The organism is Pseudomonas sichuanensis, from assembly GCF_003231305.1.
Lineage (GTDB): Bacteria > Pseudomonadota > Gammaproteobacteria > Pseudomonadales > Pseudomonadaceae > Aquipseudomonas > Aquipseudomonas sichuanensis.
The window spans coordinates 112,195-203,238 of record NZ_QKVM01000004.1 but is presented as its reverse complement, the minus strand read 5'-3'; the positions used below and the strand labels follow the sequence as shown (position 1 = coordinate 203,238).

Genomic DNA, 91,044 nt, shown 5'->3' with positions numbered 1-91,044 from the left:
TGCCAAGCAGCCCCGACGATTTCAAATCACTCCTCCGGCCGCAGCTTCAACTCCACCATCAGGTCATCCGCCAGGCTCTCCAGCTTCGCCTGCAAATCGTCCAGGGCCAAGGTCAACGGCAGCGCCAGCAGGGCGTCGGCATGGAACAGCGGTTCGCTGCTCATCGGCGCCGGCCGCACCTCGGTGCTCAAACGCTCGACGTTGACCCCTTGCTCCGCCAACAAACGGGTGATATCACGGACAATGCCCGGCCGGTCGTTGCCCACCAGCTCCATGGCAATCGGCTTCCAGGTGCAGGACGGCTCGATGCCACTTTCGGCGATCAGCACGCGAATATCGTATTTCGACAGTTTATTGAGCGACTCGACCAGTTCGTCGTAGTTCTCTGCAGGCACCGCCACCCGCAGGATCCCGGCGAACTGCCCGGCCATGCGCGACATGCGGCTTTCCAGCCAATTGCCGCTGTGATCGGCGATGCACTGGGCAATACGTTCGACCTGCCCGGCCTTGTCGGGGGCGATCACGGTGAGTACGAGATGGTCCACAGGCCACTCCTTCAGGTTCGGTCAGGGCCGTGTCAAACGGCCGAACAACAGGGACCGAATCAGTATAGGCAAGGCGCGGCAACCTGCCGCAGGACAGTCCCGTCGACCAATCGTGTACTGTTTCAAGATTTATCTGGAACAATCCACCTGTTTTTTGCGAACATACCCTCTCCCGGCGTGACCCTACGCGACTTATCGGTCACGCAGCGACGCTTTTAGTCTGATGTTTACCTGCCTGCTGCTTCATGTAGTATGCGTCGACGCGGACTACAAAGCGTCGTTTGGATGTCTGCCAAGGCGCCTGTGAAAATACGCGAGCCGCCCGCCAGCCAGTCTGGCGAGCCGCACCCAGCCGCGCTCGCCTAACGAGCGCAAGCACTGGTGCCGTGTTTAGAGAAGCGCTACAGGCTTAATACAGAAGAGCGAAAGCGAAATAGCTGAGCAGAGGTGAGGCAAGCAATGACTGGATACGTTCAAGTCGGTGGCCTTCAGGTCGCCAAGGCCCTGTACGACTTCGTCAATAACGAAGCGATCCCTGGAACCGGCATCGAAGCCGACAAGTTCTGGGCCGGGGCGGCAGAGATCATCAAAGACCTCGCTCCCAAGAACAAAGCCCTGCTCGCCAAGCGCGACGAGCTGCAAGCCAAGATCGATGCCTGGCACCAGGCGCGCAAAGGCCAGGCCCACGACGCCGTAGCCTACAAAGCATTCCTCCAGGAAATCGGCTACCTGCTGCCACAAGCAGACGATTTCCAGGCCACCACGCAAAACGTCGACGAAGAAATCGCCCACATGGCCGGCCCGCAGCTGGTGGTGCCGGTGATGAACGCCCGCTTCGCCCTGAACGCCGCCAACGCCCGCTGGGGCTCGCTGTATGACGCGCTGTACGGCACCGACGCGATCAGCGATGAGGGCGGCGCCGAAAAGGGTCAGGGCTACAACAAGCTGCGTGGCAACAAAGTGATCGCCTTCGCCCGCGCCTTCCTCGACGAAGCCGCGCCACTGGCGGCCGGCTCCCACGTCGACTCCACCGCCTACCGCATCGAAGGCGGCAAGCTGGTCGTGGCCCTCAAGGGCGGCAGCAACAGCGGCCTGCGTGACGACGCCCAACTGATCGGTTTCCACGGCGACGCCGCCGCACCGACCGCCGTGCTGCTCAAGCACAACGGCCTGCACTTCGAGATCCAGGTCGACGCCAGCACCCCGGTCGGCAGCACCGACGCCGCTGGCGTGAAAGACATCCTGATGGAATCGGCGCTGACCACCATCATGGACTGCGAAGACTCGGTCGCCGCCGTCGACGCCGCCGACAAGGTGATCGTCTACCGCAACTGGCTGGGCCTGATGAAAGGCGACCTGGCCGAGAACGTGAGCAAAGGCGGCAAGACCTTCACCCGCACCATGAACCCGGACCGCGAATACGCAGCCCCCAACGGCGGCAGCGTCACCCTGCACGGCCGTTCGCTGCTGTTCGTGCGCAACGTTGGTCACCTGATGACCAACCCAGCGATCCTCGACGCCCAGGGCAACGAAATCCCCGAAGGCATCCAGGACGGCCTGTTCACCAACCTGATCGCCCTGCACAACCTCAACGGCAACACCAGCCGCAAGAACACCCGCAGCGGCAGCGTGTACATCGTCAAGCCGAAGATGCACGGCCCGGAAGAAGTGGCCTTCGCCGCTGAAATCTTCAGCCGCGTCGAAGACCTGCTGGGCATGAAGCGCAACACCGTCAAGGTCGGCATCATGGACGAGGAGCGCCGCACCACGGTCAACCTCAAGTCCTGCATCAAGGCCGCCGCCGAGCGCGTGGTGTTCATCAACACCGGCTTCCTCGACCGCACCGGTGACGAAATCCACACCTCCATGGAAGCCGGCGCCGTGGTGCGCAAGGGCGCCATGAAGAACGAGAAGTGGATCGGCGCCTACGAGAACAACAACGTCGACGTCGGCCTGGCCACCGGCCTGCAAGGCCGTGCGCAGATCGGCAAAGGCATGTGGGCCATGCCCGACCTGATGGCCGCGATGCTCGAGCAGAAGATCGCCCACCCGCTGGCCGGCGCCAACACCGCCTGGGTACCATCGCCGACCGCCGCCACCCTGCACGCCCTGCACTACCACAAGGTCGACGTGCAGGCCCGTCAGCGCGAGCTGGCCCAGCGTACCCCGGCCTCGGTGGACGACATCCTGACCATCCCGCTGGCCGCCGACACCAACTGGTCGGCCGACGAGATCCGCAACGAGCTGGACAACAACGCCCAGGGCATCCTCGGCTACGTGGTGCGCTGGATCGACCACGGTGTAGGTTGCTCGAAAGTGCCGGACATCAACGACGTCGGCCTGATGGAAGACCGCGCCACCCTGCGCATCTCGGCCCAGCTGCTGGCCAACTGGCTGCGCCATGGCGTGGTCACCCAGGAGCAGGTGCTGGAAAGCCTCAAGCGCATGGCCGCGGTGGTGGACAAGCAGAACGCCGGCGATGCCCAGTACCGCCCGATGGCGCCGAACTTCGATGACAACATCGCGTTCCAGGCGGCGATCGAGCTAGTGGTTGAAGGTGCCAAGCAGCCAAACGGCTACACCGAGCCAGTGCTGCACCGTCGTCGCCGCGAGTTCAAGGCGCGTAACGGGCTGTAATCAGCCAGCAACGCATCGCGGGGCAAGCCCGCTCCCACGCCGTTGTATTCCGGCGTGGGAGCGGGCTTGCCCCGCGATCGTTTTCAGCCCTGCCCTATTCGCAATTCCTTCCTCACCAGCTCCAGCAACTTGCCCAGGTCCACCGGCTTGAGCAGGAAATCCACCACCCCCAGGTGCATCACGTCCACCGCCTCCTTCACATCGGTGTCGCCCGACACCACGATGATCGACAGCGCCGCCCGCTCCGACTCGCGAACCTGGCGGATAAGCTCCATGCCATCCTTCGGTTCCATGCGCAAATCAGTGATCATCAGGGCAATCCGACGCTCGTAATGCAGCTTCAACATTGCCTCCTGCGCGCCGTCGGCGGTCATGCAGTCGATGCCCCGGCTTTTCAGGTACAAGCTCAGCGCCTGGCTGTTCACCGGGTTGTCATCCACCACCAGTACCACCGGTTTGGGCGCCACCGGCGCGCTCACCACGGCCAACGCCTCACGTTCGGCGTCACTCAATATGTCGTCATGCTCAGCCATGGTCGTCTCGTCGAAAAATCTTGCTCAAGCCTTAAGACCCTAAACCCACACCGCCCTGTTCGCCTTTCGTCGGGGCCTTGCCAGCGGTGCCTCTAGACTTACGTCCAATGGGCACCACAAGGCGGCCAGCCGACCATGGAGGCCGAGAACAACAAAGCCGAGCCCTATAGATAGATATATATAGTTCGGCGTAGCGAAACGGTCAGCTTCATGAGCAAAAAGGACGCCTACCGCCAGGCGGGCAAAACCGCAGTGCAGCAGAACATTCAGGGCACCCTGCAGTTGCTGCAGCGCTTTGCGCCGTTCAACCAGATGGAACATAGCCACCTGGCCTACCTGGTGGAGCAGTGCCAGCTGCGCTTCTACGCGGCTGGCGAAAGCATCATCAAGCCCAGCGACGGCCCGGTCGAGCACTTCTACATCGTCAAGCAGGGCCGTGTGGTCGGCGAGCGCCAGCACGTGACACGGCCGGGCACCGAGACCACCTTCGAGATCACCGGCGGCGAGTGCTTCCCGCTGGCCGCGTTGCTGGGCGAACGCGCCACCCGCACCGAGCACCTGGCAAGCGAAGACACCTTTTGCCTGCAATTGAACAAAGCCGCGTTCATCCGCGTGTTCTCACTGTCCGACGTGTTCCGCGACTTCGCCCTGCGCGGGGTCAGCAGCCTGCTCGACCAGGTCAACCAGCAGGTGCGCCAGAAAGCGGTCGAGACCTTGGGCACCCAGTATTCGCTCAATACCCCACTGGGCGAACTGGCCATGCGCCACCCCGTGGTGTGCAGCCCCGACACGCCCCTGCGCGAAGCGGTGCGGCTGATGCACGAACAACAGGTCGGGAGCATCGTCATCGTCGACCCGCAACGCTATCCCATCGGCATCTTCACCCTGCGCGACCTGCGCCAGGTGGTGGCCGATGCCAGCGCCGAGCTGACCGCGCCGATCGAACGCTACATGACCGCCAAGCCGTTCTACCTGAGCCCCCAGGCCAGCGCCTTCGATGCCGCCATGGCCATGACCGAACGGCATATCGCCCACGTCTGCCTGGTGGACAACCAGCGCCTGTGCGGAGTGATTTCCGAGCGCGACCTGTTCTCCCTGCAACGGGTCGACCTGGTGCACCTGGCCCGCACCATCCGCCACGCCCCGCGGCTGGACAGCCTGGTGTCGTTGCGTGGCGAGATCGGCCAACTGGTCGAACGCATGCTCGCCCACGGCGCCTCCTCGACCCAGATCACCCAGATCATCACCCTGCTCAACGACCACACCGTGTGCCGGGTGATCGAACTGGCCATCGCCGAACGCGGCGACCCGGGCGTGCCGTTCAGCTGGCTGTGCTTCGGCAGCGAAGGCCGCCGCGAACAGACCCTGCACACCGACCAGGACAATGGCATCCTCTTCGAAGCCCGCGACCGCGCCGAAGCCGACGCCATCCGCGCCAGGCTGTTGCCGCTGGCCCAGCACATCAACCACAACCTCGCCCAGTGCGGCTTCACCCTGTGCACCGGCAATGTGATGGCCGGCAACCCCGAGCTGTGCCTGTCGCGCAGCGAGTGGGCGCGGCGCTTCGCCGGCTTCGTGCGCGAGGCCAGCCCGGAAAACCTGCTGGGCTCGAGCATCTACTTCGACCTGCGCGTGGTGTGGGGCGATGAACAGGGCTGTGAACAGTTGCGCCAGGGCCTGCTCGAGCAGGTGGCCGACAACCGCATCTTCCAGCGCATGATGGCCGACAACGCCCTGCGCCAGCGCCCGCCGGTGGGGCGTCTGCGCGAGTTCGTACTGACCCGCCAGGGCGACGACAAGGCCGCCACCCTCGACCTCAAGGTGCAGGGCCTGACGCCCTTCGTCGACGGGGCGCGGCTGCTGGCCCTGGCCCACGGCATCAAGGCCTGCAACACCCTCGAGCGCCTGCGCCAACTGGTCGCCAAGGGCGTCATCGACGCGCTCGACGGCGCTGCCTTCGAGGAGGCCTACCACTTCATCCAGCAGACCCGCATGCAGCAGCACCAGCGCCAGACCCGTGCCAACCTGGGGTATTCCAACCGGCTCGACCCGGACAGCCTCAACCACCTGGACCGGCGCATCCTGCGCGAATCCCTGCGCCAGGCCCAGCGCCTGCAAAGCAGCCTGGCCTTGCGGTACCAGCTGTGAACCTGTTCGCCTGGCTGCGCCCACCGGCGCCCACGCTGGACGAGCACCAGCACCAGCGCCTGGCCACCCTGCCTGGGCCTGCGCCACTGGCCGTGTGCTCCCTGCGTGAGCAGCGCTGGGTAGTGCTCGACCTGGAGACCAGCGGCCTGAACCTCAACCGCGACCAAGTGCTGTCGATCGGCGCGGTGGCCATTGAGGATGGTGCCATCGACCTCGGCCAGCAATTCGAGCGCACCCTGCACCGCCCCGAGCAGAAGACCAACGCCAGCGTGCTGATCCACGGCCTCGGCCCCAGCGCCCTGGCCGCCGGCTGCAACCCGGCCGAAGCCTTGCTCGACCTCATGGCGTTCATTGGCGACAGCCCGGTGCTGGCGTTCCATGCCTCGTTCGACCAGCACATGCTGGCGCGGGCGCTGCAGGACAGCCTTGGCCTGCGCTTGCGGCACCCGTTTTTCGATGTGGCGGAGCTGGCACCCATGCTCAACCCCGACACGGTGCTGCGCGAAGCCGGGCTGGATGACTGGATCGCCCGTTTCGGCCTCGAAGTACAAGCCCGCCACCATGCCAGCGCCGACGCCCAGGTCACCGCCGAGTTGGCCCTGATCCTGTTCAGCCAGGCCCGCCGTCAGCAGTTGGACAGCCCGTTGCAGCTGGATCAGCGCCTTAAACAGTGGCGGCGGCGCCAGGTGCAGAGCCACGGACTGTAGGAGCGGCCTTGTGCCGCGAAAGGGCCGCAGCGCGGCCCCAGGATTTCAGCGTGAATGCGAAAACGCTGGGGCCGCTTTGCGGCCCTTTCGCGGCACAAGGCCGCTCCTACACAGATCATTGGCAACCCGCCAACCGTAATGGCAATCCGATAAGCGTCAATTGCGCCCCCACCCCCGCCTCTGCGACAATCGCGAATAATTATCGTTAGTTAACGCATTCTTTATCGGGGGACGTTCCTTGACGTCTGCGCAGAGCCCACACGCCGAACTGGTCAGCGCGCTGTACCGCGACCATCGCGGCTGGCTGCTGGCCTGGCTGCAACGCAGCACGGCCTGCCGCCAGCGCGCCGAAGACCTGAGCCAGGACACCTTCGTGCGCCTGCTCGGCCGCGAACGGCTGGACGCCCCCCGCGAACCCCGCGCATTCCTGGTCGCCGTGGCCAAGGGCCTGCTGTTCGACCACTTCCGCCGCGCCGCGCTGGAACAGGCCTACCTCGCGGAACTTGCGCTGTTGCCCGAAGCCGAACAGCCCTCGCCAGAGCTGCAATACCTGATCCTTGAAGACCTCAAGGCCATCGACCGCCTGCTCGGCAAGCTGTCGAGCAAGGCGCGCGCCGCGTTCCTGCACAACCGCCTGGACGGCCTCGGCCATGCCGAAATCGCCCAGCGCCTGGGGGTTTCGGTTTCCCGGGTACGCCAGTACATCGCCCAAGGCATGCGCCAGTGCTACATCGCCCTGTACGGGCAGCCGACATGAACAACACCCCCGTCTCCAGCACCGTGCTGGACGCCGCCATCGCCTGGAAGCTGTGCCTGGACGAAGGCAGTGGCAGCCCCGACGAACGCAACGAATTCATGCGCTGGCATGCCGCCCACGAAGAGCATGCCCGCGCCTGGCTGCAACTGGGCCTGCTCGACCAGCGCTTCAACACCGCCGCCGGCCCCGCGCGCCACGCCCTGTTGCAGTCGCGCAGCGGCATGCGCCGACGCCTCGGCGGCCTGGCCGGCATGTTGCTGCTCGGCGGCATGCTGGCCTGGGCCGGCATGCCCTCGCTGTCGCCGGACTACTGGCTGGCCGACCAACGTACCGCCACCGGTGAACTGCGCACCCTGCGCCTGGAAGACGGCACGCTGCTGAGCCTGAACAGCCACACCGCAGTGGATATCGACTTCCAGGGCGAACAACGGCTGATCGTGCTGCACCAGGGCGAGATATCCGTGGAAACCGGGCATGAGGACAGCCGCCCGCTGCATGTGCGCACCGCCGATGGCCGCCTGCGCCCGCTGGGCACACGTTTCCTGGTGAAGCGCGAAGCCGATGGCACTCGCCTGGAAGTCCTGCAGTCGTCGGTGGCCGCCAAACCCCGCGACAGCGGCGACGAACAGGTACTGCGCGAAGGCCAGCAAGTGCTGATGAGCAGCGAGGGCCTGGGCGCGGTCAGTCCGGTAGCGGTCGGCGCCGATGCCTGGACCCGCGGCATGCTGGTGGTCGACAACGTGCGCCTGGCCGACCTGGTGGCCGCCCTCGGCCAGTACCGCAGCGGCCACCTGGGCGTGGCCGACGAGGTAGCCGACCTGCGCGTGAGCGGCAGCTTCCCGCTGACCAACACCGACCTGGCGCTGGCCTCGCTGCAACCGGTACTGCCGGTGAAGATCGAGCGGCATACGCCGTGGTGGGTCACCGTCAGCCCACGCTAAAAGCAGACCTTGTAGGAGCGGCTTTGAGGTTCATCACGTGGGAGCGGGCTTGCCCCGCGATGGCCCGTTAAGTTTTTTTTCAAAGCCCCCTGTCACTTTTCAAAACTCACTCGGCAAGGAAGCAGATAGCACTTATCCGTCGAGGAGCCGCCGCATGTCCCGCGCTGTTGATGCCTTGCTTCGCCCCAGCCTGATGGCCCTGGCCATCGGCCTGGCCGCCCCGTTGACCAGCCCCGCCCTGTTCGCTGCCGAACAGTCGGCGCTGCGCACCTATGCGCTGCCCGGCGCACCGCTGGCCAGCACCCTGAACCAGATCGCCAGCCAGGCCGGTATTACCCTGGCCCTGGACCCGGCCCTGGTCAGCGGCCGCACTTCGGCCCCGGTCAGCGGCCAGTACGACGCCCTCGGCGCCCTGCAGGCCGCCCTGCGCGGCACCGGCCTGCAACTGCAGCAAAGCAGCGCCGGCAGCTACAGCCTGGTGGCCGCCCCCGAAACGGCCCTGGCCTTGCCGGAAACCACCGTGAACGCCGCCAGCGACAGCGAAAGCGCCTGGGGGCCGGTAGACGGCTACCTGGCCAAGCGCACCGCCGCCGGTACCAAGACCGACACCGCCCTGGTGGAAGCACCGCGTTCGATCTCCGTAGCCACCCGTGAGCAGATGAACGACCGCGGCGTGCACAGCCTCGATGACGCGGTGAAATACATGCCGGGCATCGTCTCTGCCAGCTACGGCAGCGACACCCGTTATGACTGGATGCTGGTGCGCGGCTTCGAGCCGACCCAGTTCCTCGATGGCCTGCCGCTGCCCCGCGGCGTGTACGCCAACCCCAAAGCCGAAACCTGGAACCTCGACCGCCTGGCCCTGCTGCGCGGCCCGGCTTCGTCGGTCTATGGCCAGACCCCGCCCGGCGGCCTGCTGGACATGGTCAGCCGCCGCCCGCAAGCCGAAAGCGCCCACGAGATCCAGGTGCAGTACGGCAGCGACAACCATCGCCAGATCAACTTCGCCAGCACCGGCAAGATCGACGACCAGGGCCAGTTCCTCTATGGCGTCAGCGGTGTGGTGCGCGACAGCGACACGCAGATCGACCACATCGAGAACAAGCGCTACAACATCGCGCCGAGCCTGACCTGGAACATCGACGACGACACCAAGCTGACCTTCCTCAGCCAGTTCACCCGTGACGACACCGGCGTCACCAGCCAGTTCTACCCGATCCAGGGCACCAAGATCTCGATGCCGTTCGGTGATATCTCCCACCACAAGAACCTCGGCGATCCGGACTACGACTTCTACGACCGCACCTACTACGCGCTGGGTTATGCGTTCGAACACCGCATCAACGATGTCTGGCAGTTCCGTCAGAACCTGCGTTACACCAAGTCGGATCTGTCGTTCCAGACCGTCACCGTGCGCAGCTACAACCCGGCGTTCGCCGCCTTTGGCTTTGTCGTGGACGACCAGGGCAACACCGGCCGCGGCACCACCAACGTCGACGAGGACATCAGCCAGTTCGCCGTCGACAACAACCTGCAGGGCGACTTCGACACCGGTGCCGTCAGCCATACCCTGTTGCTCGGCCTGGACCACCAGCGCATGAACAACAACTACACGGCGATCTTTGGCAGCGCCACCAACATCAACGTGAACAACCCAGTGACCGGCGCGCCCATCACCCGCCCGCCACGTTCCGACGCGTTCTACGACTACGACCAGAAAACCCGCCAGACCGGCCTGTACATCCAGGACCAGATGGCCCTCGACAACTGGCGCCTGACCCTGGGTGGCCGCCAGGATTGGGTGAAGACCGATACCCACTTCATCAAGGACGACACCGACAACAGCCAGCTCAACCGCAAGTTCAGCGGCAACGCGGCGATCAGTTACGTGTTCGACTCGGGCTTCGTGCCCTACCTGTCGTACGCCGAGTCGTTCCAGCCCACCAGCAAGGCCGACGTCACCTCGACCAGCTCGCTCAAGCCAACCGAAGGCCAGCAGTGGGAGCTGGGCATCAAGTACCAGCCACCCGGCTCCAACACCCTGCTCAGCGCAGCGGTGTATGACCTGACCCAGAAGAACGTCTCGGTCACCAGCTTCGTCGGCGCGGTGCCGGTCACCAGCCAGACCGGCGAAGTGAAGGTGCGCGGCCTTGAGCTGGAAGCCACCTCCGACGTCACCGAAAACCTCAAGGTGATCGCCGCCTACACCCTGGCCAAGTCCGAAGTGCAGGATGGCCAGTACAAAGGCAACCGCCTGCAGCTGATGCCCAACCAGCAAGCTTCGCTGTGGGCCGACTACACCTGGCACAGCGGCGTGCTCGATGGCTTCGGCATCGGTGCCGGCGCGCGCTACACCGGCAATACCTATGGCGACCAGGGCAACACCTGGCTGGGCAAGGCCGACGCCTACACGGTGTTCGACGCCTCGGTGCACTACGACCTCGGCCGCCTGGACAACAGCCTCAAGGGCGCGTCGGTGGCGCTCAACGCCAGCAACCTGTTCAACAAGGACTACATCTCCACCTGCGACAGCTTCTACTGCTACTACGGCGACCAGCGCAGCGTCGTCGCCAGCGCCACCTACAAGTGGTAATGACATCGCGGGGCAAGCCCGCTCCCACGCAGCTGTTCTCATGCGTGGGAGCGGCGGTGCGCCGATGCGACTTGCCCCGCGATGGCGTTCTGCAGAAAAAAGGCTGAACCCTGATGAAAAGCCAAACCATCCGCCGCTGGTCAACGATCCACACCTGGACCAGCCTCATCTGCACCCTCTTCCTGCTGCTGCTCGCCCTCACCGGCCTGCCCCTGATCTTCCACCACGAGATCGAGCACCTGCTGGGCGAAGCCCCCGAATTGCGCGAGATGCCCGCAGGCACCCCGCACCTGGACCTGCAGCAGCTGGTGCTCAAGGCCGAGCAGCACCGCCCCGGCGAGGTGATGCAGTACTTCGGTTACGAGAAGGACGAACCCAACGGCGTGGTGGCGATCACCGCCGCCACCGCCGGCACCGACCCGAACGACTCGCACACCTTCATGCTCGACGCCCGCACCGGCGAGGCGGTGGCCATGCCGGCTGCCAACGGCGGCTTCATGATGCTCATGCTGCGCCTGCACGTGGACATGCTCGCCGGGCTGCCGGGCAAGCTGCTGCTGGCCTTCATGGGCGTCTTGTTCGTGCTGGCGATCATCTCCGGCACCGTGCTCTACGCGCCGTTCATGCGCCGCCTGAAGTTCGCCACCGTGCGCCACGAAAAGTCATCGCGGCTGCGCTGGCTCGACCTGCACAACCTGATCGGCGTGGTCACCCTCAGCTGGGCGCTGGTGGTGGGTGTCACCGGGGTGATCAGCGCACTGTCCGACCTGGTCATCGCCGCCTGGCGCAACGACAGCCTGGCGGCCATGGTCGCGCCCTACCGCGATGCGCCGCCGCTCACCGAGCGCGCACCGGCCACCCAGTTGCTGCACATCGCCGAACAGGCCGCCCCAGGCATGCGGCCGGACTTCATCGCCTTCCCCGGCACACGCTTTTCCAGCGAGCACCACTACGCGGTGTTCATGAATGGCGCCACGCCACTGACCTCGCACCTGTTCACCCCGGTGCTGATCGACGCCCGCACGCTCCAGGTGACCGCCGTCGGCGAGCGCCCGTGGTACATGGATGCCATGGGCCTGTCGCAGCCGCTGCATTTCGGTGACTACGGCGGGCGGCCGATGCAGATCCTCTGGGCCGTGCTCGACGTGCTGACCATCATCGTGCTCGGCAGCGGCCTGTACCTGTGGTGGAGCAAACAGCGCAAACCGAAGGAGGCGCGGGCATGAGCCACAACTCGCAAAGCACCGGGCGGATCTTCGCCTGGCCGGCGCTGGTGGCGCTGCTGAGCTTCGTCGGGCTGTTCGCCGCGCTGCTCGGGGATGGGGGCTGGGACAGCTTGGCCTGGATCGGCCTGGGGACTTCGGCCGTGCTGGGCCTGAGCGGGTTCTGGCGACGCTAGACAGACCCTGGCCTCAGCGGTCTTGATCGTGGGAGCGGGCTTGCCCCGCGAACACCGGCGTAGCCGGTGCCATCCAATGTGCTGGCTGCATCGCGGGTCAAGCCCGCTCCCACGCTAGATCTTCGATCAGTGTTCAGCCAGCCGCGGCAGCACCTTATCCAACCGCTGATACAACGCACTGCTGCGCGGCCAGTTGCGCAGCAGCCGCGCGCGGTCACGGCCAAATGCCGGGGCGAAGCTGAGCTGGGTGGCATGCTGGCACATGGCATCGAGGTCGATCAGCGACCAGCGGCCGTTGTCCCAGAACAGGTTATGGCCCTTGAAGTCACCGTGGCTGATGCGTTCGCGGATCAGCTGCTGCATCAAGTGCACCAGCGCCTCGACCTGCTCATCCGGCGCGTCGCCGCTGTCCACGAACGGTGCGAAGCAGGCGGTCAGGTCCGGCCCATCGACATACTCGGTCAGCAGGTAGGCGCGATTGCGCAGGCCCAGGGTGCGGGTTTCCAGCACTGCCAGCGGGCGTGGCGTGGCAATTTCGAGGAATTCCAGGCGGTGGCCCTCGATCCACGAATGCCAGGCCCGGCTCGGGCGCCAGAAACGCTTGAACCAGTGCGCGGTGTTCTTGATGTTGTAGCGCTTGAGCACCAGCGTGCGCCCGCCCACCTCGACCCGCGCGACGCTCGCCGCACCGCCGGTCTTGTACAGGTGGCCCTGGTCGATCAGCGCATCGGCCTGCTCCAGCACCGGCAGCAGCGCCTCGGCTTGCGGGCGCCGCACCGCGCGCAAGCCCGACAGGGTGCGCTCGACGCTGAACAGCGTGCATTCGCGCCCGGCCTTCTCCAGGTAATCCTTCAGGCGCCAGTTGCGCACCTTGTCCACCTGCTTTTGCAGGGCTTCGAGGGGCAGCGCGTGCTCGCCGTTGGCCAACAGGTAATGCACCAGTGCCTCTTCGATGAACGGCTCCAGGCGCTTGGGCAACTGGGCGAACAGCACCCCGAGGTTTTCCAGCACACGCTGACGCGACAGTTGCTGGCCAGGCGTTTCGGCCTTGATGCCAGCACCATCGATCAGGTACACCCGGCCCTCCTGGCGCAGCAGGTTGTCCAGGTGCAGGTCTTCCTGCCACAGGCCCTTGGCGTGCATCTGCGCCACTGCCGTCAGCGCCTCGCCCAGCACCGCATGCTGCTCGTCGGCGAGCATCGGCAGGTGCTCCACGGCGGCCCAGGCATCGGCCAGGCTTTCGGCGTGATTGAGGTACTCGAACAGCAGCCAGCCGCCCTCGCCTTCCTTCAGGCCATCGGCCAGCAACTGCGGCGTGCTCAGGCCTTGTTCGGCCAGCAGGCGCACACCATCAAGCTCACGCTGGAAATGGCGGGCGGCGTTAGCGCCCACCAGCAACTTGGCCAGCACCGGGGTGCCGCGCCAGATACCGGCGCCGACATAGCGCTGGCCGGGCAGCACCCGCAGCAGGCTGAGCAGTTGCAGGTCGGCCGTGCCCGCAGCATCGGCGAGGGTGACGGTCAGCGGCAACGACGGGCTGCGCCCGAGGCCCTTGAGTTCGGACAGGTGCATCAGCGGGCCTCTTTATGGCGACGGCGTTGCGTCAGGCGTTGCAGCCAGGCATTCACCGGCGCGCTGTCCACCGGCTGTTGCAGGTAGGCGCCGAGCAGTTCGCGCACATCCGCCTCGTTCCAGGCACGGGCGCGACGCAACAGCGGCTCCAGGTCCTTGACCCGGTCGCGCTGGCCGAACAGCAGCGGGCGGGTCTTCTCCAGGTCGATCAGCTGCGCCTGCCAGCCTTCGCGGCGCTCGCGCAGGAAGATGTGCTTGGGATAGAAACAGCCATGCATCTGCCCGGCGCCGTGCAGGGTGCGGGCCAACTGGCCGCACGCCTGCAGGATGCCCCGGCGCTGCCCCTCGGGCAGCTGCGGCCATTGCTCCAGCAAACGCTCAAGATCGCTCCAGTCGTCCAACGCGCGGGTCATCAGGATCGCGCGGTGCTGGCCGGCCTGTTTGCGCTCGCCGAAGAACACCGCCTGCAACGCCGGGATATCCAGCTTCTGGTAGCGGCTGATGTTGCGAAATTCGCGGGCGAACGTCGGTTCGCCAAACGGCCGTTGCAGGCTGCGGGTCAAGTAGTCGCACTGGCGCTTGAGGTAGTAGCCCTTGCCCTCCAGCTCCAGGCGGAACACGCTGCTCCAGCCGCCACGGCCGGTGTTGGGCTCATCCACGGCGTCCAGCTGCAGTGCCCACAGCGCTTCGAAATCGCTCAGGCCATGGCGCTTGAGCAGCGCCTGGTCGGCGCTGGCCAGGTAATCGGTCATTCCCTTCCCTCGAAAAAGCTCAGCACCTGGCGAATGCGCCGCTTGTCGCGGGCAGTCAGGCGCGCGTGACGGCGGTATTGCAGGTAGAAGCGCAGGCGCTGGGTCGCCGACAGGTGGTATTTGGCGACCTTGTCCAGGCACGCCAGGTCCTTGATCAGCCGGTGGCGGAGCATGAAGCCGCGCCAGAAATCGCCGGTCGGGCAGTCGATGAAGAACAGCGTGCCCTGATCGTCCACCAGCAGGTTGCGCCACTTCAGGTCGTTGTGGGCGAAGTGATGGTCGTGCATCTCGCGGGTATGCCGGGCCAGCTGGCGGCTGACATGCTCGACCCAGACGCGATCTTTCAAGCGTGGGTCGTTGCGCTCGGCCAACGCCGACAGGTCCTCGGTGTTCGGCAACTCGCGGGTGATCATCGCCCCGCGGCCAAAGGCCAGGCCGTTGCGTTCCAGGCCCCAGGCGACCACCTCGGCGGTGGGGATGCCCCACTTGGCGAACTGCTTGAGGTTCTGCCATTCGGCCTTGATCCGCGGGCGCCCCAGGTAGCGGCGCATGTGCTTGCCGGCACCGGTGTAGCGCTTGACGTAATACCAGACGCCGTCGCGCTGCACACGAATGACCTCGCTGAGCGGGTCGCGGGTCAGGTGTTCGCCCTGCAGGGCGAATACCGTGTTCAGGCTACCGAAGTCCGCCGCCAGCCATTCGTAGCCCGGCGCCAGTGTCCAACCCGCCATCAGAGCGCATCCCCATAGCGTTGCTTGCGTTCGTAGAGTTTCTGCGCCTTGCTTTGCAGCCAGGCCAGCAGTGCGGCTTCCTCCTTGAGCACTTCGCGCAATGGGCGCTGGAAGTAGCCGCGCAGGAAGCGCAGCTTGTCACGGCGGGTCAGGCCGATGTCCAGTGCCGAGAAGTACAGCGCGGCCAGGTCCTTGTTGCGCCAGCGCCGGGTGATTGTCGCCCGGGTCTGGGCCCGGTGCAGGTCGATCACCGACAACTTGAAGTCATCCGCCGTCACCGGGCGGTCGGTGTGCAGCAGGAAATGGCAGATGTAGCAGTCGCGGTGGTTGACGCCGGCGCGGTGCATGCCGCCGGTCATCTTCGCCACCTCGGCAATCAGCGCACGCTTGAGCCGTGGCTCGGGCGGCTGGCGAACCCAGTCGAGGCTGAAGTCTTCCAGGCTGACGGTCGGCGCCAGCTCTTCGGTGACGATGAACGAATGCTGGGTGGCCGGGTTGCTGCCGCGCTCGCCGTAGGCTACCGCGGTCATGGTCGGCACACCGACCTCGTGCAGGCGCTGGATGGCCCGCCATTCCTGACCGGCGCCGAGCACCGGCAGCTTGGCGCTGAACAGGTTCTTGAAGATCTCGCCCCAGCCGATGCCACGGTGGATCTTGACGAAAAAGCCCTCGCCATCGACCTCGGTGCGCAGCGTGCGGCGGCCCTCCAGCTCGCGGTACACCTCGCCCTGCAGTTGCTCGACGGCCTCGAATGGGTCGCGCCCGGCCCACAGGCGCTTGAACGGTTCGGCCAGTATCAGCTTCATGCGGTCTCCTGACCGAGGATCACGTCGGCGGCATGCTGCGGCATGCTGTACAGGTCGGCGCTGTCGGCAAAGGCCACGCCATTGCGCGACCAGGCCGCGCGTGCTTCGGCGTCTTCGAGCATGCGTTGCAGGTAGCTATTGAGCTGCTCCTGCTCGAAGGGGTCGTCCAGCACCAGGCCGCTGTCGGCCTCGGCGATGTAGTGGGCGTAGCCGCAGACTTTCGAGACCAGCACCGGCAGGCCGGCGACCAGCGCCTCGAGCAGCACGGTGCCGGTGTTTTCGTTGTACGCCGGGTGGATCAGCAGGTCGGCCCCCAGCAGGAAGCGCGGGATATCGCTGCGGCCCTTGAGGAACTGCACCTGCTCGCCCAGGCCCAGGGTGGCGCTCTGCAGCTGGAACACCTTGGGGTCGTCCTGGCCGATGACCATCAGCCGGGTACGCTTGCGCAGGGCCGAAGGCAGCGCGGCCAGGGCCTTGAGGCTGCGGTCCACACCCTTGGTCTTGAAGCCCGAACCGATCTGTACCAGCAGCAGCTCGTCGTCGGCCAGGCCGAACTCTTTGCGGAAGTCGGCGCGGATGGCGTCGGCATCGGCCGGGCGGCGGCGGTCCTGGGAGATCCCCGGCGGCAGCAGGTGAAAGCGTGCCTCGGGGGTGTCGTAATGCTTGATGAACAGTGGCTGCTGCACTTCGGAGATCATCAGGATCTCGGTGTGGGCATCCTTGGCGAACACCGCCCGCTCGTACTCGGCGAAATGGCGGTAGCGGCCCCAGCGGCGGTACAGGCCGCCGCGCAGGGTCTGGGCCTTGTCCTCGAAGCAGCCGTCGGCGGCGTAGTACACGTCCAGCCCAGGCATCTTGTTGAAGCCGATCAGGCGGTCGACCGGGCGCTTGGCCAGGTCCGCCGCCATCCAGGCGCTGAGCTTCTCGTTACGCCGGTGATTGAACAGCGCCTTGACCGGCGCCACCAGCACCTCGAAGCCCGGCGGAATATCACCTTCCCAGATCAGCGTGTACACGCGGATCTGGTGACCACGCTTCTGGCACTCCAGGGCGATGCGCATGAAATCGCGCTGCAGCCCGCCAAAAGGGAAATATTTGTAGAGCACGAAAGCCAGTTGCATCAACGAACATCCTCAGCCAGCAGCAGCGCGCTCAAGCGGCCCGCTACATGCTCGGGATTCAGGCGAGTGAAGCACAGCGGCCACTCGCGTTTGAGATCGAACCGGCGCAGGTCCTCGGCGCTCGGTTTGTAGGTGCACTTCTTCTGCAGGCACGGGGCGCAGGGGAAGTTGCTCGCCTGGTGGATCTGGGCGCGTCCGTAGGCACCGGTCAAACCAGGGTTGGTGGGGCCGAACAGCGAAATGGTCGGCACATCCAGCGCAGCGGCCAGGTGGCCCAGGCCGGTATCGACCGCCACGCAGGCCTTGGCGGCCGCCAGCACGCGGGCGACGCCGACCAGGTTCAACTTGGGCAGTACCTGGCAGTTGTTCAAGCCCTGGGCGATGCGCTCGGCGCGGGCCTTCTCCGCCGGGTTGCCCCACGGCAGCATCACCTGCAGCTTGCGCCGGCCCATGCGTTCGGCCAGCTCGCGCCAGTAGGCTTCCGGCCAGTGCTTGGTGGCCCAGGTGGTGCCATGCAGGAACACCACGTAGGGCGCCGCTGGCGGCAGTTGCAGGCGGTTGAGGTCCAGGCCGTAGTTGCCCAGGCCCTCGGGCAGGTCGTAGGCCAGGGCCAGGGCGAACAGCTGGCGCACGCGCTCGACGGCGTGCTGGCCGACGGCGACCGACAGGCGCCGGTCATAGAAACGACTGGCCAGGCCTTCACGGGCCGAATAGCGGTCGAGCCCGGCCACCGGTGCCTTCACGTAGCGGGTCAGCCAGGCCGACTTGACCAGGCCCTGGGCGTCGATCACCAGGTCGTACTTGCGCGCCCGCAGGCGTTGCTTGAAGGCCTTGAACTCGCCGCTCTTGATGGTCTGCCAGAGGTTCTTGCGCCAGCGGCGGATAGCCACCGGGATTACCTGGTCGACCGCCGGGTGCCAGCTGGGGATCTCGGCAAAGCCCTCTTCCACCACCCAGTCGAAACGGATGCCGGGGATGGCGTGGGCGGCGTCGGTGAGCGCCGGGAGGGTATGGATGACGTCGCCCAGGGACGACGTCTTGATGATCAGGACCCGCACTCAGTCGACCTCTGCCACGCTATCGATCAGGTTCGGCCCGCCCAGGCTATGCAGGGCGGCGATCACCTTGGCCGGCTCGAGCAGACGCAGGCAATTGTAGTGGCCGAAGCGGCAGGTGCGGTCGAAGCAGGGGCTGCATTCGATGCCGGTGCGCACCACCTCGACCTGCTCGGCCAGCGGCGGGGTGAAGCCCGGCGAAGTCGAGCCGTACACCGCCACCAGCGGGCGGTTCAACGCGGCGGCCACGTGCATCAGGCCGGAGTCGTTGGAAACCACGGCGTTGGCGCAGGACATCAGGTCGATGGCCTCGGCCAGCGAGGTTTCGCCGGCCAGGTTGTACGATTCTTCACGCAAGCCCGGGATCAGCCGGTCGCGGATCTGCTCGCCCACCGGGTGGTCGTTCTTCGAACCGAACAGCCACACCTGCCAGCCCTGGCGGATCATGGCATCGGCGACTTGCGCGTAATGCTCGGCCGGCCAGCGCTTGGCCTCGCCGAACTCGGCGCCGGGGCACAGGGCCAGTACCGGGCGGTCCAGCTGCAGGTTGAACTTGGCCACGGCCGCGTCGCGGCTCTGGGCCTCGATCTGCAGGCTGGGGCGTGGATACGGTTGCGGCAGTTCGGTGCCCGGTGCGTAGGCCAGGGCCATGAAGCGCTCGATCATCAGCGGGTAGCGCGCCTTGTCCAGCTTGCGCACGTCGTTGAGCAGCAGGTAGCGCATTTCGCCGCGCCAGCCGGTGCGCTTGGGGATGCCGGCGAAGTACGGCACCAGCGCCGACTTGAGCGAGTTGGGCAGCAGGATCGCCTGGTCGTACTGGCCGGCCAGCGACTTGCCGATGCGCCGACGGGTAGCCAGTTCCAGCGCGCCGTGGCCGAGCAGGAAGCTCAAGGCCTGGCGCACCTCGGGCATGCGCTCGAGGATCGGCCGGCTCCACTCGGGGGCCAGCACATCGATCACGCAGTCGGGGTGCTGCTGTTTCAGGCACTGGAACAGGGTCTGCGCCATCACCATGTCGCCGACCCAGCTGGGGCCAATGATCAGTATTTTCATGCTTTATCCAGAAACATTCGGGGAGGCTGCAGGCTGCGTTACAGCCTGGCCTCCCCTCTTTATATTCAGGCTATGTGGCGTGCAGTGTACCACTGGGGTCCGAATCGCGGGGCAAGCCCGCTCCCACGGTGCGTGGGAGCGGCGGTGCGCCGAAGCGACTTGCCCCGCGATGCTTCAACTCAACCCCAGTTGCTCCCAGATCCGCCGCACCTCGCGGCGCTCATCGACGAACTGCGCCGCATCGATCACCCCGGCCTGCTTCTGCAAGGCCTGGCGGTGCGAGGCCGCGCGGAACGCCTTGTACACCTCGCGCAGCAGCACGGCGTCGGCGGCGGGCATCAGCCCGGCCTGCTCCAGCTCTTCGAGGATGCGGATATTGTCGGTCCAGCGCAGTATGGCCGCGTGGTCGTGGGACCAGGCCAAAGCGGCGTATTGCACCATAAATTCGATATCGACGATACCGCCGGCATCCTGCTTGATATCGAAGGGTTGCCCGGCATCGAAGGCGTTGCCCGCGGTACCTGCAGCGGTGCCTTTGGTGCCGAGGTTGTCGCGCATCTTGGCGCGCATCTCGCTTACTTCGGCGCGCAGTTTGTCCAGGTCACGGGCCTTGCCCAGCACCCCCGCGCGCACCGTCTCGAACGCCGCCGCCACCTGCTTGCAACCCACCAGCACGCGGGCGCGTACCAGCGCCTGGTGTTCCCAGGTCCAGGCTTCGTTCTGCTGGTAACGCTCGAAGGCGCCAAGCGAGCTGACCAAGAGGCCCGAAGCGCCGGACGGGCGCAGGCGCATATCCACGTCGTAAAGCTGCCCGGAGTTGGTCTGGGTGGTCAGCAGGTGGATGATGCGCTGGCCCAACCGGGTGAAGAACTGCGCGCTGTCGATGGGCTTGGCGCCATCGGTCTCGGCCTGCGGGTCGCCATCGTGGATGAACACCAGGTCCAGGTCCGAACCATGGCCCAGCTCGATGCCACCAACCTTGCCGTAGCCGACAATGATGAAGCCCGGATCACACAGGCTGCCATCACTGCGCTTGGGCTGGCCATGGCGGCTGACGGTCTGGCGCCAGGCCAGGGCCAGCACCTGGTCGAGGATGGCTTCAGCCAGCCAGGTCAGGTAGTCGCTGACCTTCATCAACGGCAGGTTGCCGGTGATCTCGGACGCCGCCACGCGCAGGCTGTGGGCCAGCTTGAAGTGGCGCAGCGCTTCCATCTGCTGTTCGAGGTCATCTTCGGGGATGCGGGTCAGGCGCTCGCGCAGCTCGGCGGCCAGTTCCGGCGCCAGGGGCGGGCTGAACAGGCGGCCTTCGTTGAGCAGTTCGTCGAGAAGCAACGGATACCGGGCGATCTGCTCGGCGATCCACGGGCTGGCCGCGCACAGGGTCAGCAGGCGGCGCAGGGCGCCGGGGTTTTCGGTGAGCAGCACCAGGTAGGCCGAACGACGGGCCACGGCCTCGACCAGCGGCAGCACCCGTTCCAGCACCAGGTCTGGGTTGGCATGCTCCACGGCCTGGGCCAGCAGGCGCGGAATGAAGGCATCCAGGCGTTCGCGGCCGATACGCTGCATCGAGCGCAGCGACGGGCTGACGCGCAGGGCGGTCAGGCGGCGCAAGGCATCAGCGGGCTGTTTGAAGCCAGCTTCCTCGAGCTGGCGACAGGCCGCCTCTTCATCCTGGGCCTGCTCCCACAGCGGTGACCATTCGCCGCCCACCACCAACTCGCCTTCGGCCTCGTCTTCATCGGGGTCGGCGATCACCTGGCGGAAGTGCCAGTCGATGCGCCCGCGCCACTCCATCAGCTGCGCGTGGAAGCTGGCCCAGTCGGCAAAGCCGAGCATGTAGGCAATGCGCTCACGGTCGGTGTCGTCATCCGGCAGCATCTGGGTCTGGCGGTCGGCGATGGCCTGGATCGCATGTTCGGTGTAGCGCAGGAACTCATACCCCTCGCGCAGCTCGGCGACCACCGCTGGCGGCAGGTAACCCTGCCCCTCCAGGGTCGCCAGCACTTTCAGCAAGGGCCGTTGCTGCAAGCTCAGGTCGCGCCCGCCGTGGATCAGCTGGAAGGCCTGGGCGATGAACTCCACCTCGCGGATGCCACCGGCGCCGAGCTTGATGTTGTCGGCCATGCCTTTGCGCCGCACTTCCTGCTGGATCAGCTGCTTCATGGTGCGCAGCGCTTCGATGGCGGAGAAATCCAGGTAACGGCGGTACACGAACGGGCGCAGCATTTCCTGCAACTGCGCGCCGGCCGCCTGGTCGCCGGCCACCACCCGCGCTTTGATCATCGCGTAGCGCTCCCAGTCGCGGCCCTGGTCCTGGTAGTACTGCTCCAGCGCATTGAAGCTCAGCACCAGCGAACCGGCCGAGCCATAAGGGCGCAGGCGCATGTCGACGCGGAACACGAAACCATCGACGGTGACCGGGTCGAGCGCCTTGATCAGGCGCTGGCCCAGCCGGGTGAAGAACTCCTGGTTGTCCAGCGAGCGCTTGACCCCGGTGGTTTCGCCGCCTTCGGGGAAAGCGAAGATCAGGTCGATGTCGGAAGACAGGTTGAGCTCCACCGCGCCCAGCTTGCCCATGCCCAGCACCACCATGTGCTGCACTTCCCCGCTGCGGTTGCCGATGGGCGTGCCGAACTGCTGGCAGTGGCGCGGGTAAAGCCAGGCATAGGCTTCATCTATACAGGCATCGGCAAGGTCGGACAGGTCGCGGCAGGTTTCGCCCAGGGCCGCACTGCGGGTGATGTCGCGCCAGATGATGCGCAACTGCTGGCGGTTACGCTCGCGGCGCAGGTTGCGCGCCAGTTCGTCCTCGCTCTGGGCGGCCTGGGCCACGGCGTTGATCTGCCCGCGCAGTTCGCCCGGGGCATAGGGCCGATCGAGCTCGCCACCTTGCAGCAGGCCGAACAGCATGGTCGGGTCGCGCTGCGCCTGGGCCAGCACGAAGTCGCTAGCAGCGCACACCTGGTCGAACTGCCGTCGCTGCTCAACGCTCCAGCTGTCCGGGTTCAGCTCGGGGTGCCCGGCCAGCGCATCGCGCAGGAACTGTTGATTGCGGGCAACCAGCGGTTGCAGGGCGGCAGGCAGATCGAGCGGCAAAGGCAGGCGCATGGTCTATCCTTGATCGGCGTGAAAGAGAGGGGTTGGAGCGGTCGAACGGGGGCCGGACCACGGTTGGACTGTCATACAAAAGTTAGAAATAGCTGAAAATCTTGATTTTCTAGTAAGAAACATCAACAAACACCTAACTCGAACACAGATTCAACCGACGGGAACGTTTTTCCCCACAACCCGGGATGCGACAAACCGTCGCATTTGTGTAGTTTTACTACTACCCATGCCGTGCAAAAGCATGAAATCCGAAAGCATTTGTAGTAAAACTACACCGCGCCGGATGACTGTCCGGTAATCCAAGAATTCACGACGTCTGCCCATAAGGCCAGTCGCAAACTCAGGCCCCCGATTCTGGTGGCCTTTCCGCCCTGGAGCAAGCCATGCAAGACCTCGATCCAATCGAAACCCAGGAATGGCTGGATGCCCTGGAGTCGGTCCTCGACAAAGAAGGCGAAGACCGCGCTCATTACCTGATGACCCGTATGGGCGAGCTGGCCACCCGCAGTGGCTCGCAGCTGCCGTATGCCATCACCACGCCGTACCGCAACACCATCCCTGTCACCCACGAAGCACGCATGCCTGGCGACCTGTTCATGGAACGCCGCATTCGCTCGATGGTGCGTTGGAACGCCCTGGCCATGGTCATGCGCACCAACCTGAAAGACTCGGACCTGGGTGGCCACATCTCGAGCTTCGCCTCCAGCGCCACGCTGTACGACATCGGCTTCAACTACTTCTTCCAGGCCCCGACCGAAGAACACGGCGGCGACCTGATCTTCTTCCAGGGCCACGCTTCGCCAGGCGTCTACGCCCGCGCCTTCATGGAAGGCCGCATCAACGAAGACCAGATGAACAACTTCCGTCAGGAAGTGGACGGCAACGGCCTGTCTTCGTACCCGCACCCTTGGCTGATGCCTGACTTCTGGCAGTTCCCGACCGTTTCGATGGGCCTGGGCCCGATCCAGGCGATCTACCAGGCACGCTTCATGAAGTACCTGGAAGCCCGTGGCTTCATCCCGGCCGGCAAGCAGAAGGTCTGGTGCTTCATGGGCGACGGCGAGTGCGACGAGCCGGAATCCCTGGGCGCGATCGCCCTGGCCGGCCGCGAGAAGCTGGACAACCTGATCTTCGTCATCAACTGCAACCTGCAGCGCCTCGACGGCCCGGTTCGCGGCAACGGCAAGATCATCCAGGAACTCGAAGGCGTGTTCCGCGGCGGTGGCTGGAACGTCAACAAAGTGGTCTGGGGCCGTTTCTGGGACCCACTGCTGGCCAAGGACACCAACGGTGCCCTGCAGCGCCGCATGGACGAAGTCATCGACGGCGAGTACCAGAACTACAAAGCCAAAGACGGCGCGTACGTTCGTGAGAACTTCTTCAACACCCCAGAGCTCAAGGCCATGGTCGAAGACCTGTCCGACGAGGAGATCTGGAAGCTCAACCGTGGCGGCCACGACCCGTACAAGGTCTACGCGGCCTACCACCAGGCTGTGAACCACAAAGAGCAGCCGACCGTCATCCTGGCCAAGACCATCAAGGGTTATGGCACCGGTGCCGGCGAAGCCAAGAACACCGCGCACAACACCAAGAAGGTCGACGTCGACAGCCTGCGTCACTTCCGTGACCGCTTCGACATCCCGGTCAAGGATGCCGACCTTGAGAATCTGCCGTTCTTCAAGCCGGAAGAAGGTTCCGCCGAAGCCAAGTACCTGGCCGAGCGCCGCGCCGCCCTGGGTGGCTTCGTGCCGCAGCGCCGCGCCAAGAGCTTCAGCGTACCGACCCCATCCCTGGAAACGCTGAAAGCGATCCTGGACGGCTCGGGCGACCGCGAAATCTCCACCACCATGGCCTTCGTGCGTATCCTCGCGCAGCTGGTCAAGGACAAGGAAATCGGCCAGCGCATCGTGCCGATCATCCCGGACGAAGCCCGTACCTTCGGTATGGAAGGCATGTTCCGCCAGCTGGGCATCTACTCGTCGGTCGGCCAGCTCTACGAGCCAGTCGATAAAGACCAGGTGATGTTCTACCGCGAGGACAAGAAGGGCCAGATCCTCGAAGAAGGCATCAACGAAGCCGGCGCCATGTCGTCGTTCATCGCTGCCGGTACTTCGTACAGCTGCCACAACCAGCCGATGCTGCCGTTCTACATCTTCTACTCGATGTTCGGCTTCCAGCGTATCGGCGACCTGGCCTGGGCCGCTGGCGACAGCCGCACCCGTGGCTTCCTGATCGGCGGTACCGCCGGCCGTACCACCCTCAACGGTGAAGGCCTGCAGCACGAAGACGGTCACAGCCACATGATGGCGGGCACCATCCCGAACTGCCGCACCTACGATCCGACCTACGGCTACGAGCTGGCGGTGATCATCCAGGACGGCATGAAGAAGATGACCGAAGAGCAACAGGACATCTTCTACTACATCACCGTGATGAACGAATCCTACCAGCAGCCAGCCATGCCGGCCGGTGTCGAGGAAGGCATCATCAAGGGCATGTACCTGCTCGAGGAAGACACCCGCGAAGCCGCGCACCACGTACAGCTGATGGGCTCCGGCACCATCCTGCGCGAAGTCCGCGAAGCGGCGAAGATCCTGCGTGAAGAGTTCAACGTCGGTGCCGACGTGTGGAGCGTCACCAGCTTCAACGAACTGCGTCGCGACGGCCTGGCCGTGGAACGCGCCAACCGCCTCAAGCCTGGCCAGAAGCCTCAGACCACCTACGTGGAAGAGTGCCTGGCCGGCCGCAAAGGCCCGGTCATCGCCTCCACCGACTACATGAAGCTGTTCGCCGAGCAGATTCGCCAGTGGGTACCGAGCAAAGAATTCAAAGTCCTGGGTACCGACGGTTACGGTCGCAGCGACAGCCGCAAGAAGCTGCGTCACTTCTTCGAAGTCGACCGCCACTTCGTGGTGCTGGCTGCCCTGGAAGCCCTGGCTGACCGTGGCGAGATCGAACCCAAGGTTGTGGCTGACGCCATCGTCAAGTTCGGCATCGACCCGGACAAGCGCAACCCACTGGACTGCTGAGGAGTATTTTTAAGTGAGCGAACTCATTCGCGTACCTGACATCGGCAGCGGTGAAGGTGAAATCATCGAGCTGTTCGTCAAGGTCGGTGACCGTATCGAGGCCGACCAGAGCCTGCTGACCCTGGAGTCCGACAAGGCCTCCATGGAGATCCCGGCCCCCAAGGCCGGCATCGTCAAGGAACTGAAGGTCAAGCTGGGCGACCGCCTGAAAGAAGGCGACGAGCTGCTGGTGCTGGAAGTCGAGGGCGCGGCTTCCGCGCCCGAGGCTCCGGCCGCTGCTGCCCCGGCAGCCGCACCGGCGCCGGCTGCCGAAGCCGCCCCAGCTGCCGCGCCAGCCGCAGCAGCCCCGGTTGCTGCCAGCGTGCAGGACATCCACGTGCCGGACATCGGTTCGTCGGGCAAGGCCAAGATCATCGAAGTGCTGGTCAAGGTCGGCGACACCGTCGAAGCCGACCAGTCGCTGATCACCCTGGAGTCCGACAAGGCCTCCATGGAAATCCCGTCGCCTAGCGCCGGCGTGATCGAAGCCGTGCTGTGCAAGCTGGAAGACGAAGTGGGCACCGGCGACCTGATCTTCAAGATCAAGGCCGCAGGCGCCGCCCCTGCTGCCGCACCGGCTCCGGCCGCGGCTGCTCCGGCTGCCGCTCCTGCCCCAGCTGCGGCACCAGCCGCCGCCGCTGCGGCCCCTGCTGCTGCCCCTGCTCCGGTCGCTACCGCGCCGGCAGCCGGCAGCAACGCCAAGGTTCACGCAGGCCCGGCTGTTCGTCAGTTGGCCCGTGAATTCGGCGTCGACCTGGGTGCTGTCGCGGCCACTGGTCCGCACGGCCGTATCCTGAAAGAAGACGTTCAGGTTTACGTCAAGGCCATGATGCAGAAGGCATCGGGCGCCCCAGCCGCCGGTGCTACCGGTGGCGCAGGCATCCCGCCGATCCCGGCCGTGGACTTCAGCAAGTTCGGTGAAGTCGAAGAAGTGGCCCTGACCCGCCTGATGCAGGTCGGCGCCGCCAACCTGCACCGCAGCTGGCTGAACGTGCCGCACGTGACCCAGTTCGACTCGGCCGACATCACCGAGCTGGAAGCCTTCCGCGTCGCGCAGAAAGCCGTCGCCGAGAAAGCCGGCGTCAAGCTGACCGTGCTGCCCCTGCTGCTCAAGGCCTGCGCCTTCCTGCTCAAGGAACTGCCGGACTTCAACAGCTCGCTGGCGCCAAGCGGCAAGGCGATCATCCGCAAGAAGTACGTGCACATCGGCTTCGCCGTGGACACCCCGGATGGCCTGCTGGTCCCTGTGATCAAGAACGTCGACCAGAAGAGCCTGCTGCAACTGGCTGCCGAAGCCGCCGCGCTGGCCGAGAAAGCCCGCACCAAGAAGCTCTCGGCCGACGACATGCAAGGCGCTTGCTTCACCATCTCCAGCCTCGGCCACATTGGCGGCACCGGCTTCACGCCGATCGTCAACGCGCCTGAGGTGGCTATCCTGGGCGTCTCCAAGGCGACCATGCAGCCGGTCTGGGATGGCAAGGCCTTCCAGCCCAAGCTGATGCTGCCGCTGTCGCTGTCCTACGATCACCGTGTGATCAACGGCGCCGCCGCCGCGCGCTTCACCAAGCGTCTGGGCGACGTGCTGGGCGACATCCGCACCATGCTGCTGTAACCCGCTGTTTGCCTGCCTTCCCCCGGGAAGGCAGGCACCCCTTTCGAGCTGCCACGCTCGTACCTCAACCCCGCCAATTGGCGGGGCTTTTTTTGCCTGTTCGAAATATTTCAGCGACTTGAGACGTGGGAGCGGGCTTGCCCCGCGATTGCGATTCAAGCCGTCAATCGCAGCGCCCGCAGGCAGGTAATCGCGGGGCAAGCCCGCTCCCACGCCCCACAGCGCTTCAGATTTCATCTTGTTTGCCGACAACCTGCACACAGCATCCCGCATGGCCGCTTGCCAGCCCACGGGACATGATGCAACCTTGCCCGATGCGCCGCTTTCCAGGCGGCGCTCCCTGTTCAAGCGAGTCTTCGATGAAAAGCCAACCCGATGCCGCCAGCCGAGTGGCGGCCGAGGTCGTCACGCAGCTCCCCGTGCCCTCGCGGCTCGGCATGCTGCGTTTCGAACGGCTGAACGAAGCCAGCTGGGCCATGCTCTACGTCGACCCCGCCTGCGAGCGGCAATTCGGCCTGGCCGCCGCCGAGCTGTGCGCCTTGATCGGCTCGCCCTACGCCAGCCTCATGGAACCTGAGGCGCGCTACAAACTGCACGATGAAATCCAGCTGCAACTGGCCCGGCGCGGCCACTACCGCGTGCGCTACACCCTGCACGCAGGCCCGACGCCGTTACGCCTGCTGGAAGCGGGCGAAAGCTACAAGCAGCACAACCGCCAGCTGCTGCGTGGCTACCTGACGGTGATGGACGACCAGCAGGACGACACCGCAGACCTCGACGCAAACGATCTCGAGTCCCGCAACAACCGCCTGCAACTGGCCCTGCAGCTCAACCAGCGCGCCCAGCAGGAGCAGCTCGAACACCTGGAGCGGGTGCGTGCCCAGCAGGACCTGATCCTGCGCCTGGCCCGCCAGCGCTACAGCATCGGCAACTCGCTGCTCGAAGCCGCCGAACTGATCACTCAGAGCGCCTGCGAGATCTACAAGGTCGACTGCGCCAGCATCTGGTACCTGCACGATCAACGCCTGGAGCCGATCAGCGCCTGGTACCACCACGAGCGGCTGCACCGCCTGCCCGAGCCGATCGACGCCAGCCGCTTCCCCGACTACCTCGAAGCCCTGCACGCCAGCCGCGCCATCGATGCCCACAATGCCAGCCACGACCCGCGCACCCGCGAAATGGCCGAGCTGCTCTACCCCACCGACGACAACGCCATGCTCGATGCCAGCATCCGCATCGACGGCCAGGTGGTGGGGGTGCTGTGCCTGGAGCAGACCGGCCGGCCAAGGGCCTGGCAGTCGGACGAGATCGCCTTCGCCGGCGAGCTGGCCGACCAGTTCGCGCAAGTGATCAACAACCACAACCGGCGCACCGCCGCCAACGCGCTGCACCTGTTCCAGCGCGCCGTGGAACAGAGCGCCAGCGCCTTCCTACTGGTCAACCGCGATGGCGTGGTGGAGTACGTCAACCCCAGCTTCACCGCCATCACCCAATACAGCACCGAGGAAGTCCAGGGCCATCACCTGGCCGAGCTGCCGGCCCTGGAAAACCTGAGCGAGCTGCTGTTCGACTCCCCCTCCAGCCTGGCCATGGGCAACAGCTGGCAGGGCGAGTTCAAGAGCCGGCGCAAGAACCTCGAGCCTTACTGGGGCCAGCTGTCGATCTCCAAGGTGTACGGCGACAACCGCGAGCTGACGCACTACATCGGCATCTACGAAGACGTCACCCAGACCAAGCTGGCGCAACAGCGCATCGAGCGCCTGGCCTACACCGACAACCTGACCAACCTGGGCAACCGCCCGGCGTTTATCCGCAACCTCGACGAGCGCTTCGCCCGCGACAGCAGCAGCCCGATCTGCCTGCTGCTGGTGGACATCGACAACTTCAAGCGGATCAACGACAGCCTCGGCCACCAGACCGGCGACAAGCTGCTGATCAGCCTGGCCCGGCGCCTGCGCAACAGCCTGAGCAGCGGCGGCAGCCTGGCGCGCTTCGCCAGCAACGAATTCGCCGTGCTGCTCGACGATACCTCCCTCGAGGACGGCCAGGGCGTGGCCCACCAGTTGCTGCGCACCCTCGACAAACCGATGTTCGTCGACAACCAGTTGATCAACGTCACCGCCTCCGTGGGCCTGGCCTGTGCACCCCTGCACGGCAGCGACCCGGCCACCCTGATGAAGAACGCCGGCCTGGCTTTGCACAAGGCCAAGGCCAACGGCAAGCACCAGGTGCAAGTGTTCACCGAAGTGCTCAACGCCGAGGCCAGCTACAAGCTGTTCGTCGAGAACAACCTGCGCCGGGCACTGACCCAGAACGAGCTGGAAGTGTTCTACCAGCCCAAGCTGTGCCTGCGCAGCGGTCGCCTGCTCGGGCTCGAGGCGCTTCTGCGCTGGAACCACCCGGAGCGCGGCATGATCCGCCCCGACCAGTTCATCAGCGTGGCCGAAGAAACCGGCCTGATCATCCCCATCGGCAAGTGGGTGGTGCGCCAGGCCTGCCGCATGAGCCTGGAGCTGCGCGAGGCCGGCATGGGCAACCTGCACGTGGCCATCAACCTGTCGCCCAAGCAGTTCTCCGACCCGGAACTGGTGAGCTCGATCGGCAGCATCATCAAGGAAGAGGCGCTGCCGCCGCACCTGCTGGAGCTGGAACTGACCGAAGGCCTGCTGCTCGAAGCCAGCGAAGATACCCACCGCCAGCTCGACGAGCTCAAGGCCCTGGGCCTGACGCTGGCCATGGACGACTTCGGTACCGGCTACTCGTCGCTGAGCTACCTGAAGAAGTTCCCGATCGACATCATCAAGATCGACCGCAGCTTCATCAACGAAATCCCCGACAACCAGGACGACATGGAGATCACCTCGGCGGTGGTGGCCATGGCCCACAACCTCAAGCTCAAGGTGGTCGCCGAGGGCATCGAGACGCCGGAACAGCTGGCATTCCTGCGCCGGCACCGCTGCGACGTCGGCCAGGGCTACCTGTTCGACCGGCCGATCCCCGGGCGCGAGCTGACCGAAAAGCTCAAGCGCTATCCGCGTGGCCCGCTGGCCTGACAGCGGCCCAAACCTCGGGCACTATAGAAACCATTCGGGCCCTATCGCGGGGCAAGCCCGCTCCCACGCCGATTGAGATTCTGGCGTGGGAGCGGGCTTGCCCCGCGATGAGGTCAACACCTATCCCACTGAAAAACACAGAGGAACGGCCATGACCCTGCGTTCGGAAATCCTGGTGAACAAGAACGTCCTGCCCACCGCGGAACAGGCCCTGCCTGGCCGCGAAACCCCGATGACCCTGCCCGAGTTCCACTACGTGTTCGAAGGCACCCCGCTGCTCGGCCCGTTCTTCGAAGGCAGCATCGACTTCGCCATCTTCGGCCTGGGCTGCTTCTGGGGTGCCGAGCGCCGCTTCTGGCAGCGCGAAGGCGTGGTCAGCACCGTGGTCGGCTATGCCGGCGGCTTCACCCCCAACCCCACCTACGAAGAAGTCTGCTCGGGCCTGACCGGCCACACCGAAGTGGTGCTGGTGGTGTTCGACAAGGACCGGGTCAGCTACCGCGAACTGCTGGCGATGTTCTGGGAGCTGCACAATCCGACCCAAGGCATGCGCCAGGGCAACGACATCGGCACCCAGTACCGCTCGGCCATCTACTGCACCTCGCCGCAGCAACTGATCGAGGCCAAGGCCAGCCGCGATGCCTTCCAGGCCGAACTGAGCAAGGCCGGCTTCGGCGAGATCACCACCGAGATCGACCAAGCACCGACCGTGTACTTCGCCGAGGCCTACCACCAGCAGTACCTGGCCAAGAACCCCGACGGCTATTGCGGTATCGGCGGCCTGGGCGTGTGCCTGCCACCCAGCCTGCAGGGTAATTGAGCCATGATCCTGTTCCATTCGCCGTTGTCGCCGTTCGTGCGCAAGGTCATGGTGGTGCTGCACGAGACCGGGCAATTGGGCGACGTCACCCTGCAAGGCGTGAACATCAGCCCGGTGAGCGGTGACGAGCAGCTCAACCAGGGCAACCCGATCGGCAAGATCCCGGCCCTGCGCCTGGACGACGGCAGTGTGCTGCATGACAGCCGGGTGATCTGCGAGTACCTCGACAGCCGCCACGTCGGCAACCCGCTGCTGCCCCGCGAAGGCTCGGCGCGCTGGCGCCGGCTGACCCTGGTCTCCCAGGCCGACGCGATCATGGATGCCGCGGTGGGTACTCGCTACGAAACCTTCCTGCGCCCGGCCGAAAAGCAGTGGGACGGCTGGGTCCAGGCACAGGGCGAGAAGATCCGTCGCAGCCTGGCCAACCTGGAACAAGAGCACCTGGCGGAGCTGGCCTCGGGGTTCGACCTGGCGGCGATTGGTGTGGCTTGTGCCTTGGGTTATCTGGACCTGCGCCAGCCTGATTTCGGATGGCGTGAGCAGCAGCCTGGGTTGGCGGCGTGGTATGCCGAGGTGTCGAAGCGGCCTTCGATGGTTGCTACAACGCCGGTAGCCTGATCGGGCCCTATCGCGGGGCAAGCCCGCTCCCACGCCATTACCTCAGTATCGGGATTGGGCGTGGGAGCGGGCTTGCCCCGCGATGGATTCACCTCGGTGTTACAGGAAACAACATTCCAATTTTAAGGGCCAACCACCGCCCAACCTCTCTATCCTCCCTCATCCCAACCTCCCCACCCGCGACCAGTCCAACCGACGGGTCAGCACCATGAACACCCCCAGCAACCCGAAGCACAACAACGAGCCCATCAGCAGCGCATAGTCCTCGGCACTGAGCAGCCCATAAAGCATCGCGTACAGCGCCGCCAAGCCCGCCGCAAAGCCCACCCCGCGCCCCAGGCTGCGCAGCACGTGCGCCAGGTAGAAACCGATCAGCAGCACACACCCCGACGCCGACAGCCCATAGGCCAGGCCAAACCCCAGGTGCTCCGACAGCGACAGCAACAGCAGGTAGAAGAATGCCAGCGCCACGCCTACCAGGATGTACTGCACCGGGTGCACGCTCAGGCCCTTGAGCACCTCGAACAGGAAGAAGCCGGCGAAGGTCAGGGCAATGAACAGCAGCGCATATTTGATCGCCCGCTCGCTCTTGAGGTACTGGTCCACCGGGTCGACGAAGCTCACACCAAAGGTGGTGCCCAGGAACACGTTGCATGTCTGCGGGCTGACGCACTGGTCGAGAGCGTCTTCCAGGTTGGTGGCAAAGAACGAGGTCTGCCAGTGGGCGGTGAAGCCGGTGTCGTCGATGTCGCGACGAGTCGGCAGGTAGCTGCCGATGAAGCTGGGGTGCGGCCAGTTGGCGCGCATGGCCACGCTGCTGCTGCGGCCCACCGGCAGCACATGCAGCTGGCCGGTGCCCTGCAGGGCGATGTCAAAGCCGTAGTCGAAGGCCCGTGCCTGCTGGCCATCGAGCTGCGGCAGCGGCACATGCACCCCGGCGCGCATCCAGTCCAACCCGGTGCCGGCCTCGAAGGCCAGTTGCTGCTCGTCGAACTTCAGCTCCAGGCCGCTCTCGATGCCGCGGATATCGCTGATGCCCACCACCAGGTACGGCTTGTCGAAGCGGTAGTCATCGTAGTCCTTGTCGATGCCCCAGCGCTCGGGCAGCTTGAAACGGCCCTTGATGCTGCCCTTGGCGTGGAACAGCCGGGCCTGGTAGATGCCACGGGCGCGCAGCTCGGTCTCCACGCCGATGTCGGCATCCATGGTTTCCGGCAGGAAGTACAGGTTGCCATTGAGGGTGTAGGTTTCCTGAACGCTCTGGCCGTCCTTTTCGATCCAGCGGCGTTCGTACTTACGGTAGGGCACCACCACCATCGGGCCGCTGATCTGCTGCTCGAAGCTGGAACTGCGTGCGATATCGCGCAACACATCGTCACGCAGGCTCTGCCGTTCGTCGATGAGGCCGCCAATCATGAATAGCGGGATGAGCAACAGCAGGATCAGCACGGCGATGGTGCCGAGCTTGAATCCGAGGGTCTTGTTCATGGGTGAGGCTCCGTGTGCGATGGGGCCAGTGTCTGCCCGCTGCGTGGAGCCCTCAGGGAGGGAATGTGGAGATTGTGTGGAGATTGCATGTTGTGGGAGCGGGCTTGCCCCGCGATGAGGCCAGCCCGGGCAACTTCACTGCCTGATCGGGCCTCATCGCGGGGCAAGTCGCATCGGCGCACCGCCGCTCCCACGCGTTAGCTGAAGCGGCGCACCGGCAACCAGAGCCGCACCCGCACCCCACCCTCGACGTTGTCCACCGCCAGCGAGCCGCCATGCAGCTGCATCACCTCGGCGACGAAGTTCAGCCCCAGCCCGGTGCTCTTGCGCCCGGTATCCGGCCTTGGCAGTGAATAGAACCGCTCGCTCACCCGCCCCAGCGCGTACTCGGGAATCGCCTGCCCCTGGTTGAACAGGCTCAGCGCCACCCGCTCGCCCTCGCGCTCCAGCTCGAACAGCAAGGCGCCGCCCTGCGGGGTGAAGTCCAGGGCGTTGTCCAACAGGTTGGCCAGCGCCTGGCGCATCAGGAACGGGTCGCACCACAGGCGGATATCCACCGGCACCCGCTGGCGCACCTGCAAGCCGGCATTGTCGATACGCGCCCCATGGGCCAGCAGCAATTCATCGACCAGCGCCGCCAACGCCACCTGCTGTTCGTCCTCCAGCGCCTGCATCTGCTCGACCCGGGCCAGGTTGAGCAGGCGCTCGATCATCTGCTGCAGGCGCTCGCTCTCGCGCTCGATATTGCCGGCGAAGCGCGCCCGCTGCTCATCCGGCATGGCGCCCTGGAGCAGCTCCGAAGCACCGCGGATTGCCGCCAACGGGCTCTTCAGCTCATGGGTAAGGGTGTGCACGTAGCGCTCGACATAAGCTTTGCCTTCCAGCTGCGTGCGCATGCGCTCCACCGCCGTGGCCAACTGCTGCAGCTCGCCGCCCTTGTAGTGCGGCAAAGCGGCGCGCTCACCTTCGCTGACCGCCTGGGCATAGTGGGTGAGCCGGCGCAGCGAGCGGGTCAGCCACCACGACAGCGCCGCGCCGACCAACAGGCCGAGCACGATCAACCCCAGCCCGAGGGTCAGCAGGCGCTGTTCGGAGCGGTCGATGTAGGGCTGCAGCGAGCTGTTGGGCTTGGCCACCGTCACCACGCCGATGATCTGCCCGTCATCGAGGATCGGCGCCGCCACGTGCATCACCGAGGTGCTTTCGTCGTCCGGGTCGCTGCGCGTCGAGCGCGCGCCGTACTGCCCGCGCAGGGTGAGGTAGACATCGTTCCAGCGCGAATAGTCCTTGCCCAGGGCCTGGCCGCTGGAATCGAGCAGCACGATGCCCTTGGCGTCGGTGACGTAGATACGGTGGCTGACCTGGTTCTTCGCCAGCCCCCAGATCTGCGCGCTGGGGCGGCGCTCGCCGTAGGACTTCAGCACCTGCGACAGGCGGCTCTGGTTCAGGGTGCCCTGCTTGACGTCGTCATGCAGGATTTCCGCCAGCAGGTTGGCAGTGTCCACCAACGTTTCCTCGGAGGACTGGCGCACCACCGGGCGGATCTGCTCGCGCACGGTATTGAGCAGAAAATAACCGGCCAGCCCGACGAACAGGAAATACACCAGGAAGATGCGAATCCCCAGGCGCATCAGGCGTGCTCCGGGCTATAGCTGTAGCCCAGGCCGCGGTGGGTCTGGATCGGTTCGGCGTCGGCGGCCACTTGGCGCAGCTTGGCGCGCAGGCTCTTGATATGGCTGTCGATGGTGCGTTCGTAGCCCACGTCCGAGGCCACGCCCAGGCCATCGAGCAATTGCTCGCGGCTGAACACCCGCCGCGGTTGTTCGAGCAGGCATTGCAGCAGGCGGAATTCGTGGCGGGTCAGCGCCAGCGCCTGGCTGCGATAGACGATACGCATGGCCAGGCTGTCGAGCTGGAACGGCGTGGCGTCCGTGGCCGGCTCGCTGCGTGGCGCCATGCGCTTGAGGATCGCCCTTACCCGGGCCGCCACTTCGCGCGGGCTGAACGGTTTGACCACGTAGTCGTCGGCACCGATTTCCAGGCCCAGCACGCGGTCGATCTCGGCGTCGCGGGCGCTGAGGAACATCACCGGCACCTCGGTGAAGCGGCGCAGTTGGCGGCAGGTTTCGAAGCCGCTGATGTCCGGCAGGCCAATGTCGAGGATCACCAGGTCGGCCGGGCGCAGGCGCTGCTGCTCGAGCGCGGCACTGCCCAGGGTCACCCATTCGGTGCTGTGGCCGTCGGCCTGCAGGGCGTAGACCAGGGTGTCGGCGATGGCGGATTCGTCTTCGACGATGAGGATGTGGGGCATGGCGTCCGGCCTTGCTGGGTGGGAGGCTGGACTTTGCAGCATCGGCCTGTGAATGCGCAATCGTGGGAGCGGCGGTTCGGCGCTCCGACTTGCCCCGCGATGGCGTCGTTTGGCCTGACGCTATCGCGGGGCAAGCCCGCTCCCACAGATGGCCTATCGAATCAGCAGCTCGGCTTGCCCGCGGTGAATTTCTCCGCCGGGTTCACCGCCGCCTTGAACTTCTTCAAAGCCTTGGCGCCGACCAGCAACGGATAGTTGAAGTTGCTGCGATCGACCAGGTTGACCTCCACGGTGCGCTTCACGTCACCCAGGCACAGCTCCAGGTCGACCACCGGGCGGCGGGACAACTCGGGGGCATCACCCTCCTCGTCCTCGTCGGCGCGGTTCTTGATCTTGCTGATGCGCGAAACTTCATGCTCGTAGACCTTGCCATCGGCGTCCTTGGTCGCCAGGCGAAAGCGCACCCACTCCTGGCCGTCACGGGTGAACAGCTCGATGTCCTTGGCCGACAACGACGCGGTGTAGGCACCGGTGTCCATCTTGGCTTTCAGGGTTTGGCCGAGCTCCGGCAACTTGATGTTCTCGTAACGGCCGTAGAGCGTGGGCTCGGCGGCCATGACCGGCAGCGCCAACAGGGACAGCAGGGCAAGCAAGGGTTTCACGGGGCAGGCTTCCTTGAGAGGGGTCAGTGCTTAGACTGCGCGGGCAGGATAGGTTCGTTGCCACAGGTTAAACAACACAATGTGAAACATTTGTGCCACTTAATGGACGTACGACGTTTGGCGTAGGCCCCCGGGCTGCTTATCATTGCCGCCCGTACCTTTCACACAACAAGAGTTCCCTTATGCGTCGCCTGTTGACTGGCCTGCTCACCACCACCCTGCTGCTGCTCAACACCCTGGTGATGATCGGCCCGCTGCTGGTTTTCGCCCTGCTCAAGCTGGTGCTGCCAGGGCGCGGGCGCGACTATGCCTCCGCCGGGGTGATGTGGATGGCCGAAAGCTGGTCGGAAGTCGACAAGGCCATCTTCGCCCTGTGCATCCCCACCCAATGGGAGGTGCGCGGCGTCGACACCCTGCGCCAGGACACCTCGTACCTGTGCATCAGCAACCACCAGACCTGGGTCGATATCCCCGCGCTGATCGAAAGCCTCAACCGCCGCGTGCCGTTCTTCAAGTTCTTCCTCAAGAAGGAGCTGATCTGGGTGCCGCTGCTGGGCCTGGCCTGGTGGGGGCTGGACTACCCGTTCATGAAGCGCTACAGCAAGGCCTTCCTCGACAAGCATCCGGAGCTCAGGGGCAAGGACCTGGAAATCACCAAGGCCGCCTGCGAGCTGTTCAAGCGCCAGCCGGTGACCGTGGTCAACTACCTCGAAGGCACCCGCTTCACCCAGGCCAAGCATGCCCAGCAGCAGTCGCCCTACCGCCACCTGCTCAAACCCAAGGCCGGCGGCGTGGCCTTTGTGCTGGCGGCGCTGGGCGAGCAGCTCGATGCGTTGCTGGACGTGACCATCGTCTATCCGGGCAACAAGGCCCCGGGGTTCTGGGACCTGCTCAACGGCAGCATCAGCCGGGTGATCATCGACATTCGCGTGCGTGAGCTGGACCCGGCGCTGTGCGCGGGCGATTACGAGAACGATCCGGTGTTTCGCCAGACGGTGCAGAGCTGGGTGAACCAGCTATGGGTGGAGAAGGACCAGCGCATCGAGGAACTGCGGGCAGAGATGCGTTGAAGCCATCGCGGGGCAAGCCCGCTCCCACGCCGATCGAATTTCTTGCGTGGGAGCGGGCTTGCCCCGCGATAAGGCCCGCCAAATCACAACATATTCCCGATTAAAATCCAGATTAATAATCGACATTAGCAACTCTTTGTTTGTCACCAGCCACCCTGGTGGATAAAAATCGATCAACCACAACTACAAAAAAGCCAGGATTGATCGATGGCAACCCAACCTTGCTCCGCCCCCGCGCAACTGCGCCGTGTCCTGGGCCTGCCCGCCCTGGTGTTCTTCGGCCTGGTGTACATGGTCCCGCTGACCATTTTCACCACCTACGGCATCGTCACCGAGCTCACCGGTGGCCGCACTGCCGGTGCCTACCTGGTCACCCTGCTGGCCATGCTGTTCACCGCCACCTCCTACAGCTTCATGGTCCGGCGCTTCCCCGTCGCGGGTTCGGCGTACTCCTACACCAACATGGCCTTCGGCCCCAACGTGGGCTTCCTGGCCGGCTGGTCGCTGCTGCTCGACTACCTGTTCATCCCGATGATCAACTACCTGCTGATCGGGCTGTTCCTCAACATCGCCTTCCCGGCCATCCCGGCCTGGGCCATCGTGCTGGCCTCGATCGCCCTGGTGACGGTGCTCAACGTGATCGGCATCCACTCGGTGGCCAAGACCAGCAACCTGATCGTCGGCGCGCAGATTGTCTTCATCGGGGTGTTCGTCGCCCTGTCGTGGCAGGGCCTGGCCGGGCAGCCGGTGGATTTGCTGGCGCCATTGCGCGGTGATGGCAGTGCGCCGGGCTTCGGCGCGCTGATGGCGGGGGCGGCGGTGCTGTGCCTGTCGTTCCTCGGCTTCGACGCTGTCTCCACCCTGGCCGAAGAGTGCAAGGACGCCCGCCGCGACGTGCCCCGGGCGATCATCCTCACCACCCTGGGCGCCGGTGTGCTGTTCACCGTGCTGGCTTATGTCAGCCAGCTGGTGCTGCCGGGCAGCCACTTCGCCAACGCCGATGCGGCGGCCAACGAAGTGATGCTCAAGGCCGGCGGGCAGTTCCTCGCCAACTTCTTCACCGCCGCCTTCGTCGCCGGCAGCCTGGGCTCGGCGCTGGCCTCGCAGGCGGCGGTGTCGCGCATCCTGTTCACCATGGGCCGCGACCGTGTGCTGCCGCAACGCAGCTTCGGCTATCTGTCGCCACGCTTCGGCACCCCGGTGTTCGCCACCCTGCTGGTGTCGGCGTTCTCGCTGCTGGCGTTGGTGATCGACCTGGCCACCCTGGCCTCGCTGATCAGCTTCGGCGCGCTGGTGGCGTTCTCGGCGGTGAACCTGGCGGTGGTGAAGACGCACCTGGTGAACGAAAGCGCGCATCGCAACCTCAAGGGGTTGCTGCGCTACGGCGCGGTGCCACTGGTGGGGTTGGGCCTGACCCTGTGGCTGTGGACCAGCCTGTCGGCGCTGACGCTGGTGATCGGGTTGTGCTGGTTTGCCCTGGGGTTGGCTTACCTGGCCGCGCTTACGGCGGGCTTTCGCAAGCCGGTACGCCTGGTGGATTTCACCGAAGCCGTTTGAAGGAACATAGCGCCTGTGGGAGCGGGTTCACCCGCGAATGCGAGGGTGAATGCACCGCCGCCTTCGCGGGTAAACCCGCTCCCACAGGGGCCGCGTCGGGCGATTAGACCGATGGCTGGGCCAACGGCGCCGGCGTTGCCCACAAATTCCCCAGGTTCTGCAGCAACGACCCGGCAATCCCCTGCTGCCCCAGGTATTGCAGGATCAACGGCGCAAACTGCCCGATCATCCCGGTATCCAGGCCCAGCGCCTTGAACGCGGTGTCCAGGTCGTTGCGGTTCTGCACCTCACCACCCAGCGCATTGCCCAGCGGCGAGTCGGTCTTGCCGTTGCCCAGCAGCTGCCCCAGGCCGCTCAACCCGCCCAATGCACTGGCACCCGACAGCAAGTCCAGCCCCGGCACGGCCTTGGTCAACTGGCCATAGTCATCGCCGCTGAGGTTGTTGCGCGCCAACCCCAGCATCGCCCCGGCGCCGCCGATGGCCTGCTCGGGGGTGATCTTCAACTCGCTGCCCAAGGTGTTGAGCAGGTTGGCCTGGGCCGCAGGCGCCTGCACCTGGGCGCCCTGCTCCTGGTTTTGCGTGGCGGATACCGCGTTGGCGACGTCGCTGAGGTTGAAGGCGAACACCGGGCTTGCGGCCAGGGTCATCAGGGTTGCCAGGGTGACTGCTTTCATCGGGAGGGACCTCGTCGGCCGGAATGGCCGGGAAACGAGGGGTTTGACTGGGGGTTTGAACCTTTGTTCCGGGCCGATTGTCGGCGCAGTTCGGGTTGGACGATACCTCGCAGCATGGCTCAAGCAGGCATGAAAAAGCCCCTCGGCAAGAGGGGCTCTTTTCACTTCACATCCGTTACGCCGCGCCCCACATCTTGTGCGGGTCGATCACGAATTTCTTCGGCACGCCGGCATCGAACTCGCCATAGCCTTCCGGCGCCTGGTCGAGGTTGATCACCTGCACGCCCACCACTTCGGCGATGTTGATGCGGTCCCACATGATCGCCTGCATCAGCTGGCGGTTGTACTTCATGGTCGGGGTTTGCCCGGTGTGGAAGCTGTGCGACTTGGCCCAGCCGAGGCCAAAGCGGATGCTCAGCGCGCCGATCTTGGCGGCGGCGTCGACCGCGCCCGGGTCTTCGGTCACGTACAGGCCAGGGATACCGATGCTGCCGGCCACACGGGTAACTTGCATCAGCGAGTTCAGCACGGTGGCCGGCGCTTCATGCTTGGCGCCTTCATGGCCATGGCCACGGGCCTCGAAGCCTACGGCATCGACGGCGCAATCCACTTCGGGCTCACCGAGGATGTCGACGATCTGCTCGTGCAGCGGGGTGTCCTTGGACAGGTCGACCACCTCGAAGCCCTGGGACTTGGCGTGGGCCAGGCGGGCCGGGTTGAGGTCGCCGACGATCACGCAGGCGGCGCCCAGCAGGCGAGCCGAGGCAGCCGCTGCCAAGCCGACCGGGCCAGCGCCAGCGACGTAAACGGTGCTGCCTGGGCCAACGCCGGCAGTCACGGCACCGTGATAACCGGTCGGCAGGATGTCGGACAGGCAGGTGAGGTCACGGATCTTTTCCATGGCCTTGTCGCGGTCAGGCAGTTTCAGCAGGTTGAAGTCGGCGTACGGCACCAGCACGTATTCGGCCTGGCCGCCGGTCCAGTCGCCCATGTCGACGTAACCGTAGGCGCCGCCGGCTCGGGCCGGGTTGACGGTGAGGCAGACGCCGGTGTGCATCTCTTTGCAGGAGCGGCAGCGGCCGCAGGCGACGTTGAACGGCACGGACACCAGGTCGCCGATCTTCAGGCGCTCGACGTCACGCCCCATCTCGACGATTTCACCGGTGATTTCGTGGCCCAGTACCAGGCCGACCTGGGCAGTGGTGCGGCCGCGGACCATGTGCTGGTCGGAGCCGCAGATGTTGGTGGAAACCACCTTGAGAATGACGCCGTGTTCGATCTTCTTGCCGCGCGGGTCCTGCATTTTCGGGTAGTCGATCTTCTGTACTTCGACCTTGCCAGCGCCGAGATACACCACTCCACGATTGCCAGACATGCTCTTACCTCGCTTGATTTGTATTTATGCAGCGTTGGTTGAAGCGCCGCCATCCATGGGCGGCATGTGTTTCTGGAATGCAGGAATTGTGGGCCTGATGGGGGATGTCGCAGTGACTGGTTGCGACAGGGGGATGCCTGTTTGCGGCGCAGGGCTGTCGCAAAAAGCATCGCGGGGCAAGCCCGCTCCCACGCTCGGTGGACTGCTCCCAAGGGTTGGCTTGGGGGGCCGTTCACTGCGTGGGAGCGGGCTTGCCCCGCGATGGAGTTAACTCAGAGAACGACGGTGCGATTGGCGTTCAAGAACACCCGTTTCTCGATGTGATACCCCACCGCCCGCGCCAGGGTCAGGCACTCGATATCGCGCCCCTTGGCGATCAAGTCCTCGGGGTAATGGCTGTGGTCCACCACCTCGACGCCCTGGGCAATGATCGGCCCTTCGTCCAGGTCGTTGTTGATGTAGTGCGCGGTGGCCCCGACCATCTTCACGCCCTTGTTGTAGGCCTGGTGATACGGCTTGGCGCCCTTGAACCCCGGCAGCAACGAGTGGTGAATGTTGATCGCCCAGCCATCCAGGCGCCGGCACAGCTCGGGCGACAGCACCTGCATGTAGCGGGCGAGGATCACCAGCTCGGCACCGGTCTGCTCGATCACGTCCAGCACCTTGCGCTCTTGCGCCGGTTTGTCGTGGGGGTCGAGGGCAAAGTGGTAGTAAGGGATCTTGTGCCAATGGGCCAAGGGTTCGAGGTCGGGGTGGTTGGACACCACCGCCACCACGTCCATGGCCAGCTGGCCGATGCGCTGGCGGTACAGCAGATCGTTCAGGCAGTGGTCGGCCTTGGACACCATGATCACCACCTTGGGGCGATGATGGGGTGCGGTCAGCTCGAAGGCCATGCCGAAGGCTTCGCTGCGCTCGGCAAGGCCGGCCCGAAAGCCGTCCTCGTCGAAACCGTCCGGGGCACGGAACTCCACGCGAATGAAGAACCGCCCCGACAGCCGATCATCGAAGGAATGGTGCTCGGTGACGTAGCAGCGCTGCTCGTAGAGGTGACGCGTCACCACATCGACGGTGCCGAGCATGCTCGGGCAGTCGGCAGTGAGAATCCAGGTGTCCGGTGCCCGACTCATGCTGTGTACTCCTTCAGGCTTCGATGGCCAGGCCGTATTCGGCCGATGCGTCCTGCAGCCACAGCCACCAGTAGTCGGAGAAGCTGCGGCGGATCATCAACTCCCAGGTGTCTTCGGCGGTGCGGCGGATCACCAGTTGCGACTTGGCGAACACGGTGCCCACGGCCTTGCCCACCGGGAAGTTGTTCGGGTGTACATCATAGCTGGTGGATTTCATCAGCACGTCGCGCACGTTGGGGCCGCGCAGCTCGAGCAGGGTCTGCCCGCCGCTGACGTTGACCACCTGGATGTGCTGGCCGTCGAGGGCTGCACGCAGCTTGTTCTCGACTTCCACTTCCTGGCCGCCGGGAACGATCAGCAGGAACTCGTCCGGCCCCATCCACTGCAGCGACATGTCGCCGTTGGCGACCACGGTCAGGGCCACCGGCAGCTCCAGGCCCAGGGCCTTGTGCACGGCGCCGGCGAAGGCCGGGTCGTGGCCATCGCCACGCAGGGTCAGGTGGCCGAGGAATTTCTTCTCGCGCAGGGTCACGCCTGCGTTCTTGCGGCCCTTGCCGACCAGGCTGGCCAGGTCGGCGTGGTGCAGTGGCGACTGAGCCTTGGCATCAGGGCCGGGGTTTTGCTGGAAGACGTTGATAGCGCTCATTTCTTACCTGCCTTGAATTCTTGTGGGTCAGAGCGGACACCGAACCTGTGGGAGCGGGTTTACCCGCGAATGCGGCGGTAAAGCCAGCATCGCATTCGCGGGTAAACCCGCTCCCACAGTGTCCGGTGTTGTCAGCCGGAGCCTTAGACGTTCTGCCGCTCACCCTTCGGATCGAAGAACACCGCGGAGACGATTTCCGCCTCGATCACGCTGCCATCGGCCTGTGGCGAATACACCCGCTCGCCCATGCGCTTGAGGCCACCCTTGACCACACCCATGGCGAACGAATAGCCCAGGGAGTTGGCCGCGTAGCTGGAGGTGACGTGGCCGACCATGTCCATCGGGATCGGTTGCTTGGGGTCGAACACCAGCTGGGCGCCCTCAGGCAGCCACACCTTGGGGTCGACCGGCTTGAGGCCCACCAGCTGCTTGCGGTTGTCGCGCAGGCAGTCTTCGCGGTTCATGCCACGCAGGCCGATCCACGAGAACGGCTTGTTGCGGCCCACGCACCAGCTCATGTTCAGGTCGTCCGGGTTCATCGAACCGTCGGTGTCCTGGCCCACGATGATGAAGCCCTTCTCGGCACGCAGCACGTGCATGGTCTCGGTGCCGTACGGGGTCAGGTTGTACTTCTTGCCAGCCTCGACGATCTGCTCCAGCACGCCCATGGCGTAGTTGGCCTGCACGTTCACCTCGTACGACAGCTCGCCGGTGAACGAGATGCGGAACACCCGGGCCGGCACGCCGCCGACCTTGCCTTCCTGCCAGGTCATGAACGGGAAGGCTTCCTTGTCCATGTCGATGTCGGTCAGCTCGCTGAGCAGCTTGCGGCTGTTGGGGCCGGACAGGGTCATGGTCGCCCAGTGGTCGGTGACCGAGGTGAAGTACACCTTCAGCTCCGGCCATTCGGTCTGGTGGTACAGCTCCATCCACTGCAGCACACGGGCGGCGCCGCCGGTGGTGGTGGTCATGATGAAGTGGTTGTCACCGACGCAGGCGGTCACGCCGTCGTCGAAGACCATGCCGTCCTCTTTGCACATCAGGCCGTAGCGGGCCTTGCCCACGTCGAGCTTGGTCCAGGCGTTGGTGTAGATGCGGTTGAGGAACTCGCGCGCATCCGGCCCCTGGATGTCGATCTTGCCGAGCGTGGAGGCGTCCAGCAGGCCGACGCTGTCACGCACGGCCTTGCACTCGCGGGCCACGGCGGCGTGGATGTCTTCACCGGCTTTAGGGAAGTACCACGGGCGCTTCCACTGGCCGACGTCCTCGAACTCGGCGCCGTTCTTCACGTGCCAGGCATGCAGGGCGGTGAAGCGCACCGGCTCGAACAGGTGGCCACAGTGACGGCCCGCTACCGCGCCGAAGGTCACCGGCGTGTAGTTGGGGCGGAACATGGTGGTGCCCATTTCCGGGATGGTGATGCCGATCGAACGGGCGGCGATGGCCAGGCCGTTGATGTTGCCCAGCTTGCCCTGGTCGGTGCCGAAGCCCAGCGCGGTATAGCGCTTGACGTGCTCGACCGACTCGAAGCCTTCGCGGGTGGCCAGTTCGATACCGGCGGCGGTGACGTCGTTCTGCTGGTCGACGAACTGCTTCGGCCCTTTGCTGCCCTTGTCGTGCGGCACCTGGAACAGCGCCACGGTGGCCTCTTCCTTGCGCGCCACGGTTTTCGGCAGGGTGCCGACGGTGGCCTTGAAGCCCGCTTCGGTAGCTGCGCGCACGCCGCCTTCGAAACCATCGGCAATCACGTCGCCGAGGGCGTAGACGCCGTTGATACCACCGACACATTCGCGTTTCTGTGGCGCATCGCCCGGCACGAAGCCGAGGATGTCGTCACGCCATACCGGGCGACCGCCCAGGTGCGAAGCCAGGTGGACGATCGGGCTGTAGCCGCCGGACGTGGCGATCAGGTCGCACTCGAGGGTCTCGCCTGGGCTGGTGACCTTGTGTGCCTGCACATCGATGGCGGCCACACGGGCGCCGGTGACATGCTTGCTGCCCTTGGCCTCGACCACGGCACTGGAGGTGAGGATGCGGATGCCCTTGGCACGCGCTTCTTCAACCAGCGAACCACGCGGGTTGTGGCGGGCGTCGGCGATGGCGACCACTTGCAGGCCGGCGTCGTGCCAGTCGAGCGCGGCGCGGTAGGCGTGATCGTTGTTGGTCGACAGCACCAGCTTGCGGCCCGGCGCTACACCGTAGCGGCGTACATAGGTGGACACGGCGCCGGCCAGCATGTTGCCCGGCACATCGTTGTTGCCGTACACCAGCGGGCGCTCGTGGGCGCCGGCGGCCAGCACCACGCGCTTGGCGCGCACGCGGTGCACGCGGTGGCGCACCTGGCCGATCGGGGCGCGGTCGCCGAGGTGGTCGGTGAGGCGCTCGTGAATGGTCAGGAAGTTATGGTCGTGGTAGCCGTTGACCGTGGCCCGTGGCAGCAGGGTCACTTCCGGCAGGCTTTCCAGTTCTTTGACCACGGCGTTGACCCAGTCGGCGGCGGGCTTGCCGTCGAGGGTTTCGCGGGTGTCGAGCAGGCTGCCGCCAAACTCTTCCTGTTCATCGGCCAGGATCACCCGGGCGCCGCTGCGGGCGGCGGCCAGGGCGGCGGCCAGGCCAGCGGGGCCGGCGCCGACGATCAGCACGTCGCAGTGCTGGTTCATGTAGTCGTAGCTGTCCGGATCGTTCTGCAGTGGCGCACGGCCAAGGCCTGCGGCTTTGCGGATGTACTTCTCGTAAGTCATCCAGAACGATTTCGGGTACATGAAGGTTTTGTAGTAGAAGCCCGGCGGCATCATGCTGCCGCCCACCTTGCCGAGGATGCCCATGACGTCGTTGTTGACGTTCGGCCAGCCGTTGGTGCTGGTGGCGACCAGGCCTGCGTACAGCGCCTGCTGGGTGGCACGCACGTTGGGGATCTGGGTGGCTTCGCTGGAGCCGATCTGCAGGATGGCGTTCGGCTCTTCGGAACCGGCGGCGATGATGCCGCGGGGGCGCGAGTACTTGAAGCTGCGCCCGACGATGTCGACGCCGTTGGCCAGCAGGGCGGCAGCCAGGCTGTCGCCGGCATAGCCCTGGTAGGTCTTGCCGTTGAAGGTGAAGTTCAACACCTTGCTGCGGTCGATACGGCCGCCGCTGGCGAGGCGATAGGTCTGGCTCATACTTTTTCCCCTTGGCCCTTGGCGGTCGCGGATGCCGCGCTCTGCTTGCCGGCAGCGGTGACTTGAGGCTTCTCGCCGATCTTGTAGGTTTCCAGAATTTCGTAGGTCACGGTGTCACGGGTGACGTTGAAGTACTGGCGGCAGCCGGCAACGTGGTCCCACAGCTCGTGGTGGATGCCGCGCGGGTTGTCGCGGAAGAACATGTAGGTGCCCCACTCCTCGTCGGAGCAGGCGGCCGGGTCCAGCGGGCGCGGGATGTGGGCCTGGCCGGAAGCGTGGAATTCTTCTTCGGAGCGCAGCTCGCCGCAGTGGGGACAGAAAATATGCAACATGACGGTTGTCTCCGGGTCAGTGGGCGACGGCAGCAGCGCCGTGTTCGTCGATCAGCGCACCGTTGTAGAAACGGTCCATGGAGAACGGCGCGGCCAGTGGGTGCATTTCGCCCTTGGCCAGGCTCGCGGCGAACACGTTGCCCGAGCCCGGGGTGGCCTTGAAGCCGCCGGTGCCCCAGCCGCAGTTGAAGAACATGTTCTTGACCGGGGTCTTGGAGATGATCGGGCAGGCGTCCGGCGAGGTGTCGACGATGCCGCCCCACTGGCGATTCATGCGCACGCGCGAGAGGTTGGGGAACATCTCGACGATGGCCTGCAGGGTGTGTTCGATCACCGGGTACGAGCCGCGCTGGCCGTAGCCGACCCAGCCGTCGATACCGGCGCCGATCACCAGGTCGCCCTTGTCGGACTGGCTGATGTAGCCGTGCACGGCGTTGGACATGATCACGCTGTCGATGATCGGCTTGATCGGCTCCGATACCAGGGCTTGCAGCGGGTGCGATTCCAGCGGCAGGCGAAAGCCCGCGAGCCTGGCCATGTGCCCGGAGTTACCGGCGGTGACCACGCCGACGCGCTTGGCGCCGATGAAGCCTTTGTTGGTTTCCACGCCGATCACGGCGCCGTTCTCTTTACGGAAGCCGATCACTTCGGTCTGCTGGATCAGGTCCACGCCCAGGGCGTCGGCGGCACGGGCGAAGCCCCAGGCCACGGCATCGTGACGGGCCACGCCGCCACGGCGCTGCACGGTGGCACCGAGGATCGGGTAGCGGGTGTTCTTCGAGCAGTCCAGGTAGGGGATCTCGGCCGCGACCTGGGCAGTATTGAGCAGCTCGCCATCGACGCCGTTGAGGCGGTTGGCGTTGACCCGGCGTTCGGAGTCGCGGATGTCCTGCAGGGTGTGGCACAGGTTGTACACGCCGCGCTGGGAGAACATCACGTTGTAGTTGAGGTCCTGGGACAGGCCCTCCCACAGCTTCATGGCGTGCTCGTACAGGTGCGCCGACTCGTCCCACAGGTAGTTGGAACGCACGATGGTGGTGTTACGGGCGGTGTTGCCGCCGCCCAGGTAACCCTTCTCGATCACCGCGACGTTGGTGATGCCGTGCTCCTTGGCCAGGTAGTAGGCGGTGGCCAAGCCATGGCCGCCACCGCCGACGATGACCACGTCGTAGACCTTTTTAGGGGTTGGCGTGCGCCACATGCGCTGCCAGTTCTCGTGGTGGCTGAGGGAGTGTTTGAAGAGGCCGAAGCCCGAGTAGCGTTGCATGGTCGTTTACTCCACTCAGCGGTAAACAGGGAAGTCTGCGCACAGGGCGGCGACGTTCTTGGCCACATCGGCTTCGACGTCAGCGTCGCCGAGGTTGTCGAGGATGTCGCAGATCCAGCCGGCCAGCGCCACGCACTGGGCCACCTTGAAACCACGGGTGGTGACGGCCGGGGTGCCGATGCGCAGGCCCGAGGTGACGAACGGCGACTGCGGGTCGTTGGGCACGGCGTTCTTGTTGACGGTGATGTGCGCGCGGCCCAGGGCGGCGTCGGCATCTTTACCGGTAAGGCCCTGGCGAATCAGGCTGACCAGGAACAGGTGGTTGTCGGTACCGCCCGAGACCACATCGAAGCCACGGTCGATGAACACCTGGGCCATGGCCTGGGCGTTTTCGATGACCTGCTTCTGGTAGGCCTTGAAGCCAGGCTCCAGCGCTTCCTTGAAGCACACGGCCTTGGCGGCGATCACGTGCATCAGCGGGCCGCCCTGGGCGCCGGGGAAGACTGCTGCGTTGAGCTTCTTCTCGATCTCTTCGTTGCTCTTAGCCAGGATCAGGCCGCCACGTGGACCGCGCAGGGTCTTGTGGGTGGTGGTGGTGACCACATCGGCGAAGGGGATCGGGTTCGGGTACAGGCCGGCGGCGACCAGGCCGGCGACGTGGGCCATGTCGACGAACAGCAGGGCACCGACCTTGTCGGCGATCTGGCGGAAGCGTGGGAAGTCGAGGGTCTTGGAGTAGGCCGAGAAGCCGGCGACGATCATCTTCGGCTTGTGCTCGACGGCCAGGCGCTCGACTTCGTCGTAGTCGATCAGGCCGGTCGTGGTGTCGATGCCGTACTGCACGGCGTTGTACAGCTTGCCGGAGGAAGACACCTTGGCGCCGTGAGTCAGGTGGCCGCCGTGGGCCAGGCTCATGCCCAGGATGGTGTCGCCGGCCTGCAGCAGGGCCAGGTACACGGCGCCGTTGGCCGACGAGCCGGAGTGCGGCTGCACGTTGGCGTAGTCGGCGCCGAACAGCTGCTTGGCGCGCTCGATGGCCAGCGCCTCGACCTTGTCGACGTGCTCGCAGCCGCCGTAGTAGCGCTTGCCCGGGTAGCCTTCGGCGTATTTGTTGGTGAGGCCGCTGCCTTGGGCCTGCATCACGCGCTTGCTGGTGTAGTTCTCCGAGGCGATCAGCTCGATGTGATCTTCCTGGCGCTGTTCCTCGGCATTCATCGCCGCCAGCAGTGCGTCGTCGTAACCCTGGATCTGGTCTTGCTTGCTGAACATCATGTATCTCCCGGCAGCGATCGTTTCTTGTCTGTAGAGGGACTTGTCACCCTTTGCAGCGATGGTATGACCGGGCCGGGGGGCACAGATGCCTGCGCGCGCCTTGCAATGGCGCGTTTACGACATTGCCTGCAGGGTTTGTCCGTGCCGGCCCCTTCGCGGGTAAACCCGCTCCCACAGGGACTGCGGCATACCCTGTGGGAGCGGGTTTACCCGCGAAGAGGCCGGTACAGGCGACGCAGGCCTGGCCTGTATAGGCAACCGCCAAATCGATGGTTTAGAGTGCGTGCCTGCGTCGTAAAAAAGGACAGGCGTCATGACCGACAACAACCAACAATTCGCCAGCGACAACTATTCCGGCATCTGCCCCGAAGCCTGGGCCGCGATGGAAAAGGCCAACCACGGCCACGAACGCGCCTACGGCGACGACCAGTGGACCGAGCGCGCCTCGGAGTACTTCCGCAAACTGTTCGAAACCGACTGCGAGGTGTTCTTCGCCTTCAACGGCACCGCCGCCAACTCCCTGGCCCTGGCTTCGCTGTGCCAGAGCTACCACAGCGTGATCTGCTCCGAGACCGCCCACGTCGAGACCGACGAATGCGGCGCGCCGGAGTTCTTCTCCAACGGCTCCAAGCTGCTGACCGCACCCAGCGTCAACGGCAAGCTCACCCCCGAGTCGATCCGTGAAGTGGCGCTCAAGCGCCAGGACATCCACTACCCCAAGCCCCGCGTGGTGACCCTCACCCAGGCCACCGAAGTGGGCACGGTGTACCGCCCCGACGAGCTCAAGGCGATCAGCGCCACCTGTAAAGAGCTGGGCCTGAACCTGCACATGGACGGCGCGCGCTTCACCAACGCCTGCGCGTTCCTCGGCTGCACGCCGGCAGAGCTGACCTGGAAGGCCGGCGTCGATGTGCTGTGCTTTGGCGGCACCAAGAACGGCATGGCAGTGGGCGAGGCGATCCTGTTCTTCAACCGCAAACTGGCCGAAGACTTCGACTACCGCTGCAAGCAGGCCGGGCAACTGGCCTCGAAGATGCGTTTTTTGTCGGCGCCGTGGGTCGGGCTGCTGGAAGACGGCGCCTGGATGCGCCATGGCCGCCACGCCAACCAGTGTGCGCAACTGCTGGCCTCGCTGGTCAGCGACTTGCCGGGCGTGGAGCTGATGTTCCCGGTGGAGGCCAACGGGGTGTTCCTGCAAATGCCGGAGCCGGCCATCGAAGCGCTGCGCAATAAAGGCTGGCGCTTCTATACCTTCATTGGCAGTGGTGGGGCGCGGTTCATGTGTTCGTGGGATACCGAAGAGGCACGGGTGCGCGAGTTGGCGGCGGATATCCGCAGCATCGTCGGCGCCTGATCCAGCGCATTCGCGGGTAAACCCGCTCCCACAGGTACGGCACCGTCTTCAAGGACAGTGATCAGCTTGTGGGAGCGGGTTTACCCGCGAAGCATCCAACACCGATTAAAGCCTGAACCCACCCATCTGCCGCGCCAGGTCATCGGCCAACCCGCGCAGCGCCTGGCATTCCTCCCGGCACCCCTGCACCTCGGCCGCCGTCTGCCGCGCCAGGTCGGAAATCCCCTGCACCGTGCGGTTGATTTCCTCGGTCACCGCCGACTGCTCCTCGGTCGCCGTGGCCACTTGGTGATTCATGTCGCTGATCTGCTCGACCTGATCGGTGATCGCCCCCAGCGACGTGCCCGTGAGCTGGCTGGACTCGACCCCATTGCCGGTCGCCTGCTGCCCCGCCTGCATCGACGACACCGCCGTGCCCGCACCCTGCTTGAGGCGCTGGATCATCTGCTGCACTTCGTCGGTGGACACCTGGGTACGCCGGGCCAAGGTGCGCACCTCGTCGGCCACCACGGCAAAGCCACGGCCCATCTCACCGGCCCGCGCCGCTTCGATGGCAGCGTTCAGCGCCAGCAGGTTGGTCTGTTCGGAAATACTGCGGATCACCGCCAACACTTCATCGATAGAGGCGACTTCGTCGGCCAACTGGCTGACCGCATCGGCCGCCCTGCCAATCTCGCCAGACATGCCTTCGATGTTGTGAATGGACCGACGCACCACTTCGCGCGCCTGCAGTGCCTCGTCGCGGGCCGACTGCGAAGCCACGGCGGCAGAGCCTGCATTCTGGGCAATGTCCTGCACGGTCAGGCCCATCTCGTGCACGGCGGTGGCGACCATCTCGGTCATTTCCTGCTGCCGCCCGGAGCGTTCGGCGGTGTTGTCCACCACTTGCGTTACCTGCTCAACCGAGCGGTGCAGGCGTTCGGTGGTACGCAGCACTTCGCCGATCAAGCCGCGCTGGCTGTCGAGGAAGCGGTTGAAGCCCCGGGCCAGGTCGCCCAACTCGTCCTGGCGCGAATCGTCCAGGCGATGGCTGAGATCGCCCGCACCACTGCCAATCTGCACCAATGCCGCAGTGACCTGACGGATCGGCCGCACCAGCCCGCGCGCCAGCAGCACCACCAGCAACAGCGACACCAGCGCCACGCCTCCGCCAATCAGGCTGGTGAGCCATACGGCCTGACGCATCTGGGCATAGATTTCGGCCTCCGGCACTTCGGCCACCAGGGTCCAGTTCAGGTCCCGCAGTGGCAGGCCCAGGGCCAGGTAGGTTTCACCGTCGCGGCTGAAACGGCTGTTGCGCAGGCCCTGCCCGCCGCTCATCACCGCCTTGGCGGCGTCGGCGTCAAGCTGCTCGGCGAGCTGGCGCTTGCCGCTGAACTGCTGGTCGGGGTGCACCTGGATCAGGCCATCGTTGCGCACCAGGAACACCTTGCCGTGTTCGCCGAAGCTGAAGTCGTGGATCAGCTTGGACAATTCGCTCATGCGCAGGCCCATGCCCGCCACGCCCACCAACTGGCCATCCTTTTCCACCCGATAGTCGATGAACAGCGCCAACTCACCGGTGGCCCCGTCGATGTCGATATTGACCAGGCGCTCGGCGCCGCTGTCGATATAGCCGTAGAACCAGCTGTCCTTGGGGTTGGCGCGGCTGAGGGTGCGATCCAGGCCTTTCTCGTTGTAGTAGTGGTTGCTCGCAGTGGCGGCGAACATCGTGGTGAAGGCCTGGTTGCGCTGCCTGGCGCCCTCCAGGTACTCGATGAAACGCGGTGCTTGTGCAGGGTCCTCACCGGCCGCCAGCCAGTCGCGCAGCAGGGTATTGCCGGCGATGTCCGCCGCAGCCACCTGCGGTCGGCCGAGCATGCGTTCGATGTCGTTGCGAATCGCCTCGATGCTGGCCGGCAGCGCCGTGTCGACCAGGTACCGCTCGGTGAGGCGGTTGACCGCCACGGTGTAGATCGCCACCACCACCAGGATGCTCGCCAGCAGGGCCGCGCCCATGCTTGCGATCAATTGCCACTGGATGCTCCGCCGCCAGATACGCATGCCCCGCTACTCCCGCTAATTATTGTTTTGCGAGAAGTGTATACACTCAAGTATCCAGTTATTCCAGAGATCTGAGACAGCACAAAAAGACTGTGGGAGCGGGTTTACCCGCGAAGACGTCGGTGAAACCACCATCGTCTTCGCGGGTAAACCCGCTCCCACAGGGGATGCTTGAGCGCTTTACTGGTCGCCGATGGTGCGGCTGATGGCATCGACGGTGGCGTCGATCTGCGCCTGGGTGCGCTCCAGGGTCTTGGCGTGTTCGCGCTGCAACTCGATCTGTTTCGAGCACAGGTTCAGGGCCGCCAGCACCAGCAATTTGTCACCGATCAGCGTCGGGTAGCTGCGCTTGGTCTCGGCCAGGGCGACGTTGAGCATGCGCACGGCCTGGGCCAGGGTCTCTTCCTGGCCTTCCGGCGCCTTGAGCGAATAGTCGTTGCCGAGGATCGATACGACATTGACCGGCTGCGCGTGCAGCCTCATGCGTTCACGACACCCGCGCTGGCGCGGTCGACCAGGGCCTGGATGCGGGCAGCGGTGGCGCCGTGCTTCTCTTCCTGCTCCATCAGCGACAGCTGCAGGGTCTCGTTCTCTTCCTTGGCCTGGGCCAGTTCCTGGCCGAGGGCGGTGTTCTGCTCGGTGAGTTGAGCGTTCTTGTGCATCAGGTCGCTGACCAGTTGCTCGAGTTGATTCAGGGAAGTTTCCAACATGCGTCTATCTCGGGTTGTTGCAAAGGGCGCACACGATAAGGAAAAACCTGCGCCCTCGCCATTAAATATCGGATTCAAAAGGTTTTTACCTGCTCAGGTTGACCGGTGTCGGCCGCCCTTGTTCCGGCCTGGGTCAACCGCCTGTCAGGAATTTCGTTAGCTGCCTCATAAATTCTCCATGCCACTATCAAGACTGACCGGTCACGACCGATACGCCGGCAGGTCCTATTTCGTCGCATGGACTGCGGCCCCCTTTCTGTCCTGGATACCGCCTCCATGTCCCTACGCAACATGAATATCGCCCCGCGCGCCCTGCTCGGGTTTTCGGTGATCGGCCTGCTGATGCTCGGCCTGGGTGTCTTCTCGCTGATCCAGATGGGCAACATCCGCCACGCCGGCGTGACCATCGAGCAAGTCAGCGTGCCCAGCATCAAGACCCTCGACGAGCTGACCGCGCTCAACCTGCGTCTGCGCACCCTCTCCTACCGCCTGCTGCTCAACCGCGAACCGGCCACCCAGCAGGACACCCTGCGCCTGCTCGACGAGCGCAACGCGCAGATCGACAAGGCCCGCCATGCCTACGAGCCGCTGATCAGCGCCGCCGACGAAAAAGCCGCGTTCGAACAATACGGCCAGTTGCTCGGCCAGTACCGCCAGCTCGAAGCGCGCATGCGCAGCCTGAGCCAGGCCGGCGACCTGGAAGGCCTGCGCGCCATGCTCAACCGCGACCTGCTGGACAACTCCGAACAGATCAACAAGGTCATGGACACCCTGGTGCGCATCAACACCGACCAGACCCGCGACACCAACCAGCAGGCCGCCGACCAGTACAACGGCGCCTTCGCCCTGGTGATCGGCCTGCTGATTGCCGCCACCGTGCTGACCCTGCTGTTCGCCTTGCTGCTCACCCGCAGCATCGTCAAACCCATCGACGAAGCGCTCAAGGCCGCCGAGCAGATCGCCGAGGGCGACCTCACCCACAGCATCCGCCCCGAAGGCACCGACGAAGCCGCGCGCCTGCTGCAGGCCATGGCCAAGATGCAGGACAAGCTGCGCGATACCCTGCAGCTGATTGCCGGCTCCGCCACCCAGCTGGCCTCGGCTGCCGAAGAGCTGAACAGCGTCACCGACGAAAGCGCCCGTGGCTTGCAGCAGCAGAACAACGAAATCGAGCAGGCCGCCACCGCCGTCACCGAAATGACCAGCGCGGTCGAGGAAGTGGCACGTAACGCGGTGAGCACCTCGCAAGCCTCCAGCGAAGCCAGCCGTTCGGCCGGCGATGGCCGCGACCTGGTCATGGAGACCGTGGGCGCCATCGAGCGCATGAGCGGCGACGTACAGGCCACCGCCAAGCTGATCACCCACCTGGCGGAGCAATCGCGCGACATCGGCAAGGTGCTGGACGTGATCCGCGGCCTGGCCGACCAGACCAACCTGCTGGCGCTCAACGCCGCCATCGAGGCGGCGCGTGCCGGCGAGGCGGGCCGTGGCTTTGCCGTGGTGGCCGACGAAGTCCGGGCGCTTGCGCACCGCACCCAGCAGTCCACCAGCGAGATCGAGCGGATGATCGGCAGCATCCAGGGCGGCACCGAACAGGCCGTGGACTCGATGCGCACCAGCACCGAGCGCGCCGAATCGACCCTGAACATCGCCAAGGGCGCAGGCCTTGCCCTGGACACCATCGCCGCGGCGGTGGGGCAGATCAACGAGCGCAACCTGGTGATCGCCAGCGCCGCCGAGGAGCAGGCCCAGGTGGCCCGCGAGGTGGACCGCAACCTGGTGAACATCAACGACCTGTCGGTGCAGAGCGCCACCGGCGCGCACCAGACCAGCGCGGCGAGTGCCGAGTTGTCACGCCTGGCGGTGGACCTGAACGGGATGGTGGCGCGGTTCCGCATCTGATCCTGGCGAATGCCGGGCGCCTGCACGCCCCTCAGCGAAAGTGGCCAGTCAATCAGTCCCCCTGATCGACTGGCTGATCTGCACGGGCTGCACCTGTACATCAACGGTGGTGAACGGCGGGCTGGGCGTCTGCACCTTTACCTGCTCGGCCGCGGGTCGCACTACCTTATCGGCAGGGCGCATGCCCAGTATGGCCCTGGTATTGGTCGTGACACTTCTCTTCACGTATTGCCAGAGTCCCTCCCAGTTGTCCCAGGCGGCTTTGGCAATCCGAGTCCCGGCCCCCGCCACCAGCAGTGCCGTACCGGCATTGGCAACGTAGGTGGCCGCCGCTACGCCGGCCAGTCCCATGCCAGCTGCCGCCGCGCTCGTGGCGGAGCCCAGCAAGGCGACCCGCGAAGCGTTCACTGCCAGCGCCCCCTTTGGCTCGGGGCCGAGCATGAGTGCGAGCGGTGACGCCGTGTGCAAGGCGATGGTCCCCGAACGTTGGATGATCTGCGAGATCAAGACGGAAGAACCTGCGCTTGGATCATGGCGATTCACCGGGTCGCCGGAACAGTACAGGTAGACATGGATCCCTCCTTCAGCGAACGGGCTGAGGGCGTCGGGCTGGTAAAAACGCATCAACGCCGGATTGTAATGACGGTGCCCATTGCCCAGCAGATAGCCGTCCATCCGCGGCTCACGAAGCTGGCCACAAAAGCCGGTCTTCAGGCCAGGCGGTGACGGCAGCGCACCATAGGCCGTGAAGCTGCGGCCTGGGAGCCCGGTAGCGCCGATGGGGCTGCGTTGTCTATCACAGGCAAGCAAGTAGGTAGGCACTGTCCAAACTCCTTTGCTGGGGTTCCCATCCGGAGCTTGGCAGCGACGCAGTGGCAGTGAAACTGGCAAAAATATCAGGTGCCCATACAACCGGGGCCACCTTGCGGCCCATTGCCCGCAAGCCTGGCTCCCACAGAGGCCCGTGCCGTACCTGTGGGAGCCGGCTTGCCGGCGAAAGGGCTGCGCAGCAGCCCCTGGTGCTCGAGTATCAGCTCAATACTCGATCCGCACATCCCCCTTCGGCACACTGCAGCACGACAGGATGTAGCCCTCGGCCTCGTCCTCTTCGGTGATCCCGCCGTTGTGCTCCATCTCCACCTCACCGCCCAGCTTGAGCACCTTGCAGGTGCCGCAGATGCCCATGCCACAGGCCTTGGGGATCATCAGCCCGACCTTGGCCGCCGCCGCATGCACGGTCTCGCCCGGGGCCACGCGAATGCTCTTGTCGCTGCCGACGAACTCCACCAGGTTGAGGTCGGCCGCGTCCACTTCCGGCGCATCGGCCGCAGCTTCCGCGTGCTCCACCGCATCGGCCTTGGCCTCGGGCGGCGTCGCGCCGAACGACTCCTCGTGATAGTTCTTCATGTCGAAGCCGACCGCCTCGAGCATGCGCTTGACCGCGCTCATGTAGGGCGTTGGGCCGCAGCAGAAGATGGTGCGCTCCAGGTAGTCCGGGGCGATCAGCTCCATCAGGCGCTGGTTGAGGTAACCGCGGTAGCCGGCCCACGGCTCGCCCAGCCCGTGCTTCTCGCAAATGATGTGCAGGCTGAAGTTGGGGATGCGCGAAGCCATCTGCTCCAGCTCGCGGTGGTAGATGATGTCCTTCGGCGAGCGGGCGCTGTGCACGAACACCATGTCGACATTGGCGTTGGTGTCGTAGAACCAGCGGGCCATGGACATCACCGGGGTGATGCCGACACCACCGGACAGGTACAGGGTCTTGCCCGCCGGGAAGTCGATGGCGTTGAACAGCCCCACCGGCCCGTGCACCGGCAGCTCGGCGCCTTCGTGCATGGTGTCGTGGAGGAAGTTCGACACCAGCCCGCCCGGCACGCGCTTGACGGTGATCGAGAAGCTGTAGGGCACCGACGGCGAGCTGGAGATGGTGTACGAACGCATCACCGGCTTGCCTTCGATCTCCAGCTCCAGGGTGACGAACTGCCCGGGCTTGAAGAAGAACATGATCGGCTGGTCGGCCATGAAGCAGAACGTGCGCACATCCCAGGTTTCCTGGATGACCTTGACGCAGCGCACGATGTGGCGGCCATTGGCCCAGGTCTGGGTGGTGACCGGGTTGAGGAAGGTATCGGACATGTTCATCTCCAGCAGCCGACTGTCGGCCTTTCTTATGGCTCCGATAATGCGCAACGCGAGGGCTGCGTACATTCCCATCCGCGACATCGGCGTGCTTATCGCGACCAGCCCCACGCTGCAAGGGTTGGCGCGTCGGAATTCGATGCGGCCATGTCGCCCATGGATATGGTTCCCGACGCCTTCGAACGCACACTCCTCGGCAAAACAACACGCTGTTTATCCAAAGCAGCAGCCCTGCGGCAAACAACAACGATTAGCCACTTCTGTCGGCCGCACGCGGCCCCGAGGACCACACGATGGACGTCACCGCAACCCTGAGCCTGGGCGACCCACTGGAACCCGCACGCAAGGCCACCGCCGAGATGCTGCAGACCCGCGAGCGCACCTACTCGCTGCCGCAACCTTTCTACAGCGACGAGCGCCTGTTCCAGATCGACATGCAGGAGATCTTCCACAAGGAATGGCTGATCGCCGGCATGGTTTGCGAGATCCCGACCAAGGGCAACTACATCACCCTGCAGATCGGCAAGAACCCGATCATCGTGATTCGCGGTGCCGAAGGTAAGGTGCATGCCTTCCACAACGTCTGCCGCCACCGCGGTTCGCGCCTGTGCGTCAGCGACAAAGGCAAGGTGGCCAAGCTGGTCTGCCACTACCACCAGTGGACTTACGAACTCGATGGCCGCCTGCTGTTCGCCGGCACCGAGATGGGCGCCGACTTCGACATGAACCAGTACGGCCTCAAGCCTGTGAACGTGAAGGTGGCCGGTGGCTACATCTTCATCAGCCTGGCCGAGAACCCACCGGCCATCGACGAGTTCCTGGCCACCCTCGACCACTACATGGAACCGTACGACATGGAGAACACCAAGGTGGCGGTGCAGACCACCTTGATGGAGAAGGCCAACTGGAAGCTGGTGCTGGAGAACAACCGCGAGTGCTACCACTGCAGCGGCTCGCACCCGGAGCTGTTGAAGACGCTGCTGGAGTGGGACGACACCAACGACCCGCGCGCCAGCCAGGAGTTCAAGGACCACGTAGCTGCCTCGGCCGCCGCCTGGGAAGCCGAGAAGATCCCTTACCTGCACAAGAGCCACGGCCTGCGTAACCGCATCGTGCGCATGCCGCTGCTCAAGGGCACCGTGTCGATGACCATGGACGGCAAGGTGGCCTGCAAGAAGCTGATGGGCCGCATCCAGAACCCCGACCTGGGCTCGATGCGCATCCTGCACCTGCCGCATTCCTGGAACCACTGCATGGGCGACCACATGATCGTGTTCACCGTGTGGCCGATCAGTGCGCAGGAGACCATGGTCACCACCAAGTGGCTGGTGCACAAGGATGCGGTGGAGGGGGTGGATTACAACCCTGAAGAAATGCGCAAGGTGTGGGATGCGACCAACGACCAGGATCGGCGGTTGGCGGAGGAGAACCAGCGGGGGATCAACTCCACGGCGTATCAGCCGGGGCCTTACTCGAAGACTTACGAGTTTGGCGTGGTGAACTTCATCGACTGGTACAGCCAGCGTGTGCTGAACAATTTGGGGGCCGAGCCGGCGCCTTATCTAGTGGAAGTAAAAGCACAATAAGAAGCTCGCCCCCAGCCATTGGGGGCGATTCTTAACGTTGTAAATGTGGCCATATTATTGTCTAGCAGCATCCGATCTTTAAATGAGTTGCGTCAACTGACTAGCATTATCCCTAACTTGAGCCACACTCTCCTCTATAGCAGCCTGCCGTTCATAACTGCCATTTGAAACTGATGAAGTAACGCTTGTTTGCTGCCCATACGAACGACGATCAAAGTCAGGCGGGTTAGTTACAACTGATGCCCCCGCATGCACTTTCTGAACCGGAGAACTCACTTTCTCGCTGTTCAGGCTACGCTCTCTGCTTACTGAGGGCGACAAAGCCCTGTGTGTGCCGCGCATTGACCTTACGACATCAGACGCACCGACAATTGTTCCAGCGACCATCATATAGTTTCCAACTATTTGGAATCCGACACTATGATCCAGTTCCATTCCTTCCATGACGCGCCCCACGCCATAGCTGCTAGCACCAGCGACGGTGAGGGTCAGCGAAGCAATCGATGCTCGGCTGAATTTTTGATTTAAATACTTGCTAGCGAACCCGAGTATGCCGCTAGTTATCAACGCGGTGAAATTGAGCAGATCGCCAGAAAAAACCGCATGTGAATATCGCCCATTACGATCATGCCAATTGACAGGATCTCCGCCACAGTATGCGTAACTATTTACGCCTCCCTCATCGAAAGGGCTGCGCCGATCCGACGAGTGAAACCGCATTAGCGCAGGATTATAGAGGCGATGCCCGTTGCCCAGTAAATATCTGTCGAGATCGTGCTCACGCATCTGTCCGGTAAAACCTGTAATCGCCGCTGCCGAAGGTGCGGAACGTTGCCCAGTAACGGTATAGGCAATAGGCGACCAGTCAGCCATCCCTGCTATCAAAATCGGACTAAGTAGACGATCCGTAGCCAACAGCCTAAGAGTTGGCATTCTTTCTCCCCTCACAATGTTGTTTGCGTAGACAAGCTAGCACTACCAGTTGGTGGGCGTAACTGGCAAAACTGTCAGGTAAAGCTCAACCAGGTGTGCTGGAGGATGGCCTTGCGGAGATCTGTCAGAAGTGCCGTTCGCAGTGCGATGCCTTCATGCGAGTCAATCGTTTATCCACAGATCTGCCGACAATGACTGGCCGGCCCGGATGACTCAAGTCACACGCCACTGATCAAAAAACGATCAACTCACTGTAGACCTTAGATTACGTGACCTCCAGCTATTTCCGAACAACTTATCCACATGTCGACCAACAGGGATTGTGAGCAGATTCCGGCGGCCCATTGAAGAGATATGGATAACCGTCCCAACATACTGATTTTCGGACGCTCCGAGGACATTCCTCACGATTTGATCAAAAAACAATCAAAATGCTCCAAGCCTTTAAAACAAAGGCCTGGAGAAGAAACCAAACATGTTGTCCACAGGGCCGCCAACAAAGAATGTGGGAAAACCCGGGCTGGCCGTAAACTGGCTGTGGAAAAGCCCGGAAAGCCCAGATAATCAGCGGGTTTACCTGACTTTAGTGGCAATAGATCAAAAAACGATCAATTCTTTGCAAGCCAGTAAATTCAACGCCTGCACTAATGGGCGAACATGTTATCCACACACCGGCCAACAGCGATTGTGGGCAGTTTTGCGGGCTCGGGCCTCGAAGATGAAATCAACGACTGATCACAAATTGATCAAAACCTTGAACCCGTTGATTTCAAAGGGCTACAGCATTGCGCAAACACTTTGTCCACAGCTTGGCGAACAGAATCCGTGGGCAAGATTATTCGCCGTGCACTCACAGAGGCCACGCGTAACCTGTGGGAGCGGCTTTAGCCGCGAAGCAGGCGATGCGGTGGATGGCACCGGCTCAGCCGGTGTTCGCGGGTAAACCCGCTCCCACACGGTTAGCGCCAGGCCAACTCTGCGCATTCCTGTGGAAGCAGGGCTTGAATAGCAGGGTTTGCTCAGCGCAGAACCCCCTCCTCCACCAACAACTTGAGGATCGCCTCGGCGCCTTCCTGGGGTGACACATCCTTCAGCACCTTGCCCCCGCCGCCACTGGCCTTGGCCGTGGCGGCCTTCATGCGGTCGGCACCGCTCTTGGCCTTGATCACCTTGAGCCGCTTGGGCCGTGGGCGAGCGGGTTGCAGGGCGTCATCACCCAGTACCGGGTCGTCCACCACCGCCACATCAAAGGGGGCCAGCACTCCGCGCCGCGCCGGGCCGAATGCGCTCTGGCGGGGCTTGGGCGCCGCGTTATCCACAGTTGCCAACAAGGGCAGGCGCACTTTCAAGCGACGCCGCTGGCCCCGTGGCAAGGCTTGCAGCACCTGGGCGGTACCGTTCTCGATCGATTCCACCTCGGCCAGCCCGACCACCAACGGCCAACCGAGCTTCTCGGCCAACAGGAACGGCAACATGCCCGAGCCTTCCCCGGTTTCCGCCTGGCTGCCAGTCAGCACCAACTGGGCGCCGGCATCGCGCAGGTAGTCGCCCAACACGCCCAGTACATCGGCGCCAGCGGGCTGTTCCAATACGTCCAGGTGTTCAAGCCCCATGCCCAGGTAAGCACGCAAGGCCTCTTCGCGGGGATCACCGGCATGCACCACCTGCAAGTTATCCCCAGCCAGCTGCAAGCCCAGCTCCACCGCACGGGCATCCTGCTCGGCGCGGCGCGCACGCCCGGAACTGGGGTGAGCGCCGATGGAAACCAGACTGATCACTTTGGTAGTCATGCTCACGCCCTTATGCCGCGTCGCGCTGGCCGCCGCTGCGGTAGTTGTCCACAGCCTCGATCAGTGCCTTGAGAATCGCCGAGCTGTCGCCAATCACCGACAGGTCGGCCCGTTTGATCATGTCGCAGCCCGGGTCCATGTTGATCGCCACCACCTTGTCGCAGGCGCCGATGCCCTGCAGGTGCTGGATCGCGCCGGAGATACCCACAGCCACGTAGACCCGCGCCGTGACCCAGGTGCCGGTGGCCCCCACCTGGCGGTTGCGCGGCATGAAGCCGTCGTCCACCGCCACCCGCGAGGCGCCTTCGGTGGCGCCGAGGGCCTTGGTGGCCTGGTGGTACAGCTCCCAGTCCTTGACGCCGTTGCCGCCCGAGACGATGAACTCGGCCTCGGCCATGGCGATGGCGGCCGGGTCCACGGCCACCGAGCCAAGGTCCTCGATGCGCGACAGGCTGCGCGCCACGCCTGTGGACAACTCCACCGGCAGGGCTTCGTGTCGGGTTTCGCTCACAGGCTCAGCGCATTCGGCAGCGGCCAGGATCAACCGTGGCACGTCACGCTGGATGTCCTGCTGGCCGGCGCCGGCACGGCCGATGCACTGGCCGTCCTTGACCTGCCATACCCGCGTCGCCGGGCGTTCGCCCAGGGCCGCGGCGAAGCGCCGGCCGAGCTCCCCGCCACCGGTACGGCTATCGGGCAACAGCCAGTGGCGCGGCGCGAACTGGTTATCCACAGCCCGCAGGCCCTGGACCAGTTGCTCCGGTGCATAACCGTCGAAGGCCTCGCCTTCGATAACCAGCAGGCGATCAACGCCGGCGGTGGAGAAGTTGCTTTCCTTGTGCTCGCCGAACACCACCGCCAGCACCGCGCCGTCACTGCCAGCCAGGCTGTGGGCCAGGCCGAGCAGGTCGCGGTCGTGGCTGCCGAGGCGGCCGCCGACCATGTCCGGCACCACGGCGATGTAGAACGCAGGCTTGGCCACCTGATGCAGCGGCAGCTGTACTTCGGCGGCGGCCGTGCGCCGCCCGCCCACACCGGTGCCCTGCTGGGCGCCGCTGCGGTCGATGCGCTTGAGGCCGCTGGGGCCGATGAAGCCGGCAGCGATCGCATGGGGGTTCTTGCGCATCAGGCCGTTGGGGCCCATCCAGCTGGTTTGTTGCGTCTGCATCGCTGCATGCAGCGGGTGCAGGCGGTTACGGGCGATCCACTCGGCGCGTGGGTCGCGGCGGATGATGTCGCTCATCAGTGCACCTCCGCAGGTTCACGTTTGCTGGCCGGCGGCTTGGCGCTCGCCGGGGCCTCGTCTTCGATCAGCACATCGGCGACCAGCTCGGCGAGGTCCTTGATCTGTGGACGCGGTTCGACCACGCCTTCGAGCATCGCCGTGCACTGTGGGCAACCCACGGCCACCAGCTCTGCCTCGGTCTCGCGGATATCGTCCATGCGCATGTCGGGGATACGTTGCTTGCCCGGGATGTCGGTGATCGGCGCGCCGCCGCCGCCGCCGCAGCAACGGGAACGGAAGCCCGAGCGCTGCATCTCGCGCACTTCGATACCCAAGGCCTTGAGCACATCGCGCGGGGCCTCGTACTCGCCGTTGTAACGGCCCAGGTAGCATGGGTCGTGGTAGGTGACGCTGCCGCCCTTGTGCTGGCCAAGGTTGAGCTTGCCGGCGGCGATCAGTTCGGCGATGTAGGTACTGTGGTGCTGCACCTGGTAGTCGCCGCCAAGGGCACCGTATTCGTTCTTCAGCACATGGAAGCTGTGCGGGTCGCAAGTGACGATGCGCTGGAACTGGTACTTGGCCAGGGTCTGGATATTGCGTTTGGCCAGGTGCTGGAAGGTCGCCTCATCGCCCAGGCGACGGGCCACGTCACCGCTGTCGCGCTCTTCCAGGCCAAGCACGGCGAAGTCCACGCCGGAGGCCTTGAGCACTTTGACGAAGGCGCGCAGCGTGCGCTGGTTGCGCATGTCGAAGGCGCCGTCGCCAACCCAGAACAGCACCTCGGTGCGCTTCACATCGCTGAGCAGTTGCAGGTTGAGGTCGGCCGCCCAGTTCATCCGCCCGCCCGGGGCGAAGCCGCCGGGGTTGTCGGTGGCGATCAGGTTGTCCAGCACCTCGGCGCCCTTGTTCGGGGTGGCGCCCTTTTCCAGGGTGAGGTGGCGGCGCATGTCGACGATGGCATCGACGTGCTCGATCATCATCGGGCACTCCTCCACGCAGGCGCGGCAGGTCGTGCACGACCACAGGGTTTCGGCATCGACCAGGCCGTTGACGATCGGCTGGTGCGGATGGCCGCCATGCTCACCGATCGCCTTGCCCGGATAGGGGCTGCCGGCGAAGGTGGCGTCGGTGCCTCCGGCCAGGCCGATGACCATGTCCTGAATGAGCTTTTTCGGGTTCAGCGGCTGGCCGGCGGCGAACGCCGGGCACATGGCCTCGCACTTGCCGCATTGCACGCAGGCGTCGAAGCCGAGCAGCTGGTTCCAGGTGAAATCCACCGGCTTTTCCACGCCCAGCGGCGCGTTCGGGTCTTCCAGGTCCAGCGGCTTGAGGCCGGTGGAACGGCCGCCGCCGAAGCGCTCGGCGCGGCGGTGCCAGGCCAGGTGCAGGGCGCCGGCGAACGCGTGCTTCATCGGCCCGCCCCAGGTCATGCCAAAGAACAGCTCGGACACGCCCCACAGCACGCCAACCCCCAGGAGCGCCACCAGCACCCAGCCACCCGTGCCTTGCGGCAGGATGCCGGCCACCGGCAGCGTGGCGATGAAGAAGCTCGCCGCGAACATCAGCAGGCTCTTGGGCAGGCGCATCCACGGGCCTTTTGAAAGGCGCGACGGCGGATCGAGACGGCGTTTGAAGACGAAGATCGCGCCGATGAACATGATCACCGTGGCTACCAGCAGGGCAAACCCGAGGATCTTGCTGTGCAGGCCGAAGCCGTGCACCAGGATCGCCAGCACGGCCGACAGCACGAAACCGCCGGCAGTGGCCACGTGGGTCTTGGACATGTACTTGTCGCGCTCGACCACGTGGTGCAGGTCCACCAGGTAGCGCCGTGGCATGGCCAGCAGGCCTTTGATCAGGTCGACCTTGCTCGGCCGCCCGCGCCGCCACATGCGCACCCGGCGCAGGGCGCCGAGCACCGCCAGGGCCAGCGCGGTGAACAGCAGGATGGGTAGAAGGGTGTTCAACATGGGAGGCTCCCACAGTGTTCCTCTACAGATGCCGCGTTGGTTCTGCGATCAGAAATCCTTGCACAGGCGCAAGGCGTCGTAGATCGCCGCATGCACGTTGCGCTGGGCCACGCAGTCGCCGATGCGGTACAAGAGGTAGCCCTCGCCCGGCTGGCTGAGAATCGGCTGCGGCTTGATGGCAAACAGTGCCTCGACGTCGATCTGGCCCTTGTTGCGCGAACCGTCTTTGAGCGCGTAGTACAGCTGCTCGTCGGGACGCACGCCGTTCTCCACCACCACCTGGTCCACCACCCGCTCTTCCTTGGCGCCGGTGTACTCGTTCTCGAGCACCGCCACCAGCTTGTCGCCTTCGCGGTAGACCTTCTCCAGCATCATGTCGCCGGTCATGATCACTTCTTTGGGGTACATGCTGCGGTAGTAGGTGGGGAAGCTGGTGCCGCCCATGGCCACGCCCGGCTTGATGTCGTCGGTGACGATCTCGACCTGGCTGCCCTTGTCGGCGATGAAGTCCGCCGTCGACATGCCGGTGAACTCGCAGATGGTGTCGTACACCAGCACGTTCTTGCCCGGTGCGACCTTGCCATCGAGCACGTCCCAACTGCTCACCACCAGCCCTTCGGCAGCGCCCCAGTGCTCGTTCTGTTCGACGAACGGATGGCCGCCCACTGCCAGCACGATGATGTCCGGGCGCAGGTCCTGGATGGTCGCCACGTCAGCGGCGGTACCCAGGCGCAGGTCGATCTTCAGGCGAGCGAACTCCAGCTGGTACCAGCGGGTGATGCCGGCGATCTGGTCGCGCTGCGGGGCCTTGGCGGCGATGGTGATCTGCCCGCCGATCTGCTCCTTCTTCTCGAACACGGTCACATCGTGGCCACGCTCGGCGGCCACGCGGGCAGCCTCCATGCCGGCAGGGCCTGCGCCGACGATCACCACCTTGCGCTTGGCGCCGGTGGTCTTCTCGATGATGTGCGGCACGCCCATGTATTCACGGGAGGTGGCGGCGTTCTGGATGCACAGCACGTCCAGGCCCTGGTACTGGCGGTCGATGCAGTAGTTGGCGCCGACGCACTGCTTGATCTGGTCCACCTGGCCCATCTTGATCTTGGCGATCAGGTGCGGGTCGGCGATGTGGGCGCGGGTCATGCCGACCATGTCCACGTAGCCGCCTTCCAGGATGCGCGTGGCCTGGTTCGGGTCCTTGATGTTCTGCGCGTGCAGCACCGGAACCTTGACCACTTCCTTGATGCCGGCCGCCAGGTGCAGGAACGGCTCCGGCGGGTAGCTCATGTTGGGGATGACGTTGGCCAGGGTGTTGTGGGTGTCGCAACCCGAGCCGACCACGCCGATGAAGTCGAGCATGCCGGTAGCGTCGTAGTAGGCGGCGATCTGCTTCATGTCCTCGTGGCTGAGGCCATCGGGGTGGAATTCGTCGCCGCAGATGCGCATGCCCACGCAGAAGTCGTCGCCTACCTCGGCACGCACGGCCTTGAGCACTTCCAGGCCGAACTTCATGCGGCCTTCGAAGGTGCCGCCCCACTCGTCGGTACGCTTGTTGACCCGCGGGCTCCAGAACTGGTCGATCATGTGCTGGTGCACCGCCGACAGCTCGACGCCGTCCAGGCCGCCTGCCTTGGCGCGGCGCGCAGCTTGCGCGTAGTTGCCGATGACGCGCCAGATCTCTTCCACTTCGATGGTTTTGCAGGTGGCGCGGTGCACCGGTTCACGGATGCCCGACGGCGACATCAGGGTCGGCCAGTTGAAACCGTCCCAGCGCGAGCGACGGCCCATGTGGGTAATCTGGATCATGATCTTGGCGCCATGCTTGTGCATGGCATCAGCCAGGTTCTGGAAGTGCGGAATGATGCGGTCGGTCGACAGGTTGACCGACGACCACCACTCTTGCGGGCTGTCGATGGCCACCACGGACGAGCCGCCGCAGATCGCCAGGCCGATGCCGCCCTTGGCCTTCTCTTCGTAATACTTCACATAGCGGTCGGTGGTCATCCCGCCGTCGGTGGCATACACCTCGGCGTGCGCGGTGCTGAGCACACGGTTGCGGATGGTCAGTTTGCCGATCTGGATCGGCTGGAACATTGCTTCGAAGGCCATGACGCTATCTCCGGCTTACAACGGCTTTGTAACGAACAGGCCATCTTCGTGGCCTTCTTCCGACCCGCCGTAGACCTGTTCGGCCACGGTGCGGATCGAGCTGCCGCGGGCAGCGAGAATCTGGTCCATGGCGCCGGCGAACCAGCCGGTGAACATGTAGTCGACCTTGCGGCCAACCTTGCCGTAGACATAGACGAACGCCGAGTGCTCGAGCTTGACGCTGCAGGTGCCTTTGTCCAGGTCGATGTCCTGGATCTTGAACAGGCCCCAACCACGCTGGCTCAGGCGCTTCATGTAGTGCTCGAACACCGCCACGCCTTCCAGGCCATGGCACTCGGCTTCTTTTTCGCACCAGTGCCAGGCGGACTTGTAGCCGGCCTTGTAGAGGATCTCGGCATAGGCGTCGGCGCCCAGCACTTCCTCGATGCCCATGTGGTTGTTGACGAAGAAATGCCGTGGCACGTAGAGCATCGGCAGGGCGTCACTGGTCCAGACACCGGTCTCGCTGTCGACTTCGATTGGCAATTGCGGGGCGATCTTGGCCATGGAAACTCAACTCCATAAAATTTTTGTTGGGAGGCCCCGGCGTTGCTGGCCGGGGTTTTCAGGCTTGGAGTGCGGCTTATTCGCCCCACACATCCTTGAGGACGTTGACCCAGTTCTCGCCCATGATCTTGCGCACCACGCGCTCGGAATGGCCGCGCTTGAGCAGGGTCTCGGTGAGGTTGGGGAACTCGCCGACGGTACGAATGCCGAGCGGGTTGATGATCTTGCCGAAGTTGGTCAGGCGACGGGCGTAGCCCTTGTCGTGGGTCAGGTACTCGAAGAAGTCCTGGCCGTGGCCCTGGGTGAAGTCGGTGCCGATACCGATGGCGTCTTCACCGACGATGTTCATGGTGTACTCGATGGCTTCGGCGTAGTCGTCGATGGTCGAGTCGATGCCCTTGGCCAGGAACGGCGCGAACATGGTCACGCCGACGAAGCCGCCGTGGTCGGCGATGAACTTCAGCTCTGCATCGGACTTGTTGCGCGGATGCTCCTTGAGCCCCGACGGCAGGCAGTGGGAGTAGCAGACGGGCTTTTTCGATTCGAGGATGACTTCCTCGGAGGTCTTGGAGCCGACGTGGGACAGGTCGCACATGATGCCGACGCGGTTCATCTCGGCGACGATTTCGCGGCCGAAGCCCGACAGGCCGCCGTCACGCTCGTAGCAGCCGGTGCCGACCAGGTTCTGGGTGTTGTAGCACATCTGCACGATGCCCACGCCCAGTTGCTTGAACACGTCTACATAGGCGATCTGGTCTTCGAACGCGTGGGCGTTCTGGAAGCCGAAGAGGATGCCGGTCTTGCCCAGCTCCTTGGCCTTGCGGATGTCGGCGGTGGTGCGCACCGGCATCACCAGGTCGCTGTTGTCGCGAATCAGCTTCTGGCTGGCGGCGATGTTGTCGACGGTGGCCTTGAAGCCCTCCCACACCGACACCGTGCAGTTGGCTGCGGTGAGCCCGCCCTTGCGCATGTCCTCGAACAGTTCGCGGTTCCATTTGGCAATGATCAAACCGTCGATGACGATGCTGTCGGCGTGAAGTTCGGCTGGGCTCATCAGGCTGTCCCCTTTTATTGAGTTTGCTGGCGCCAAACCTTGTGTCGGCGCTTTGGGGCCAGCATATGCCTGCCGCCCGAGGCGCCCCGATGCAAAAACGACAGGGGGTTTGCCGAAAGCGTCAAAGGCCGAAACGGCGCGCTCTGGCCTGCGCCTCGCAGATGAGAGCCAGTCTCGACAACGGCTTCTGTAAGGCTTTGATGAACATTTCGTCAGGGAGCTATCGCCGCGCCCGAGGCTGAGCGAGAATCCCTGCGATTCGTCAGCCTGTTCAGGAGAAAACGGATGAAATCAATGGCATGGCTGGTCCTGCTGGCCGTCGCGTGCGGCGCCCAGGCCGCCGAGGAAGAAAGCACGCCCTGCGACAACGTCGAGACCGACCAGCAGGGCTATGCCTGCGCGGCCTACAACAAGCAGACCGCCGAGCGCGAGCTGAAGGCCGCCTATGACGACCTGATCCAGCGCATTCGCGACCAGTATGCGGATGAAAACGACAAGGCCGCGGCGCTGAGCGCGAAGATGGAGGCTGCGGAGAAACTCTGGGCCCAGTTGCGCGATGCCGACTGCAAGGTCGAGACCTATGCCGAGAAGCCCGGCAGCAAGGCTTACGAAGCGGCGTGGAACACCTGCGTGGCGCAGCGTAGCGATGAGCGCTCGGAGTATCTGCAGACCATCGGTCAGCAATAAATCAGGTAGGCAGAGCCTCTGTGGGAGCCGGCAAGCCGGCTCCCACACAATGAACTTGCCCGCCCGCTGCGGGGGCGGGCCTGCCCCGCGAAGGTTTGATCAGGCGCCGCGACGGTTCAGGTCAATCACCGTGCTTTCGTCGAAGTACCCATCCATGCTCACCACATCGACCTGCAACTGCTGCCTGTTCCAGTCGAAGGTCAGGCGCAGGTAGGTACCCGCGTTCAAGGCGCCGGCCTTGAAGTGCGGAACCTTGCCGAAGCCGCTGTAGTACTTGCCTGCGTTCGAGTGCAGGTGACCGGAAAACACTGCGGCGACGTTATGGGCTTCCAGCAGTTTCGGCACTTCCCGGTAACGTTGCTCCTCGTCCACCCAGTATTCCGAGATGTGCATGTTGACGATGACCACCTCGCCCCGGGCGGTGGCGTCCTCAAGCTGGCCTTTCAACCACTCCAGCGAGCGGGTGATGTTGAAATGGCGCTTGGGTTTCAGGCTCCATCCGCCACCGGTGCTCCACTGGCGTTCATAGGTCGGTTCGTTGTTCAACTGGATGATCCGCACACGGCCCACGGTGACCGAGTAGGACAGCGAGCCCGAGTGTGTGTCGTTCTGGTAGCGATAGTCGAAATCGTTGACCGGATCCATGGCCTTAACCCAGGCAATGTGATCGCAAACGGCATCACGGGCGCAGCCATTGTTGCTGCAATCGTCGACGTTGTTCTCGTAGTCATGGTTGCCCAGCCCTGGCAGCAGCAGCGGGCCGCCAACACCGGCGGCCATCTTGCGGAACATCACCTGCATCGCCGAGCGTTCGTTGCCATGGCCGTATTCGGTGATGTCGCCGTTGACCACCACCGGCACATGGTAGGGAACCTCACGCTCGCGGGCGATTGCCTCGTAGACAGGCGCGGTCTTGTGCCAGCCGTCCGAGTCGATCTCCTCGACGTACTCATCGAAACGCTGGCTCATGTAACGGAACGCCTGGGAGTCGGAGGCGATGATCATCTTCTGCCGGCCATCGGGGTAGTCGGCCGGCTGGTTCCAGCCGGGCTGGTAGTAGTCCTGATACAGATCGGTGCTGGTGCTTTCACAACCTGGTACAGCGGCATGGGCCTGCCAGGGCGCCAGCATCGAGGCAAGCGCCAGCGAACTGAACAGGTATTTGCTGAATCCATGCGTAGGAGACATCGTGACAATCCTTGGTTCGTTAATGGATTGCCTACGCTAGTGAACTATCGGTCTGACAATAATCGGGAAGTCCGCCCTAGGCGTTCAGCGGGCGGTAATCGGCGCCCGCCACTTGGCGGTCCTGCCGCGGGCACCGCTCGAAGCGCGCCCGGTAGCAGCGGGTAAAGTACGACGACGACTCGAAGCCGCAGGCAACCGCCACTTCCAGCACACTCATGTCGGTCTGGCGCAACAGCTGCCGGGCCTTGTCCAGGCGCAAACGCAGGTAGAAACCACTGGGTGTGTCGTCCAGGTGCAGGCGGAACAGCCGCTCCAACTGGCGCCGGGTGACCTGTATCGCCTCGGCCAGCACCTGGGTGTTGAGCGGCAGCTCAGTGTTGCGCTCCATTTCGCCAATCACCTTCACCAGCTTCTTGTTGCGCAACCCATAGCGGCTGGCGATCTGCATGCGCTGGTGGTCCTGGCGCGGGCGAATGCGGCCAAGCACGAACTGCTCGGACACCTGCACCGCCAGCTCGCTGCCATGGGCCTGGGCGATCAGGTCGAGCATCAGGTCGATGGACGCGGTGCCGCCGGCGCAGGTGATGCGCCGGCGATCGAGTTCGAACAACTCCTGGGTCGCCTGCAGGCGCGGATAACGCTCCTTGAAGGCCTCCAGTGCCTCCCAGTGCAGGGTGGCGCGGTAGCCATCGAGCAGGCCCGCCTCGGCCAGCACCATGGCGCCCGTGTCGATGCCGCCCAGCACCACACCGTCATGGTCGAGACGGCGCAGCGCCTGCTGCAGTACCGGCCCAAAGCAGGCAAGCGGCTCGAAGCCGGCCACCACCAGCAGCAGGCGTACCTGCTCGCCTTCACCCAGCGCGCCATCGGCATTCACCGACATGCCGTTGCTGGCCTGCACCGCCCCGCCATCGAGGCTGAGCACGCGCCACTGGTACAGCGCGCCACGAAAGCGATTGGCCACCCGCAGCGGCTCGATGGCGCTGATGAAGCCCATGGCCGAGAAGCCCGGCAACAAGAGGAAATGCAGCGTTTCCGACATCCCATGCTCCCCACAAAAAGTGGTCGCCTGCGTGCAAGTGTTGGTCGCCAGGGTGCGATTTCCCGGCCCGTCACCAGCGTAGCGTGTTCTCACGGCCCGCAGAGGCCGGAACCCATAACAATATGCACTGCCGATGGAGAGCCACCATGCAACGCTTTATCCGCCGCAGCCTGTTGTCCCTCGCGCTCAGCACCACCGTAGCTACCCCCCTGTTCGCCGCCGAACCCGCCGCCTGCAAGGACGTGCGTCTGGGCGTGGTCAACTGGACCGACGTGATCGCCACCAGCGCCATGGCTCAGGTGCTGCTCGATGGCCTGGGCTACCAGACCAAGCAGACCAGCGCCTCGCAGCAGATCATCTTCGCCGGCATCCGCGACAAGCGCCTGGACATGTTCCTGGGTTACTGGAACCCGATCATGACCCAGACCATCACCCCGTTCGTGGCGGCCAGCCAGGTCAAGGTGCTCGACAAACCAAGCCTGGAGGATGCCCGCGCTACCCTGGCGGTACCCAAATACCTCGCCGACAAGGGTTTGAAGACGTTCGCCGACATCCACAAGTTCCAGAAAGAGCTGGGCGGCAAGATCTACGGCATCGAGCCGGGTTCCGGCGCCAATACCCAGATCAAGGCGATGATCGCCAAGAACCAGTTCGACCTGGGCAAGTTCCAGCTGGTCGAGTCCAGCGAGGCCGGCATGCTCGCCGCGGTCGACCGCGCCGTGCGGCGCAACGAAGCGGTGGTGTTCTTCGGCTGGGCGCCGCACCCGATGAACGTGAACATCGACATGGTCTACCTGGGTGACAGCCAGGACGCCCTCGGCCCGGATGAAGGCCGCGCTACGGTGTGGACGGTGACCGCGCCGGACTACGCCGAACGTTGCCCCAACGCCCACCGCCTGCTGACCAACCTCAGTTTCAGCGCCGAGGACGAGAGCCGCATGATGCAGCCGCTGCTCGACCACAAGGATGCGCTGGAGTCGGCCCGCCAGTGGCTCAAGGACCACCCCGAGGACAAGGCCCGCTGGCTGGAAGGTGTGACCACCTTCGATGGCAAGCCGGCCGCCGACAACCTCAAGCTCACTGCCAACTGATCCGACCCTGTCGCGGGGCAAGCCCGCTCCCACGCATACGCACACGGCCTTCGTGGGAGCGGGCTTGCCCCGCGAAAACCCTCGACCATGAGAATCCGCACCATGAACCACGACGTCATCATCACCTGCGCCCTCACCGGCGCTGGCGACACGGTCGCCAAGAGCCACCTGGTCCCAGTCACCCCCAAGCAGATCGCCGAAGCCGCCGTAGAGGCCGCCAAGGCCGGCGCCACCGTGGTCCACTGCCACGTCCGCGACCCGCAGACCGGCCGCTTCAGCCGCGACGTGGCGCTGTACCGCGAAGTGATGGAGCGCATCCGCGAAGCCGACGTGGACATCATCGTCAACCTCACCGCCGGCATGGGTGGCGACCTGGAGATCGGCCCGGGCGAAACCCCCATGGAGTTCGGCGCCGGCACCGACCTGATCGGCCCGCTGGAGCGCCTGGCCCACGTCGAGGCGCTGCTGCCGGAAATCTGCACCCTGGACTGCGGCACCCTCAACTTCGGCGACGGCAACGCCATCTACGTGTCCACCCCGGCGCAACTGCGCGCCGGCGCCAAACGCATCACCGAGCTAGGCGTGAAAGCCGAGCTGGAGATCTTCGACACCGGCCACCTGTGGTTCGCCAAGCAGATGATCAAGGAAGGCCTGCTGCACGACCCGCTGTTCCAGCTGTGCCTGGGCATCCCGTGGGGCGCACCGGCCGACACCACGACGATGAAAGCCATGGTCGACAACCTGCCCGCCGATGTGACCTGGGCCGGCTTCGGTATCGGCCGCATGCAGATGCCGATGGCCGCCCAGGCGGTGCTGCTGGGCGGCAACGTGCGGGTGGGGCTGGAAGACAACCTGTACCTGGATCGCGGCGTGCTGGCCAGCAACGGCCAGTTAGTGGAGCGCGCGGTGGAGATCATCTCGCGCCTCGGTGGCCGCGTGCTGACCCCGGCCGAAGGCCGCGAAAAAATGAACCTCAAGCGTCGCGGATAAAGCCAGCCCGTAGCAATCCCTGTGGGAGCGGGTTTACCCGCGAAGCAGGCGGCGCGGTGGATGGCACCGGCTGCGCCGGTGTTCGCGGGTAAACCCGCTCCCACAGGGGCTGCGTCTAGCCATGAAATTTTCAGTGAGGATCAGATATGCCTTTCATCACCGATATCAAGACCTTCGCCGCCCTGGGTAGCGGCGTCATCGGCAGCGGCTGGGTCGCCCGCGCCCTGGCCCACGGCCTGGACGTTATCGCCTGGGACCCGGCGCCCGGCGCCGAGGCGGCGCTGCGCAAACGCATCGCCAATGCCTGGCCGGCACTGGAGAAACAAGGCCTGGCCCCCGGCGCCGCACAGGGCCGCCTGAAGTTCGTGAGCACCATCGAAGCATGCGTGCGCGACGCCGACTTCATCCAGGAAAGCGCGCCGGAGCGCCTGGACCTCAAGCTCGACCTGCACGCCAAGGTCAGTGCGGCCGCCAAGCCGAACGCGATCATCGGCTCCAGCACCTCGGGCCTGTTGCCCAGCGAATTCTACGAGTCGGCCACCCATCCCGAACGCTGCGTGGTGGGCCACCCGTTCAACCCGGTGTACCTGCTGCCGTTGGTGGAGATCGTTGGCGGGCGCAACACCAGCCCCGAGGCCATCGAGGCGGCCAAGACCATCTACACCGCGCTGGGCATGCGCCCGCTGCATGTGCGCAAGGAAGTCCCAGGGTTCATCGCCGACCGCCTGCTCGAAGCGCTGTGGCGCGAAGCCCTGCACCTGGTCAACGACGGCGTCGCCAGCACTGGCGAGATCGACGACGCGATCCGCTTCGGCGCAGGCTTGCGTTGGTCGTTCATGGGTACCTTCCTCACCTACACCCTGGCCGGGGGCGATGCCGGCATGCGCCACTTCATGGCCCAGTTCGGCCCGGCGCTGCAGCTGCCCTGGACCTACCTGCCGGCGCCGAAGCTGACCGACAAGTTGATCGACGATGTGGTCGACGGTACTTCGGAGCAGTTGGGCGAGCGCAGCATCGCCGCGCTGGAACGCTACCGTGACGACACCCTGCTGGCAGTGCTGGAAGCGGTGAAGAACAGCAAGGCCAAGCACGGCATGGCCTTCTGCGACTGAGGAGACGACGATGCCCGCACTGACCACCTACCGCACCCAGGTGCTGCCTGACTGGGTCGACTACAACGGCCACCTGCGCGACGCCTATTACCTGCTGATCTTCAGCTACGCCACCGACGCGCTGATGGAACGCATCGGCCTGGATGCCGATGCGCGGGGGCAGAGCGGGCATTCGCTGTTCACCCTGGAGGCGCATATCAACTACCTGCACGAGGTGAAGCTGGATACCGAGGTGTGGGTGCAGACGCAGATCATCGGTTTCGACAAGAAGCGCCTGCACCTGTACCACAGCCTGCACCGGGCGGGGTTCGACGAGGCGCTGGCGGCCAGTGAACAGATGTTGTTGCATGTGGACCTGGCGGGGCCGAAGTCGACGCCGTTCGGGGACCGCAGTGTCGAGTTGCTACGCGGTATTGTGCTTGAGCAGCAGGATCTGCCTGGCGCTGAGTTCGCAGGCCGGGTGATAGCGCTGCCTGGATAGCCGGAACATGCCATCGCGGGGCAAGCCCGCTCCCACGCATTGCTTGCCTTGCATCGGGCTTGCGTGGGAGCGGGCTTGCCCCGCGATGGCGTTGACGGCCAAAAAATAACCCCGCAAAGCCGTGAGCTTGCGGGGCCAAGAGCGAGCAACATCCACTGTGCGAGAAGTGAGGGTGACCAAACCCCCGGTGCCGTGAATGACCTCAGTTTGCTGGCTTCTGCCCTGGTCGATTTAGCCGTAAACGACCTGTTCTTAGCCAAAGCGGCCATCGCGACAGCCTGCCCTTGCCGGGTTGTCGGCTTGGTCACAGAATCGGTCGCAAACAACAGCAGCCAAAGGACAACAGCCATGATGCATGCGGATCTGATCGATCAGGATGACCTGCTGGGCCAACTGCGCTCGCGAGGTTTCGACATTCCGGTCGGCGCCAGCGCCGAACAGGCCTGCGAGGTGGTGGTAAGGGGGCTGACCGAGCCCAATGCCCGCGCCCTCAAGGGTATGGTGGAGCAGATGTACACCGGCAGCGCGACCATTCTCCCGGCGGTGCGCCAGGCCATCGACAAGCAGTTGCTGCCGGCGCTGGCGCAGTACAGCAAGCGCGCCTGACTTTCAGTTTTCATTGGCCTCTTTGCGGGTAAACCCGCTCCCACAGGTGCTGCATCACTCTTGAAGAGGGTGCAGTACCTGTGGGAGCGGGTTTACCCGCGAAAAAGGCGACGCCGAATCAGAGCCTGACGCTGGCGAAGGTCGACTCGTTGCGCGCCTGGCTCAGGGCGGCCAGCGGGCCGCTGTGCGGCGACAGGGCCATGGCCTGCGGGATCGGCATCATCGCCACCTGCTGGGTGGTGTTGGAGCCTACGCGCTCGTCACGCGGCGGGATGCCGAAGTACTCGCGGTAGCACTTGGAGAAATGCGGTGTGGAAACGAAGCCGCATACCGACGCCACCTCGATGATCGACATCGGCGTCTGCTTGAGCAGTTGCCGTGCGCGAATCAAGCGCAGCTTGAGGTAGTAGCGCGACGGCGAGCAGTGCAGGTACTTCTGGAACAGGCGCTCGAGCTGGCGCCGCGAAACCGCCACGTACACCGCCAGTTCGTCGAGGTCGATCGGCTCTTCCAGGTTGGCCTCCATCAGCGCGACGATTTCCTGCAGTTTCGGCTGGTTGGTGCCGAGCATGTGCTTGAGCGGCACGCGCTGGTGGTCCTGTTCGTTGCGGATGCGCTCGTAGACGAACATCTCGGAAATCGCCGCCGACAGTTCGCGGCCGTGATCGCGGCTGATCAGGTGCAGCATCATGTCCAGCGGCGCGGTGCCGCCGGAGCTGGTGAAACGGTTGCGGTCGAGGGTGAACAGGCGGGTGCTCATGTTCACCCGCGGGTAGGCCTCCTGCATCGCGGCCAGGCATTCCCAGTGCACGCTGCAATCGAAGCCGTCGAGCAGGCCGGCACAGGCCAGCGCCCAGCTGCCGGTGCACACCGCACCGAGGCGGCGCGACTGGCGGGCCTGGGCCTGCAGCCAGGTGACGTGCTCACGGGTGACGGTACGCTGGATGCCCACGCCGCCGCAGACGATCACGGTGTCGATCGGCGGGGCGCTGTGCATGGCGGCGTCGGGGGTGATCTGCAGGCCATCGCTGGCCCACACCTGGCCGCCGTCAGCGGTCAGGGTGTGCCAGCGGTACAGCTCACGGCCGGACAGCTGGTTGGCCATGCGCAGGGGTTCGACTGCCGACGCCAGGGAAATGAGGGTGAAGTTGTCCAACAGGAGAAAACCAATGGACTGGGGTGCTGTGCGGTTCTGGGTTGGGGTCCCGGAGGTGTACGACGTCATCGCGATTTCTCCTCACACAATGCAGGGTGTGCCTCAGGCGAGCACTGTTCTTGTAATGGCCCCGTTTCGTATGCAGGGGCTTTGCCAATCTCAACGCAAATGGCATGCCTGAAATTGAACGCTCATCCAATAAAACCCAAAAACGACGCCGACAAGCGGTGTGCAGCGGGCTCTGGATCGAGCGTAGACCTAAACGTAAACAGGCGCGCCAGCGCCTGCGGATGAATCGGCTGAGCAATTCGGTAGCACTGCTGGGTAGCTTGCCCAGATGCGACAGACTTGAGTGTCACCGACAACGACCCTACCGGTAACGACAGCCGACAACCGGTAGATGACAACCGCTGCGCCAAAATGTGGCGCAGCGGCCAGGCACGGGCAGAAACGGCGCATCAGCACTCGATGGCACTGACCGCGAGGCCCCCGCGCGAGGTTTCCTTGTACTTGTCGTGCATGTCGGCGCCGGTGTCACGCATGGTGCGGATCACCTGGTCGAGGGAGATGAAGTGTTCACCGTCGCCGCGCAGGGCCATCTGCACGGCGTTGATCGCTTTTACCGCAGCAATGGCGTTGCGCTCGATGCAGGGCACCTGGACCAGGCCACCGACCGGGTCGCAGGTCAGCCCGAGGTTGTGTTCCAGGGCGATCTCGGCGGCGTTCTCCAACTGCGCCGGGGTGGCCCCGAGCACCTCGGCCAGGCCCGCTGCGGCCATGGCGCAGGCCGAGCCGACCTCGCCCTGGCAGCCGACTTCGGCGCCGGAAATCGAAGCGTTCTTCTTGCACAGGATGCCGACTGCCGCCGCACCGAGGAAGAAGTCGACAACGTTGGACTCGTCCACCACGTCGGAGAAACGCATGTAGTAGTGCAGCACGGCCGGGATGATCCCCGCCGCGCCGTTGGTGGGCGCGGTCACCATGCGCCCGCCGGCGGCATTCTCTTCGTTGACCGCCAGGGCGAACAGGTTGACCCACTCCATGGCGCTCATGGTCGAGCCGATGACGTTGGGTTTGCCGATCTCCTGCAGGCTGCGGTGCAGCTTGGCGGCGCGGCGGCGCACATTGAGCCCGCCGGGCAAGGTTCCCTCGTGCTTGAGGCCATTGCTCACGCACTCCTGCATGGCGCTCCAGAGCTTGAGCAGGCCGGCGCGAATCTCCTCTTCGCTGCGCCAGACCTTTTCGTTGGCCAGCATCAATTGCGACACGCGCAGGTCGTTTTGCTTGCACAGGCGCAGCAGCTCGGCGGCGCTGTTGAAATCGTAGGGCAGCACGGTCTGGTCGGCGTCCAGCACGCCGCTGGCGGCCTGGGCGGCATCGACCACGAAACCGCCGCCCACCGAGTAGTAGGTGTCGCGGTGCAGTTCGCCGCCCTCACCTTCGGCCACCAGGGTCATGGCGTTGGGGTGATACGGCAGGTTCTCGTCCAGCAGCAGCATGTCGCGGGCCCAGACGAATTCGATGGGCAGGCGGTTGTCGAGCTTGAGCACGCCGGTTTCGCGCAGGTCGGCGATGCGTGGGGTGATCTGGGACGGGTCGATGGCGTCGGGCCATTCGCCCATCAGGCCCATGATCGTGGCGCTGTCGGTGCCGTGCCCGACCCCGGTGGCCGACAGCGAGCCATACAGCCGCACTTCGATACGCCGCACCTGATCCAGCTCGCCGCGTTGGCGCAGGCCCTGGACGAACAGGGCGCCGGCGCGCATGGGGCCGACGGTGTGGGAGCTGGAAGGCCCGACACCGATCTTGAACAGGTCGAACACGCTGATGGCCATTGTCGCTTCACCTCTTGATGGGCTTGCCTGGTCGCGCCAAACGCCGCCTTGTGCAACTGCTAGGCTGAAACGTCGAGCCGCCTTGGAATGCTCGCATCATCGGGCTTTTACCCACCCCCTCGCCGTCTGCAACCGACGTACTTTTGTCCGCCTGCGCCGCACTGATCCGGTCCGGTTCGCGCCGTTCTGCAGCGCTCGGACGGCGTAAAAACCCGGGCGCGGGGGTGGAAAAATCCAGTTGCGACATTGCCCTTACTGGATGCGACCCGTCCTGTACTGGATACGACGCCACCAGTAGGCGATTGCCGAACGCTGGAGGATTATCGAAAGCGACTCGTTTTGCACGGCCTCGCATCCTGCCCTCTGCAGGCCTGGCCGATCGGCACCCTAGAAAGCGCCGACGGCCCCCGCGAACCCGAAGATAAAATCACAGGAGTCCACCTATGAAAGCTTCACCCTCGCTGTTGCTGGTTGCGATGTTGTCCGCTCCATTGCTGGCCCAGGCTGCAGAACCCGAACAGTGCCAGACGGTACGGTTCTCCGACGTCGGCTGGACCGACATCACCGTGACCACCGCGATGACCAGCGTGGTGCTCGAGGCCCTGGGGTACAAGACCCACACCAACATGATCTCGGTGCCGGTGACCTACAAGTCGCTGGCCGGGGGCAAGGACCTCGACGTATTCCTCGGCAACTGGATGCCGACCATGGAAAACGACATCAAGCAGTACCGCGATGCCGGTACCGTCGAAACCGTGCGCGCCAACCTGGAGAACGCCAAGTACACCCTGGCGGTGCCCCAGGCGCTGTATGACAAGGGCCTGAAGGACTTCAGCGACATCCCCAAGTTCAAGAAGGAACTCGAAGGCAAGATCTACGGCATCGAGCCAGGCAACGACGGCAACCGCACCATCCAGAGCATGATCGACAAGGACGCCTTCGGCCTCAAGACCGCCGGCTTCAAGCTGGTGCAGTCCAGCGAGGCGGGCATGCTGTCGCAGGTCGACCGGGCGCAGAAACGGGGTGAGGCGGTGGTGTTCCTGGGCTGGGAACCGCACCCGATGAACAAGCGCTTCGCCATGAAGTACCTCACCGGCGGCGATGAGTTCTTCGGCCCGGACTTCGGCAAGGCCACCGTGCTGACCAACACCCGCAAAGGCTATGCGCAGGAATGCAGCAACGTGGGCCAGCTGTTGAAGAATCTGTCGTTCACCCTCGACATGGAAAGCGAGCTGATGGGCAAGGTCCTGGACGACAAGATGAAAGCCGACGCAGCCGCCAAGGCGTGGCTGAAGAACAACCCGCAAGTGCTCGACACCTGGCTGGCAGGGGTGACGACCGTGGATGGCAAACCCGGCCTTGAGGCGGCCAAGGCCAAACTGACGCAATAACGCAAGGCGCTATGGCAACACCGCGGGGTGGGACCGTGCCCACCCCGAACTGATTTCAATCTTTGCAGGTGGAAGCTCGCTATCATGCTTATCGATCAGAAAATACCCCTGGGGCAGTACATCGCCTCATTCGTCGAATGGTTGACCCAGAATGGCGCCGATTACTTCGACGCCATCGCCAAGGGCCTGGAATTCATGATCCATGGGGTCACCGGCGCCCTGACCTGGTTCAACCCGTTCGTGCTCATCGCCCTGTTCGCCGCCCTCGCGCACCTGATCCAGCGCAAATGGGCCCTTACCGTATTCGTCGCCCTGTCGTTCCTGCTGATCCTTAACCTGGGGTACTGGCAGGAAACCATGGAAACCCTGGCACAAGTGAGCTTCGCCACCGTGGTGTGCGTGGCCATCGGCGTGCCGCTGGGCATCGTCGCCGCACACAAGCCGATGTTCTACACCGGCATGCGCCCGGTGCTGGACCTGATGCAGACCGTGCCCACCTTCGTCTACCTGATCCCCACGCTGACCCTGTTCGGCCTGGGCGTGGTGCCGGGGCTGATCTCGACGGTGGTGTTCGCCATCGCCGCGCCCATCCGCCTCACTTACCTGGGCATCTGCGACGTGCCGCAGGAGCTGCTCGACGCCGGCAAGGCCTTCGGCTGCTCGCGCCGCCAACTGCTGACCCGCATCGAACTGCCCCACGCCATGCCGAGCATCGCCGCCGGCGTGACGCAATGCATCATGCTGTCGCTGTCGATGGTGGTGATCGCCGCCCTGGTGGGCGCCGACGGCCTGGGCAAACCTGTGGTCAACGCACTGAACACCGCCGATATCTCGCTCGGCTTCGAAGCGGGCCTGGCGATCGTGCTGCTGGCGATCATGCTGGACCGTATCTGCAAGCAACCGGAACTGCCGGTAAGGGGTGAGGCATGAGCATCATTCGTTTCGAAGACGTCGACGTCATCTTCTCGAGCAAGCCGCGCGAGGCGCTGTCGCTGCTGGACGAAGGCAAGACCCGCGAACAGATCCTCAAACAGACCGGCCTGGTGGTCGGTGTCGAGAAGGCCAACCTGGACATCAACAAGGGCGAGATCTGCGTGCTCATGGGCCTGTCCGGCTCGGGCAAGTCGAGCCTGCTGCGCTGCATCAATGGCCTGAACACCGTCAGCCGCGGCAAGCTGTTCGTCGAGCACGAAGGCAAGCACATCGACATCGCCCACTGCACCCCCGCAGAGCTGAAGATGATGCGCACCAAACGCATCGCCATGGTGTTCCAGAAGTTCGCCCTGATGCCTTGGCTGACGGTGCGCGAGAACATCAGTTTCGGCCTGGAAATGCAGGGCCGCCCGGAGAAGGAACGGCGCAAGCTGGTGGACGAGAAGCTGGAGCTGGTGGGCCTGACCCAATGGCGCAACAAGAAGCCCGACGAGCTCTCCGGCGGCATGCAGCAGCGCGTGGGCCTGGCCCGGGCGCTGGCGATGGACGCCGACATCCTGCTGATGGACGAACCGTTCTCGGCCCTCGACCCGCTGATCCGCCAGGGTTTGCAGGATGAGCTGCTGGCCCTGCAAAGCAAACTCAGCAAGACCATCGTGTTCGTCAGCCACGACCTGGACGAAGCCCTGAAGCTGGGCAGCCGTATCGCCATCATGAAGGACGGTCGGATCATCCAGTACAGCAAGCCCGAGGAGATCGTGCTGAACCCGGCCGACGAGTACGTGCGCACCTTCGTCGCCCACACCAACCCGCTGAACGTGCTATGCGGCCGCAGCCTGATGCGCACCCTGGACAAGTGCAAACGGGTCAACGGCTCGGTGTGCCTGGACCCGGGCGGCGACTCGTGGCTGGACCTGGGCGAAGGCAACTCGATCAAGCGCGCACGCCAGGGGCAGAACGGGCTGGACATGCAGAACTGGGTGCCGGGGCAAGCGGTGGAAGGGCTGGATCGCCGGCCGACCGTGGTGCACGCCGACATCGGCATGCGCGACGCGCTGCAGATTCGTTACCAGACCGGCAACAAGCTGGTGCTGCAGGAGAACGACAAGCTGGTGGGGATTCTGGGGGATACAGAGCTGTATCACGCGTTGTTGGGCAAGACCCACGGGTGATGCAATTGGGGCCGCTGTGCGGCCCTTCGCGGGTAAACCCGCTCCCACAGGGCATAGCGTTGTGTGGGAGCGGGTTTACCCGCGAAGGGCTGCAAAGCAGCCCCAATCAATGTTTCAGCGCACGACGATCCCGCGCGAAGCCATGTACGCTTTCGCCTCCGGCACCGTGTACTCGCCGAAGTGGAAGATGCTCGCCGCCAGCACCGCGCTGGCATGCCCTTCCAGAATCCCGTCGGCCAGGTGCTGCAGGTTGCCCACACCACCGGAGGCGATCACCGGGATCCCCAGCGCATCGCTGATGGCGCGGGTCACGCCCAGGTCGAAGCCGTTCTTCATGCCGTCCTGGTCCATGCTGGTCAGCAGGATCTCACCGGCACCCAGGCCTTCCATCTTCTTCGCCCACTCCACCGCATCCAGCCCGGTAGGCTTGCGCCCGCCGTGGGTGAAGATCTCCCAGTGCGGCGTTTCGCCCGGGCCGGAGACCTTCTTGGCGTCGATGGCGACGACGATGCACTGCGAACCGAAACGGTCGGCCGCCTCACCCACGAATTCCGGGTTGAACACCGCGGCGGTGTTGATCGAGACCTTGTCGGCACCGGCGTTGAGCAGGTTGCGGATGTCCTGCACGGTGCGCACGCCACCGCCCACGGTCAGCGGGATGAACACCTGGCTGGCCATGCGCTCGACGGTATGCAGGGTGGTGTCACGGCCATCGACGCTGGCGGTGATGTCGAGGAAGGTGATCTCGTCGGCACCCTGCTCGTCGTAGCGACGGGCGATTTCCACCGGGTCACCGGCATCGCGGATGTTCTCGAACTTGACGCCCTTGACCACCCGGCCGTTGTCCACGTCCAGGCAAGGGATGATGCGCTTGGCCAGTGCCATGGTCGTTCCTCAGCCTTGGTAGTTGTCGCAGAAGGCCTGGGCCTCGGCGACGTCGAGGGTGCCTTCGTAGATGGCACGGCCGGTGATGGCGCCGATGATGCCCGGCGCTTTTGCGTCCAGCAGGGCCTTGATGTCACCCAGGTTGTGGATGCCGCCCGAGGCGATCACCGGGATCGAGGTGGCTTCGGCCAGGGCCTTGGTGAAGGGCACGTTGCAGCCCTGCATCATGCCGTCCTTGGCGATGTCGGTGTAGACGATCGACGAGACGCCATCGGCCTCGAAACGCTTGGCCAGGTCGATGACCTGCACGGTGCTCACTTCGGCCCAGCCGTCGGTGGCGACGAAGCCGTCCTTGGCGTCCAGGCCAACGATGATCTTGCCTGGGAAGGCCTTGCACGCTTCGGCGACGAACTCGGGTTGCTTGACCGCCTTGGTGCCGATGATCACGTGGCTGACGCCGGCCTTGACGTAGTGCTCGATGGTTTCCAGCGAGCGGATGCCGCCGCCGATCTGGATCGGCAGGTTCGGGTAACGCTTGGCAATGGCGGTGACCACTTCACCGTTGACCGGCTGGCCTTCGAAGGCGCCGTTGAGGTCGACCAGGTGCAGGCGGCGGCAGCCACCTTCGACCCATTTGGCGGCCATGCTCACCGGGTCGTCGGAGAATACCGTGGAGTCTTCCATGCGGCCTTGGCGCAGACGCACGCAAGCGCCGTCCTTCAGATCGATAGCGGGGATAATCAGCATCTTGGAAACCTGTCTTGTTCGTTGAGTTCAGGGCTTCTCGAGCGCCCACAGGTCGCTTTCGATGCTCTCGAACCGCTCCTTGAGGTGCAGCTGAACATCGGCAATCGCCCTGTTGTAGTAATACGGAGCAACTTCTCTGGAAAACAGCTCGAGGACCTCGGCCACCTCGAACGACCCCAGCTCCAGCTCGAAACGGTCTTCGAGGAAGCGCTTGAGCTTGTCGAGCGCCTCGCGCTCCTGCTCGGGGGCCAGCGTGAGGATCGGTGCCTTGGTCCGCGACCTGCTCATTTACCAGCGCCCATCCCAGGCGACGAAGTTCTGCAGCAGTTGCAGGCCATGGGTATGGCTCTTCTCCGGGTGGAACTGCACGGCGAAGCGCGAACCCTCGGCCAGCGCGGCGGCGAAATCGACGCCGTAGTGGCCGCGGCCGACGACCTGGCCCGGCTTGCCGGCATTGATGTAGTAGCTGTGCACGAAGTAGAAGCGCGCGCGGTCGGGAATGTCATGCCACAGGGGGTGGTCGATGGTCTGGCCGACTTCGTTCCAACCCATGTGCGGCACTTTCAGGTGCTCGCCGTCTTCTTTGAGGTCTTTGCCGAAGAAGCGCACCTGGCCGGGGAACAGGCCGATGCAGTCGACGCCATCGTTCTCTTCGCTGTGCTCGAGCAGGGCTTGCATGCCCACGCAGATGCCGAGGAACGGGCGATCCTGGCTGACTTCGCGGACCAGGCTGTCGAAGCCCAGGCGGCGGATTTCGGCCATGCAGTCGCGGATCGCGCCAACGCCGGGGAACACCACGCGGTCGGCTTCACGAATGACGGCGGCGTCGCTGGTGACCAGCACCTTGCCGGCACCCACGTGCTCGAGGGCCTTGGCCACCGAGTGCAGGTTGCCCATGCCATAGTCGATTACGGCTACGGTCTGCATTTACAGGCACCCTTTGGTCGATGGCATCTGCCCGGCCATGCGCTCGTCCTGCTCCACGGCCATGCGCAGCGCGCGGCCGAAGGCCTTGAACACGGTCTCGATCTGGTGGTGGGTGTTGTGGCCACGCAGGTTGTCGATGTGCAGGGTCACCAGGGCGTGGTTGACGAAGCCCTGGAAGAATTCCTGGAACAGGTCGACGTCGAAGCCACCGACGCTGGCGCGGGTGTAGGGGACATGCATCTGCAGGCCCGGGCGGCCAGAGAAGTCGATGACCACGCGCGACAGCGCTTCGTCGAGCGGCACGTAGGCGTGGCCGTAGCGGAAGATGCCTTTCTTGTCACCGATGGCCTGGGCAAACGCCTGGCCGAGGGTGATGCCGACGTCTTCGACGGTGTGATGGTCATCGATATGCAGGTCGCCCTTGCATTCGATGTCCAGATCGATCAGCCCATGCCGGGCGATCTGGTCGAGCATGTGTTCAAGGAAAGGCACGCCGATATCGAATCGGGCCTTACCAGTGCCATCGAGGTTGATCGAGCACTTGACCTGGGTTTCCAGGGTATTGCGCTCGACGGAAGCCTTACGTTCGACCATCACCAGCTCCGCAAAATCATTGGGCGAAAAGGGCAACATTATAGGCCCAGAACGCGCCAGCTTGAAACGCGGATGACATATGGCAGGGCTAGCAATTGCGGGGGGATGACAGGCTTACAGGTCTATACAAGAGCGGACGGGGGCTGCTTTGCAGCCCATCGCGGCACAAGGCCGCTCCTACAGGGACCGCACTAACCCGACGGTTGTAGGAGCGGCCTTGTGCCGCGAAAGGGGCGCAAAGCGCTCCAAGGCAGCTACATCAATGGAACAGCACTGCGGTTTTCTGCAGGGTAATCCACACCCCCCAGGCCAGCGGAATCACCACCACGGCCCAGGCCAGCAGCACCAGCGGCAGGCTGCCCGGCGCGGCATGCCACTCCAGCGAACGCGCGCTGTCGGCACCCTTGTCATGGCTCAGGGCACGCTCCGCGGCCAGCTCGGCCTCGGTCATGAAGTACTTGTCGGCCACCGGGCGTACCAGCATGTTGCAGACAAAGCCCAGCACCAACAGCCCGGCGAGGATGTACAGGGTCATGTCGTAGGCCGCGGCCCGCTCCACACCCGCCGCCAGCTGCGCTTCGCGCAGGTAGGTGATCAGCACCGGGCCAAGCACGCCAGCGGCGGCCCAGGCGGTCAGCAGGCGACCGTGGATGGCACCGACCATCTGCGTGCCGAACAGGTCGGCCAGGTAGGCCGGCACCGTGGCGAAGCCGCCACCGTACATCGACAGGATGATGCAGAACGCCGCCACGAACAGCGCCACGTTACCGATGTGCCCCATGTTCGGCACCAGGCTGTAGAGGCCCACGCCCAGGGCGAAGAAGGCGAAGTAGGTGTTCTTGCGGCCAATGTAGTCGGAGAACGACGCCCAGAAGAAGCGCCCGCCGATGTTGAACAGGCTGAGCAGGCCGGTGAAGCCGGCGGCGATGGCGGCGATTTGCGCCAGTTGCGTGGCGTTCAACTCGCTGAAAGTCAGCTCGTTGCCCAGCAGCTTGCCGGCGAACACTTCCTGCAGCAGTGGCGAGGCCATGCCGAGAATGCCGATACCGGCCGAAACGTTCAGGCACAGCACCAGCCACACCAGGGCGAACTGTGGGGTCTTCCAGGCCACGCTCACGTGCACGTGGCGGTCGGTGACCATGGCGTTGGCCTTCTTCGCCGGTGGGGTCCAGCCCTCTGGCTTCCAGCCGGTGGGCGGCACGCGGTAGGCCAGGGCGCCGGCGGTCATGAACACGAAGTAGATCGCGGCCATGGCAACGAAGCTCTGCCACACGCCGACTTCAGTCGCACTGCCGAAGTGGCCCATCAAAGCGGTCGCCAGCGGCGCACCCACCATGGCACCGCCACCAAAGCCCATGATCGCCATGCCGGTGGCCATGCCGCGCTTGTCCGGGAACCACTTGATCAGGGTCGACACCGGCGAGATGTAGCCCAGGCCCAGGCCGATACCACCGATTACCCCCGAACCGAGCCACATCAGCCACAGCTGATGGGTCTTCACGCCGATCGCCGAGATCAGCAGGCCACCGCACCAGCACAGTGCCGACACCAGGCCGGCCTTGCGCGGGCCTGCGTGTTCCAGCCAGCCGCCGAGCACTGCGGCCGAGCAACCGAGGAAGACGAAGAACAGGGTGTAGATCCAGCTGAGCATGGAGATCGGCCAGTCGCACTCGGCGCTGAACAGGCGGGCGACGAAGCCCATGTCCGCCGCGCACGCCACCGGCGCGCTGACGCCCAGGGCCTGGGACAAAGGCAACCAGAACACCGAAAAACCGTAGGCCATGCCGATGCACAGGTGGATGGCCAGGGCCGCCGGCGGTACCAGCCAGCGGTTGAAGCCCGGGCGGGCAATGATGCGCTCCTTCGACAGGAAACCGGGCACGCTTACCGGCATCTCCGTCGTGATACTGCTGCTCATGGATCGTTCCTTTTGTAGGTGGGCTGCTTGCGGGCTGCCGGCACGGCTCTGCTGTGGCGCCTCCCCCGGGATGACGCCGGCCATTTGCGGCATTGCCCCGCGACAATGGGTCGCGGATGCGGCGAAAGCGGCGCAAGATTACCAGCAGCCAGTGGCATGAAAGCAATCTGATATCGCGATTTTTTTGCCAGCTGAAACGGTAATTCGCATGTTTAGGTGAAGTTATGTCGCCTGGTCTGGCCTCATCGCGGGGCAAGCCCGCTCCCACGCTGGATTGCGTTGCTTTCGTGGGAGCGGGCTTGCCCCGCGATGGGGGCCGAGCAGGTCTTGAATGAACTGTCGTCATTCCCACTGTCGAAATGTCGGATACGCAGAGCCAAGTGCCACAGCGCTATACTCGCCGCTGAATTTCACAATCGGACTACAAGGACTCGCCCATGAAAGCGTTCGGCAAAATCCTGGGGCTGTCGCTTCTCGGGTTGTTGCTGATCATCGTGGCGCTGGGCTTCGCCCTGACGCACCTCTTCGATCCCAACGACTACAAAGACGAAATCCGCCAGCTGGCCCGCGACAAGGCCCATGTCGAGCTGACGCTCAACGGCGACATCGGCTGGAGCCTGTTCCCCTGGCTGGGCCTGGAGCTGCACGAGGCGAGCATCGCCACGCTGAACAACCCCAAGGTGCCGTTCGCCGACCTGCAGATGCTCGGTTTGTCCGTGCGCGTGCTGCCGCTGCTGCGCCGTGAAGTGCAGATGAGCGACGTGCGGGTCGAGGGCCTGAACCTCACCCTCACCCGCGATGCCAATGGCCACGGCAACTGGGAAGACATCGGCAAGCCGCTGCCTGACCCGGCCATTGCCAGCGCCCCGGCCACCGCGCCAGGCGAAGCGCCGGCCAGCGAGCCGGCCAAGCCCGAAGCCAGCGAGCGTTCGGTCAAGCTCGACATCGACAGCCTGACCGTCAACAACGCCCGGGTGCAGTTCACCGACGAGAAGGCCGGCCAAAGCTACGGTGCCGAAAGCATCCAGCTGAGCACAGGCCCCGTGCATGAAGGCGTGAACATCCCGCTCAAGGCCAGCGCCTTCCTCAGCGCCAGCCAGCCGAACATCAAGGCGCGCACCGAGCTGACCGGCGAACTGCGCTTCGATCGCAAGCTCAAGCGCTACAACCTGGAAGACATGCGCCTGTCCGGCGAAACCTCGAGCGAGCCGCTGGCCGGCAAGACCATGACCTTCGTCGCGCAAGGCCAGGTGCTGGTCGACCTGGCCGCCAATGTCGCCTCGTGGAGCAGCCTGAAAGTCTCGGCCAACCAGCTGCGCGCCCTGGGCGAGCTGAACGTGCGCGACCTGGACAAGGCGCCGCAGGTGAGCGGCGGGCTGTCCATCGCCCAGTTCAACCTGCGCACCTTCCTCGACGGCATCGGCCACCCGCTGCCGGCCACCGCCGATGCGGCCGCCTTCAACAAGCTGGAGCTGGTTGCCCGCCTGCAAGGCACACCGAACAGCCTGGCCCTGGAAGACCTGGCGGTGAAGCTGGACGACAGCACCTTCACCGGCCGCGTGGCCGTCGAAGATTTCGCCAAGCAGGCCCTGCGGGTGAACCTCAAGGCGGACACCTTCGACGCCGACCGTTATCTGCCCGCCAAGAGCGAGGAGGCCAAGGGCACCACCGCGGCGCGCCAGGCCGAAGTGAAACAGCAGGAGGCCAGCGCCACTGCCGGTGCCGGCACCACCCCGTTGCCCAACGCCCCCACGCAAGTGGCCTGGAGCAACGACAAGCTGCTGCCGGTGGACCGCCTGCGCGCCCTCGACCTGCAGGCCGACCTGGCGTTCGGCGCCCTGACCCTGGACAAGCTGCCCATCAGCGACGCCCGGCTCAAGGCCAACGGCCAGGGTGGCCTGATCACCCTCGAGACCCTGCGCGGCGGCCTGTACAACGGCAGCTTCGAAGCCAAGGGCACAGTCGACGTGCGCCCCGCCGTGCCGCAACTGGGGGTGGACACCAAGATCAACCGCGTGCCGGTGGAGCATTTCATCAAGCGCGAAAGCCCCGACCAGGCGCCGCCGGTCAAGGGCCTGCTGACCCTCGCCAGCGACCTCACCGCCACCGGCAACAGTCAGAAAGCGCTGGTCGACACCCTCAATGGCAACGCCAGCTTCACCATCAACGATGGCGTGCTGGTCAACGCCAACCTCGAACAGCAACTGTGCCAGGCCATCGCTACCCTCAACCGCAAACAGCTCGGCAGCGAGCCGCGCGGCAAGGACACGCCGTTCGAAGAGCTGCGCGGCAGCCTGGTGATCCGCAATGGCGTGGCCAGCAACCCGGACCTCAAGGCGCGCATTCCCGGCCTGACCGTCAATGGCCATGGCGACCTCGACCTGCGCGTGCTGGGCATGGACTACAACGTCGGCGTGGTGGTCGAAGGCGACCAGCGCGCCATGCCCGACCCGGCCTGCCAGGTCAACGAGCGCTTTGCCGGTATCGAAGTGCCGCTGCGCTGCCGTGGCCCGCTGGAGCTGGGTGCCAAGGCCTGCCGCCTGGACCAGGACGGCCTGGGCAAGGTTGCCGCCAAGCTGGCCGGCAACCGCCTGAAAGACAAGATCGATGAAAAGCTCGAAGAAAAACTCGGAGACAAAGTGAGCCCGGAACTCAAAGATGCGCTCAAGGGGCTGTTCAAGCGATGACCCCCCAGCAGTTTTCCAGCGCCGTGCTGGAATGGTACGACCAGCACGGTCGTCACGACCTGCCCTGGCAACAGGGCATTACCCCATACCGGGTGTGGGTCTCGGAAATCATGCTGCAGCAGACCCAGGTCAGCACCGTGCTCAACTACTTCGATCGTTTCATGCAGGCGCTGCCGACCGTGCAGGCGCTGGCTGAAGCGCCTGAAGACGAAGTGCTGCACCTGTGGACGGGCCTGGGTTACTACACCCGCGCACGCAACCTGCAAAAGGCCGCGAAGATCGTCGTCGCACAACATGGCGGCGAGTTCCCGCGCAGTGTCGAGCAGCTCACCGAACTGCCCGGCATCGGCCGCTCCACCGCCGGGGCCATCGCCAGCATCAGCATGGGCATCCGCGCGCCGATCCTCGACGGCAACGTCAAGCGCGTGCTGGCCCGCTTCACCGCCCAGGCCGGTTACCCGGGCGAGCCGAAAGTGGCCAACCAGCTGTGGGCCACCGCCGAGCGCTTCACGCCGATGACGCGGGTCAACCACTTCACCCAGGCGATGATGGACATGGGCGCGACGCTGTGCACCCGCAGCAAGCCCAGTTGCCTGATCTGCCCGCTGCAGCGCGGTTGCGAAGCCCATCTGCACGGTGAAGAGACCCGCTACCCGGAGCCCAAGCCGCGCAAAGCCTTGCCGCAGCGCAAGACCCTGATGCCGCTGCTGGCCAACCACGAAGGCGCGATCCTGCTTTACCGTCGGCCCTCCACCGGGCTGTGGGGTGGCCTGTGGAGCCTGCCGGAGCTGGACAGCCTCGAGCAGCTAGACGACCTCGCCTACCAGCACGGCCTGCGCCTGGCCGGCAGCCAGGCCTTGCAAGGCCTGACCCACACCTTCAGCCATTTCCAGCTGGCCATCGAGCCGTGGCTGGTGCGTGTCGCCCCCCTCGGCGCGCACGTGGCCGAGCCCGACTGGCTCTGGTATAACCTCGCCACCCCGCCGCGCCTGGGCCTCGCCGCCCCGGTCAAGAAGCTGCTGCAACGCGCGGCCGACGAACTGATTGCAGGAGAGAACCCATGACCCGCACCGTGATGTGCCGCAAATACAAAGAAGAGTTGCCAGGCCTGGAGCGCGCGCCCTACCCCGGCCCCAAGGGCCAGGACATCTTCGAGCACGTCTCGCAGAAGGCCTGGGCCGACTGGCAGAAGCACCAGACCCTGCTGATCAACGAGAAGCGCCTGAACATGATGAACGCCGAGGACCGCAAGTTCATCCAGGCCGAGATGGACAAGTTCTTCGCCGGCGAGGACTACGCCAAGGCTGAAGGCTACGTTCCGCCGTCGGAATGACCCCAGAAATCGTAAGCGACGGAATTAATTTAAATTTTTCAAAAAAAGTCGTTGACGAGCGGTCTGGAAATCTATTTAATTCACCTCGTCGCCCAGATAGCTCAGTCGGTAGAGCAGAGGATTGAAAATCCTCGTGTCGGCGGTTCGACTCCGTCTCTGGGCACCACCTTCAGCTTCTGGTGGTTGCAAAGTTACCCGAAGCGACACAAGAAACCCGCCTAGTGCGGGTTTTTTGTTGTCTGGGATTTGTACTCGAAAATGGGCAGCCACCGTCCCGGGGCCGCCTTGACGATACCTAAGCAGCTACCCTGCTGCCCGAGGCTGCACGACCTCGG

The 91,044-nt window shown here is 64.6% G+C and carries 75 protein-coding genes, 1 tRNA gene and 2 pseudogenes (1 of these 78 only partly in view); 32 read left to right on the top strand and 46 right to left on the bottom strand.

Features of this window, described 5'->3' with window-relative positions:
• Window positions 1-26: 26 nt before the first annotated feature.
• Window positions 27-545: a glycine cleavage system transcriptional repressor gene (locus DM373_RS03870; protein ID WP_110992311.1), complete on the bottom strand. Its 519-nt coding sequence runs from the start codon at window positions 543-545 to the stop codon at window positions 27-29.
• 459 nt (window positions 546-1,004) lie between these two features.
• Here DM373_RS03870 and DM373_RS03865 point away from each other — a divergent pair, with 459 nt between their 5' ends.
• Entirely contained in the window at window positions 1,005-3,182 is a 2,178-nt protein-coding gene (locus DM373_RS03865; protein WP_110992310.1) for a malate synthase G, read from the top strand.
• A gap of 83 nt (window positions 3,183-3,265) precedes the next feature.
• Here DM373_RS03865 and DM373_RS03860 read toward each other — a convergent pair whose 3' ends face one another.
• The gene (locus DM373_RS03860) at window positions 3,266-3,715 is read right to left on the bottom strand and encodes a response regulator (RefSeq protein ID WP_110992309.1); all 450 of its coding nucleotides are present in this window, start codon (window positions 3,713-3,715) and stop codon (window positions 3,266-3,268) included.
• Between the two features lie 210 nt (window positions 3,716-3,925).
• Between DM373_RS03860 and DM373_RS03855 the strand changes: the two genes are divergently transcribed.
• From DM373_RS03855 to DM373_RS28905, 7 genes are all read left to right on the top strand, one after another.
• The gene (locus DM373_RS03855; protein ID WP_110992308.1) at window positions 3,926-5,863 is read left to right on the top strand and encodes a putative nucleotidyltransferase substrate binding domain-containing protein; all 1,938 of its coding nucleotides are present in this window, start codon (window positions 3,926-3,928) and stop codon (window positions 5,861-5,863) included.
• Complete coding sequence (locus DM373_RS03850; protein ID WP_110992307.1) at window positions 5,860-6,570, top strand: 3'-5' exonuclease; 711 nt, start codon at window positions 5,860-5,862, stop codon at window positions 6,568-6,570. The genes DM373_RS03855 and DM373_RS03850 overlap by 4 nt, the downstream gene beginning before the upstream one ends.
• 238 nt (window positions 6,571-6,808) lie before the next feature.
• Window positions 6,809-7,327, top strand: coding sequence for an RNA polymerase sigma factor (locus DM373_RS03845; RefSeq protein WP_110992306.1), 519 nt, complete (start codon window positions 6,809-6,811; stop codon window positions 7,325-7,327).
• Window positions 7,324-8,268 (top strand): FecR domain-containing protein, encoded by a 945-nt coding sequence (locus tag DM373_RS03840; protein ID WP_110992305.1) that lies wholly within the window; start codon window positions 7,324-7,326, stop codon window positions 8,266-8,268. Before DM373_RS03845 ends, DM373_RS03840 begins: the two co-directional genes overlap by 4 nt.
• Before the next feature lie 154 nt (window positions 8,269-8,422).
• On the top strand, window positions 8,423-10,861 hold the full coding sequence (locus DM373_RS03835) for a TonB-dependent siderophore receptor (RefSeq protein ID WP_110992304.1): 2,439 nt from the start codon (window positions 8,423-8,425) through the stop codon (window positions 10,859-10,861).
• A 113-nt stretch (window positions 10,862-10,974) separates the two neighbouring features.
• Window positions 10,975-12,087, top strand: coding sequence for a PepSY-associated TM helix domain-containing protein (locus DM373_RS03830; protein ID WP_110992303.1), 1,113 nt, complete (start codon window positions 10,975-10,977; stop codon window positions 12,085-12,087).
• The gene (locus DM373_RS28905) at window positions 12,084-12,260 is read left to right on the top strand and encodes a DUF4175 domain-containing protein (protein WP_167409792.1); all 177 of its coding nucleotides are present in this window, start codon (window positions 12,084-12,086) and stop codon (window positions 12,258-12,260) included. Before DM373_RS03830 ends, DM373_RS28905 begins: the two co-directional genes overlap by 4 nt.
• Before the next feature lie 126 nt (window positions 12,261-12,386).
• On the opposite strand, the gene DM373_RS03820 is transcribed toward DM373_RS28905, so the two are convergent.
• The 8 genes from DM373_RS03820 to glnE all read right to left on the bottom strand — a co-directional run bounded on the left by DM373_RS03820 (window position 12,387) and on the right by glnE (window position 22,458).
• Window positions 12,387-13,832, bottom strand: a complete 1,446-nt coding sequence (locus DM373_RS03820; RefSeq protein ID WP_110992301.1) for a lipopolysaccharide kinase InaA family protein — start codon at window positions 13,830-13,832, stop codon at window positions 12,387-12,389.
• A complete protein-coding gene (locus tag DM373_RS03815) occupies window positions 13,832-14,584 on the bottom strand; it encodes a lipopolysaccharide kinase InaA family protein (protein WP_110992300.1) in 753 nt (250 codons plus the stop codon). The genes DM373_RS03820 and DM373_RS03815 overlap by 1 nt, the downstream gene beginning before the upstream one ends.
• Window positions 14,581-15,315: a lipopolysaccharide kinase InaA family protein gene (locus DM373_RS03810; protein ID WP_110992299.1), complete on the bottom strand. Its 735-nt coding sequence runs from the start codon at window positions 15,313-15,315 to the stop codon at window positions 14,581-14,583. Before DM373_RS03810 ends, DM373_RS03815 begins: the two co-directional genes overlap by 4 nt.
• On the bottom strand, window positions 15,315-16,121 hold the full coding sequence (gene rfaP, locus DM373_RS03805) for a lipopolysaccharide core heptose(I) kinase RfaP (protein ID WP_110992298.1): 807 nt from the start codon (window positions 16,119-16,121) through the stop codon (window positions 15,315-15,317). The genes DM373_RS03810 and rfaP overlap by 1 nt, the downstream gene beginning before the upstream one ends.
• Window positions 16,118-17,242, bottom strand: a complete 1,125-nt coding sequence (locus DM373_RS03800) for a glycosyltransferase family 4 protein (protein WP_110992297.1) — start codon at window positions 17,240-17,242, stop codon at window positions 16,118-16,120. Before DM373_RS03800 ends, rfaP begins: the two co-directional genes overlap by 4 nt.
• The gene (gene waaC / locus DM373_RS03795; protein ID WP_110992296.1) at window positions 17,242-18,300 is read right to left on the bottom strand and encodes a lipopolysaccharide heptosyltransferase I; all 1,059 of its coding nucleotides are present in this window, start codon (window positions 18,298-18,300) and stop codon (window positions 17,242-17,244) included. Before waaC ends, DM373_RS03800 begins: the two co-directional genes overlap by 1 nt.
• Window positions 18,301-19,350 carry a lipopolysaccharide heptosyltransferase II gene (gene waaF / locus DM373_RS03790; protein WP_110992295.1) on the bottom strand — a complete coding sequence of 350 codons (1,050 nt, stop codon included), beginning with the start codon at window positions 19,348-19,350 and terminating at the stop codon, window positions 18,301-18,303. It abuts the gene before it with no gap.
• Window positions 19,351-19,524: 174 nt separating this feature from the next.
• The gene (gene glnE, locus DM373_RS03785; protein ID WP_110992294.1) at window positions 19,525-22,458 is read right to left on the bottom strand and encodes a bifunctional [glutamate--ammonia ligase]-adenylyl-L-tyrosine phosphorylase/[glutamate--ammonia-ligase] adenylyltransferase; all 2,934 of its coding nucleotides are present in this window, start codon (window positions 22,456-22,458) and stop codon (window positions 19,525-19,527) included.
• 383 nt (window positions 22,459-22,841) lie between these two features.
• On the opposite strand from glnE, the gene aceE reads away from it, so the two are divergent.
• The 5 genes from aceE to DM373_RS03760 all read left to right on the top strand — a co-directional run bounded on the left by aceE (window position 22,842) and on the right by DM373_RS03760 (window position 31,629).
• Window positions 22,842-25,487, top strand: a complete 2,646-nt coding sequence (aceE, locus tag DM373_RS03780; protein WP_110992293.1) for a pyruvate dehydrogenase (acetyl-transferring), homodimeric type — start codon at window positions 22,842-22,844, stop codon at window positions 25,485-25,487.
• A 13-nt stretch (window positions 25,488-25,500) separates the two neighbouring features.
• Entirely contained in the window at window positions 25,501-27,138 is a 1,638-nt protein-coding gene (gene aceF / locus DM373_RS03775; protein WP_110992292.1) for a dihydrolipoyllysine-residue acetyltransferase, read from the top strand.
• Window positions 27,139-27,497: 359 nt separating this feature from the next.
• Window positions 27,498-30,191 carry a putative bifunctional diguanylate cyclase/phosphodiesterase gene (locus DM373_RS03770; RefSeq protein ID WP_110992291.1) on the top strand — a complete coding sequence of 898 codons (2,694 nt, stop codon included), beginning with the start codon at window positions 27,498-27,500 and terminating at the stop codon, window positions 30,189-30,191.
• 151 nt (window positions 30,192-30,342) lie between these two features.
• Window positions 30,343-31,011 (top strand): peptide-methionine (S)-S-oxide reductase MsrA, encoded by a 669-nt coding sequence (gene msrA / locus DM373_RS03765; RefSeq protein WP_110992290.1) that lies wholly within the window; start codon window positions 30,343-30,345, stop codon window positions 31,009-31,011.
• A gap of 3 nt (window positions 31,012-31,014) precedes the next feature.
• Window positions 31,015-31,629, top strand: coding sequence for a glutathione S-transferase (locus tag DM373_RS03760; RefSeq protein WP_110992289.1), 615 nt, complete (start codon window positions 31,015-31,017; stop codon window positions 31,627-31,629).
• Window positions 31,630-31,788: 159 nt separating this feature from the next.
• Here DM373_RS03760 and creD read toward each other — a convergent pair whose 3' ends face one another.
• The 4 genes from creD to rloA2 form a co-directional block, all read right to left on the bottom strand.
• Window positions 31,789-33,117 carry a cell envelope integrity protein CreD gene (creD, locus tag DM373_RS03755; RefSeq protein WP_110992288.1) on the bottom strand — a complete coding sequence of 443 codons (1,329 nt, stop codon included), beginning with the start codon at window positions 33,115-33,117 and terminating at the stop codon, window positions 31,789-31,791.
• 197 nt (window positions 33,118-33,314) lie between these two features.
• Window positions 33,315-34,748: a two-component system sensor histidine kinase CreC gene (creC, locus tag DM373_RS03750; protein ID WP_110992287.1), complete on the bottom strand. Its 1,434-nt coding sequence runs from the start codon at window positions 34,746-34,748 to the stop codon at window positions 33,315-33,317.
• The gene (gene creB, locus DM373_RS03745; protein WP_110992286.1) at window positions 34,748-35,428 is read right to left on the bottom strand and encodes a two-component system response regulator CreB; all 681 of its coding nucleotides are present in this window, start codon (window positions 35,426-35,428) and stop codon (window positions 34,748-34,750) included. Before creB ends, creC begins: the two co-directional genes overlap by 1 nt.
• Window positions 35,429-35,589: 161 nt before the next feature.
• Window positions 35,590-36,090 carry a retropepsin-like aspartic peptidase RloA2 gene (rloA2, locus tag DM373_RS03740; protein ID WP_110992285.1) on the bottom strand — a complete coding sequence of 167 codons (501 nt, stop codon included), beginning with the start codon at window positions 36,088-36,090 and terminating at the stop codon, window positions 35,590-35,592.
• A 182-nt stretch (window positions 36,091-36,272) separates the two neighbouring features.
• Between rloA2 and DM373_RS03735 the strand changes: the two genes are divergently transcribed.
• Together DM373_RS03735 and DM373_RS03730 are read left to right on the top strand one after the other, a co-directional pair.
• On the top strand, window positions 36,273-37,160 hold the full coding sequence (locus DM373_RS03735; protein WP_110992284.1) for an acyltransferase: 888 nt from the start codon (window positions 36,273-36,275) through the stop codon (window positions 37,158-37,160).
• 207 nt (window positions 37,161-37,367) lie between these two features.
• Entirely contained in the window at window positions 37,368-38,717 is a 1,350-nt protein-coding gene (locus DM373_RS03730) for an APC family permease (RefSeq protein WP_110992283.1), read from the top strand.
• A gap of 103 nt (window positions 38,718-38,820) precedes the next feature.
• On the opposite strand, the gene DM373_RS03725 is transcribed toward DM373_RS03730, so the two are convergent.
• From DM373_RS03725 to DM373_RS03690, 8 genes are all read right to left on the bottom strand, one after another.
• Window positions 38,821-39,393 (bottom strand): DUF2780 domain-containing protein, encoded by a 573-nt coding sequence (locus DM373_RS03725; RefSeq protein ID WP_110992282.1) that lies wholly within the window; start codon window positions 39,391-39,393, stop codon window positions 38,821-38,823.
• Between the two features lie 175 nt (window positions 39,394-39,568).
• Window positions 39,569-40,768 (bottom strand): formaldehyde dehydrogenase, glutathione-independent, encoded by a 1,200-nt coding sequence (fdhA, locus tag DM373_RS03720; RefSeq protein ID WP_054903621.1) that lies wholly within the window; start codon window positions 40,766-40,768, stop codon window positions 39,569-39,571.
• Window positions 40,769-41,040: 272 nt separating this feature from the next.
• Window positions 41,041-41,898, bottom strand: a complete 858-nt coding sequence (gene purU / locus DM373_RS03715; protein WP_110992281.1) for a formyltetrahydrofolate deformylase — start codon at window positions 41,896-41,898, stop codon at window positions 41,041-41,043.
• Between the two features lie 13 nt (window positions 41,899-41,911).
• Complete coding sequence (locus DM373_RS03710; RefSeq protein WP_110992280.1) at window positions 41,912-42,544, bottom strand: sarcosine oxidase subunit gamma; 633 nt, start codon at window positions 42,542-42,544, stop codon at window positions 41,912-41,914.
• Window positions 42,545-42,687: 143 nt separating this feature from the next.
• Window positions 42,688-45,702: a sarcosine oxidase subunit alpha gene (locus tag DM373_RS03705; protein ID WP_110992279.1), complete on the bottom strand. Its 3,015-nt coding sequence runs from the start codon at window positions 45,700-45,702 to the stop codon at window positions 42,688-42,690.
• Window positions 45,699-46,034, bottom strand: coding sequence for a sarcosine oxidase subunit delta (locus DM373_RS03700; RefSeq protein ID WP_110992278.1), 336 nt, complete (start codon window positions 46,032-46,034; stop codon window positions 45,699-45,701). Before DM373_RS03700 ends, DM373_RS03705 begins: the two co-directional genes overlap by 4 nt.
• A gap of 16 nt (window positions 46,035-46,050) precedes the next feature.
• Window positions 46,051-47,301 (bottom strand): sarcosine oxidase subunit beta family protein, encoded by a 1,251-nt coding sequence (locus DM373_RS03695; RefSeq protein ID WP_110992277.1) that lies wholly within the window; start codon window positions 47,299-47,301, stop codon window positions 46,051-46,053.
• Between the two features lie 15 nt (window positions 47,302-47,316).
• Window positions 47,317-48,570 (bottom strand): serine hydroxymethyltransferase, encoded by a 1,254-nt coding sequence (locus DM373_RS03690; RefSeq protein ID WP_110992276.1) that lies wholly within the window; start codon window positions 48,568-48,570, stop codon window positions 47,317-47,319.
• A gap of 316 nt (window positions 48,571-48,886) precedes the next feature.
• Between DM373_RS03690 and DM373_RS03685 the strand changes: the two genes are divergently transcribed.
• Window positions 48,887-49,927, top strand: a complete 1,041-nt coding sequence (locus DM373_RS03685; RefSeq protein ID WP_110992275.1) for a threonine aldolase family protein — start codon at window positions 48,887-48,889, stop codon at window positions 49,925-49,927.
• A 105-nt stretch (window positions 49,928-50,032) separates the two neighbouring features.
• On the opposite strand, the gene DM373_RS29565 is transcribed toward DM373_RS03685, so the two are convergent.
• The 4 genes and pseudogenes from DM373_RS29565 to DM373_RS03670 all read right to left on the bottom strand — a co-directional run bounded on the left by DM373_RS29565 (window position 50,033) and on the right by DM373_RS03670 (window position 52,680).
• The gene (locus DM373_RS29565; protein ID WP_425272559.1) at window positions 50,033-50,761 is read right to left on the bottom strand and encodes a methyl-accepting chemotaxis protein; all 729 of its coding nucleotides are present in this window, start codon (window positions 50,759-50,761) and stop codon (window positions 50,033-50,035) included.
• A gap of 135 nt (window positions 50,762-50,896) precedes the next feature.
• Window positions 50,897-51,925 (bottom strand): annotated as a pseudogene (locus tag DM373_RS29560) (HAMP domain-containing protein); the annotation flags it as partial.
• Between the two features lie 225 nt (window positions 51,926-52,150).
• On the bottom strand, window positions 52,151-52,453 hold the full coding sequence (locus DM373_RS03675) for a cell division protein ZapA (protein ID WP_110992273.1): 303 nt from the start codon (window positions 52,451-52,453) through the stop codon (window positions 52,151-52,153).
• Complete coding sequence (locus DM373_RS03670; protein ID WP_110992272.1) at window positions 52,450-52,680, bottom strand: hypothetical protein; 231 nt, start codon at window positions 52,678-52,680, stop codon at window positions 52,450-52,452. Before DM373_RS03670 ends, DM373_RS03675 begins: the two co-directional genes overlap by 4 nt.
• Before the next feature lie 237 nt (window positions 52,681-52,917).
• On the opposite strand from DM373_RS03670, the pseudogene DM373_RS29555 reads away from it, so the two are divergent.
• Window positions 52,918-53,727, top strand: a pseudogene (locus tag DM373_RS29555) (MCP four helix bundle domain-containing protein); the annotation flags it as partial.
• Window positions 53,710-54,582 (top strand): methyl-accepting chemotaxis protein, encoded by an 873-nt coding sequence (locus DM373_RS29550; protein ID WP_425272558.1) that lies wholly within the window; start codon window positions 53,710-53,712, stop codon window positions 54,580-54,582. The pseudogene DM373_RS29555 and the gene DM373_RS29550, both read left to right, overlap by 18 nt.
• A 48-nt stretch (window positions 54,583-54,630) precedes the next feature.
• Here DM373_RS29550 and DM373_RS03660 read toward each other — a convergent pair whose 3' ends face one another.
• Together DM373_RS03660 and gbcB are read right to left on the bottom strand one after the other, a co-directional pair.
• Complete coding sequence (locus DM373_RS03660; protein ID WP_244215032.1) at window positions 54,631-55,404, bottom strand: RHS repeat-associated core domain-containing protein; 774 nt, start codon at window positions 55,402-55,404, stop codon at window positions 54,631-54,633.
• Between the two features lie 213 nt (window positions 55,405-55,617).
• The gene (gene gbcB, locus DM373_RS03655; RefSeq protein WP_031314933.1) at window positions 55,618-56,718 is read right to left on the bottom strand and encodes a glycine-betaine demethylase subunit GbcB; all 1,101 of its coding nucleotides are present in this window, start codon (window positions 56,716-56,718) and stop codon (window positions 55,618-55,620) included.
• Window positions 56,719-57,014: 296 nt separating this feature from the next.
• On the opposite strand from gbcB, the gene gbcA reads away from it, so the two are divergent.
• A complete protein-coding gene (gene gbcA, locus DM373_RS03645) occupies window positions 57,015-58,307 on the top strand; it encodes a glycine-betaine demethylase subunit GbcA (RefSeq protein WP_110992269.1) in 1,293 nt (430 codons plus the stop codon).
• 78 nt (window positions 58,308-58,385) lie between these two features.
• Here the strand turns inward: gbcA and DM373_RS03640 are convergent, their stop codons facing one another.
• The 7 genes from DM373_RS03640 to DM373_RS03610 all read right to left on the bottom strand — a co-directional run bounded on the left by DM373_RS03640 (window position 58,386) and on the right by DM373_RS03610 (window position 67,934).
• Complete coding sequence (locus tag DM373_RS03640) at window positions 58,386-59,180, bottom strand: RHS repeat-associated core domain-containing protein (protein ID WP_244215031.1); 795 nt, start codon at window positions 59,178-59,180, stop codon at window positions 58,386-58,388.
• Between the two features lie 1,079 nt (window positions 59,181-60,259).
• A complete protein-coding gene (etfB, locus tag DM373_RS03635) occupies window positions 60,260-61,030 on the bottom strand; it encodes an electron transfer flavoprotein subunit beta (protein WP_110992267.1) in 771 nt (256 codons plus the stop codon).
• Window positions 61,031-61,040: 10 nt separating this feature from the next.
• On the bottom strand, window positions 61,041-62,273 hold the full coding sequence (gene etfA, locus DM373_RS03630) for an electron transfer flavoprotein subunit alpha (RefSeq protein WP_110992266.1): 1,233 nt from the start codon (window positions 62,271-62,273) through the stop codon (window positions 61,041-61,043).
• Window positions 62,273-64,225: a dimethylglycine demethylation protein DgcB gene (gene dgcB / locus DM373_RS03625; RefSeq protein WP_110992265.1), complete on the bottom strand. Its 1,953-nt coding sequence runs from the start codon at window positions 64,223-64,225 to the stop codon at window positions 62,273-62,275. The genes etfA and dgcB overlap by 1 nt, the downstream gene beginning before the upstream one ends.
• A 48-nt stretch (window positions 64,226-64,273) precedes the next feature.
• The gene (gene dgcA / locus DM373_RS03620) at window positions 64,274-66,334 is read right to left on the bottom strand and encodes a dimethylglycine demethylation protein DgcA (protein WP_110992264.1); all 2,061 of its coding nucleotides are present in this window, start codon (window positions 66,332-66,334) and stop codon (window positions 64,274-64,276) included.
• A 15-nt stretch (window positions 66,335-66,349) separates the two neighbouring features.
• Window positions 66,350-66,880, bottom strand: a complete 531-nt coding sequence (locus DM373_RS03615) for a DUF5943 domain-containing protein (RefSeq protein ID WP_110992263.1) — start codon at window positions 66,878-66,880, stop codon at window positions 66,350-66,352.
• A 76-nt stretch (window positions 66,881-66,956) separates the two neighbouring features.
• Entirely contained in the window at window positions 66,957-67,934 is a 978-nt protein-coding gene (locus DM373_RS03610; protein ID WP_016392223.1) for a dipeptidase, read from the bottom strand.
• Window positions 67,935-68,219: 285 nt separating this feature from the next.
• On the opposite strand from DM373_RS03610, the gene DM373_RS03605 reads away from it, so the two are divergent.
• A complete protein-coding gene (locus tag DM373_RS03605; RefSeq protein ID WP_110992262.1) occupies window positions 68,220-68,621 on the top strand; it encodes a lysozyme inhibitor LprI family protein in 402 nt (133 codons plus the stop codon).
• Between the two features lie 99 nt (window positions 68,622-68,720).
• Here the strand turns inward: DM373_RS03605 and DM373_RS03600 are convergent, their stop codons facing one another.
• Window positions 68,721-69,809 (bottom strand): metallophosphoesterase, encoded by a 1,089-nt coding sequence (locus DM373_RS03600; RefSeq protein ID WP_110992261.1) that lies wholly within the window; start codon window positions 69,807-69,809, stop codon window positions 68,721-68,723.
• 76 nt (window positions 69,810-69,885) lie between these two features.
• Complete coding sequence (locus DM373_RS03595) at window positions 69,886-70,851, bottom strand: GlxA family transcriptional regulator (protein ID WP_110992260.1); 966 nt, start codon at window positions 70,849-70,851, stop codon at window positions 69,886-69,888.
• 146 nt (window positions 70,852-70,997) lie between these two features.
• Here DM373_RS03595 and choX point away from each other — a divergent pair, with 146 nt between their 5' ends.
• The 5 genes from choX (at window position 70,998) to DM373_RS03570 (ending at window position 75,131) form a co-directional block, all read left to right on the top strand.
• Window positions 70,998-71,942, top strand: coding sequence for a choline ABC transporter substrate-binding protein (gene choX, locus DM373_RS03590; RefSeq protein WP_110992259.1), 945 nt, complete (start codon window positions 70,998-71,000; stop codon window positions 71,940-71,942).
• Window positions 71,943-72,044: 102 nt separating this feature from the next.
• Window positions 72,045-72,932 carry a 3-dehydrocarnitine:acetyl-CoA trimethylamine transferase CdhC gene (gene cdhC / locus DM373_RS03585; protein ID WP_110992258.1) on the top strand — a complete coding sequence of 296 codons (888 nt, stop codon included), beginning with the start codon at window positions 72,045-72,047 and terminating at the stop codon, window positions 72,930-72,932.
• A 146-nt stretch (window positions 72,933-73,078) separates the two neighbouring features.
• A complete protein-coding gene (locus tag DM373_RS03580; RefSeq protein WP_110992257.1) occupies window positions 73,079-74,044 on the top strand; it encodes an L-carnitine dehydrogenase in 966 nt (321 codons plus the stop codon).
• Window positions 74,045-74,054: 10 nt separating this feature from the next.
• The gene (locus DM373_RS03575; protein ID WP_110992256.1) at window positions 74,055-74,525 is read left to right on the top strand and encodes a thioesterase family protein; all 471 of its coding nucleotides are present in this window, start codon (window positions 74,055-74,057) and stop codon (window positions 74,523-74,525) included.
• A 348-nt stretch (window positions 74,526-74,873) separates the two neighbouring features.
• Entirely contained in the window at window positions 74,874-75,131 is a 258-nt protein-coding gene (locus tag DM373_RS03570) for a hypothetical protein (protein ID WP_110992255.1), read from the top strand.
• Between the two features lie 118 nt (window positions 75,132-75,249).
• On the opposite strand, the gene gbdR is transcribed toward DM373_RS03570, so the two are convergent.
• Both gbdR and DM373_RS03560 read right to left on the bottom strand, forming a co-directional pair.
• Window positions 75,250-76,356 (bottom strand): choline metabolism transcriptional regulator GbdR, encoded by a 1,107-nt coding sequence (gbdR, locus tag DM373_RS03565; RefSeq protein WP_110992254.1) that lies wholly within the window; start codon window positions 76,354-76,356, stop codon window positions 75,250-75,252.
• A 389-nt stretch (window positions 76,357-76,745) separates the two neighbouring features.
• Window positions 76,746-78,122, bottom strand: coding sequence for an L-serine ammonia-lyase (locus DM373_RS03560; RefSeq protein WP_110992253.1), 1,377 nt, complete (start codon window positions 78,120-78,122; stop codon window positions 76,746-76,748).
• Window positions 78,123-78,565: 443 nt separating this feature from the next.
• Here DM373_RS03560 and DM373_RS03555 point away from each other — a divergent pair, with 443 nt between their 5' ends.
• From DM373_RS03555 to choV, 3 genes are all read left to right on the top strand, one after another.
• Window positions 78,566-79,513 (top strand): choline ABC transporter substrate-binding protein, encoded by a 948-nt coding sequence (locus DM373_RS03555; protein ID WP_110992252.1) that lies wholly within the window; start codon window positions 78,566-78,568, stop codon window positions 79,511-79,513.
• An 81-nt stretch (window positions 79,514-79,594) separates the two neighbouring features.
• On the top strand, window positions 79,595-80,443 hold the full coding sequence (gene choW, locus DM373_RS03550; RefSeq protein ID WP_178125776.1) for a choline ABC transporter permease subunit: 849 nt from the start codon (window positions 79,595-79,597) through the stop codon (window positions 80,441-80,443).
• Window positions 80,440-81,618: a choline ABC transporter ATP-binding protein gene (gene choV / locus DM373_RS03545; RefSeq protein ID WP_110992250.1), complete on the top strand. Its 1,179-nt coding sequence runs from the start codon at window positions 80,440-80,442 to the stop codon at window positions 81,616-81,618. The genes choW and choV overlap by 4 nt, the downstream gene beginning before the upstream one ends.
• A 114-nt stretch (window positions 81,619-81,732) precedes the next feature.
• Here the strand turns inward: choV and hisF are convergent, their stop codons facing one another.
• The 6 genes from hisF to DM373_RS03515 all read right to left on the bottom strand — a co-directional run bounded on the left by hisF (window position 81,733) and on the right by DM373_RS03515 (window position 86,689).
• A complete protein-coding gene (gene hisF / locus DM373_RS03540) occupies window positions 81,733-82,503 on the bottom strand; it encodes an imidazole glycerol phosphate synthase subunit HisF (protein WP_110992249.1) in 771 nt (256 codons plus the stop codon).
• Window positions 82,504-82,512: 9 nt separating this feature from the next.
• Entirely contained in the window at window positions 82,513-83,250 is a 738-nt protein-coding gene (gene hisA / locus DM373_RS03535) for a 1-(5-phosphoribosyl)-5-[(5-phosphoribosylamino)methylideneamino]imidazole-4-carboxamide isomerase (RefSeq protein WP_110992248.1), read from the bottom strand.
• 27 nt (window positions 83,251-83,277) lie between these two features.
• Window positions 83,278-83,538 (bottom strand): DUF2164 domain-containing protein, encoded by a 261-nt coding sequence (locus DM373_RS03530; RefSeq protein WP_110992247.1) that lies wholly within the window; start codon window positions 83,536-83,538, stop codon window positions 83,278-83,280.
• Complete coding sequence (hisH, locus tag DM373_RS03525) at window positions 83,539-84,177, bottom strand: imidazole glycerol phosphate synthase subunit HisH (RefSeq protein ID WP_110992246.1); 639 nt, start codon at window positions 84,175-84,177, stop codon at window positions 83,539-83,541.
• Entirely contained in the window at window positions 84,178-84,771 is a 594-nt protein-coding gene (gene hisB / locus DM373_RS03520) for an imidazoleglycerol-phosphate dehydratase HisB (RefSeq protein WP_110992314.1), read from the bottom strand.
• Window positions 84,772-85,030: 259 nt separating this feature from the next.
• Window positions 85,031-86,689 carry an OFA family MFS transporter gene (locus tag DM373_RS03515; protein WP_110992245.1) on the bottom strand — a complete coding sequence of 553 codons (1,659 nt, stop codon included), beginning with the start codon at window positions 86,687-86,689 and terminating at the stop codon, window positions 85,031-85,033.
• A gap of 437 nt (window positions 86,690-87,126) precedes the next feature.
• Here DM373_RS03515 and DM373_RS03510 point away from each other — a divergent pair, with 437 nt between their 5' ends.
• From DM373_RS03510 to DM373_RS03495, 4 genes are all read left to right on the top strand, one after another.
• A complete protein-coding gene (locus tag DM373_RS03510) occupies window positions 87,127-89,376 on the top strand; it encodes an AsmA family protein (RefSeq protein WP_110992244.1) in 2,250 nt (749 codons plus the stop codon).
• Window positions 89,373-90,440: an A/G-specific adenine glycosylase gene (gene mutY / locus DM373_RS03505; RefSeq protein ID WP_110992243.1), complete on the top strand. Its 1,068-nt coding sequence runs from the start codon at window positions 89,373-89,375 to the stop codon at window positions 90,438-90,440. Before DM373_RS03510 ends, mutY begins: the two co-directional genes overlap by 4 nt.
• Window positions 90,437-90,709 carry an oxidative damage protection protein gene (locus tag DM373_RS03500; RefSeq protein ID WP_110992242.1) on the top strand — a complete coding sequence of 91 codons (273 nt, stop codon included), beginning with the start codon at window positions 90,437-90,439 and terminating at the stop codon, window positions 90,707-90,709. The genes mutY and DM373_RS03500 overlap by 4 nt, the downstream gene beginning before the upstream one ends.
• Before the next feature lie 90 nt (window positions 90,710-90,799).
• Window positions 90,800-90,875, top strand: a tRNA-Phe gene (locus DM373_RS03495).
• A 137-nt stretch (window positions 90,876-91,012) separates the two neighbouring features.
• On the opposite strand, the gene DM373_RS03490 is transcribed toward DM373_RS03495, so the two are convergent.
• Window positions 91,013-91,044: the final stretch of an addiction module antidote protein gene (locus tag DM373_RS03490; RefSeq protein ID WP_110992241.1), read on the bottom strand. Its footprint extends 274 nt past the window's final position; 32 of the gene's 306 nt are visible here — the last part of the coding sequence; its start codon lies beyond the right edge, outside the window; the stop codon is at window positions 91,013-91,015.

What these genes read in the sequence shown, in the direction of transcription:
- DM373_RS03865 (WP_110992310.1), top strand. Translation starts at nt 1,005, where the DNA reads ATGACTGGATACGTTCAAGTCGGTGGCCTTCAGGTCGCCAAGGCCCTG.
- DM373_RS03860 (WP_110992309.1), bottom strand. Translation starts at nt 3,715, where the DNA reads ATGGCTGAGCATGACGACATATTGAGTGACGCCGAACGTGAGGCGTTG.
- DM373_RS03855 (WP_110992308.1), top strand. Translation starts at nt 3,926, where the DNA reads ATGAGCAAAAAGGACGCCTACCGCCAGGCGGGCAAAACCGCAGTGCAG.
- DM373_RS03840 (WP_110992305.1), top strand. Translation starts at nt 7,324, where the DNA reads ATGAACAACACCCCCGTCTCCAGCACCGTGCTGGACGCCGCCATCGCC.
- DM373_RS03835 (WP_110992304.1), top strand. Translation starts at nt 8,423, where the DNA reads ATGTCCCGCGCTGTTGATGCCTTGCTTCGCCCCAGCCTGATGGCCCTG.
- DM373_RS03830 (WP_110992303.1), top strand. Translation starts at nt 10,975, where the DNA reads ATGAAAAGCCAAACCATCCGCCGCTGGTCAACGATCCACACCTGGACC.
- DM373_RS28905 (WP_167409792.1), top strand. Translation starts at nt 12,084, where the DNA reads ATGAGCCACAACTCGCAAAGCACCGGGCGGATCTTCGCCTGGCCGGCG.
- DM373_RS03820 (WP_110992301.1), bottom strand. Translation starts at nt 13,832, where the DNA reads ATGCACCTGTCCGAACTCAAGGGCCTCGGGCGCAGCCCGTCGTTGCCG.
- DM373_RS03815 (WP_110992300.1), bottom strand. Translation starts at nt 14,584, where the DNA reads ATGACCGATTACCTGGCCAGCGCCGACCAGGCGCTGCTCAAGCGCCAT.
- DM373_RS03810 (WP_110992299.1), bottom strand. Translation starts at nt 15,315, where the DNA reads ATGGCGGGTTGGACACTGGCGCCGGGCTACGAATGGCTGGCGGCGGAC.
- rfaP (WP_110992298.1), bottom strand. Translation starts at nt 16,121, where the DNA reads ATGAAGCTGATACTGGCCGAACCGTTCAAGCGCCTGTGGGCCGGGCGC.
- DM373_RS03800 (WP_110992297.1), bottom strand. Translation starts at nt 17,242, where the DNA reads ATGCAACTGGCTTTCGTGCTCTACAAATATTTCCCTTTTGGCGGGCTG.
- waaF (WP_110992295.1), bottom strand. Translation starts at nt 19,350, where the DNA reads ATGAAAATACTGATCATTGGCCCCAGCTGGGTCGGCGACATGGTGATG.
- glnE (WP_110992294.1), bottom strand. Translation starts at nt 22,458, where the DNA reads ATGCGCCTGCCTTTGCCGCTCGATCTGCCTGCCGCCCTGCAACCGCTG.
- aceE (WP_110992293.1), top strand. Translation starts at nt 22,842, where the DNA reads ATGCAAGACCTCGATCCAATCGAAACCCAGGAATGGCTGGATGCCCTG.
- DM373_RS03770 (WP_110992291.1), top strand. Translation starts at nt 27,498, where the DNA reads ATGAAAAGCCAACCCGATGCCGCCAGCCGAGTGGCGGCCGAGGTCGTC.
- msrA (WP_110992290.1), top strand. Translation starts at nt 30,343, where the DNA reads ATGACCCTGCGTTCGGAAATCCTGGTGAACAAGAACGTCCTGCCCACC.
- DM373_RS03760 (WP_110992289.1), top strand. Translation starts at nt 31,015, where the DNA reads ATGATCCTGTTCCATTCGCCGTTGTCGCCGTTCGTGCGCAAGGTCATG.
- creD (WP_110992288.1), bottom strand. Translation starts at nt 33,117, where the DNA reads ATGAACAAGACCCTCGGATTCAAGCTCGGCACCATCGCCGTGCTGATC.
- creC (WP_110992287.1), bottom strand. Translation starts at nt 34,748, where the DNA reads ATGCGCCTGGGGATTCGCATCTTCCTGGTGTATTTCCTGTTCGTCGGG.
- creB (WP_110992286.1), bottom strand. Translation starts at nt 35,428, where the DNA reads ATGCCCCACATCCTCATCGTCGAAGACGAATCCGCCATCGCCGACACC.
- DM373_RS03735 (WP_110992284.1), top strand. Translation starts at nt 36,273, where the DNA reads ATGCGTCGCCTGTTGACTGGCCTGCTCACCACCACCCTGCTGCTGCTC.
- DM373_RS03730 (WP_110992283.1), top strand. Translation starts at nt 37,368, where the DNA reads ATGGCAACCCAACCTTGCTCCGCCCCCGCGCAACTGCGCCGTGTCCTG.
- DM373_RS03725 (WP_110992282.1), bottom strand. Translation starts at nt 39,393, where the DNA reads ATGAAAGCAGTCACCCTGGCAACCCTGATGACCCTGGCCGCAAGCCCG.
- fdhA (WP_054903621.1), bottom strand. Translation starts at nt 40,768, where the DNA reads ATGTCTGGCAATCGTGGAGTGGTGTATCTCGGCGCTGGCAAGGTCGAA.
- purU (WP_110992281.1), bottom strand. Translation starts at nt 41,898, where the DNA reads ATGAGTCGGGCACCGGACACCTGGATTCTCACTGCCGACTGCCCGAGC.
- DM373_RS03710 (WP_110992280.1), bottom strand. Translation starts at nt 42,544, where the DNA reads ATGAGCGCTATCAACGTCTTCCAGCAAAACCCCGGCCCTGATGCCAAG.
- DM373_RS03705 (WP_110992279.1), bottom strand. Translation starts at nt 45,702, where the DNA reads ATGAGCCAGACCTATCGCCTCGCCAGCGGCGGCCGTATCGACCGCAGC.
- DM373_RS03700 (WP_110992278.1), bottom strand. Translation starts at nt 46,034, where the DNA reads ATGTTGCATATTTTCTGTCCCCACTGCGGCGAGCTGCGCTCCGAAGAA.
- DM373_RS03695 (WP_110992277.1), bottom strand. Translation starts at nt 47,301, where the DNA reads ATGCAACGCTACTCGGGCTTCGGCCTCTTCAAACACTCCCTCAGCCAC.
- DM373_RS03690 (WP_110992276.1), bottom strand. Translation starts at nt 48,570, where the DNA reads ATGTTCAGCAAGCAAGACCAGATCCAGGGTTACGACGACGCACTGCTG.
- DM373_RS03685 (WP_110992275.1), top strand. Translation starts at nt 48,887, where the DNA reads ATGACCGACAACAACCAACAATTCGCCAGCGACAACTATTCCGGCATC.
- DM373_RS29565 (WP_425272559.1), bottom strand. Translation starts at nt 50,761, where the DNA reads ATGGTCGCCACCGCCGTGCACGAGATGGGCCTGACCGTGCAGGACATT.
- DM373_RS03675 (WP_110992273.1), bottom strand. Translation starts at nt 52,453, where the DNA reads ATGAGGCTGCACGCGCAGCCGGTCAATGTCGTATCGATCCTCGGCAAC.
- DM373_RS03670 (WP_110992272.1), bottom strand. Translation starts at nt 52,680, where the DNA reads ATGTTGGAAACTTCCCTGAATCAACTCGAGCAACTGGTCAGCGACCTG.
- DM373_RS29550 (WP_425272558.1), top strand. Translation starts at nt 53,710, where the DNA reads ATGGCCAAGATGCAGGACAAGCTGCGCGATACCCTGCAGCTGATTGCC.
- gbcB (WP_031314933.1), bottom strand. Translation starts at nt 56,718, where the DNA reads ATGTCCGATACCTTCCTCAACCCGGTCACCACCCAGACCTGGGCCAAT.
- gbcA (WP_110992269.1), top strand. Translation starts at nt 57,015, where the DNA reads ATGGACGTCACCGCAACCCTGAGCCTGGGCGACCCACTGGAACCCGCA.
- DM373_RS03640 (WP_244215031.1), bottom strand. Translation starts at nt 59,180, where the DNA reads ATGGCTGACTGGTCGCCTATTGCCTATACCGTTACTGGGCAACGTTCC.
- etfB (WP_110992267.1), bottom strand. Translation starts at nt 61,030, where the DNA reads ATGACTACCAAAGTGATCAGTCTGGTTTCCATCGGCGCTCACCCCAGT.
- etfA (WP_110992266.1), bottom strand. Translation starts at nt 62,273, where the DNA reads ATGAGCGACATCATCCGCCGCGACCCACGCGCCGAGTGGATCGCCCGT.
- dgcB (WP_110992265.1), bottom strand. Translation starts at nt 64,225, where the DNA reads ATGTTGAACACCCTTCTACCCATCCTGCTGTTCACCGCGCTGGCCCTG.
- dgcA (WP_110992264.1), bottom strand. Translation starts at nt 66,334, where the DNA reads ATGGCCTTCGAAGCAATGTTCCAGCCGATCCAGATCGGCAAACTGACC.
- DM373_RS03615 (WP_110992263.1), bottom strand. Translation starts at nt 66,880, where the DNA reads ATGGCCAAGATCGCCCCGCAATTGCCAATCGAAGTCGACAGCGAGACC.
- DM373_RS03610 (WP_016392223.1), bottom strand. Translation starts at nt 67,934, where the DNA reads ATGAGCCCAGCCGAACTTCACGCCGACAGCATCGTCATCGACGGTTTG.
- DM373_RS03605 (WP_110992262.1), top strand. Translation starts at nt 68,220, where the DNA reads ATGAAATCAATGGCATGGCTGGTCCTGCTGGCCGTCGCGTGCGGCGCC.
- DM373_RS03600 (WP_110992261.1), bottom strand. Translation starts at nt 69,809, where the DNA reads ATGTCTCCTACGCATGGATTCAGCAAATACCTGTTCAGTTCGCTGGCG.
- DM373_RS03595 (WP_110992260.1), bottom strand. Translation starts at nt 70,851, where the DNA reads ATGTCGGAAACGCTGCATTTCCTCTTGTTGCCGGGCTTCTCGGCCATG.
- choX (WP_110992259.1), top strand. Translation starts at nt 70,998, where the DNA reads ATGCAACGCTTTATCCGCCGCAGCCTGTTGTCCCTCGCGCTCAGCACC.
- cdhC (WP_110992258.1), top strand. Translation starts at nt 72,045, where the DNA reads ATGAACCACGACGTCATCATCACCTGCGCCCTCACCGGCGCTGGCGAC.
- DM373_RS03580 (WP_110992257.1), top strand. Translation starts at nt 73,079, where the DNA reads ATGCCTTTCATCACCGATATCAAGACCTTCGCCGCCCTGGGTAGCGGC.
- DM373_RS03575 (WP_110992256.1), top strand. Translation starts at nt 74,055, where the DNA reads ATGCCCGCACTGACCACCTACCGCACCCAGGTGCTGCCTGACTGGGTC.
- DM373_RS03570 (WP_110992255.1), top strand. Translation starts at nt 74,874, where the DNA reads ATGATGCATGCGGATCTGATCGATCAGGATGACCTGCTGGGCCAACTG.
- gbdR (WP_110992254.1), bottom strand. Translation starts at nt 76,356, where the DNA reads ATGACGTCGTACACCTCCGGGACCCCAACCCAGAACCGCACAGCACCC.
- DM373_RS03560 (WP_110992253.1), bottom strand. Translation starts at nt 78,122, where the DNA reads ATGGCCATCAGCGTGTTCGACCTGTTCAAGATCGGTGTCGGGCCTTCC.
- DM373_RS03555 (WP_110992252.1), top strand. Translation starts at nt 78,566, where the DNA reads ATGAAAGCTTCACCCTCGCTGTTGCTGGTTGCGATGTTGTCCGCTCCA.
- choV (WP_110992250.1), top strand. Translation starts at nt 80,440, where the DNA reads ATGAGCATCATTCGTTTCGAAGACGTCGACGTCATCTTCTCGAGCAAG.
- hisF (WP_110992249.1), bottom strand. Translation starts at nt 82,503, where the DNA reads ATGGCACTGGCCAAGCGCATCATCCCTTGCCTGGACGTGGACAACGGC.
- hisA (WP_110992248.1), bottom strand. Translation starts at nt 83,250, where the DNA reads ATGCTGATTATCCCCGCTATCGATCTGAAGGACGGCGCTTGCGTGCGT.
- DM373_RS03530 (WP_110992247.1), bottom strand. Translation starts at nt 83,538, where the DNA reads ATGAGCAGGTCGCGGACCAAGGCACCGATCCTCACGCTGGCCCCCGAG.
- hisH (WP_110992246.1), bottom strand. Translation starts at nt 84,177, where the DNA reads ATGCAGACCGTAGCCGTAATCGACTATGGCATGGGCAACCTGCACTCG.
- hisB (WP_110992314.1), bottom strand. Translation starts at nt 84,771, where the DNA reads ATGGTCGAACGTAAGGCTTCCGTCGAGCGCAATACCCTGGAAACCCAG.
- DM373_RS03515 (WP_110992245.1), bottom strand. Translation starts at nt 86,689, where the DNA reads ATGAGCAGCAGTATCACGACGGAGATGCCGGTAAGCGTGCCCGGTTTC.
- DM373_RS03510 (WP_110992244.1), top strand. Translation starts at nt 87,127, where the DNA reads ATGAAAGCGTTCGGCAAAATCCTGGGGCTGTCGCTTCTCGGGTTGTTG.
- mutY (WP_110992243.1), top strand. Translation starts at nt 89,373, where the DNA reads ATGACCCCCCAGCAGTTTTCCAGCGCCGTGCTGGAATGGTACGACCAG.
- DM373_RS03500 (WP_110992242.1), top strand. Translation starts at nt 90,437, where the DNA reads ATGACCCGCACCGTGATGTGCCGCAAATACAAAGAAGAGTTGCCAGGC.